The following is a 115,343-nucleotide window of genomic DNA, read 5'->3' as shown; positions in this document are numbered from 1 at the left end:
CAAGCCGGTGGACTCGCAGGCAGGCATGGACTCATTGATGAGCAAGGCAACGGGTTCGTAGAGGTGTGTGATGAGCGCGTCCGTTCGGCCATCGTTGTTCGCATCCAGAGTGACCAATGCGCGTCCAAGATGCGATTGCTCAAAGTAGGACCCGAGGGAGTCATTGGGAATCTCTTCCCAACGGCCTGACCCCAAACGTGTGAACAGTTGAGGTGGCATTTGATACCCGATGTCGGTGCGTCCGGTGTCGCTGACATGCCCATTGGTGATCAGCAGTTCGGTTGCACCATCCAGGTTGAAGTCGGTCCACGTGGCGCCGAAACCGAGTTGATCCAGCGAGGGTTCGTAGAGTCCCACCGCATGAGTCCGGTCTTCCCAAAGACCAGGGGCGACTTGTTCGTAGTAAGTGTTGTGTTCTTCTGCGAAGTGGGTGAGAAAAAAATCCAGGTCTCCATCACCGTCGGGGTCACCAACTGCCATTCCCATCGACGCCTGGGAATTGGATTGCCCGCTCATCGCCAATCCCCTCACGGTACCAATGTCGGTCAGCCGTGTTGTCTGCTCAGGCGAGGTTCTCTCGTTCGTGTGGGCGGAATGAGAGGAGGACCAGAGATGATTGACGGACATGTCGTTGGCGATGAAAAGATCGAGTCCTGGGAGTTCGTCGAGCTGTCCAGCAATGATTCCCAACCCACGACCAATGCTGGTCGGTTGCATCCACTGCCGGCTGGCGTTTTGAAAGCCGCCCTTGCCGTCGCCACTCCAGATGTGATCGGGACTGGCTTCGAATTTCAAAGGAGGGCAACTCGAAAGCTTGCCGTTTGCTTCGCTTCGGCATGGGGTTTCGTAGGGGGCCATCCCACCGCAGTAGTTGACTTCGAACAGGTCTGCATTCCCGTCTCCGTTGACATCGGCGATGACAGCGGAGGTGGTCCACTCGCTGCCCACCAATCCCACGTCATCCGTTGCATCGGAGAAGGTTCCATCTCCGTTGTTGCGATACAGGCGGTTGCGACCGACATTCGCGTCAAACAGATCCGGAAATCCATCGTCGTTGAAATCGCCTGATGTGATGCCTTGAGCGAATCCGGTGTCCAGGTATTTGCTTGGGGCAGTTGTGTTCTGAAAGTGCCCCTCCAAATTTCGGAACAGTTGATTGGGCGACGAATTTTTGAGCAGCGGTTTGCCATCGAGATTGGCGAGCGCGACGTCGGGCCAACCATTCAGATCGAAGTCGAGCACGGCGGCGCCGCCTCCCGTGCTTTGATAGATCCAGTGGCCTTCGGATTCTGCTTCGGGGGCCAATGAGACCGTGTGCTTCAACCCCAGCTCAGCGGCTTGTTCGAGAAATTGAAGGGGTGCGACATCGATTTGATTGGCGATTTCGCGAACGCGATTGCTGGATGCGTTCCACGACACGGTTGGCAGATCGCTGACCTGGATGGAATCCGCTACCAAGCTGGATTGGGACTGCCAGGGCGTGTCGGCGCGCAGACGAGATCGGATTGCCAGATGCGCTTGTTCGATGCTCGGAACGGGATCCTGTGTGAGGGATTTGGCAAGCCGGGTCCAGGCCTCGGCTTCCCAAATCCGACCTAAATCGATCATGCGATAGGCAACTTTGAGTGCTGCAAGCTGGGACTGGGAGTTTCGTTCCAGGAACGTTTTGACGGCATCGTTCAAGCCAGCGATGTGATCGAATCGTCGTGCGACTTGCTCGGCTTCTGCTTCCCGGCCGTATTGTCGCAAGCTGGCTTGCAGATCTGCCAGGGAGGGCCCGTGATTGGATTGATGCAGGCGTGCTGCTTCGGTGAATGAGCGGACTGCTGAAGCGTTTTCGCCCGTGAACTTCGCCCACATGCCCGCGGCATTCCAGTATTCCGGAAGAGTTTCCAATCCGGGCGGTTTTGTCTGACTCCATTGAAGCAAATTCGAACGGCTTTCGGCAACATCAGGATTCGCCACCGCAAGTGAAACCAACGCTTGACCCTGCAAGGCCCACGCAGGAAGGAAGTCCGGATGCTGCTGGAGGACGGGGGTGAGTTGTTGCGTGACTGCCAGCCAGTCTTGTTTGGCGGCATCCAATTTTGCGAGTGCGAAATGCGGTCGGAGGTCCTCGGGGGCGCGGCTCAACAGTTTGTGACAGAACTCTGGGTCGGGTTGGACGCGATCGGGATTGGAAAGCACGACCAGGCTCTCTTCGTCGCTCAGGTTGTGCTGGATCAGCCACTGCAGCGGACCAATCGCCTCGCGATTGAGTCCAAGCACGGTGACCAGTCCGGCCAGGTCATACCGTGGACGTTCCAATTCGGGGTACGTGGAGATCATTTGCTTCAAAACCTCCACTGAGTCATAGGCCAGTCCATTGGCCATCAGATGCTTCGCCAATTTGTTCAGCAAAGCATCGCTGGGAACGGCTGTTTGCTCCACTGCATCACGGTACCACTGAATTGACTGAGCAATGTCGCCGGTCCGAGCAGAGACATCACCCGCCAATTCCATCGCCAGCTCATCGGTGGGATTGGCCAGCAAGTGGTCACGAAGAGCTCGCTCAGCGGATCGAAAATCGCCACGACGCACCGACTGAATCGCTTCCTGGTAGTGAGTGTTGGAGGCCTGGGGCGAGTCAACCGAAGCGGCATGGTTCTCGGCTGGCGGGCTGGGTGCGGCCTTGGGCGATGCATCATCTGAGCCGTTGCATCCCGAGAGCAGGCAGCACAAGAGGCAACTGCCCACGGCGTCGATGACGATCCGGGTTCGGGGCACGGGGGGCTCAGGAATGTCCGAGTGGATAGGGTGTGTCAAAGCAATTGCAGAGTTGTTTCGTAACGGCGTCGAGACCGTTTGGGGATGTCATTGAATCGAAAGAAACAGGCATCGAATGAAAACGTCTCTCTGCATTCAGTCCTGCGTCCGAGCCGCGATACCATCTAGGATAACGGATTGCCCGTTAACGACGCGTCGAGTCGCCCTCTCATTCGCAAAGCCAAAATTGATGACGTCTTCTTTGCTTCGATTCGATTGCTACTCGCTCTGCCGAGAATGGTTCGTTCTTGTTTTGTTCGGCGTGAGCTGTGTGAGCGGGTGTGGTCGATCGGGATCCGAACCAGCGGCTTCGACGGACCAGCCGTCCGGATCCACTCCCAGGGAAGTGGCGAAACGAGCTGCGACAACGGATCGCAACGCCGCTCCGATCGTAAAGGATACGGCGAAAGCGTTCGATGAGTTGCTCCGTTCGTCAAAGTTTTCTGAGGCGGAAACGCTGCTCAAGAGTGCGGTGGAGCGGGATTCGGACGATGTCACGTCCCGCCGCCTGCTAGCACAATTGCTGAGTGCCCAAGGGCGTCGGTATGAGGCAAGCCAGCACGTGCGTCAGCTGATCCGAATGCGGGTGATTGAACATCACGAATTGCTCAGTCTCATTGACCTGAGTGGGCCGTTTTCTTTGGTGCACTATGGTGGGATGCCCGGAATGGGGCCCGAAACGATGTTCGGGTTGGGAGATGCCCGCATTGCCTATTTCTCGCCGCGGGCTGAAGCGGACGTCGTCCTGCCCATGCTAATGAAGGTTCGTCGCAGTCATCCCGACCATTCAACGGTCGTGGCGTTGACCGGTCGCGTGCTGGCTGAAAACGCACGATGGGACGAACTCCAAGAATGGATTTCTGAACTGCCGGACGATGTCAAAGAAGTCAAAACGTCGAGGTCAGTCGCTGACGGTGTGGCAGGGATGGATCGACCGATGACATTGCCGGATGAACCTGAATTCTGGTTGGCGATCGGAATTTGGTTGGCACACGGAAATCAGCACGTGAAGGCCGTGGACGCATGGGCGGAAACGCTTCGTCGCGACCCAACCAACCGCGCTGCGCTCCGATTGATCGTCTCGACGACGGAGAAGCAGTTGCCGGAATCTTCGAAATGGCACAAGCAACTTCCACGACTGCGACAGTGGATGGGCGATCTCGACAAGGTTTTTCGGCTCGCTCGGGACGCCGATGCAGAGCAAGCGGAGTGGATCGCAGAGCGAATGCAAAGCTGGTTTCGTCCTTGGGAGTCAGCGGCATGGACGAGACGGGCCGGGCAAATGACGGGCAAGCTTCCCGGTCTGCTTCCGGAGCTTGAGCAACGTAGGCAAGCCTTGTTGGTTTGGGAGGCAAAAGCATCAGAGTCGCAGATCCAGCAGGCGCGACTTCTACGGACCGTGGGATTTGCCCCGGAACCGTTTCGAATGCCAACGTTGAACGACTCCATTGAGATCGCTGGCGCGACCGAGAGATCCTTGCAAACACCGCTGGTCTTCCACGACGTGGCCGCAGAATTGGGGATCAACACGGCTTTCACAAACGGGTATCCAGCCGATGGGAAGGAGTTCTATTTGCATGAAGCCAACGGCGTTGGACTGGCTGCTTTGGACTACGACTTGGACGGTCGCTGTGACACCTACTTCGCTCGAGCTGGGGGCGATCCGAACAAGATGAATTCACGACCGAATCAACTCTATCGCCAGTTGCCCAACGGGCATTTTCAAGAAGTGACCGACGTCTGCCAGGCCGGCGACCGCGGGTATGGACAAGGGATCTGCGTGGGTGACGTGAACCAGGATGGTTTCCCCGACATTCTTGTGGCGAACATCGGACGAAACAGCGTCTATGTCAATCAAGGTGACGGTACCTTTCGGCTCGATCCCAATCGGATCGTCGGCAACGAAAATCGGTGGACATCCAGTTTGGGGCTCGCTGACTTGAATGGCGATGCGTTGCCCGAATTGGTCGAGATCAACTACATCGACGATCCGTCCGCCTTCCAAGTGAAGTGCTCACCTCCATTCGACAACTGCCAACCACAAAGCTATCGCGTTGCCCAAGACTATGCCTATGAAATGCAACCCGATGGGACCTTGATCCCATGGGAAGCAGTGTGCGATGCGATGGCTGCACGTCCAAAGCTTGGGTTTGGACTGATCATTGGAAACTTTGACAGCCGCTGTGGAAACGATTTCTTTGTTTCCAATGACGGTGACCTCAATCACTTTTGGGTCTCGGAGTGTTCCAGTCCCCCCGCCGATGGAGAAGGCTCGGGGGGGAGAGACGGAAAGAGTGTTCAATCAATTGCCGGGATGATTGAGAATGCCGGGTTGGCAGGTTGTGCGGTGGGCCGCAGTGGTATTGGAGAAGCCTGCATGGGGATCGCCGCTGGAGACTTCAACCGAGACGGTCGGTTGGACCTTCATGTGACCAACTTCCATAAGGAGTCTGTGAATCTGTTTGTGCAGACAGCCGGAGGATTCTTCGCCGATGAATCGCTGGCGTATGGGTTGGACACGCCCTCGCGGTCCACCACAGGCTTTGGAACCCAAGCAGCTGACTTCGACAACGATGGCTGGCTGGACCTGGCTGTTTTGAACGGTCACCTGTTTAACAAAAATTCTCAGGGTGTCCCGTTCAAGATGCTGCCGCAGTTATTTCGCGGCGGGGAGCGTGGGTTTGTATCAGAGCACACCCAGATGAGCGGTTCATATTTCGCAGGTGAACAAATTGGACGCACACTCGCGCTATTGGACTACAACGGCGACGGGCGGATGGACCTCTTGGCAAACCATCTTGATCGACCGGTCGCATTGCTGAGGAATGACACCCCTTCGGAAGACTCCGTTCAGCTCGAATTCATTGGAAAACACGGCGAAAAAGCGGCTGTGGGTGCCATCGTTGGGCTGTCCTACAACACCGAAACCGGCGGTCAGAACATGACTGGTTTTGTCCTTTCCGGAGGGGGTTATATGAGCACCGGTCAGGGTTTGATGCACGTTGGCTTGGGCGAATCAACGGGAACTGTCACTCTGAAGATTGCGTGGCCTTCCGGTTTGAAAGAGACAGTCGTAACGCTGCCGGTCAACCAACGGTATCAAATCTTAGAAGGCTCTGGCGTGATCAACGCCACTCGCTATGATAGATAGTGTCGGTGAGGTTGCCTTACCATTCGATTAGCGATCGCTTCCACTCCCGTTCCTCCTTCTTGGCGGGCGGTTTGTCTTGTCTTTTCGGCGATCGATTTCTCCCCCACTTTTAGGTCTGACGATATGTACCGAAGCGTTGTGTTCTCATTGTTCTTGTCTCTTGGATGCATTGCGTTGGGAGGGTGCGGGCCAAGTGGGGATGCCGAGTACGACCCATCCGAGGTGCCTGCCATGACGGAAGACGAGAAGCAGGCCCAAGAGGACTACGACGCTCAGATGGAGAAGGACTTCAAGGAACAGTACGGCAACTGAAATCTTGATTGAGGGTTGCCTTTCGTGGAGACTTCCTCGGGAGCGTGAATTGGATTCGATCAAATCGAACGATTCTTAAGAGACGTGGATGGACGATAGGTGTTGATAGAAGGGGCATTGTTCCCCTTGGGGCACATTCAAGGTGGCATCAGCGGATCTTCATTGATGGTCACCAACAAAGACTTTCTTTTCTTTTCTATTTTTGGATTTTGAATTTTATGAGAAGCAATCAAACCCGACAGGGTTTCACTCTTGTCGAACTCCTGGTCGTCATTGCGATCATTGGGGTTCTCGTGGGGCTCTTGCTGCCGGCTGTACAAGCTGCACGAGAAGCCGCGCGTCGAATGAGTTGCAGTAACAACTTCAAGCAAATGGGGCTGGGACTGCACAACTACCATGCTGCTTACAACAAGCTGCCAAAGCACAAAAGCGGCACGCACATCGATGGGGGAAACAACTACACCCACAACCGTGGTTATCTTTCCTTCTTGGTTGGCATCTTGCCTTTCGTTGAACAACAGGGCATGTGGGAAACCATTTCCAATCCGTTCAACTTTGATCGGAACGGGAACGCTTTGACCGCTCCCAACACCTACGCCGCGATGGGCGGAACACCCTGGAATGAGGACTACCAACCTTGGTTGACTCAGGTGCCGATGTATCGCTGCCCGAGCGATCCTGTCGTTCCCGCGCCGACACAGGTTGCGTTCACGAACTACGCTGCCTGCACGGGTGACGCATTCTTTGAACAACATCACAATGGTTATCAGGACGGGAACGGTCAGCCCAGCGGTGACGGGACCTGGGGATCCACTGCAGGGAATCGTTGGGCTCGTGGAACATTCCACGGACGAAACTTCACCGGATTCCGTGATGTCCTGGATGGTCTGTCCAACACGATCATGTGTGGAGAGATTGTCGTGGGCAATGGCAACCGTGAAATCTTCAACTCGATTCACCGGGACGGGAACGTCGCCAATCTCCCGCCGAGCCATTGGACGACTGCGGGCGTGATTGATCCGGCACGTCCTCAGTTCTGGTCCGACAGCGCCAATTGGGACAGCAATCCCAACCACCAACGTGGTCGTCGTTGGGCGGACGGGCGTCCAACCTACACCTCGTTCATGACTATCGCGCCACCGAATAGTTTCAACGTCTGTCGTGGCGAAGGCAACTTCGGTATCTACTCCGCTGCCAGTCGCCACCAGGGTGGTGTGCACATCTTGATGGGAGACGGTGCCGTGAAGTTTGTCACCTCGTCGATCGATGCTGGGAACCAGGATCATGTGGCTTACGGCCGTGACAATGGCGACGGTCGTGGTGCCAATGGCGGTGCGGGACGCGAAAGTCCCTATGGCCTCTGGGGTGCTTTGGGCACCAAGGGCATGAAAGAAGTCATCGACACTGAATTCTGAGGCTCGTTCCTCTGATTTGAGATCACGACCGCGTGGTGCTTCAAGCACCACGCGGTTTTTTTATGCGCGTGCAGGTGAAGTCGATCCGATCGCAGACAGAAACGGATAGGTGCAAATGTACAGTGTAATGGGTGTCTGGATTGCTTTTCGGGCTTCAGTTTGTTGCTGATCTACCAAAGGCGGTCCCGTTGGACACGTGTGATTTTGCTGATTGCCCAAACCCGGTGCTTCGCCGAAACACCAAGGGTTGAGAGGGTGGGAGCGGACTACTTCCATAACAGAGGTGCAGATTGGCACTCTGGAGCTTGACACGGGGGCCGCGAGGCGCGAAATTTAAGTAGCGGGGACTCGTAATGAAGTGTCTAAATGGCTTTCTGAGCATTTGGATCGTGCTGCGTGTGTTCCTGTCTGCCTTGTCTTATTCTTTCTCAGATTTGAAGGATTGATCAATGATCAAAACGGAACAGAGGAGTGGTCGCGATGCGTTTACGCTGGTTGAGCTGCTCGTGGTGATTGCCATCATTGGAGTGTTGGTCGGGTTACTTTTGCCGGCCGTTCAAGCAGCTCGTGAAGCTGCGCGGAGAATGAGTTGCGGAAACAACATGAAGCAACTTGGACTTTCAATTCACAACTACCACAGTGCGTTCAACGGCCTGCCACCCAATGGGGGAGGCACCGACAACACTGCCGGAAGTCAGACGACTCAAAATGGCAACGCGGGAAATGGTCGACGAATCAGTTGGTTGATCCCAATCTTGCCCTACGTTGAGCAACAAGCGTTGTGGGAACAGATCAGCAATCCAATGGATTCCGATGGTGACGGCACAGTGAACTATCCCGCGATGGGACCGCGGGCTTGGGATCGCAACTACACGCCTTGGATGACGGACATCGGCACATTCCGTTGCCCCAGTGACCCAGGGGTTGGTTCGCCCGCCATGGGACGAAGCAATTACGCTTGCAGCTACGGCGATGGATTGCACTACGGGGATGTTGGTCCGCTCAATGCATCGGGTGGTTTCTACTACGAAGACAGTGGCCGTGCGAACCAAGTCAACCAGTCGTTGCGTGGATTTTTCATCTTCCGCAACACGGTCAACGGTATCAAAGGATTGGGCCAAGCCCGCACACGTCCTTTGATGCGTTTCCGTGACGTCACGGACGGGCTCAGCAACACGATCATGTTGGGCGAAATGGCAACCCACGTGAACCCGCGTGCGATCAACACTGATGCGGCAGTTGGTCCAGGTTTTACTCAACTTGGTTCGGACCCAGGCTGGGCTGACACGACGGCTGCCAAAGATCCTGCTCGACCACAATTCTGGTTGGACACCACGGACTCGATCGTTCGTAACCTCAACTCAGGTTATGGCCGCGGTTTTCGTTGGGCAGATGGTGCCACGATCTATTCTGCATTCAACACGATTCTTCCTCCGAACCGTGAGATGGTGATGCCAAACCGTTCGGATTCCGCCTGGGCGATCGCTCCGCCAAGCAGTCAGCACCAGGGCGGCGTTCATGTCGTGCTCGGCGATGGCGCGGTGAAGTTCATCACCGACAGCATTGACGCAGGCAACATCCACGCCGAAGTGATCTGGGCCAACAACAGCCCTGGGGCGGAATCGCCCTATGGCGTTTGGGGTGCACTTGGCACTCGGAACGGCAAGGAGACGATCGAAGGGGCGTTCTGATCCCTTCCTCGTCTGATGGGATGGTGCCTTGTCCGCTTGAAAGCTGCCCGCTGGGTAGCTGAACGCCGTCGCGGCACCATCCTTTGATTTCTATTTCAAACCCTTTTTAGAATCGAGCGAACTCAATGAATGATACCTCTTGGATGAAACGGCTGTGCTTGGTTGCCCTCGTTGCTGGCATGCCGCTCACCTTCACCGGATGTGGACCAGGTGGGAACACCGTTGTCGAATCCGAAGATGGTCCGATGACCGAACAAGAACTTCAAGACTACGAAGAGCAGGCTCAGCAACAAACTGAGAACTACGAAGACAACTATCGCTGAGCCAGGGCACTTGAACTCATCGTGAGATGAGTTCAGGTGAGCCTGCTTCAAGACGCATGAAAGGTCGCCCTCCTCAACGGGGGCGGCCTTTCTTTCTCGGCTTGTCGCGGTAGGTGGCGCCGTTGTCGTTGGGGAGCGAACGGTGCCAGGCAACCACCGCGACGGACATTTCTTGGACCACGTTGGGGTGCGCTGCAGCGACGTCAGTGGTTTCTCCTCGATCTTCGTTGAGGTTGTACAACTCGGCGGAAGAACCGTCGTATTCACACAGCAGTTTCCATTTTCCCTTTCGCATCGCCAGGTCGGGTAGGTCGCTCACGCCGTAGTAGGCATCGCGATCAGGAGGCCTGCGAAAGAACAACGGGGAGGTTCGTGATCCACCGTCACCGGTGATCGCAGACAATACCGACTCACCGTCGAATTGGGCTCCGGCAGGGTGATCGCTGCTCGTCAGGTCCAACAGGGTCGGAACCAAATCGATTGCCGAGAAGACCGACGTGCGGTCCACCTCGCCAGAGCGTTTGACGAGGCCAGGGCCCCAGGCAATCAGTGACGAACGAAGACCACCTTCGTAGAGATGGGTTTTGTAGCCGCGGAAGGGACCTGCCGAACCGGCGTCCTTTTCGGGCCCGTTGTCCGAGCAAATCAATACCAGCGTGTTGTTGCGAAGTTCTTCGTCGTTCCGAATCACGTCGAATAGTTTGCCGAGTTGGCGATCCATTTCTTCCAACACGGAAAGGTACAAACCGCGTTTGCCGTCCGCCCATTGATCCACCGGTGGCCAGAAGGGCGAGTGGACATCGTCGGGCCACAGGTTGATGTAGAACGGCTGCTGCTTGGCTTTCGCACGCTGAATGAAGGGAATCGCAGCGTCGACGAATCCGCCAGTGATTTCCGAACGCTGCATCCAACGGTAACCATCGCCGAGTCGTTCAGCATCGGCCCAGATTCGTCCGGGTTCTTCATCGCCCGGTTTCAGCGTCAGAGGCAGCAGCTTTGGGCCCATGCCTTCAAAGTTCGTGAGCGACTCATCGAAGCCGTACTCGGTGATGTATGGTGCGTCATCGACATTCCGCTGCCCGCCCATGTGCCACTTGCCAAAGTGACCGGTAGCGTACCCGGATTGTTTCAGCGAACGGGCCAGCATCGGAGCCTTGGGATCGAGCCACTGAGCGATTCCGCGTTGTTCGTTGTGGTCGCGATTGCTGAGGTAGGAGCCAATTCGCCAACGTTGTGGGTAGTGGCCGGTTGAGATGGCCGTTCTTGATGGCGAGCAAATCGGCGAGTTCACATAGAATTGTTCGAAACGAACGCCCTCACTCGCCATCTCGTCGATGTGCGGTGTTTGGGCGTCGTGGTTTCCAAAGCATGAGAAGTCTTCCCAGCCCATGTCGTCAATGAACACAAGTAGCACATTGGGACGCTTGTCATCGACGGTTGCTGCCGCGGTGTCCGTTGCGAAGGGATTCAGAAAAAGCAGCAGGCAGGTGGCCAGCGAACGAATCGGAGTTCGTTGTCGCAGAAATTTCAGGTGGGGGCGAATCATCAGGGTGATTTCCTCATTGTGGTGGGAAGGAATTGGGGGGAGTCTGGGATCGAATGATGGCTTGGTTTGAGACGGAAGGGGCGTGATAAGCAGGTCGGCTGGAATGATCGGGCACAACCATGTGAGCCGTTTGGGCGTTCGCCCCGGTTGCGCGTGAAAACCGTGGCTAACGCCAACGGCTCACATACCCGATGACACCTGCGTACCTGCTTAGCGAGAGCCACGGATTGTCGCGTTGCCGATGGAGCGATGCAACAAGTTGATCCTGCAAAAGAAAACGCTCGGACCGAAAACGATCCGAGCGAAAAGATACTTTTGATTCACTTCAGTTGTTAGAAGTTCATTCGTTGGAGTTGGCTGAAGCGGTTGGTTCGAGAAGCGGTGCATGAAGTTCGACCAACTCCTCGGCTGGGATTTTGATCACCTCGCGGTCATAGGTCATCAGCCCGTTGATTTCTCCTTCAACATCCGTCGTCTGTGTGTAGACGCCAGCGGCGATGCCTTGTCGTTTGAGCTCTTGGAGCTTCTCAATCGACGTTCTGTAGCGGTCTTTGTATTCCGCTTCGTTTTTGGGGAGCGTGCCGTATCCCCAGTTGCGACGATTGGCGTCCCAAAGGTGTCCTTGGACGGGATAGCCGTGGCCACCGAATTCGCCGATGACCTTGATGAAATCATCGAAGCGTCCATTCTGATTCAATTGGAACGGGAATCCCGGGTGCGGGTATCGGTGTTCATCGACGATGTCGCCCACCGGCCAGAAGTTGCCTCCACTGGCGATGTTGACGAGACGCGAAGGATCTCGTTCGACGGTCCACTCGCCCACGTCCATCGTCAAATGCTGGCCCCAAGCTTCGTTGAAGGGGACCCAGCACACGATCGATGGATGGTTCTCGAGCGAATCAATCATCCACTCCAGTTCACGCATGAACTGGGCGTGTGGTTCGGCAGGCCAAGCGGCGTCAGCCGGATTGGCCGCCAGTCGTGTCCACTTGGGCCATGCTTGCTCGCGAACACCACCGCTGACCTGGTCCTGCCAAACCATCATCCCCAGGCGGTCGCAGTGATAGTAGTACCGGCGTGGTTCCACCTTGATGTGCTTGCGAATCATGTTGAAGCCAGCGGACTTCAGCCACTCGATGTCAAAAAGCATCGCCTCGTCGGACGGTGGCGTGAGCAATCCGTCCGGCCACCAACCCTGGTCGAGTGGCCCCCAGTGAAAGATGGTTTCGCCATTGAGGGTGAAACGCCAGTTTCCGTCGGCATCTTGGACTTTCCCGACATCCCGAATTCCTGCGTAGGACTGGATCTGATCCTGGCCGTTGCCACTGCTGTCCAGCAAGTTCGCATGGATTGTGTAAAGGTGCGGAGAATTCGGTGACCACAACTTTGCGCTGGGAATGGTCAGGGTCAGGGGCTCGGATTGGGCGGTCCCGCTGGCAACGACTTGGTCACCGTCTTGGATTTGAATTTCAACGGGGCCGCTGCCGGTCCGCTCGACTGCGATGGAGATCGACCCAGTTTGGGCGTCTGTTTGGATCTTAAGATCTTGGATGTGCTCCGAAGCGACTTCTTCCAACCAAACGGTTTGCCAGATCCCCGAGACTTGGGTGTACCAAATCCCGTGAGCGTTCAAGGTTTGCTTGCCACGCAATTGCCACTCTTCGGTTGCATCTTCCACGCGGACAATCAGCTCATTTGGTCCAGCTTGGACAGCGTCGGTGATATCAAACGCGAACGGCGTGTTGCCTCCCGTGTGAGCGCCGACTGGTTGTCCGTTGACGAACGCTTCACATCGATAGTCGACCGCTTCGAAGTTCAGCAGCGTACGCTTGCCTGCTGCTTGGTTGCATTCAAAGTCCCGTCGATACCAAAGTGCTTCTTCTGAATCGAGCAGACGCTGGACGCCACTCAGTTTGGATTCCAGTGGAAACGGGACCAGAATCTCGCCAGCCCATTGAGTGGGCGTTTGCGATTGCTTCGGCGTGATTGCGTAGTCCCAGTTGCCGTTCAGGTTGGTCCAATTGGATCGTTGCAGTTGAGGTCGCGGGTATTCGGTCCACGCGTTGTCTGCCGTCAGTGCAGCTCCCCACTTGGTGATGAGTTCCGAGTGGAACGGTTTCGTGCTCAGTTCTGGTTTTGGAAGTTGGGGGATGTTCTGCGAATCGACCACGTGAACATCGATGAACTGGCCCCCCGCTTTTTGCACGCAATGCACCGCCATCAGGTTCGTTCCGATGCGAAGTGCCGCCGCTTGGGCTGGTTCGAGAGGAAGCGTGTGGTACTGGGTGCTGTAGCCGCTCAACTTGGCAACCAATTCCCCATTCAAATAAACCTCGGTGTCTTCATCGTGATGGACCAACAGGGCTGGATTCGCGGGAACCGATTCAAGCTCAAACGACTTTCGCAGCCAAATCGAGTCGGTGTCCCAAACGTGTCCAATTCGTGCAGCGGGGGTTTCATGCGTCCCAAAACCTCCGGCCGCGTCCGACCAGTCTGAATCGTCAAAACCGGGTTGTTGCCAGCCTTCAGCGGGTGCTTTCAGCTGGAACTTCCACGCATCGTTGATCTCTTGCGCGGTGACAGCATGGCAGAAGAGCAAAAGGAACCATCCGCTCAACAGCAGTGAATGCTTCGAAATGGACTTGAAGCCAGCATTTGTCATGGGGGAACTCATCAAATGGGGATGGGGAGATGAACGGTCAATAGTGTGACGGAGAAACTGAGTGGTTTCGAGCGTTCGAAGGGTGCGGGAGCGCAGGTGTGAGACGTTGATTGCCTACTTGTTAACTTGAACGAGCATCAACGGCGACGTTTCCTGGGGGGTGGGGCAGTTCGCCTCTTGCGGTGATGGCTAGGCTAGCATGACAACGGGTCGTAGTAAAGCGTTCGGTGGCGATTGAGGAGCACGGTCGACCCCAGGAACCCGCGACCCCAGACGTGGGTCCATTTCAAATGCTCGATGGACAGACTTTCCAAATCGCAAGAATTGACGGCTGATTTGTCCCTGCCCAATGGTCATGTCCGTCACCGCGAGGGAAGCTAAGCAGGTCGGCAGGAATGATCGGGCATCACCATGTGAGCCGTTTGGGCGTCGGCCCCGGTTTTAGGTGGGAGCAACAACGTCTACCCAAACGGTTCAAATACCGAGAGATTCCTGCCGACCTGCTTAGCGATGCCACGTCGCTTTCAACGTATATGGCTGATGCAAGGTAAATCAAATGTCAGAGAGAAGTGCAGCCGCCAACGACGAGAAAGAGGTGCTTGCGGAGATCAACGCGTTTGAGTCCGCCTTTGGATACAACGCGGACGACATGAAGGATTTGTTCGCACGGTCGCCCGAATCGTTCCGACGATTCGCCGCCGCACGTCCCATGACAATGCACTACGACGATAGGTTGAATCAATACGCCAAAGACTTGCTTTGGGTGGTGAACAGCCCATCCCTCCTTTCGCCAGCAGCGGATGGCTCGTCGCTTGCGCTTAGCCAAATTGATGAGCAGCACCTCTGGGCTTTCATGGAGGAGCAGGTGTCGAACAAGGTCGGGCCGTACTTTGAACGATTGATCTTGTATTGGCTCCAACACATTCGCGGCTTGGAAATTATCGCACACGCATTGCCGATTCGCGACCAAGGCAAGACGCTCGGCGAGATTGATTTTCTTTTCGTTGACGAGCGAGGCAGGCTCACTCACTGGGAAGTCGCGGTGAAATTTTACCTGTACCTGACCGGGCAACCCTGTCGCGGAAGTCACTTTGTGGGACCGAACTCAAGCGACACGTTCGAGCGGAAGACGCAACGGATGCATGAACATCAGTTGTTGTTGAGCGAACGCATTCGAAAGGACATTGAAGTTCGCGAAGCGATCGTGAAAGGTTGCTTGTTCTACCCGCCCGGGGTCGACAGCGTGCCAGAGCAGCCAAGATGGATGTCAGCCAATCACGACCGAGGATTGTGGGTGCATCATCGCGAACTGCAGAAGGTTACGGACCCGGGGTGTGAATTTCGAATACTGAAAAAGCCTCACTGGTTGTCGGTGAATTCAAGCGGTGATGCGTCAGCACCATGGATGGATATCGAGAAGTTTCTCACCGCCGTCGACCAGCAATCCGCGCAGTTTGACCGCCCCATTTTCGCGGCTCGTCGTTGCCTGTCCCGTGTCGCCTCGACGGACCTCATCGAGCGTTTCTTCATTGTTCCCAATCAGTGGCCCGACAACTGAGTCAGGGCAACGTCTTCACTCAGACGGTTGAAGGTGCTTCTTCAAAAACGTCGTGATCAGGTCGCGAATTTCGGGATCTGCAAATTCGCGGCCACCATGCTTTGCGCCTCGAATCAGTTTGAGAGTTGTTTCGACCCCGGCTGATTCGAGAGCTTCATGGATCAGTTGGCTCTGGTTCGCCGGAACGACGGGATCACTCGTTCCGTGAATGATCAGAAAGGGCGGATCCTTGTCATCGATGTAGGTGATTGGATTGACGCGACGGATTCCTTTGTCGTTTCCGAGGACATCACCTCCGCCGAGCAATTTCGATTCCGGCGAACCATCCCGGTTGTGGGACTCAAAACCTTTCGTGGTGACAAACTTCGAAAAGTCAGTTGGTCCATAAAGGTCGACCACTGCCTGCACGCGACTGGATTGCTCCGGCCAACCGCCGGAGCCTTCGAGTTCATCGACGTCGCCGCTGGTTCCGAGCAATGCAACCAAGTGGCCGCCCGCTGAACTGCCACCGACAGCGATGCGATCTGGATCGATACCGTATTGGTCGGCGTGTTCACGAAGAAAGCGAATGGCACATTTGCAGTCTTCGATTTGTGCCGGAAATGGGGCTTCACCGGTCAGGCGATATTCGATCGTCGCGCCAACAAAGCCCTCCGCCACGATTCTCGCGACTTGGTTGACGCCGCCTTCCTTGGAACCCGCTTGCCATCCACCACCGTGGATCCAAACATAAGCCGGCAATGGTTTGCTCGGTTTTGACTCGGGCAAAACGATGTGCATTTTGAGGTCGCGGTCGCCGCCTTTACCGAAGACGACATCGCGTTTGACTTCGACACCTCGCGGTGCACGAGGAGATGGGTTTCGGCCGTTTTCGGGACGTCTTACGGACATGTTTCCGACAACTTCCTCAATGTCGATTTGACCGTCGCCGTCACGGTCAAGACGCTCGAATAGTTTCGGGGGACCACTGAATTCATCCTTGGTGACTTTCCCGTCGTCGTTCGAATCATCGTTTTCCAATCGATTCTTGATGGTCGGACGTTCACGCTGCGCAAACGCGTCCGAAGTCCAGCAACATGCGGCGGTCAGCGTCAGCGTTAACAGGACTGATAGGCGGAAAGAATGATTCATCTTCAACTCGGCTTCGTTCGGCAGGTGGAGGCAGTCGTAGCGAGCGATTCATGATAGCCCCAGTGCGCGACCGAATCATGTATGCCGGCATTTGATACAGTTCACCGTGATCGAATGGGCATTGCGTCGGGCTACTTCATCCATTTTGCGTGAGCTTTGGCGACCTTTGATCCCCAGTTTCCATACCACGTGTAGCCACTTCTTCTTTCTTCACCAACCAGGTCCAAATCGTAAACGATTGTCCCATCGCGATCGCTAAACATCGGACGGTTGGTTTTGATGTCGTAAAAACGAGCCCAGATTGACGGAGCGTTGTTGTCTGCAATCAGCGATGGAAGCTCCTTTCGCTTTTGATAGTGGTACCCGTTCACTTGAACCGAGTCGAACCACTTCACGCCGGATTCCACTGCCTGAATCACTCGTGGTGATGGTTCATTCAATTCCATCAGGTAGAGGAGTATTCCTGCACTCTCAGCACCACTGAGCGATGGATGCTCGTAGCTTCTAGCCAGGACCGGGGCGAGCGTTTCGGCATGATGCTGAGCACACCAAACGGTCCGTTCACCGTCAACGATTACCTGGCAATCCAAAATGCACTCGATCCCGCGAGTCAATGCGGTTCGCGTCCGAACCAAGCGTTGCTCGTCCAAGAACTCGTAGGTTGGGATTTCAGCCACCTCTTCAAGGAACTGCATGATGTTGATCATCGTGCCGTCATTGAAGGTGATGTGGCGGTGGTACTTTTTGCTGAGCGGAAAGTACTGTGGCCAACCACCATTGGGATACTGGGCGGCCAAGAGATGATCAAAACCTTTCAAAAAGGCTGACTTGTATTCGTCTTGGCTCGTCGCTTTGAACGCTCTCGCCAAGGCTTGCAGTTCACCAATGGTGGCACCATTGTCGAAGGTGCCGTTGGGTTTGTCTCGGTCCGCAGGGAACGGTTTTGTTGTGGTATCGATGTTCTTTGGCCAATCGCCGTGATCGGTTTGCCAAGACAGAATGCAACGCATCGCTCGTTGCCCTTCAGCACCTCGGAACCATTCGCCAGGTTGCCGTGCAACTTTCTCGGCCGGCGTCGCGGCGAAGAGCAGTGAAGCGTTGACGGCGAAAACCGCCAGGATCGCGATGGATATCCGCTGCATGGTAAGTCTCTGTGAGCATTCGTTTGTCTAAGCCAGCATACATGATGCACTATCCCGAATTCAAAAGGCTCGCGAGTTTTTCAATCGTTGAGTGGTTGCGAGCGGTCGTGGCAACACCCAGCTTTCGTTCAACGCTGTTGGCCAATTTGGACGTTCCAAACCCGTCGGGAGCGTGGAGATAGAACACGTTTTCAATCAAATCGAAGCGTTCGGTAGCGGTCGCGAGTTCGGCGAGTGTCGCAAGATCTCGATGAACCGGTGGGGTCGAGAGAAAAAAGTAGTGGAGCGTCTTGGGAGCGGCAACAGCATCGGCGAACGGATTGTTCGCGACGGTGGATTGAAATTCATCTTTCGTCAGAAGCATCACTTGAGGCCTGAACCCGAAGTTCTCGTCCACCGCGTCGGCAATTCGTTCGGCAATTGCTTCTTTCGAGCTAGGCTCGCACGAGAACACGACGTTCCCACTTTGAATGTAAGTGAGAACCGACTGACATCCGATGGATTCCAAAATTGATCGCAGGGCAGCCATCGGCAACTTGTTCTTGCCACCAACGTTGATGCCGCGAAAAAGAGCGATCCAGGTTGTCATGATTTTCCGCAATGGAATGGAACATCGGTGCAGCTGTGACAAAGCACGGTGCAAATGAAACCAACCAAATTCATTGACTGTTTTTGCTATCGAGGGCCTCACTGATGCTGTCGCGAATCAAGTGGACTGAGGTGATCGTCAGTCCGGGTTGGGGTTCGATTTGGATTTGGTTGTTGTTCTGCAGCCAGGTTTTGGGAATTGAAATCTCCAACGGAGCCATTAGTTGGTCAAACTGGTGGGCCCACTCTGGGTGAGACTCAAAAGACTGTCCATTGAAGGTTCCGGCAACGGCTTGTTCCAGTCCGCTGTTGCGATGAACACCGATGATCAGCTTCGCCGAATGGATTTTTGATGCGTCATCAATTTCGATTTGGAACGCACGCGTTTGATCGGCAGTCACGGCGGTGCCGGGAGCGTAAGTAAATTCACGGTGAAGCGTTTTGGTCGGTTGGATCTGTTTGTCAAACCAGAACGTCACAACGGTTGTCTCCTCCGCGTCGACCGGAACCGCCTTCGAATCGGACAACGAGTTTGCGTCTTCGTAGAGGACTTGGCCGTCGTTGTATCGCAGACGTCGTTGCTGAATGGACGATGCGTTCAGTGTGTCGCCTGCGAAATTGGACAGGTCAACGCTGAGTTGACGACTGGTCATGTTGGTCAGTGCGATTTGCAGACGATTGCCTTGATAGACAGCCGTCGCATTCAGACCCACAGTAGCCAGGCCGCTGATTTGGACGGGAAGTCGGCGGCCATCGAAATCACGCCACAGTTCGAAGTAATTCGCGACTGGAGTGGGCTGGAAATCGGACAAGGGACCGCGAGCGGAGGCTCCTTCGGTTGGGATGAAAGCAACGTTTCCGCTGTTGGGATTCCAGTGCATGTTGGTGAACACAAACGGGACTGCCAAATCGATCTGATGAGGGCGGTTCATCAGCTTGTGGACGAATGCACTGTACGATCGCAGACGCAACCAGTAGTCCGCTGCTCCACGCCCAGCTTGCAGCGAGCCACACTCCGTGATCAGGATCGGTTTGACATTGTCGGTCTCTTCCATGTGGGCCTGCAACATGTCGAGTGTTGCTTCGAGACGACCCAGTAGGTAACCCGAGTAGCCTTTGTCACGACGTTCCCAGGCTCCGAGCGAACCCATGTTTTCATAGAAGTGGTGGGAGTAGAAATCCAAGTGGTCTCGAGTCAGATCCATGAACCGGGCTTGGTCACGGTAGAGTCCAAATTGATTGACATGCAATTGCATCCAAGCTGACGTGGGGCCACCCACATTGACCGTCGGAGTTTTCGTGTGGACGGCTTGAGCAACATCGTTGTGAAATTGGGCGAGCAGTTCCCAGGAATCATGTTCTTTTTGATAGTGGTAGTCCCACTCGGCTTTGATCGTGGATTCATTTTTGACTTCCCACCATTTCGCGGTGCGTCCACCGTCCGCTTTTTGGTCAGCAATGTGTGCGGCCGCAAGATCGGCCGCGTCTCCAAAGTGTTCGATCAAGGGTGTGCCGCGTCCGACGTGTTCGACGGACATGAACTCTGGGTAGTCGTTCAAACACATCGCATAATCAACGTCCTCAAACGCGGGGATCGTTTTGGGGGCGGATGAATCATGACGTTCAAAGAAGCTCAAATCAGCGGCACCTGGTTCAGTTGGGTTTTCTTTGAGCTTCTCACCGCGTCCGTAGCCAACCACCAATCCAGGTTGGAGTTTGAAAATCTGGCGTCCCGGTTTGAAGTTGCGTTCGCTCGCCCAGCGTTCGAAACTGGGATCGCACGTCCCTGGGGCCGCGTAGTAGCGAAAGAACTTTTCGCGTTCCAGGTCGGAGTGACCAGCGATCGAAAGTTCGTGTTGCAGGTCGATTTTGACTTGGACCGGAACCCGCGGTTGGTCGGCTCCCAATGTTCGGTAGGGCAGGTCGTCGAACTGCACTGGCAAATTGCCTTGGGAGTGGAAGGCGATCTGTGTGATGGTGGCGGTTTTGCCTTCGGCGCACTGTGTTCGAATTCGAATCGGGGGCATGCCTTCGCTGGGAACGGGCATTGCGGGCAACTTGAATCGGTACAGGTTGGGTTGTTGCGTGCTGCGTTCGACGGTGCCGCCGCCGGAATAGGGAGCGACATCGATCCCACCGAGATGATTCAAGTTTTCACCGCGGAGAATGATGTACTTGAATAGCGATGCGACACGTTGGCTTCCCTCTGGCAATTCAATCGAGACATCACCGCTGAGGTGAATGGTTTCGTTGGAGAGGACCGTCTCGAACAGGTTTCGTTGGTCGCCTTCACCGCGATAGGTCGTTTCTTTTCCTTTCGAAAACTCTTCGAACAGAAACGTGTGAGCGGCGCGTCGAGCGACACCCTCATCACTAAGCGGACTATGGTCGGGCGACTGAGCGAACACGCAGGCGGGAAGCAGCGTGCCAAGAATCACAGACAGATAGATCGTTTTCATCAGCGTGTGGGGATCGATGAGATAGCATGAGGCGTGGGGAACCTCCAATGATTGTCGTGAGGACAGCCCTTGTCCAATGTATGGACTTGGTGCCGTTTGGTTGGGCACGGATGATTCGCTGTTTGCGCACAAAAAAGGCCGAGTCGGTGAGACTCGGCCTTGGGGCATTTTTCGTTTTGAACGTTGCGAACTCAGAGAGCCAACAACAAGCGACTTGGGGCTTGCAGGTACCCGATCACATCGTTGAGGAAGCGGGCTGCGGTTCCTCCGTCGACCAAGCGGTGGTCGTACGAAAGACTCAACGGCATCATCAAACGAGGTTGGATCGAATCGTCGGGCATCACAACGGGCAACTTCCGTGAACGGCCAACCAACAGGATGGCAACTTCGGGAACGTTGACGATGGGTGTGCTGTACTGGCCACCAATTGCACCCAGGTTGCTGATCGTGAACGATCCACCACGCAGGTCGTTGACGCCGAACTTGCCGCCGCGAACTTTGCCGGCCATTTCGGCGATGTTGCGAGCAGTGTCAGGAATGCCCATTTGGTCAGCGTTGTGCATCACGGGAACGACCAAGCCGTTGTCGGTATCCACCGCGATGCCGATGTTGACGTAATCCTTGTAGATCACTTGCTGATTCTCGGAATCGATCACCGCGTTGAGCGATGGGTGATGACGAAGAGCGGTTGCCACGGCTTTGACCAAGAATGGCATCGTGGTCAGTTTCAGACCTTGAGCCGCGTAGTCTTCTTTGCTGCTTTGCCGGAGACGTTCGAGATCGGTGATGTCGGCGTCGTCGAAGTTGGTCACCCGTGGAACGGTGGACCATGACAAGTGCATTTGAGCCGCGATCGTTTTCCGGATCTTGCTCATTCGCTCGACGCGAATGGGGCCGTAGTCATCATTGTCAGGGGTGCCGGGCAAATCGCCCGATGTGACGTTGGCTCGCGGAGCCGACTTGCCTGCGGCAGGAGCCGGCTTGGCGGCGGGTGCGGCAGCCCTTTGGCTGGCCGAGCGAACCACAGCCAAGACGTCGTCCCGGGTGATGCGTCCGCCAGCACCCGTGCCGGTGACGGTGGCCAAGTTGACACCTGTCTCGCGAGCGAAGCGACGAATCGCTGGACCGGCTGGGATCGATCCACCGCCCTCGACTGGTGCATCGGGTTCATCGGCGACCGCGGGAGCCTGAGCGGCTGGGGTTGCGACGGGTTGAGCAACGGGCGGTGCCGCCGGCTTTGGAGCAGGAGGAGCGGCGGGCTCGGGAGCAGGCGCTGCCGCCTGAGGTTCTGGTTTGGGGTCGGGCTTCTTTTCTGGTTGCGCTGGAGCGGCCGGTTCGGGAGCCGATTCTGCTCCGGCAGCGGCTTCGACTTCTAGCAGCACGCCACCGATGGGAACCGTGTCCCCTTCGCTGACCGAAATCTTGGTGACCTTGCCACCCACATCGCTGGGCACGGGAACGGTCGCTTTGTCCGTTTCCATTTCCACGATGTCCTGGCCAGCGGTGATCGTGTCGCCGACGGAAACGAAAATTTCGAGGACATCGCCAGATTCGATGCCGTCGCCGAGTTCAGGGAGTTTGACTTCAGTCATGGGAAAGGTATGTCAGGGGTGTGATTGGAGAATGTTGAGACGCCCGGTCCTGGCGGTCGTGGCCGTTCCTGGTTGGGAATCGAGGCCAGCTGACCGCATCTCGAAACGGACGTTTGCATGTGTCCGGCCAGAGTTACGCGAAGTAAGGATCGATTTTGTCGGGATCGTAATCCAGATCTTTGATCGCTTGCGCAACATCGGTGGCTTGGAACGTTCCAGCTTTGGCCAGGCGACCCAAAGCCGCGATGGTGATGGACTCTGCATCGACTTCGAAGTGGCGACGCAGGGCTTCGCGAGTTTCGCTGCGGCCCATGCCGTCGGTTCCCAGAACGTAGTAGTCGCCTGGGATCCAAGGCGTGAGTTGTTCGCCGAGAGCACGCACGTAATCGCTGGCCGAGATGAACGGGCCTTCGACGCCTTCAAGCGTTTCCTCGAGGTAGCTCTTGCGAGGCGTTTCAGTCGGATGCAAACGATTCCAGCGTTCCGCGGCATGTGCTTCGCGACGCAGCAACGTGTAGCTGGTCACCGACCAAACATCACTGGCGATGTTGTACTTCTCGGCCAAAATCTCTTGGGCCTTCAAAGCACTGTTCAGGATTGCACCGCTGCCGAACAGTTGAACGCGTGCCTTGGCCCCGTCCACTTCACGGCTCTTGAATTTGTACATTCCCTTGATGATGCCTTCTTCGCATCCCTCAGGAATTTCCGGTTGAACGTACGGGTCGTTTTCGGCGGTGATGTAGTACAAGCACTCCTCGCCCTCTTCGTACATTCGCTTCAAGCCTTCGTGAACGATCACGGTGACTTCGTAGGCGAACGCGGGGTCATACGCACGCACGGTCGGGAACGCAATCGCGTTGAGCAGGCTGTGCCCGTCTTGGTGTTGCAGTCCTTCACCGTTGAGCGTTGTTCGACCGGCGGTACCACCCACGAGGAAGCCCTTGGCTCGCATGTCAGCGGCGGCCCAGATCGAGTCACCGATTCGTTGGAAACCGAACATGCTGTAGTAGATGTAGAACGGAATCATGTTCACACCGTGGCAGCTGTAAGCGGTGCCGGCGGCATTGAAGCTGGACATCGAGCCACATTCGGTGATGCCTTCTTCCAAGATTTGACCGTCTTGAGCTTCCTTGTAGAAAGCGACTTGGTCCGAGTCCATTGGCTCGTAGAGTTGGCCCGCGTGAGCGTAGATGCCGAACTGTTTGAACATGCCTTCCATGCCAAACGTTCGCGATTCATCCGGCACGATGGGGACCACGAATTTGCCAATCGATTTGTCGCGGCACATCGCGACCAACATTTGCACGGCGGCGAATGTGGTGCTGACTTCTTTGTTGTCCGTCCGTTTGGCAACAAACTTTTGGAACACATCCAGGGCTGGGATTTCCAACTTTGGATGCTCGGTCGGACGGCTTGGCACTGGGCCACCGAGAGCTTCCCGGCGTTCCTTCAGATACTTCATCTCTTGGCTGTTGGCCGGCGGTTTGTAGAACGGGGCCTCGCCGACTTTTTCGTCGCTGATTGGAATGCCGAAGCGAGTTCGGAATTCAAGCAGTTCCGCTTCGTTCATCTTCTTTTGGTTGTGAGCCACGTTGCGGCCTTCGCCGGCTTCGCCCAAGCCGTAACCCTTGACGGTCTTTGCCAGGATCACGGTTGGTTTGCCGTTGTTCAACTCGTGAGCTTGCTTGTACGCCGCGTAGACCTTTTCGGGGTCGTGACCGCCGCGACGAATCTTTTCGAGCTTCTCGTCGGACAGGTGTTTGACCAGCTCAAGCAGTTCAGGGTACTTCCCGAAGAAGTGCTCGCGAATGTAGCTGCCCGGCATCGAGGTGTACTTCTGGTATTGACCGTCGACGACTTCGTTCATGCGTTTGGCCAGCAGGCCAGTCGTGTCACGAGCCAGCAGTTCGTCCCATTCGCCACCCCAGACGACTTTGATGACGTTCCATCCGGCACCGTGGAAGATCGATTCCAGTTCTTGAATGATCTTACTGTTGCCGCGAACCGGGCCATCGAGACGCTGCAAGTTGCAGTTGATGACGAAGATCAAGTTGTCAAGCTTCTCACGCGAAGCCAGCCCAATCGCACCGAGGGTTTCTGGTTCGTCGCATTCGCCGTCACCAAGGAACGCCCAAACCTTTTGGCCCTTGGTGTTCTTGATACCGCGGTCGTTGAGGTATTCGTTGAAACGGGCTTGGTAGATCGCCATGATTGGGCCGAGACCCATCGAGACGGTCGGGTATTCCCAGAAGCCGGGCATCAACCACGGGTGAGGGTAGCTGGAAAGTCCGCCACCGGGTGCCAGTTCACGACGGAAGTTGTCGAGGTTCTCGTCGGTCAACCGACCTTCGAGGTAGGCACGTGAGTACATGCCGGGCGAGGCGTGACCTTGGAAGTAGATCGAGTCACCGGAGTAACCGTCTTCGCCACGGCCTTGGAAGAAGTGATTGAAGGCGACTTCGTAAAGCGTCGCGGAGCTGGCGAAGGTGCTGATGTGCCCGCCGACGCCACCGGGCCGTTTGTTGGCTCGGACGACCATGGCCATCGCGTTCCAGCGGATGATCGATTTGATGCGGCGTTCAAGTTCACGATTGCCGGGGTAAGCGGGCTGTTCGTGAGGTGGAATTGTGTTGACGTAGGGTGTCGAGGTGTCCGAGGAAAGCGGCACGCCTTCTTCGGCGGCTCGGTCACGCAATTGGTCGATCAGGAATTTGACCCGTTCGGGACCTTTGCTCTGAAGGACATATTCGAGGGATGATATCCACTCTTGGGTCTCGGCGGCGTCGACGTCGACATCCGGCGAGTGTTGCAATTCGCCGAGGTTCTGGGAAATTTCGGCTTGAGCGACGGATTTGGATTCGGACATAGAGAGTAGAGAACTCCGGGCTCGCGGACGTTTGGATCAGATAGGTCGAGTTTTTGAGTCAGACCACGTAGTTTAGCCGTTCTTGCCTGTTTCCAGCAAGGTTAGGGAGGGGCCCAGAAATGTCCGTTTCAGCTTTCCCGGACGGTTGGTGGGATTGGTGGCGTTGAATCCATTGCACTCACCCCTTGGCGGCCTGTTGTTTTCATCCTAACCCGAAGCGTGAGCGAGGGATCGTGTGCCGTTGCAGCGAGCCTATGGGGCCCTCGCTCACGCGTCGGGTTGTGAAATCGAACGAATCAACAAGCCGTTGGGGGTGGTCGTGCCGACCCCATCGAACTTCACCGCCGCTCTTCGAACCTGGGAATTCGCGGCATTTTGCAGCGAAAACCGCCTGCCTGGATGATCCGCCAGCGAAATGCGTTGGTCGCTTCGTTGGAACGCCAGTGTCCAAAGCCGTTGGGGAAGACGCTTTCAGGCCGTCGGATCGCACCGACAACTCGCTCCTTGTGGCCGTTTCCGGCGATTTCCACGCCCGATGATTCAGGCAAAGGTTCAGGCAAAAGCACTCAGGCAGCGACATTTGGTCGCGGGAAACAGCCCGATGTTTCGGCGAAATTCACGGAAGGCTCTGAATCGCTTCATCAAACCCCAACTCAAGCTGCGTGTCACGATCGTCAAATCCAAGTTCGCGGTGCATCAGCGAGGGCTGAATGTCGTGGCTGTTTTGGTATTTCTCGCTGGCTTCTTCGGGGCTGTCGCCGCTGATTTCCCAGTACGTGATTTGGCAAATCTGAATGTTTGGGTAGATCCGGACCGGCTGAACACAGTGCAATTCGAGGGTCCAAGTGCCGCGATAACCCGCGTGCCCGAGGCTGCCGCCAGGATTCAGGAACAACCCCAGGCGTCCAAGGGAGGATCTGCCCTGGACGATGGGCACCAACCCGTGCGTTTCGGTGTGCTCGACCGTTCGGCCCAAATACAACGTTCCGGGTTGCAACGTCAGGCCCTCTTTGGGAATGGGCAGGCGGCGATACCGATTGGGAGAAGCGGCATCCAGCACGACTTCTTCGTAAACCAGCAACTCATCGTGAAGCGTTAGGTTGTAGCTGTTAGGCGACAAGCGGGACGGATCAAACGGATCGATCACGATGTCGTTGCCCAATCGCTGTTGGATGTCTTGACCGGAAAGGATCATCGACTGTGTTTCCTAAGCGGAACGTGGCGAGGTGCGGGACGGGAGGCGCCACTCAAAAAGATCGGCACTCGATGAATCACCGAGAATGTCCCTTGCCCGACAAGCGGGATGGCATTCAGGGGATTTGAAAGGATTGGGGCCGGATGAGCGGTTCGTTGTCTGGGCTGCTCCTGGCAATTTAACCACTTCCGGGTTGAGATTGATCCCCGAGATGTCGCATTGGGGTATATTTCTGGAAAGCCGACGGTTCGAAGCGAGCAACAACCGATTTGCTCCGTAGAACCGGTTCGACCCGCACAACTTGTGAGATCGACGTGAAAGCTGCTCAGCCCCCGTCCTCTCCATCAGAAACGATCGTGAATTTCGAGAGTGGAGTGTTCATCCTGGGTGGCAAGGCTGCAAGCAGCACCTTGGCGTTTGGGAATCCAGTCCGTTTTTGAGTTTCCGATACCGATGGCCTTCCGCGATCGGATTTTTGTCTCCCTCCCTTGATTCAGCCTTTCAACTGAAACGAACGACCTATGAGCAACATGAATCCTTACTCTTCCGGCGTGGATGGTGCCGCCTACGGCAACGCAGCGATCTACGCAGATGAGACCGATCGAATTGCGTTCATTCGCCGCACCTACGCTCACCTTTCAGGAGCGGTCTTCGCTTTCTTGGCGTTGGAAGTCGTGCTGTTCACGATGGTTCCTGCCGCGACCATGGACATGATGGTCCAGCGGATGACGGGCGGATACGGTTGGCTGTTGGTGCTGGGCGCCTTCATGGCCGTCAGTTGGATGGCTCGTTCTTGGGCCAGCAGCGGACAATCTCGCGGTCTGCAGTACGCCGGGTTGGGACTGTACGTCGTCGCCCAAGCCGTGATCATGCTTCCGCTCATGTACATCGCCATTCGCGTCATGGGGCAACCTCAGATCCCGATTTTGGCAGGGATCATCACCACGCTCACTTTCGCCGGGCTGACCGGGTTCGTGATGCTCACGCGAGTCGACTTGGCATCGTGGGGCACTTATTTGTTCGTGGCCGGATTGGTCGCGATGGGCGTCGTCGTCTGTGGCGTTTTCTTTGGTTTCTCATTGGGGCTGTTCTTCAGCGCCGCGATGGTGGCCTTGGCATGCGGCTACATTCTGTATGACACCTCCAATGTTTTGCACCACTACGACACGCGTCAGTACGTCGCCGCGTCCTTGGCGTTGTTTGCTTCGGTCGCGTTGTTGTTCTACTACGTGCTGCGAATCCTGATTGCCTTCTCCAGCAACGACTGATTCATGAGTTTTGATTCGATCACGGGTGTGACCAGTCTGCCGGATGATTTCGACGGGCTGGTCCGGTTGTTTCCGTTTCCGGGAATGGTTTTGTTCCCTCACGCGATGCAGCCTCTGCACGTGTTCGAACCTCGATACGTCGACATGCTGCAAGAAGCCTTGTCGACGGATCACCTGATCACGATGGCGACGCTGACCAATTCTCAGGGCAGCGTGGTGTTGGATGACACGGCGAACCTGAAGTTGCCGTTGAATATGTTGCCTCCGATTTCGCCGACCGTGTGTGTCGGCAAGATCATTTCGCACGCGGAACTCGAAGGCGATCGACACAACATTTTGGTGGTGGGGATCCGCCGCGCCACGGTGCGTCATGAACTGGACACCGGGCGTTCGTTCCGGACGGCCCGTGTCGATCTGATTGACGACTTCTATCTGCCCGCCGGAACACAAAAACGGGCCGATCTGAAGAAGCGGTTGCTCGAGGCCTTCGGAAAGATCATTCCCGTCAGCGAAGGTTCCCAAAAGTCCCTGCATGATTTGATGGCTGGGCAAATGGGGGTCGGGCCGATCACCGACATCATCGCTTACACGTTGCCGTTTGATCCCGATGAAAAGATCAAGCTGCTGGCAATGTCCGATGTGGATCAACGAGCCGAAACACTGATTCGAATGATCCAGCGGGGCGGTTTGAACCTGCAGTCCGTCAGCGTGGAAGAAGGCAACGTCGACTTGGCAGAGTCGTCTGGATCCCGAAAAGAGTTTCCGCCCCCATTCAGTGTGAACTGAAGCATTCGCTGCAACGATGCTTCGTGACATGTTCCTGCCAATTTGAACAAGCCTCGTGGTCTGTCACGACTTGTTTTTAAGGTAGTGGACGAGGCCACGAGTCCTGAACTGGCGTCAAATCCAAGGACTCGTGGCCTCGTCCACTACGACCAACCCTAACTTTTAGCTTTAACAGACCACTAGGATTGAAACATGCGTGGGTCTGAACTGGTCAGCGCACGAAAAACCCGTCTGCTGAGACCAAGGTAACCATCTCAGCAAACGGGCTAGGCTCGCGTTCTAGAAAGTGATCGCGAGTGGGGTGGCTGACCCTGGCGTCAGCCCGCCGACTTTCGTCAAGGGTTTCCACCCCGTTGGCTAATACAGCAATAATCCACTTGATCACCTCCTTTGAAAATTTGGTTCGACGCCACTTGCCCAGGTGCCAACCAGAACAGACAAGCGAACGTGCGGAAGTTTTGTCGCGACGCGGAATCGCGACCCAGTGACGACATGATCGTCGGTAGTCAAGACGCATGCAACCAAATTCAGGTTCGCGGCCGCCAAACGAAAATCGAGTGGAATTCTGAGCCCATGACTTCTGAGTCGCCCAAATCGCCGGAATGGACCGAACGAGAACCGGAGTCCGATCCCATGCGAACCGCCTTTGTCGCCGCCATCGAGGCACTGCGACCGGGGGAGGTGGTCAGCTACGGCGATGTCGCCGCGCGAGCAGGCTATCCGCGCCGCCACCGAGCGGTGGGGCAATTGCTCGGAGCATCCTCTGATGCGTTGCCTTGGTGGCGAGTGGTCTACAACGACGGCAGGTTGCCGCCGGTCAACCCTTCCTTGCAAGAACAACGCTTGTTGGAAGAGGGCGTGATCATGAAACGCTTGCGAGTCCTGAAGTCGCCGCTGGGGAGGTTTGCACCTGCTCTCCAAAGCGAGTTGGTGGATCCGGCCCAAGACCTCTGAGCACATGAACTGAAGTGCGGGGGATTCTGGTGGGCGGTGATTGGGGTGTTCTGGGAAGGGTTGGGGCGGCGTGTCAAACTTTCTTTGGAGCTCTTCTTCGCCACGTCAGCAAACGATACGACCAATCAACTGGCTTGAGCATCAGCAACAGGACGATGAAGAGAGGTGGCATCAACACCTTTGCCTGGCTCAAACGTGATCGAGTGGAGCGATCATCAAGCTCATAGTGCATCGTGGTTGAGGTGGCCAACTGGACCCGGAACCAGGCCCCGAGTGAACCACACCGTTTGAGGCTGGGGTAGTCGCCCATGAGTCTTGAAAGCCGGTCACAATAAGGAATCATCTCGACGGGATAGATTGCTGCCAGATTGAGTTTGCCAAAACGCATCCGCTGATTGCTTGTGTCTCGATCATGCTGACGTGCAAAATCAATTGGCAGGGAACAATCTCCTGAGAGCAGTTTGACAGCGAACTTCGCTTGCATCTCGCTGATCGTGGGGACGTTGCCGATGATGGGGCGGGCAAACCCAACCAAAAAGAGGTTCCGGAATCTGCGATGGCAACAGCCAAGGTAGAAGTCGCTCAGTTGGATCTCTGAATCCGAGAGGGCTTCCAAGCAGGATTCGTATCCGATCGCGGGGACGACGACATCCGGACAAAGTTTCCGTGTCCTTTCGCGTTCGAAATCGAAGTAGGTGTCCAGTGAATCTGCTGCGGGGCCAACGATGCAAATGCGATCATCGGCGACCGAGTCGAGAAAGCGGTCGCTCTTGTTATGAAACATATTGAACAAGTCATCCTTGGCGGCCCGCGTCAGTCGCATCGCCCAATCGTTTTTCTTCCGCTCGCGATCGCTTTGTGGCTCATCTTGTTGGGATGGCGAGGCCTTGTGGGTCGGGAACCATCGACGAAATGCATCTGCGTATCGAATGCGTGCCTTCACGAATCGTTCCCCGATCCAATTGCGTAGGTCGGGATGGATTGAAAGCATCAGGCGATTGCGCAAAAAGTCCGAAGGGACGCCGTGGATGGGGTGGTAGCGGGGGCTCACCCGAATGCCCGACTTCAGCGAGAGGAAGACTCGATTGTTCCGCTCGGGGCGAGACAATCGATCGGCGAAATCAACCGCTGATTCTCCACCGCCAATCACGACGACGGTTTGATTCTCGATCTCATCGATCTGTTGGGCATTGTTTAGCAATCGCGGTGTTTCGGAACGGAGGCTGGCTTGGTTGGCCGACTGGGCACGGGACGGCGGAATGGTCCGTGCTCGGGCTGCCAATCCCGTGCAGATGATCACCGCCTGAAAGATCTCGATTCGTTGGGGGCTGTCGTCGGGTTCGAGGCCGCGGGTTTTCAGTTGCCACTCATTCGACGCTTCGACGTAGCGGATTTGGTCGACCCGCGTTTTGCACCGAATGGACGAATGAAGTGAGAACGCGGTCGCGAAGGATTCCAGGTAGTCGCCGTACTCCCCGTCGCAAAAGAAGTCACGGAAATCGGACACGCCGTCACCTGAGACACTGTCATCGAACAAGGGAAAACACGCAAACTGCGTCGTGTACTTGGTCGAGGTCGAAACAAATCCCGGAGAAGGATTGCCCCAACAACCCGTGATTCGATCTGATTTTTCGAAGCACACGATCTCCCAATCAGGCAATTGATCGCGTGCATTCTTCAGCGTCACCAATCCGCTGCTCCCGCAACCGACGATTGCCAAACGCGGTTTCGGTTTCGGAACGGCAACCTGCGAACCGACCGGTACAGGCGACGCGTGTTCGCTCATGGCATCACCACAGTCAAGCTCACCAGGACGAAATTGAATTGCCCCGATTCGGGAATGAACAACAGCAAACGCTCACCGGCCTGGGGTGTTTCTGAACGCAAGTGGTGATCGAGCATCACGTAGATGCTGGCGGCACCGGTGTTGCCAACGTCCGCGAGGTTGGTCCAGTAGGGCACCGGTGCAGATTGGTCGCTGCAGTGACTGGCAATCACGCGTTCCATTTTGCGTCGGAAGAAGAACGAGGACATGTGCGGCAGAATCATCGCGTATTCATCGAGAGATTCCCCGTGCTGTTGGAGCGATTGCGAAAACGCGCGACCACCGAGTTCAAACATGTGACGCGACAGGATTTTCACATCTTGGGTGAGCAATCCCGTTTCGTTTTCCAACTTCATGCACAGTGGGGCCTCATGCGCGAAGGAAACGCTATGCGTCCAGTTCACCCGCAACGATGGACGCGTGTCTGAAGGTTCGTTCTCAATCAAGAACGCCCCCGCGCCGTCGGACAACATGAACCTCAAAAACACTGCCATGAACCACTGGCTGTTCCGGAGATCGACGTGAGCGTTCCGGTCATCGATCGGCTGGATTTTGGTCGACTTAAGAATTTCAGATGCGTGTTCTGTTCCCAGACAGAGGGCCGCATGATGGTCGCCGGACTTCACGGCTCGCACCGCCCCCACGAAGGCGGCCGAAGACGACGTGCAAATGCCTGAATGGGAACTGATTTCGACAGACCGATTGAGATAGCCTCGATCTGCCAATTGACGATGGACGATGGAACTCAGGCCAGGACCTGACAGCGGGCAGTGGGTTGTGCCGGCGGCAAGGTAGCTGGGTGAGACTTGGAGGGGGCTGGAATCCAAGCAATGCATGGCTGCGAGCGTTCCCAGTTCATAAACATCGTGCGTGGGTATTTGGTTCGTGTCCTGAGCGTAGTGTCGGCCGACAATCCCGTTCATACGCAGCACCTGCCGCATCACTTCCTCTTCGCCGGGGAGATTCCCAAGAAATTCGGTCAGGCGTTCATTTGTCACCCGTGGGCCGGGCAAGAACGATCCGGTCCGCGTGATGAAACAGGAGGCGACAGGATGATGGCTGCTTCGCGAGGGGGGCGACGAATTCACTGCTGTGTACTCGGCGGTCGGTTGCACAGCATGTCATACACGACTTCGTCAAAGACGATGTGGTAGTACAGGTACTGGCTCGGGTTGGAAAAAAATGCACTGCTGTGGTAGTGCCCGCGGTTGCTGACTTCTTGCATGAAAAAATCCAAATCAACTTGAATTTCTTGGTCACTCGCATAGATCCGCTTCAGACACCACAGCAGAATGGAGTCGGAACTGAACGAATTCAGGGCACTCATCGTGGTCTTCAAGTCACCGAAGACAGTGATCGTCGTCACGATCAACAGGACGATGTTGGTTGCGCCGAGAACCTGCCAAGAGTGTTCTCGGTTTTCGTTCAACGCCTCTTTGCTGAATTGTTCATGGTCGAGTGGTCGCTGGCTGCGGATGTAATCGAGATTGTCCAGGAAAGCTTGTTTGTCGAAGCGATCCACCAATTCATACGACAACAAATCGTGACCGATGGTCATGTTGTTCTGGACGGCTGTGGGCAGATTCTCAACTGAAAAGTCGCCATCGATTCCGTTCAGCTTCTTGATTTCTGTAGGTGGATCGGCGTTCTGGCGTTGAAGCACATGCCGATAGAGAATCGGCTCGATTTGCACGTGACGCAGGAACAGCTCTGCCGCATCCGTCTTCGCCAAGTGCTTCATTCCCCACGTCATCGTTTTGTCGATCGCGTAGGCCTCAAATCCATATGGCACCCGATGGAAAACGAACTTGAACGGGAACAGGAGCGTGCGGATGAAAAAATAGGCGACCAGCAACAGAGGACGAAGAAAGACAAAGTCCCAGTGCGATGTTTCCTTCGCAAACACATCGTTGACGTAACGGTTGATGTACGGGAAACGGTGCATCGTGGGCATGAGCGGTCTCAAGTGGAAGCTAGGTCAGGGCACTTCGTTGGCGTCTGCGAAACGTCGTGAATGACGTTGTCCCGAACCGCGTTGAATCAGCGCAAGATGCGTGCCATCTCCTGTCGGAGCATTGGGATGCGACTGCAGCGTGAGTCTACAATAATTCAGTGTCAGCCTGGTGTTGCTTCGCAAGACAAGATCCGCATCGTCCGCATCTTTGTCTGTCGGCGTGTTACGCCAACAAAACGCATGGCTTGGCCTCCTTTCGTTCTTTGCTGGTGGAGACACGGGGAAGTTGTGACAAGCAGTTCGGCAGGAGTCTTTCAGCATTTGGAATGTTTTGGGTAGCGTCGTTGCTCCCACATACAACCGGGGCGAACGCCCGAACGGCTCACATCGTTGCACCCGATCATTCCTGCCGACCTGGTTGAAGCAAATACGTTGGACGAGTTCTGCTACAATTGGCGGTCCCGCCTAACGACTCCTCGGCCACCAGTTCGCAGCTGTTCCAACTCTGATTCTGTTCATTTGACGAATGATTTGAGTTTGGGAAACACCCTGCCGGTAGTCGTCCCTGCAAAGAGTGTCCTGTAGGAATCCCATGCCTAACCTTTTCGGACTGTTCGTTTTGCCTCTCTTCGTTCTTTTGATCGGAAGTTTGGTTCCCGTTCTCTTGCGGGCTGACGAGGTCGACTTTGTTCATGACGTCCGACCGATTTTGCAACAGCATTGCTATTCCTGCCACGGCGAGGAAAAGCAGCGGAGTGGATTGCGACTGGACATCAAATCAGAGGCCTTCAAGGGAGGCGATGGTTGGGGGCCGTTCGTGATCGAAGGCGAACCTGAAGACAGTCCGTTGATCGAGTGGGTGACCAGCGAAGACGAGAGTTCTCGCATGCCACCGGAAGGCGATCCTTTGTCATCGTCAGAAATCGCGACCCTGACCAATTGGGTCGAACAAGGCGCCGACTGGCCCGACGGAGTCGACCTGGCGGTGTTGGAAGATCGCATGGATCATTGGTCGTTCGAACCGGTCGTGATGCCGGACATGCCTCAGGTATCCAAGGCTGATTGGCCACGCGGCCCCCTCGATCGAATGGTGCTGGCCCGATTGGAACAGGAAGGACTGTCGCCTTCGCCGCCAGCAGACCCGGTGGTTTGGTTGCGGCGGGTGACGTTTGACTTGACAGGTTTGCCCCCCACGCCCAACGAGGTGAACGATTTTCTAGGACGCCTCGAGCACGGGGAAGCGGCTTTCAGCGAGGTGGTGGAACGATTGCTGGAATCTCCTCGCTATGGTGAACGCTGGGCTCAACACTGGCTGGATGTGGTTCGTTACGCGGACACGCATGGCTTTGAGGTCAATACCGAACGGCCGAATGCTTGGCCGTACCGTGACTACGTGATTGAATCGATGAACCGGGACACGCCCTACGATCAGTTCATCAAAGAGCAGATCGTGGGGGACGCCTTGGGGCGGGATCGGGCCACCGGATTCTTGGTCACGGCTTCCGTCCTGCTGCCTGGGCAGATCGGTGCCGACGAGCCTTCGAAACGATTGGCTCGGCAGGACTCGCTCGATGAAATCGTCAACAACGTTTCGCAAACGTTTCTTGGCTTGAGCGTCGGTTGTGCGAGGTGTCACGACCACAAGTTCGATCCGATTTCGGCCAAAGACTACTACAGCATGCAGGCATTCGTGGCGGGGGTCGAATACAAGGATCGTGAGTTGAAGACGCCCGAATCCGAAGCTCTCAAGAAGCAGGCAGAGATCTGGGCGAAAAGGGTGACGGAAATTGAAGAGCAGCTCTCTCGGTTCGTTCCCATTGCTCGGCCCAGGCCTGATGATGGCGAGCCGATTCGCACCACCAACGCTCGCAAGAACACCGAGACCTTTGAGCCGTTGGAGGCAAAGTTCATTCGGTTCACGATCCACGATTCCAACTTGCATCCCAGTCTTGGCCTGATCGCGCCCTGCATTGATGAGTTCGAGATCTACACCGACGAGGCTGAACCTCGAAACGTTGCCTTGGCTTCCCTGGGCGCTCAAGCAACCGCATCGGGAAGCGTGGAGTCCAGCAATCACAAGTTGATCCATCTCAACGATGGCGTGTACGGCAATCCAAGCAGTTGGATGTCCGACACCAATGGCACGGGGTGGGTGATGTTTGAATTGCCGGAACCGATACGGATTGGGAAAGTGGTCTGGGGTCGCGACCGTCTGGGAAAGCTGACGGATCGACTTGCGACGTCCTACACGTTGGAAGCGGGAGTGTCGGAGGAAAAGCTGACAACGCTGGCTCATCTCGAACCGCGTCGCAGATCGGTTCAAGCGACGATGAACACCGATCGCATCACCCCGGTGCGTGCCAATCGCCTGCGTTTCACTGTTTTGGCAACCAACCGACTGGAACCCTGCTTGGACGAGTTGGAAGTCTTCAACACAGAGGGCGAAAACATTGCCTTGGCCAGCATGGGGACTTCGGTCAAAACATCCGGTGACAACCTGGTTGCAAACCGTCATGACCCACGTTTTATCAACGACGGCCGACACGGCAACGCGAGTTCGTGGATGTCCAGTGAAGACGGGAAGGGCTGGGTGGAACTGCAGTTCGCTCGCGAGCAGGAGATCGAGCGGGTCGTGTGGGGACGGGATCGTGAGGGGAAATTCGATGACCGCTTGGCGACCGAGTACCTCATCGAGACGGCCCTCGATCAAGATTGGCGGCGGATCGCTGATTCCAGGGATCGTGTTGTCTGGGACGCAGGTACCAAGCCATCCGCTGAGTTCCTGCTGGTCGGATTGACGCCCGATGAGACCCGCGTTGCCAGCGGCCTGCAGAAAGAGAAAGCCCACCTCGAAAAGAAGATTCGCGAAAACCGAAAGGGGCCGTCCGTGTTCGCCGGAACGTTTCGCAAACCCGATGACATTCACTTGCTGAATCGCGGTGATCCGGAGCAACCCAAGGAAGCGGTGGTTCCCGCGGTGCTGAGTTCGCTGGGCGACGTGCAACTTTCTGCTAAGACTCCCGAACAGGAACGCCGGAAAGCGTTGGCTGATTGGATTGCGCGTCCCGACAATCCGCTGACGGCCCGCGTGATGGCGAATCGAATTTGGCAGTGGCACTTTGGCGTCGGCTTCGTCGACACGCCAAACGATTTCGGTCGGAATGGATCGCAGCCCACTCACCCGGAACTGTTGGACTGGCTCGCTTTGGAATTGATTCGAGGTGAATGGTCGATCAAGCACATGCATCGCGTGATCGTGTTGTCGGCAACCTATCGCCAATCGACTCAGCACAACGAGCTGGCGGCCGCGAAAGACGCCGATGTGCGGTGGTTGTGGCGGTACCCGTCGCGACGCCTGGATGGGGAAGCGATCCGGGATTCAATCTTGGCGATCAATGGTCAGCTCGACCTGAAAATGGGCGGACGCGGTTTCAGCCTGTTCAACAAACGTGGTGGCTTGTCGGGGTTTGTTCCCGTGGAATCGTTCCAAGGGGATGGGCTGCGGCGGATGATCTATGCCCACAAAGTGCGACGTGAGCGAGATGCCGTGTTTGGTGCATTTGATTGTCCGGACGGCGGGCAAAGTGCCGCACGAAGGATCGAGTCGACGACCCCCATTCAAGCTCTCAATCTGTTCAACAGTCCCTTCACGATGGAACAGGCCAAAGCATTCGCGGATGTGCTGCAAGAGCAAGCGAAAGACGATGTCAGCCAACAGGTTCAGCGAGCCTACTGGGTAGGGCTCAACCGAAAGCCGTCGGCCGAAGAGTTATCAGACGCGGTTTCCGTTGTTCGCGAATTTGGGTTGGAGACGTTTTGTCGAGCCTTGTTCAACTGCAATGAATTCTTGTTTCTTCCTTGAGTCTCAACACGTCCTTCGCGATTCGTTCATTCTGTCTCCTTGAAAGTTGCCCGTTCCACCATGTCCACTCCCCACCTCTCCAACGGCGGTCGCCAATTTCTGAATCGCCGCGGGTTCCTTGGCAATGCTGCGACCGGATTGGGATCCATCGCTCTCTTGGACTTGTTGGCCAAGGATCGATTGTTGGCCAACCAACCGCAGATCGACCCAGCCCGTCCGTTTGCGCTGCGGCCCGGTCATTTTCCGGCCAAAGCCAAGAACGTGCTGGTGATCTTTTGTGCTGGCGGGGTCAGCCAACTCGAAACGTGGGACTACAAACCGGAGCTCATCAAGCTCGATGGACGTCCCTTGGAAGGTGGGCCGGCGGTCACCTTTCAAGGGCCGGCGGGTGACTTAGCGCGTCCGCAATACAAGTTTCGACAACGCGGCCAGACTGGGAAGTGGGTCAGCGACATGCTTCCGCACCTGGCGGAATTGACCGATGACATCGCCTTCATTCACTCGCTGACCAGCATCACCAACACCCACGGGCCAGCGGAAAACTTCTTGTCCACCGGCAGCCAGTTGGATGGGTTCCCGAGCCTGGGATCATGGACCAGCTATGCACTGGGGACGGAGAACCAAAACTTGCCCGCCTATGTGGCGATTCCTGACCCACGAGGCGTGCCGCAGAATGGTTCCAACAACTGGGGACCGGGATTCTTGCCGGCTGCATTCCAAGGCACGACGGTCAGTTCGAAATCACCGATTCGGCACCTCCGTGCGCCTGGCATGTCAGACGTCGCGGACGAAGCGAGTCGCTCGTTGCTAAAGCGAATGAACGAACGCCATCTGGAACAACACCCCGGGGACAGCAAATTGGCGGCCCGGATTGCCAGCTATGAACTGGCCGCCCGAATGCAGTTGAGCGTTCCAGAGATCACCGACCTGTCATCGGAACCGGCTCACGTGTTGAAAAGCTACGGAGCGGACGATGATTCCAATCCGACCCGTGCGGCCTATGCCAAAAACTGCATCCTGGCTCGTCGATTGATCGAAAGCGGCGTGCGATTTGTACAGTTGTTCAATGGAGCCTATGCCAGTGGCGGTGCCCTCAACTGGGACGGGCACGGCAAACTGAAGGAGCAATACGACACGCACGCTGAGATTTTGGACCAACCCACCGCGGCGATGATTCAAGACATGAAGGCCCGTGGGCTGCTCGAAGACACATTGATCGTCTGGTGCACCGAGTTCGGACGCATGCCGTTCTTCCAAAAGGGAGCCAAAGGACGCGATCACAACCCCGACGGATTCACTTGTTGGATGACCGGTGCCGGGGTGAAGCCAGGTGTCAGTCATGGCGTGACAGACGAGCTCGGTCAGAAGGCGGTCGAGGACATCCATCCGCTCTACGATTTGAACGCTACGATCCTGCACCTGTTGGGGCTCGATCATGAACGTCTGACGTTCGAGCACAACGGCATTGAACGACGCTTGACCAACGTCGAAGGTCACCTGATTCGTGAGGTTTTGGCGTAGCTAAAACGCGGGCGTTGCGGTGGGCTGCCGTCTTTGGGGTGTTGTTGCCCCGATAAGCAAGTCGGCAGGAATGATCGGGCATCACCATATGAGCCGTTTGGGCGTTCGCCTGGACTGCTGAACGTTTGGGCTCGGAGAGTATTGTCGCTTGCGCAAGTTTTCATCCCGGTAGGGATGCAAGATGGTAGCCGTCGGTAAGTCTTATTCCGGGAAAATCGAGATTGAAGGAGACGGAATCGTCAACCTCTACAAATGGGTTGAGTTGCAGTAGTGGCGACTTGAATTTCAACGGGATGCTTGCATGACAGATAGAGACAAGGCCCATTTTGAAAAGGAAGGGCGATTCCTTTCGCAAATGCATGAATGAAGGCAGGGACTTGGTGCAAGCATTGGTGCAACCGAAGAATCGCGGAACATCGAAAGTGTCTCGATGCTGCGGTTGTGTCGAGCGGGCATCAATCACCCAACCAACGCCAGTCCAGCTGACAACGCAAGCTTGGGCAACCTGAGTTTGTGTCGCCCGCTGGGCTGGGTGTTGAGAGTTCTTCCCTTTTCACTCCCTTTCGATTGGAAGGTGTATGCTAACCTCAAAAACTCGATTCGAGGTGGTTTGAAAATGCGTGTCTTGGCCCGTGCGGTTTGTTTGTTCCTGTTGTCGGTGACGTTCCATTCCCAGGCATCGTTGCGTGCTGACGATGAAGGGATTGAGATCGGCAACCGTCGCGAATTGTTCGTCGATCACCTGCTGATTGATCAGCTTGAAAACGTTCGTCTGGTGCTCAATCGGCCGCGGGATGAAGGGGTGGCGTTGCGGTTCGACAAACCGTGGGAAGGACCGTTCTGCGGATACTGCACCGTGATTCAAGATGGTGATCTGTACCGACTGTATTATCGCGGCAGCCCGAAAGCCGGTGCCGATGGCAACCCCGGCGAAACCTACTGCTATGCCGAATCCCAAGATGGGATTCGATGGGTCAAACCCGAGCTGAATCTGTATGAGTTCCAGGGCAGCACCAAGAACAACATCGTCCTGGCCGATGCGGCGCCGGTGACCCACAATTTCAGCCCGATGCTTGACACTCGACCCGACGTGCCTGCCCAGGAACGGTTCAAGGCGATCGGCGGGACGATGACCAGCGGTTTGATCGCCATGGTTTCAGCGGATGGCATTCATTGGGAAAAGATGCAGGACGAACCAGTGATCTCCTCTGAGATGGTTCCGTACGACTACATGTTCGATTCGCAGAACGTTGTCTTTTGGTCTGCATCGGAACAACGGTACCTGTGTTACTTTCGTGTCTTCGAAAGCGGGATTCGTCGCATCTGTCGATCGACCAGCGATGACTTTGTGAACTGGTCCGCACCCACCTTGATGGAGTATCGACACCACGGGGGCAAGGCACCGATGGAACATCTCTATACCAACCAAACGCATCCCTATTTCCGTGCCCCACATTTGTACGTCGCCGTGGCGGCTCGTTTCATGCCGGGGCGCCAGGTGCTGTCTGAATCGCAGGCTGAGGCAATCAACGTTGCGCCCCGGTACTTCAAGGACACTTCCGATGCGATCTTGATGACCTCTCGCGGTGGGTCGGTCTATGACCGGACCTTCCTCGGGGGATTCATTCGTCCCGGCATCGGTGCGGAAAACTGGGTTTCGAGGACGAACTACCCGGCGCTCAACATCGTGCCAACAGGATCGGAGGAGATGTCGGTTTACCTCAATCAAGATTATGCCCAACCGACTTCTCACTTGCACCGGTACTCGATGCGGCTCGATGGATTCACTTCGGCTCAGGCACCGTTTCGCGGCGGCGAGTTATTGACGAAACCGCTGACGTTTTCCGGCAACGAACTGTCGATCAACTTTGGGACTTCAGCCGCCGGCGGTGTTCGAGTGGAGATTCAGGATGCTGTCGGACAGCCCGTCCCAGGCTTCACCTTCTCCGAATCGGTGGAACAGATCGGAAATGAAATCGACCGCGTGGTCCGATGGGATCACGGGAGCGACGTGGCGTCGCTTTCCGGAAAACCCATTCGGCTACGGTTTGTGATCAAGGACGCAGACCTGTATTCGTTCCGTTTCAACGCTCGCTGACCGACAAAACACGTCACTGATTGACTGGACTAGCTGCGACGCAATGGTTGGACCAGCCAAGCAACGGATCGCCGGATGGTGCCACCTGTCATCCGTTGCACCATGAAGCGAATGCGAGTGATGGAGTCATCTCTGGGACCGTTTGCTAACTAGCGATCGGTGTCGCATCGTTTTCTGGCGGCAGCGTAAGCAGCAAGCGGTGTCGTTCTTCCCCGCTACTTCGATCGCTTGCGTAGCAATCGTCGGCCCACTGCAACGCTCACCAGAATGAGTCCGCCGAAAACAAGCAACCAAGGCAGGATCGCGATGGCAGCGATGACGATGTGTTCACCGGTCTGCTTCATCGCGTTGATGGAGTGTGACCAAGATTTCTGGATTCGTGAACTGAATGTCGGCGCTGCCGGAGGGACGTACTCCTTTTCTTCGCGGCACTGAATCGTGATGGTCGCCAAAGCGGAACGATCCGATAGCACTCGCAGGCGACCTTCCATGCGTTCGATCTCTTCGCGAACACGCGAAAGTTCGCGTTCGATTTCTAAGACATCGGATAGCTTTCCGGTTCGTTCTTCGAGCATCGTGATGATGCGTTCTTCGAGCTTCTTGTTGTTTCGGATTCTCGCCTCGACGTCGACGAATTCTTCGGTGACGTCTTGAGCGTCTTCGGTGCGAGATTCCGCAAATCCCAATCCGGTGACGCCTCGAAGGAAGGCGACGTAGTTCGCAACTGGAATGCGAGCGACCCACTCGCCAGATTGTCGATTGTTGTAGCGGCGATTCGTTTCGCTGTTGGAAATGAATCCTCCATGCTGGTCGACCAGGGCTGGCAGTTTTGATTCAAAGGTCGCGTACTCTTTCACGACCAAAGACAGGTGGGTGTTGTAAACGATTCGTCGATTGGTTTTTGCGTTCTCGCTTGATTGGTCTGCGTCCAATGATTCAGTGTCGGCCTCATCGAAATCCGGGCGGCGATTCGGAGCTTGTGCGAGCGAGAAGGATGCAGGTTGTTCTGGAACGGCTTGCTCGCTCATGACGTCGAGCTTGGTCGAGAATTGATTGGACTGCGGCCCGCATCCCGAGATCAACAGCAGGACGACAAGAAAACTGTTGCGAAAGTTTCGTTGGTTCATCAACTTTGGTCCTGCGTCGGTGGAATGTATGTCGCTAGATGATCAATTCGGCTGAATCGGTTGTGGACGATGCGACGAAACGCGAGCCGAAGGATTCGTTGCCTCATCCATTTCGGGAATTGCTGAGGACTCGTTGCCTCGTCCACTACGGGAATGGTGGCGGTGAAGGAGTGTGATGTGTCGTGCCTCACCAGGACTACGATGGGGACTGGCTGAATATTAGGTGCGAGAGCATCGGATACGGAATTGCGGTGGTGGACGAGGCGAAACGTCCCGAGCCGAAGGATTCGTTGCCTCATCCACTACCGCGGTTTGTGTTCACCCGATGTTTACGGTGTTGGGATGTCGTTGAGGATGAAATCGACCGCGTCTTGTGCGACGGAGGTGGGCGACTCGTAGATCAGCTTTGACCCTGGGGGAGGTGATCCTGCGGCACCAAAGTCAAACAGGTAGCCAATCCCAACGCCGGAATCCGTTTGTCGAAAGACTTGGTAACCCAAGTGATCCAATCGTGTTTCGTCTTCGAGCAAAACGTAGGCTTCGTTTTCGAAGATCCATTGTCGATGACTCTCCAGCGATCGACCGGCGGATTGCAGTTCGACGCCGACGCGAATTTCGCGAAGTGGGTCGGCGTCTCGAACGGATTCGATCGCGACTGTCATTTGGTCTTCCGTTTGAGAGGCGGCGGGATCGTTGAGGTCCAAGGTGAATGTTTCGCGTCGGCCGGGGATCATTGCGGTCAGCGTTCCTGACAACCGTTCGATCTTCTCCGCGGGCAAACTGGGAAGCTGCATGGGTAAAAAGAACTCGCTCTGCGCCATTTCACTGTTGGTGGCGATGTCAATCGTTTCACCACTGGTTTGCGGCACCAAGGCTTCCCCCGAGCTCAGCTTTCCATTGACGGCGCTGATCGGCAGCGACAATCCGATGGGCGTTCGGTTGGGTTGCCATTCAATGCTGAGATTGAGGTTCAGCCCGCTCAGTTCTGGTGAACGCAAAACACGTCGGGCTGTCACCACCGTGGGCTCGAGCCGATAGATGCCGACGTAGGCGGCCGATTCCACCCGGGACGGACGGTTGGCCTGGCGTGGGATCAGCATCAAGGTGGTTCGGTCGCCGCCGTAGAAATTGATGTCCAAATCGGCTTGATCGAGGACATGGTCGACGGCGTGCCAGAAATTCAGTGGCGAACGCGGGGCCTGAATCGATTGGCCTGGATCGATGCCTGGCCCAGCGGCTTCGAGATCAAATTCGACTTCGCTGGCGGCCGAGATTGCCTCGAGAGCCTCACCCAGCGTCTTGGCGTTTTGCAGGCGGATCAGTTGTGTTTCAACATGCGTTTCCGCTTTGCGAGTCGCCCATTCCGCACGCACCCGATTGAGGCGTTCGCGTGCCTCGATCGACAAGTCATCGAGAATCGCGGGGAGATAGTCGGCGGCTTCCTGTCCGGCATCGATCAACTTTTGCTCCGCTGCACGACGTGTTTGTGCTTCATCGGCGTCGAGCTCGGCGATCCAGATCGGAACCTCCAGTTCCAGGTCCGTGGTCTCGGTTGCGTCTTGTCCAAACAGCGGCGTCCCGGCAATGGCGGTCACGCAGAGGGCCATCAAGGTCACCGCAATCGTGACAAGCCGAGGATGCGTGACGTGAAAACGGTGCATGTCAAGCTTTCGAGAGAAGTTTTGAACTGAAAAATAGATGGTGAGCGTTAAAACCGTGAGGGTACGAGGAACCTTCCGTCCAAAACCGGTGTCCGCCCGTCCGACGCTTCAATCTTAACCTAGGCTTGAATAGATCGCGTGGGTGTTGGGGGGCATCAACGGTTCGGTTGTGTTCCTGTGTTGCTCCTCGCCGTTGAATTCCATCATGTCGATGACTTTCACCACCATCGCGAAAACATTGAACGTCGTGCCTGCTTGCGCGCGGCGTCGACCTGCGTCGTTTGGCAGGACTCGATCTCGACGGAAACGTGGTGTCGGGTTGGCCGCTGCCATCCTGTGCACTGGATTGTTGCACAACGAAGCCGGTGGTGAGCCAGTCACGCCCGCGTCTCCAGAACGCTCTCAGCACCTCGTGTCCTCGAAAACGCTGGCTCCCTCGATCCGACCGGGGTTGGTCGAGTTTCGAATTGGGAACAAGTGGCAAAGCGGTCTGCACTTGATTGAGTCGCAAGACGAATCGCTGGTCATTGGCAGAGACGGTTGGCTGCACACGATCAGTCGAACAGAAAAATCAGAGTCGATGCGTTCGGTGACGGGGAAGTTCCTGCCGACCACGTCGGTGGAACTTCGCAACCAATTGCGTGCTGAGTTCGGCAGGGAGTTTGAAGTGATTGCCACCCAAAACTTTTTGGTGGTCCAACCCAGAGGTCGCGGAAGTCGTTGGCCGAAGATGTTCGAGCAATGTCATCGTTCGTTTGTGAACTACATGGAACGACGCGGCGTGAAGGTTCGCGAAGGTCGTTTTCCGATGGTGGCAGTGGTTTTGCCCGATGCTCGCGCCATGTACGACGAGATCGCGAGATTGGGAATCGATGTCTCGCGTGTCGCGGGGCTGTACGCCAACAAGTGCAACCGTGTGATGACGCATGACGGTGGTGCATTGAGTTCCATCGCCGCAACCGTTCGCCATGAAGCGGCTCATCAATCAGCCTTCAATTGCGGTGTGCACAGCCGAGTCAACGACACCCCGAGTTGGGTGACGGAAGGCATCGGTCAAATGTTCGAACCGACCGCGATGAGTTCGGGACGAAGCGGGACCCGGTTGGTCGAGCGTGTGAACAAGGATTCTGTCCGGCAACTCCGTGAAACCATCGACATGGATGATCCCGCCGAAGTGGCGCGATGGGTGGACCGGATGATTCGCAGTGATGACCTGTTTCGCAATCCAACCACGATCCACACAGCCTACGCACTGGCTTGGTCGATGATGTTTTATCTGGCCGAACGCGACACCGATGCCTTCGCGGACATTCTGAACTTCACGGCCACACGGCCTCCGTTTGAAACCTATCGGTCCGGACAACGGATGATCGATTTTGAACGCGTGGTCGGCAGCGACGTGCGTGATTTCAGCAATCGATTGACCCGATTCGTCGCGGATTTGCCTGCGAAATGACAGGCTGACGCCGTTGGGCGTTCATGGATGGGTGGCCGTTCATGAACGCATGGCGTTTCAGATCCGGCGATGTTCGCTTTTGATGCGATTGGGCTCCCCCGGCGTTTGAGCTAAGCAGGTACGCAGGTGTCATCGGGTATGTGAGCCGCTGGCGTTCGCCACGGTTTTCACGCACAACCGGGGCGAACGCCCAAACGGCTCACATGGTTGTGCTTGATCACTCCTGCCGACCTGCTTAGAGAACTTTGGTCTGCCCGGGAATCGCGACAGCGTAGTTTCCGTCGGGAAGTGGCTGAACCGGGGCGATGTCCTGAAGGGAATTCAACGCGTCAACATCGGCCAAGCATTGGTCGCTTTGCAGGGTCTCGTTCCAACGGACGATTTTGCCTGAGTAACTGGCCATTCGACCCATGATTGCGGTCATGGTGCTGGTCGCCCCGTACTCACCTTCGTTGGGAATGTCTCCATTTCGAAGTGCGGCGAAGAGGTCGTCCTGGGCTTGCTGGCAGCCTTTGTCCTTGGAGTTTTTCTGGGCGCTCTGCCAGACCACTTTGCCGCTCGTGTCGCGAATGATCGCGGCGCTGATGTCACAGGATCCTTGCGTGCCGTGGATGTGTTCGCTGACCGTGTTCCAACATCCACGAACATGGCGGCATTGACTGAGCAGTCGCACGTCCTTCGCGTAGGTGAACTCGACCATGTGATGATCAAATGTTTCACCCAGCGTTTGATCGGATCGTGAATCGCGGCCGCCTTGGCCTTGAGCGGAGACTGGGTGCTGCCCCAGCACCCAATTGATCACATCCAGGTTGTGAACGTGTTGTTCCGCGATGTGGTCGCCGCCAGTCCAATTGAAGTGTTGCCACTGGCGAAGTTGATATTCCAGTTCCGAAGCGTTGTTCGGACGAGGGCGCAACCTGGACCCGGCACCATTCCAGTAGGCGCGGGCAAAGATTGGATCACCGATCGCGCCTTCTTGAAGTCGTTGGACACATTCGCGGTAGCGTGATTCATGGTGGCGTTGCAAGCCAACCGCAACAGCCAAACCCTTTTGCTTCGCGACTTCGTTGGCCGCCAGGACACGGCGGACTCCCGGCGCGTCGGTCGCAACCGGTTTCTCCATGAAGACATGTTTGCCGGCTTCAATCGCCTTCTCGAAATGCAGCGGTCGGAATCCGGGAGGCGTGGTGAGGAAGACGATGTCCGCATCGCTTTGGAGCACCTGTTTCCAGCCGTCCAGGCCGACAAACCGAGCCCCGTCCACATCGACTCGTTTCCCGCCTGGGCCGCTGTTGCCGTGTTTGCTCTTGATGGCACGGTAGGCAGATTGCAAATTGTTCTCGAACGCGTCCGCCATGGCGACCAAGCGGGTTGCGCCGTCGGTGTTCAGGGCTTGGATCACCGCGTTGGTGCCGCGACTGCCACAGCCGATCAAGCCAATCTTCAGCGTGTCGTCGCCGTAGACATGAGCCCCCTGAGCGACGCTGAGGTTGGTCCCCAGCACACTGCCGCCGGCCAGCATGATGCCGCCGCTTTGGATGAATTTGCGACGATTGGCGCGTTGGTCCAACACGGCCGATCGCTTGGAACCGGAAAGCGGATCGCCAGCTGGATCGTTCGGCGATTCGTTTTCGGGCGGCACGGAGGAGCGTGAAGGCATGAAATGTTCGCGAAGGGGATTTCGACAAGGCGGGGACAGAGACGCGAGGCCGCCACTGCTGCAGCGTGCAGTTTAACCCAGTCGAAACCAAGGGGCCAACAATGCCGCCGCGGTGAACGGCAATTCGATCAAATGTTGGCCTATTCCTTCGGCTTTTTCAGTTTGATCAGGCCGGCTGCTTCCGCTTTTTCCAATTCTGCCTGCATATCGACGTAGTTGGGTTCAGGCAGATCTGGCCCCTTGCGAACGACTTCAGCAGAGATGATCGCATCGGGCGGCAACTGGATTTTCTTCTCGTCACTCTTCGATGGATCGCGGCGGCGCATCGCGCTGACGCGGTCCATGCCTTCGATGACCCTTCCGAAGACGGTCTGGTGACTGGAGGCCACGGCGACGGGCAAGAAGAAAATGGCGATTTGTGAGCTGGCGGAGTTTTCGATGAAGCGGCCTTCGCCCATGGGGATCTTGGCCATCACCACCGAACCCCGGAGAACATGATGCGAGTTCTCGTTGGTGTGCTCATCGATCAAGAATTGGCCGCTGTTGCCGCGTCCGTCTCCGGCCGGGTCACCTGACATCGCCAGCATGTTGGCAACGACTTGGGTGAAGTCCAGGCCATCGTAGAACCCGTCTTCCACCAGCTTCATGAAGTGGGCCACCGTCGAGGGAGCTTCTTCGGGATACAGCTCGATCAGGACATCACCGCGAGTGGTGGTCAGGCGAACTTGTGGAAGCGAATCCCGATCGATCTTCTCCATCCGTTCTTGTTCTTCTTTGTACTGCTTTTCCAATGCATCGAGGAAGTGCTTGTTGGCCAGGTCAACCTGTTCCAGTTCGTCCTGTTCAAGTGATTCGTAGACCTTGCGAGCGGTCTCGAAGTTGCCGTTGGCGATTCCCGCCCGCGCAGCGGTCAGAAACAAGTAGCGATAGTTCTGGCCGATATCAATCAATCTCGCCGCGGCTTCGAAGGTGGCGAGATCGTAGATGTCGTTGTCGAAATGGTGCTGGACCATTGTGACCATGTAGCTGGCCGCTTCAGGACTGGGCAGCAATCGAAAAACCTTGACCGAGTTTTCCATCTGCTCCTGCATCAGGTCCCATGTCTTGTGTTGCTGAACCCGAAATGCTTTCGAGGCTTCCCGGCTGCGATCGATGTCGTTGTTGTATCGAATGTGAATCTTGCGAAGTTCCAGCATTGATGCCAGCAACTCATGGTGAGTGGAACGAAATTTCGCATAGATCTCCTCGGCCTCTTTGCGAACATCGTCGGGCATCTCCGCCAAGGTCTTGGCGATCATCTCGGGATCGTCTTTGACTCGGCCACCGTCAACGCCCTGCTGCGTCTGGGCGGCGTCGTCGTGAGAGTGGTCGTGGGCATCCTCGTCCGAGCTGGCTCCGGATTCCTGCGCCGTGGCTGGATCAACCCAGCCCGTCAGAGCGGGAACGCCCAGTCCAGCCGTCAAGAACATGGCGATCAAAATCGGGGCCGTTGCTAGCCTGCGTGACCGTCGAGAAGATTGGTTCGAGAAAGCGAGCATGCGAAAGACCGAGGAAGGGAAAACGTACGATGGGACGCGAAAGCACACCAAATCGAGCGTGATCGCGAAAGGGTGGGACCGTCCATTGAAAGGGCCCGTCGATTCGCAGGGGCTGGCCCCGGCAAGAAACATTCGTTCAGGAGGTTCCTTGTTCGCGACGTACGCACGAACTCGGGCGATGGTTTGTTCGCCAACTAGGATTCGGGTGACGGCCCCTGGGGATTCCATCCCGTGGAGGACCGAGTCGTCTCAACTGCATTGAAAGGCCCCCGAGATTCCTAGGGGGCGTGTGTGGACGAAATTCGGCTTCATCCGCAGGTCGATTGGACTGCGGCAAATGATTCCGGTCGGTTCGCTGCACGCGGGTGACAGAGTGAATGCTCAGGATTGAGCAGGCAGGTTTCCTCCTTCGTTGCAAGTCAAAATACGAACCCGGCGCGCCACAGGCTGTTGATTCAATCAGCCGGAACGCGATCGCGTCCGGTTCGTTTTCGGTAACCGTGGGCTACCGCTGGGCTGCGAAATGCTTGGTGTTGTGGAGCGTATCGGTTTGCGCAAGTTCTGTTCCACGACTCCGCCCCAAGGGGGCAGACCTATGACAGCCCAGGGCAACGCCCTGGCTTATGGCGGGACCAAAATTGCAAAGCCCCAACGGGGCGGCCCTAGCGTTTTTGGGGGATTCTCTGTTAGGGCCGCCCCGTTGGGGCTCGCGATGGAGCCTCCGTCACGAAACCCCAGGCGATGCCTGGGGCTATTATAGCGCTGCCCCGTTGGGGCGTGGGACAGAACCAAAATTATCGCCGTATTGTTCGTGATAACCCTCAAGTTTTGACAGCCCAGGCTAGCGCCAATCGGCGACTTGCCAACCACGTCGATATTCCACCCAACCTCGATCATCTCCCGGTAACCAAGTGCCGTACGTGTTTGGCCGCTTTCCCGGTGCCTCAGAAGGATTTGTTTTGCGTTGGCGGCTTGTCGAATCAGGTGATACCGTTGAATTTATGGTCCGCTGCTGGACGCCAGCCCACTTTGGCTGAGCCCGGCGCTCGGTTGCTTGGACCCTTGTTGCCCGTTCGTTTCCGGTACTCCGACGGATTGTTTCATGACCAGTTCTCCATCCCTCGCCTTTCGAATTGGACTGGGGTACGACTCACATCGGCTGGGGGAAAGCGGTCCACTGCGTGTCGGTGGTGTTGAAATTCCCGGGGATTTTCATGCCATCGGTCACAGCGACGCCGATGTCTTGCTGCACGCCGTCACCGATGCGTTGATGGGAGCCATCGCCGGACCTGATATCGGCCGGTTGTTCCCGGATGATGCCGAAGTCAACCGGGACCGAGACAGCCGCGACTTTGTCGTCGAAGCGCTCCGGCGAGTGCAGGCGGCGGGGTACCAAATCAACAACCTCGACGCGGTCATCCTAGCGCAGAAGCCCAAGATGGCACCGCACATTGACTCGATGCGGGAAACGCTAGCGGAGATGTTGCAAACCAGCGTCGAGCAGGTTGGTTTGAAGGCCAAGACCGGAGAAGGAGTCGACGCAGTCGGACGCAGCGAAGCGATTGCGGCAAGAGTCGTGGTGATGCTCCACCGCCGTTGAACGGCAGGCTGCCGGGCATTCCGTTGGCGATCACTCGGAGCTGATCACTCGGAGCCAACCGGGCCGATGTACTCGATGCTGCTGATGGAAGAGGTGTTGGCCTGGATCTTGGCGATGGCTTCTTCCATCGCGTAGTACTGGCTCAGCAATCGTTCTCGTTGAGCGTCCAACAGAGTGTTCATGGAATCCACCCGGTCATCGTTGCGTTCGATGTGATCCGACAAAGTCTGTGTTTTGCGAATCAACATGCCGTTGTCCACGCCGGCGTAGGTGTCGGCGAGGTTCTTCAACTGGCCCACCATGCCGATGTTCTCATCCTCGTCGTTGGTTTTGTTGAAGAACTCTTCCACGGCATCCGTGTCGGTTTCCAAGGCGGCCTTCAATTTGGTTTCGTCGACTTGCAGTTGGCCGTTCTCATCGATCCGCACGCCGATTTGACTGAACGAGCGAATGGAGTCGCCGCTGCTCGACGGCAACGTTCCGGTCAGCAATCGCGAATACCCATTTTGGATCCGCAAGGTTTCGGAGGATCCGAATAGCAGTCCCACTTCGTTGGCTTCCGCATCGAAGAACGTCACTTCTTCGATGTTGTCGATCAGTTTGTTGTATTGATCTGCAAATCGTGTGATGGCGGACACGATTGTGTCGTGATCGTCGTCCACGTTGACGCTGATGGGATCGTCTGACAATTCCTTGACGGTCAGATTCAGCCCACTGATTTCGTCTTCAAACACACCGTCGGTCGATGTCAAGAAACGTTCGGTTCCGCCGTCGGTCGAGATCGACAGCAGAGCGTCTTGGCCTTTCGAGGCGGTCCGTAGATTCAGGTCGATCCCTTCCAGGTTGACGGAGATCCGTCCTGCGTCGCCGCCCTGCTTGCTTCGGATTTGCAACCCGTACGAACCGTCGGAGTTCGACACGATCGATGCGTCCGCGTAGCGATCCGACAAATTGATCTTCTCAACGATTGATTCGAGCGTGTCGTCTTCGGTGATCTCGATCGAAATGGACTCGCTGCCGGCGATGCTTTCGCCCGGGGCAGCGGTGCCCGCCAATCCCAAACCGGCGGCGACGGTTCCGGTGCCGGTGTCTTCAATCTTGAGTGTGGATGCACCGCCAGCGGTGTCCGTGATCACGACGCCGTCACCGCTTTCGTTGATCGCGGCTTCGACACCAATCTCCAAGGAATTGATTCGATCGATCAGGTCGCCGATCGTTTCAATCTCGTCAACGGCCAAGTTGATCCCGCCAGTGGATCCGTTGCTGTCTCGGATGGTGAAGCTGCCGGAGCCGACGCCTGCCCCAGCGTTCAATTCGGACAGTTTGGTGTCGACCGTCACCGATTGAAAGTTGAGGTCTTCGCCAACCACGATGTCATCGGTGGTTGAGGCGGCGATGCCGAGATTGGTAGCGGTATCATCCGCCGCACTGATCTCGAACGTGCCGGCTCCGCCAGAGACGTCACGCAGGCGGAGTCCGTTGCCGGCGTCGTTGATTCGAGCGATGACGTCCAGTCCACTGCCATTGATTGCATCAATGACTTCGTTGAGCGAGGTTGCCCCGGACAGATCGACGCTGGCCGTGCTGCCGTCGCCGGTTTGAATGTCCAGAGTCGTCAGGGTGCCCAGCCCGTTGCCACCGCCCAATTGCGACAGGCTGGCTCCGTTGAGTGATTCCACCCCGTCGGGCATCGGAATGTCGTGGCCGTCGACGGTGCTGGCGGCCACATCAATTCCGTGCAGGCCGAGGTCAGCGGCGGTTTCCGCGGTTCCGAGTTGTTCGACTTTCAGATTGCTGAGCGTTTGGCCCGTCTGATCGATCAGTTGAATCTTTCCGCCAGATGTCGTGGCTTGGATATCAACGTCAGCGTCGTTGATCGCTTGCAGCACATCGTCGACGGTGCGAGCTTGGGAAAGGTCGACCTCCGCGGACGTTCCACTGCGGTCGGTCAGGCGGATTGAACCGCCCTCGACGCCCAAGCCATTGTTGAGCTGGGACAGGCTGACCTTGGTGTCAACAAACCCGCTAGGTTTGATCGTGAGCGAACCCGACAGGCTCAACCCCTCATCGAACGAGCTGAAACTCTGCGCGGAAGCGACACTGTGGGTGGCGGCCGTCCGGAGCGTGCGAATCAGGTGGTTGCCGTTGGTGACTTCGTCGCGAGTCGACACGGACAACGCATCGTCATTGGACGAAGTCGCGTTCTTGCTGCTGAACAACGCCGACGAGCCGAGCGCATCGCCAGACAGTTGGACACCAATCACAGACGCTGTCAGCGAGGCGATTTGTTGTTGTTGACCAAGCAGCTCTTCTGTTTTCGCGAGCAGGCGGTCGCGAGGTTGTCCACTGATGGCCATCAATTGATCGACCGTCCCGACGATGTCGGTTCCGGTGACCAATCCGATCGATGATTGCAAGCGAGCCATGACGAACCAAAGAAGATTTGAATGAGTGAGACGAAAAACGCATGCGTCTCAATCCAGCAACCTTCTCATCGGCAAAGTCGGCCTGTTTGGTCCACTTTTCGATGCCTGGTCTGTGTATCAATTGGGAACATGGTGGCAAAAGTGGGGGTGGGTGCATGATCCCTGTCCCCGCCTTTGGCGGCCAACACCGTTCAGGACGCAATCGCTGGATTGTGACTCTGAAGCCTAGGACGCTCTCACGATCGATGCGGCGAGCTCAGTGAACAACCGTCCGGTTGGGATGGGATTCCAGGCGGCGTGCGTGAACTATGGCGGTTGTTCTGATTGAGACGGCGCCTGCATGCTGTGGAAGCGTCCCGGGCGGGAACTTCTTACCGCGCGCAAAAAACGAGACGGTGCCTCCGCCAAATCAGCCCCGGACGAGCTGATTCAGCGGGAACACCGTCCCGTCATGTGTTGCATTGATTCAGCGGAAGTATTCGTCCGCTGCTTCAAAATGGCTTGTTCGATCTGCGTTCAACTCACCAAGGGGCGCGAACGTAGTTCAAACCGAATTGATCGGTGTGGCTGGGCCAGTTCGGTGTCGCCTGAAAACGACCCGGTGCCGCTGCACCTGGCGTGCTAGCATTGCGACCGTACTGGTGATAAATCGGGTGGTTCGTATTTTGGCTGACGCCCCACGAATACGTTTGCCGCAGGTGAGCGGTTGGGGGGACGACCATCGCGGTCGGTTGCCCGTTCGGGGCGTAGTAGTAATTGCTGTGCCAAGCACGCGTTTGTGCAAAGTTGTGGTTCCAAACCTGGGTCACCGCGTACGGGTCAGCCGCTTGGGCTTGTTCGGATGAACCGGCCAAGCCGCTGAAAGCAGCCAAGGCGGCGAGACAAAGGACGATGCGTTTCATAGCTCGGGGGTCCTCGAGGACGGTGGTTTTGGCAACAACATTCCGCTGCAAAGAACGGACGGGGGGAGTCAGTTTCGCGAAAGGTTCGCGTTGCCAGAGGCTGGATCAGCGAGGCAGACGCAACGTGTTCCAGTAGAAATTGCTGGCGGCTTGGCGAACCGGCGGGCTGTAGTAAATCGCTCGCGTGCGGTTCATACCACGACCATTGTCATAATAGTTGTGGTAGCGGTCTTTGTGCCAATAAAGCATTTCGTTGGGGTACAAAGGCTGGTACGTCAGGTAGGTGCTCCCAACATTGGGAGGAACCGGCACAGGCGACACGAACATCTGAGCGTTCGCGGCGTTGGCAGGGCCCTGGGTGTAGTAGTTGTAGAACAGGTCGGGCTGTCCGTACTCGCGTCCTTGAACGCCGGTTTCACCTCCGGACGCTCCGCCACAATCGCCGTTGGCGCATCCGCCTGTGGCGGGGCCGGAGTCACTGGTTCCGACCACCGTGTCGCTGACGACGCGTGAGCTGACGATGTGCTCGCCCTGCGCCATCGCGGCGGGAGCAAACAGCGTGACGCTGGCTGTTCCGATGGCGATTGCAGCCAGGGTGCGTGAGCGGCGGGTGATTTGCGTGGCAATGGTTTGGACCGTCGCCACGGTTGCTTTCCAATTTCGCTTCATCTTGCGTTCCTCCTCGAACGACGACGGACCAGTTGTCTGGGATTTGGTTTCGACGCGAATTGGAAACAAAAACAGCCGATACTGATGCGGCATGATGATCGTGAAAGGCGGGGGATTTCGCCCAGCAGGCACGGTTCGCCCAACTCGGACCAGCTTTTTCAATCCCAATCGACGACCGACGCGATTCAAACGCGGCAATCCGCGGTTTCGCTAACAACCCCGTGGTCGCTATAACCCCCAAACTCGCATCCTCATCCGCGATCCTGCATTTCATCCCCTCACACCAAACGTCCCCAACGATTTAGGTTGATTCCGCGTGGCGAAACGTCGCAAACCCTCCGATTCTGCATCCAGTCGCTCCAGTTCGGCCAAGAACAGTCGCTCCAAACGAGGCAAAGTGGACCCGTTTGACGAGTCGCTGCTGGCTGCCATCGAAAACATCCCACTTCGATTCGCGGCTCAAGATCGCTACCTGAACTACTCGCTGTCGGTCATCACCAGCCGTGCGCTACCGGATGTCCGCGATGGCCTCAAACCGGTCCAGCGGCGGATTCTGTACACGATGTCGCAGCAGCGACTCGATTCGTCGGCCAAGCACCGAAAGTGTGCCAAGGTCGTCGGCGACGTGATGGGGAACTACCACCCCCACGGTGACAGTTCGATTTACGAGGCGCTCGTTCGGATGAGCCAATCGTTCTCGTTGCGGATGCCCATGATCGACGGCAGCGGCAACTTTGGCAGCATCGATGGCGACAACGCGGCGGCCATGCGGTACACCGAATGCCGCATGACACCGATCGCCTCGGAGGTTCTGGCGGATCTTTCCAGCCGCACCGTGGCGTTCAAGCCGAACTACGACGGCACGCGAGAAGAACCGGTTGTGTTGCCGTCTCGCGTCCCCAGCTTGCTGGTCAACGGGGCGACCGGAATTGCGGTCGGGATGGCGACCAACATTCCGCCGCACAACTTGAAAGAGGTTTGCAACGCGCTGCTCAAGTTGCTGGCCAATCCGGACATCAAGGATTACCAACTGGTCGCCGGTGATGCGATTCAAGGACCGGATTTTCCCACCGGCGGGCACATCACCAACACCAAAGAGGAACTGCGTGAGATCTACGCCACCGGCACGGGCACGATCAAGTTGCGTGGGGTTGCCGAAGTCGCCGAGAAGTCCCGAACCGGCGACACCCTTCGGATCACCGAGATTCCGTTTGGTGTCAACAAAGCCGCGATGGTCGAACGCATCGCGGAACTGGTCTACAGCAGCAAACTGCCACTGGTTCAGGAAGTCCGCGACCTCTCAACAGAAGACATCCGAGTCGATCTGCTGCTGAAGAAGAACGCCGATGCAGACAAAGTGCTGGCGTATCTTTACAAGCACACACCCCTGCAAACCAACTTCAACGTCAACCTGACGTGTCTGACGCCCACCGAGAACCCCGAAGTCGGTGCTCCCAAACGACTCGGTTTGAAAGAGATTCTGTGGTACTTCTTGCATTTCCGTTTGGACGTGCTGACCGCGCGACTCACCAACGAATTGCGAGCCCTCGAGAAAAGGATTCACATCCTCGAAGGTTTCGCATTGATCTTCGATGCGTTGGACGAAATCATCAAGATCATCCGCAGCAGCGAAGGCAAAGCCGACGCCGCCGAAAAGATCATGAAGCGATTCCCGGTCAAGGAAATTGCAGCGGGCAAGTCACGTCGAAATGTGCAAGCCTCCAATGGCTTGGACGCGGAACAAACCGATGCGATTCTGGAATTGAAGCTGTATCGTTTGGCACGCTTGGAAATCAACGTGGTGCTGGACGAACTGAAGAAGAAACGCAAACGCGTCGATGAAATCAACAAGCTGTTGGCCGACGACCGAGACGATTACACCTCCTCGGGACGTTGGGCGATCATCAAGGGCGAGTTGCAATCGCTGATCACTGAATATGGCAACACGCCCGACGGACGACGCCGTAGCGCTCTCATCGTGCCGACCGAAGAAGTGGAGTACACCGAAGAGGATTTCATCGTCGCCGAAGATTGCCACGTCATGGTCACCGTCGACGGATGGGTCAAACGGCAAAAGCAAATCGCGGATCCCTCGAAGAGTCGCCTCCGACAAGGAGACGCGGTGCTGGCTTGTGTCTCGGGCAACACCCGCACGACGATCGCCTGCTTCAGCAGTTTGGGCGTTTGCTACACCGCTCGCATGATCGACATCCCCGCCTCCACCGGCTTCGGCGAACCGATTCAAAAGTTGTTCAAGTTCAAAGACGGCGAGCACATCATTGCAGCATTGTCGATGGACCCCAGAATTCTTGGCGACATCAGCGAAGATCCCAAGGGGAATTACTACCCCGCGATTCATGGGTTGGCCGCGACCACGGACGGGTATGCCCTGCGGTTTGGTTTGCAGCCCTTCGCGGAACCTTCGACCCGCGCCGGACGCAAGTTCGCACGAGTGAAACCAGGGGCCAGCGTCGTGGATGTGGTGCCGATCACCGGGACGGAAACGGTGTTGGCTGTTTCAGCGGACGCCAGAGCCATGGTTTGCCCAGCCGATGAGATCAATTACTTGTCCGGCGCCGGCAAAGGTGTGCTGCTATTGAAACTCGCCGCCAGCGACAAATTGCTTGGATTCAAACCCTCCACCGGGGACAGGGATCTGCTCAACGTGGTGACCAACCGTGGCGCTAAAAAGACGATTTCGACGGTCAAGTACCGCACAACGTCGCGGGGTGGTCGCGGAATCGAACTGCAGAAGAACGGCAAAATTGCCGAAATCGTTCGCGATCCGATCGAACCACCACCCGTCTTCGAAGACTGACGCTGCGGCACACTGCCATTCCGATCGCCTTGGCAACCCGCCGAGGCTGATACCTTCACCCACCCCTTCGACTTTCAACGCCTCATCTGCATGTCCGTTGCACCGAAAGAATACAACGCCAAAAACATCACCGCGCTGGAAGGCCTCGAGCCTGTGCGCAAGCGTCCCGGCATGTACATCGGTGGAGTGGGATCCACTGGTTTGCATCACCTGATCTGGGAGATCGTCGACAACTCGGTGGACGAGGCCATGAACGGCCACGCATCCGAAATCACTGTCACACTTCACAAAGACGGGCAAACCGTTTCGGTCAGCGACAATGGTCGCGGCATCCCGGTCGACAAGCACCCCAAGACGAAGAAGTCGGCCCTGGAAATGGTGCTCACCGTGCTGCACGCGGGCGGGAAATTCGAAGGCGACAACTACAAAACATCCGGTGGTCTGCACGGGGTCGGGGCTTCGGTCGTCAACGCGCTCAGCAAAGAACTGATTGCGGTTGTCAAACGCAACGGGGCTCAGTACCGGATGACGTTCTGCCGCGGTCAGGCCACCTCGAAGTTGCAGAAACTTCGCGGCACCATTCGTGGAACGGGAACGACGATCACGTTCACCCCAGATCCGACGATCTTCCCACGAACGACATTCAACGGGGACACGATCAAGCAGCGATTGGAAACGGCCAGTTTTTTGCATCGTGGTGTGAAGGTCACGTACATCGACGAAGTTGCGAAGACTCGCCAGACGTTTCTGCACGAAAACGGCATCGTGGATTACCTCGGGAAGGTCATCAAGGAACGCGAGGCTCGGACGATTCACGAAACCCCGTTCACCTACCGTGTCGATGCCGACGACCGGGTGGAAGTCACCTTGCAGTGGACCGAGTCGACCGACGAACACGTTCGCAGTTACGTCAACGGGATCCCAACGGGCAGCGGCGGCACCCACGAAAATGGCTTTCGAGGCGGGGTGGTCAAAGCCGTTCGCAATCATGTCGACACGCACAGCCTGACGCCTCGCGGGGTCAAGATCACACACGAGGACATTCGCGAAGGTTTGATTGCGATCGTCTCGATCTTTGTGGCGGAACCTCAGTTCCAAGGCCAAACGAAAGACCGGTTGAACAACCCGGAAGCCCACGGGATCGTCGAATCCGGTGTGCGGAGTGCGATGGAGCAATGGCTCAACAACAACCCGTCGGTTGCCGATGCCGTCATCGCTCGGATCGTCGCCGCGGCCCGAGCCCGCGCCGCGTCACGGGCCGCCAGTGAAGCGGTTTCGCGAAAAGGTGGCTCCAAGCGAACGATGCTGCCCGGCAAATTGTCGGATTGTGTCTCGGGTGGCAAAGGAAAATCGGAACTGTTCATCGTCGAAGGTGACTCCGCAGGCGGCAGTGCCAAGCAAGGCCGTGACCGAAATTGCCAAGCCATCCTGCCGCTGCGTGGGAAGGTGCTGAACACCGAGTCGGCCACCCTGAAAAAGATCCTCGACAACAAAGAAATCCAAGACATGATCGCGTCGCTGGGGTGCGGCATCGGGCCCTCACTGAACCTCGCAAATTTGCGTTACGATCGAATCATTTTGTTGGCTGATGCGGACAGCGATGGTCACCACATCACGACGCTGTTGCTGACCTTCTTTTACCGGCACATGCCCGCGTTGATCGCTGACGGTCGCCTGTTCATTGCGGTTCCCCCGCTGTACCGAATCGACATCGGCAAAGAAACGTTTTGGGCGGCTGACGAAGACGATCGCGAACGCATTTTGGCCAAACACCAGGGACGGGCGAATCCGGAGATCACGCGTTTCAAAGGTTTGGGCGAGATGATGCCGAAGGTGCTTTGGAACACGACCCTGGATCCAACCAAGCGAACGTTGTTGAAAGTCGAGATCGACGACCATCTGGAAACCGACCGCACGATCAGCGACTTGATGGGCCGCGACGCATCGGCACGCTTTCGGTTCATCATGGACCGCGCCGAAGACGCCAGCGAAATCGACGTGTAAGGACGTTCGCCACGGCCAGTTGCCTGGCATGGATTCGACGGTCTTGAAGGACCGTCGGACGGGGTGCGTTGTCGGATGGGCTTCCGAGCCTTTTTGTACCCCACATCTTCTGGGAGCCGTTTGCGTTGTAAATACAGGCGTTTTGAAGCCAAACATCCCTTGCCCAAGAACCATTGAGCAGGTACGCAGGTGTCATCGGGTATGTGAGCCGTTGGCGTTAGCCACGGTTTTCACGCACAACCGGGGCTAACGCCCAAACGGCTCGTTGGCCAAAATGGAAGTGTGTTTTCCTGGTCCACGGGCGTTGCCCGCTGGCTAATGGTCTGTCAGGACTTGTTTTTAGGGTAGTGGACGAGGCCACGAGTCCTGAACTGGCGTCAAATCCAAGGACTCGTGGCCTCGTCCACTACGATCAACCCTCACTTTTAGCTGTGACAGACCACGAGGTTGAAAAAGGCCGTTGGCCATCCGTCGAAAAAACGCAATTTCAAAACGCGTCAGCAAGGCCCACGCGGCATGCCCAACGCCGGCCCCATCCGGGGCGAGGATCGCCGCCACGATGCTCCTCCGGTCCGTGCCCCGTCGTGGCCGCCACCGCCCAGATTTTGAAATTTACAATTTACAATTTCACTTTTTCAATCGATCTCCCATCTTATCGCTCGACACCTGTCGCCGCTCCGCGGCTTGTCGAGCGAGAGGGCGAGCCCGAGACCTCGGGTTGAAAGCCCGAAGCTAACAACTGTCACCGCTCCGCGGTTGTTCGATCATCCCGACATCCACCCCCAAGTCACGGAGCCAACATGACGCTCGGAACTCACGGGCCACCTTGACCAAACCGACGGTGTCTTCTCGGCCGGTCAGTAAAACAACGGCGAGTTGCGCTCATAACTTCGATCGTGTGCCGGCAGGCAGGGTCAGTTACAATTTGCTCTGCTGGGCCCTGTCACGCACCTCCGGGTGCGTCCCACCTTCGGGGCCGTTTCATGATGAAAGAATAGGTTTTCAATGATGCTTTCGTTGATGTCTTCTCAACGAGTGCTTTCTGTCTGGATGCACCAAACCGCCCGGTACCTCACGTGTTTGCTTGCCGTGGCGTTGTTTTGCGCTGGTGCGTACGCCGATGGTTTGAATCCCCGTGAGTCGTTCTTTGAAGAAAAGGTTCGACCGCTGCTGATTGAACACTGCTACGAGTGTCACGGGGATGCGCTGCAGGAATCGGATCTGCGATTGGATTCGCTGGGAACAATCTTGCAGGGCGGCATCAGTGGTCCAGCAGCGGTTGCCAAGAACGTCAACGAGAGCCTGATCATTGATGCGGTGCTTGGTCGACGCGGGATGGAGATGATGCCGCCGGACGGGCCGCTGGAAGAAGATCAAATCGTGACCCTGCGGCGTTGGATCAACATGGGATTGCCGTGGCCCGCAAGTGCTCAGGACATGGCAGAGTCCGATGCCACGGACATGACTCCGGCACTCGGTGACCAAAAGGCGATCGGTCGCGTCGCCGAGTCACACTGGGCATTCCAACCGCTGCAAAAGCCCCAGGTTCCCACCACATCGAAACCGGCGGACCAGACCGCGGCGAATCAAAAAAAATCGGCCCATCCAATCGACTCATTCATTGCCGCCTCGCTTGACCGCAATGGATTGACGCCAGGAAAAACCGCGTCTCGTGAGGTGATCGTCCGCAGGCTGCACTTCGACCTGCTGGGGCTGCCCCCGACGTACTCTCAGGTGCAAGCCTTTGTGAATGACGAACGCGACACGGATGTGGTGGTCTCGGAATGGATCGAAACGTTGTTGGCCGACCAGCATCACGGCGAACGATGGGCACGCTACTGGTTGGACCTGGCACGCTACGGTGACACTCGCGATTGGCAGGCCCAAGCCGAACTTCGTTACCCGTACGCCTACACCTATCGCGACTACGTGATCCAGTCGCTGAACAATGACAAACCCTACGATCAATTTGTTCGCGAACAGATCGCAGCGGATTTCTACACCGAAGACGCCGATTCACCCTCGCTGGCGGCACTGGGCTTCTTGACCGTTGGCCCCCGTTTTCGCAACAACCGCCTGGAACAGATCGCGGACAAAATTGACGTGGTCGGTCGTGGGTTGATGGGAATCACGGTCAGTTGTGCACGCTGCCACGATCACAAATACGATCCGATCCCGACGGAGGACTACTACTCGTTGTATGGCGTTTTCGCGAGTTGTGCTCTTCCGGAGACACTGCCGCGGATCGACACGGACGTTTCATTCTCCGATGAATTGAAAGCGGATTTCCAGGCTCAACTAACCGCCAAGCAGAATGAGCTCGCCGAGTACAAAGCAGACTTGCGAAAGCAAGCGATCGCGGATTTGAAAAAGCAATTGCCGACGTACCTGGACGGTTTCTATTTGCTGTCGATCACTCGCGGAAAAGAGATCCGTGGTGTGATTGGCCAATTGAAGATCAAAGAGACCGCGATGACGCCGCTGAACGCACGCTTGGCGGCGGACTTGAAGAATCGTTCCGATGTTTCGCATCCCAGCCTGGGCCCATGGAACCAAGCATTGGGCGCGAATACGAAACAATTCAACAAGCAATTGCCTCGCTGGATGAAATCCTGGCGGGCGAACAAGCACCTGAATCCGCTCATCCGCGATGGCTTGGTGGAATCGAATCCCAAGACGCAGCGTGAATTGATTGCCGTTTATGCGGACGTGATGGACGACGTGCTGAAGGCTTGGGACGCGATATCGAAATCGGCGGACGTCAAGAACGACAATCAAGCGATCAAGCTGGCTGATGCAAACCAAGAAGCGATCCGTCAGATCCTGATGGCTGACGGAGGTTGGTTTGACCTCGACGTGGAAGCGGTCGCGCGAGCATCACGTTTGCTGGGCAAAGGACGCAAGGCTCTGGGGGATCGCGAAAAGGCCATCGCCGCGGTCGAATCCACTCATCCGGCCGCGCCGCCACGAGCGATGGCATTGGTCGATCTGAAGAAGCCTGTCAATCCGTTCGTGCTGCTGCGCGGCGAAGCGAACCGTCGTGGCGATCGGGTGCCGCGTCAGTTTTTGTCGTTGTTGTCCGACGTCAGCGACGGCCCGTTCACCGATGGCAGCGGTCGCCGCGAACTTGCCGAAGCGATCACGTCAGCGGAAAACCCATTGACCGCTCGTGTGTTGGTCAACCGCGTTTGGGCTCGTTACTTTGGCCGCGGCTTGGTGGATTCGTTGGATGACTTCGGATTGCGAAGCTCACCGCCATCGCACCCGGAATTGCTCGACTGGTTGGCCAGCGAATTCATTGAGCAAGGTTGGTCGATGAAATGGATGCATCGCACGATCACGACCAGCCACACCTACCAGCAATCTTCTGAACTGCGAGAGGATGCTTTCGCGGTCGATCCGGAGAACCGTTGGTTGTGGCGGCAGAATCGTCGACGTCTCGATTTCGAAGCGATGCGGGATTCGATCGTCTCAGTCGCAGGTACGATCGATCTCACCGTCGGTGGACGCTCGGTCAAGTTGAGTGAAACGCCGTACACGACTCGGCGCAGTTTGTACGCTTACGTTGACCGTCTGGAACTCGATCCGATCTTGCGGACGTTCGATTTTGCATCGCCCACCGCATCCGCAGCCTCTCGGGCGGAGACCACGATTCCGCAGCAGGCTTTGTTCTTCATGAATCACCCGTTTGTTGCCGAGCAAGCGCGTGAACTGGCCGACCGTGTTGCCGACGAAGCCGATGGCAACGACGCCGACGCGGCGACGATCACGGCGATCTACCGGCGAGTGTTTTCGCGTGATCCGTCAGCGGATGAAATCACGATGGCAAAACGGTTCCTGGTCGCCGCTGCGGACACCGACGGGCAGGCTCTCGGTGGAGTTTGGCAGTACGGTTGGGGAAACATCGCCAGTACGCCCAAGCATGCCGGTGACCCAGCCGACGACTTCACACCCCTTCCGTATTGGTCCGGCAAAGCCTACCAGGCATCGGAACCATTCCCTGACCCGAAGTTGAAATTCCTGCGGTTGTCGGCCACCGCGGCACATTGCGGCGTCAATCCAGCGCACAGCATCATTCGCCGCTGGGTGGCTCCGGCCGATGGTGCGGTCCGAATCGCCTGCAAGGTGACGCATGCCAGGCCCAATGGGGATGGCATCACAGTGTCGATTCGAAGCGGTGACTTCCGCACGACAGACAAAGTGGCTCGTGGAACGATCAAACCGTCGGTGCCCCGGTTACCAGTGAAGGCGGGCGAGGTGATAGATTTTGTCGCCAGCCCAGGAGCCAATTCGAATTCGGACTCTCACACCTGGACGATCACGATTGCGGGCATTGGCGGTGAGCTCAACGGCGATCGCTGGCAGTCCCAAAAAGACTTCGCGCCTCCCGCACCGCAACCGCTTGGTCGTGTCGACCAATTGGCCCAGGCCCTGATGTTGACCAATGAATTCCTTTACCTCGATTGAGTGTCACCCGTGATGTTTGAGAACAATTTCATCGACCGCCGATCGATGCTTCGTCGCAGCGGGATGGGCATGGGGATGCTGGCACTGGCCGGCGTGCTGCGAGATGGCGGCATGCTGGGTGATGGCATCGGCGCTTCCGGCCGGCTGTTCGCTGCCGAGGCGGCGTCTCCCGAAGGAAACGCCAACAGCTTGGCAGTCCGGCCGACGCACTTTCCTGGCAAAGCCAAACGAGTGATTCACTTGTTTGCCAATGGTGGCCCCAGCCAGATCGACACGTTCGATCCCAAGCCGATGCTTGCCAAGATGCATGGCAAAACGCTGGACGACAAACTGAAAAACAACCGGCGATTGGGCGGGGTTGCGCACAAGTCCAAGTTCAAGTTTCAAAAGCACGGCCAATCGGGAATTGAAATCAGCGAACTGTTTCCCGAGCTGTCCCAGCACGCGGACAAGCTGTGCGTGATTCGTTCGATGGTCACCGATGTCCCCAATCACGAGCCCGGTTTGATGATGATGAACTGTGGCGACATCGTCCGGCCGCGGCCCAGCGTCGGCGCGTGGACGTTGTATGGCATGGGCACTGAAAATCAAAGCTTGCCCGGCTACGTCGTCATGTGCCCGTCCGGTTTGCCAACCGCTGCGACGGCGAACTGGCGGAACGCGTTCTTGCCGGGCATCTTTCAAGGCACGCACGTTGACACACAATACACCAACCCAGAGGAATTGGTTGCCAACATCGACAACGAGTACTTGGTGCCGTCCCAGCAAAAACGGCAGATGGATTTGATCCAAAACCTGAACCGGATGCACCTGGCCGAGCGCAGTGACGATGCCCAGTTGTCCGGCCGCATCGAGTCACTCGAGCTTGCCTTCCGGATGCAGGGGGAAGCACGCGATGCGTTTGACATCTCCACCGAAACCAAAGAGACGCAGGAGATGTACGGCGACTCGCTGCAAGGCCGTCAGATGCTGATCGCACGGCGGCTGAGCGAACGCGGTGTGCGCTATGTCCAGGTCTATCATGGTGCTGGCCAGCCCTGGGATTCACACGCATCGATCGAACGCAATCACCCTCGACTGGCACGTGAATGCGATGGTCCCATCGCAGCACTCCTGCAAGACCTGGAGCAGCGAGGGTTGTTGGACGAAACGCTGGTGATTTGGGGTGGCGAGATGGGCCGCACACCCACAGTCCAATTGCCAGTCTCAGCGAACCCGGGACGCGACCACCATGACAACGGGTTCACCGTCTGGATGGCTGGTGGCGGTGTGAAAGCGGGCACAACGTACGGAACCACCGACGAAGTCGGTCTGAGCGTTGCCGAGAACCCCGTGCACGTCCACGATTTGCATGCCACGATCTTGCACTTGCTCGGCTTTGACCACACGCGGCTCACGTATCGATACGCAGGCCGCGACTTCCGTCTGACCGACGTCCACGGTCACGTCGTCGACGACATCATCAGCTAGCAGGCGGTTGCCATCGGCGGATCGCGAAGTCTGCGAAATGCATTCAATCAACAGCCAGCCAATGGTCTCTTCCACCAAAGGCCGTCGCGAAAGTCGTCAAGACTTTCGGTTTCCCCGCCACCAACGAACCTCTTGACGAGTTCCGCTACCCTCAAACTGAGTTGAAACAGACCACAAGCGAGGCATCGCCATCCCTCAACGCCCCGGCAGGGGCCGTCGTGGGAACGGGCATCCAACTCGACAACGCCCCGTTCCCTTGATTTGGCCGCAACTGCGTTTTGCGGAAGCGAATGAGCGAAGTCAGAGTAGAACAGTTGTCCCCAACTGTTCCGTCGAGCAACCCTCCACCGCGAAGCCTTGTTGCAACGAAGTCCCTGTCAAAGCATTCGCATCATGTTGCTCGACAACAGCGGCCAGCCACGCAAACATTGGGGGACGAATGTTCGACTCTCATTTCATGCTCGACCTCCGCACGCAACTTCGTTTTACGGAAGCGAATGGGCGAAGTCAGAGTCGAACAGTTGTCCCCAACTGTTCCGTCGGGCAACCCTCCACCGCGAAGCCTCGTTGCAAACAAGTCCCTGTCAAACCCGTTCGCGTCACGCTGCTCGACGACAGCGGCCAGACACGCAAACATTGGGGGACAAATGTTCTACTCTCATTCCATGCTCGACCTCCGCACGCAACTTCGTTTTACGGAAGCGAATGGACGAAGTCAGAGTAGAACAGTTGTCCCCAACTGTTCCGTCGAGCAACCCTCCACCGCGAAGCCTCGTTGCGACCGAGCCCATTTCAAACCGTTCGCATCATGTTGCTCGACAACAGCGGCCAGCCACGCAAACATTGGGGGACAAATGTTCGACTCTCATTTCATGCTCGACCTCCGCACGCAACTTCGTTTTACGGAAGCGAATGGGCGAAGTCAGAGTCGAACCGTTGTCCCCAACTGTTCCGTCGGGCAACCCTCCACCGCGAAGCCTCGTTGCAACCGAGTCCCTGTCAACACATTCGCGCCATGCTGCTCGACGATAGAGGCCAGCCACGCAAACATTGGGGGACAAATGTTCGACTCTCATTCCATGCTCGACCTCCGCACGCAACTTCGTTTTACGGAAGCGAATGAGCGAAGTCAGAGTAGAACAGTTGTCCCCAACTGTTCCGTCGAGCAACCCTCCACCGCGAAGCCTTGTTGCAACGAAGTCCCTGTCAAAACATTCGCATCATGCTGCTTGACGATAGCGCCAGCCACGCAAACATTTGGGGACAAATGTTCTACTCTCATTTCATGCTCAACCTCCGCACGCAAGTTCGTTCTACGGAAGCGAATGATCGAAGTCAGAGTAGAACAGTTGTCCCCAACTGTTCCGTCGGGCAACCCTCCACCGCGAAGCCTCGTTGCAACCGAGTCCCTGTCAACACATTCGCGTCATGCTGCTTGACGATAGCGCCAGCCACGCAAACATTGGGGGACAAATGTTCGACTCTCATTTCATGCTCGACCTTCGCACGCAACTTCGTTTTACGGAAGCGAATGGACGAAGTCAGAGTAGAACCGTTATCCCCAACTGTTCCGTCGAGCAACCCTCCACTGCGAAGCCTCGTTGCAACCGAGTCCCTGTCAAAACATTCGCATCATGCTGCTTGACGATAGCGCCAGCCACGCAAACATTGGGGGACAAATGTTCTACTCTCATTTCATGCTCAACCTCCGCACGCAAGTTCGTTCTACGGAAGCGAATGATCGAAGTCAGAGTAGAACAGTTGTCCCCAACTGTTCCGTCGAGCAACCCTCCACCGCGAAGCCTTGTTGCAACGAAGTCCCTGTCAAAGGATTCGCATCATGCTGCTCGACGACAGAGGCCAGCCACGCAAACATTGGGGGACAAATGTTCTACTCTCATTTCATGCTCAACCTCCGCACGCAATGCCGCAAGGTGCCATCCAGCTACGCAAGTTGGCAGGATGGATTGGGCAGAACCATGCGAACCGTTTGGGCGTTCGCCCTGGCCTGCTGAACGTCTGACCTTCCAAGCAACGTAGGATTGCGTAAGCTTTATCCCGACGGGATTGCAGACATTCGCCGTTGGTTGGAACGCGGTGAACACCACCGACTTCCAGTTTTCAGTTTCAGGGCCGACACAAAGCCAACGACAAAAAACGCGTCCTGTCCAATTTCTCAAACAACCTGGCTTTCGCAACGCAATGACCGCAGTGAATGCTATTCATTTGATTTACGCTGCCATTCTGCTGGCTTTTGCAGTTCCGGTTCTTCGCGCGCAGTGCACCATGCCGCAGAAGCAAGCGATCGCACGGATCGGAAAACTAATGTCGATACTCTCGGTCATTTCGATTGCTTACACGCTGCTCGCCGCATGGATCCTGACCACGATCGACAACTGATATCGTCGAGAGAATCACAGGGCAAATTTGCGGACGAACAGTTCAAAACGCGAACCATGGACTCATCGATGCCACGCTTCACTTTCGATTTGGCTAACATGAACTCAACTTCGCGTTGCTCGGTCAAGCTGCCGTTCCCCGACTGAACCTTGTGGTGCCATAGACGAATGCAATACCTCGTGATGCTCGAAGACGATCTTGACCGCATTTGGCGGTTCAAAACGATCGTCGCGGCGCACTATCCTGACGCTCGACTTGACGTCTATCGAACCGCTCCCGCCTTCATCGCGGCGTACACGAAACTTGCCTCGCCCCCGTGTTTGATCTGCCTGGATCACGATCTATTTGTTGATTCGCCAAATGATCCAGATCCCGGAGATGGTCGTGATGTGTCAAGGTTCCTCACCACCCAAGAAGCGATTTGTCCTGCGCTGATTCATTCGACGAATGCGCCCGCCGCCGACAGCATGATGTTCTCGATGCGGGATGCAGGATGGACGGTGGATCGAATTGCACCCCTCGGCGACGACTGGATCGAAACGTACTGGTACCCCACCGCGAAACAAATGTTGGTTGAAAACACTTCCACGGACAGGGAAGACGGTTGCTAGCCGTCGCATGCATTGAAACGGCGATTCGGAGATTGCACGAACGATGGACACGCTTCCGCCGCCCCCTATCGCCTAAGCAAGTTGTTGATGGAATACGTCTGTCAGATCGAGCGATCAGGCGATGGGCGATAGCCCACGGTTACCGGAGACGATCCAGATCGCGATCGCATTCCGGCTGACTCAATCAAGAGGTCGCCGAGCAACGAGCGAAGAGGAAAGACGCTACGTTGGCTCGACTACCGCTCACTTCGCAAAGACGGTCGCTGCAAACCGTGACCTCAAGACGAAGGGCACGCCAGCGAGGAGCGCCGGGCGGCCGACTACGACTTAACAAATGAAACGCCTCTGCCGCGTCCCAGTCATTCCGGACAAGATCCGAGAACAAAATGGCGCCCAGAATTCAGTGCTATTGAGCCTAGTCGGAAACGGTATCCTTCACCCTGGTTCAAGACAAAGTCTCTGCAAATGACGTTTTCAGCCCGCCCATCTCAGGTGTCTTTGACTCCCCTTGTCGTGTTCCTCATGGCGGTCCCATTGCTCGGTTGCGATCGAGAGACAGACGATCGTCTACCCACTGCTTCGCAGATACTCGACCGGATGGCGACCACCTATTCTGAATGCCAAACCTACACCGATTCAGGCACACTGACGACAACTTACCTGTCCGATGAAGGCGAATCCTCGGAGGTCAAACCGTTTGCAACCGCCATGATTCGTCCGCATCAATTCCGTTTCGAGTTCAGTGTCGAGGGTGATTCGCAGTCCCGATACATCGTTTGTCGAGACCAGGGTCAGGTACGGACGTGGTGGGACGTTGGGCGACGATCAGAACGGCCCTACTCATTGGGCCTTGGGTTGGCAGGCGCGACCGGCGTCTCGGGAGGGTCTGCCCACACCATTCCAGCCTTGCTACTGCCAAGAGAAGTCGGCGGGCGCAAGTTGACAGACGTTACCAAAACGAAACGAGGTGATGACCAGCAACAGGGCGATCATGCGTGCTTCACAATCGAAGCCCAGTTTTCTGGTGACCCGATCACGATCTGGATCGATCAAGAATCCTACCTTGTCCGTCGGATCGACAGCCAATCTGAATTTGATGACTTCACGTCGCAAGACGTGACAATCTATGACCCCGTAATCAATTCCACCATCGATCCATCTTTGCTGAAATTTCGTGCACCCTACTAAGCAAGTCGGCAGAAGTCCCTCGGCATTTCAACCGCTTTGGCAAGCGTGCTCGTGCCCATGCACGACCGGGGCGAACGCCCAAACGCCTCACATGGTTCTGCCCAGTCATGCCTGCCGACCCGCTCATCGCCTGCCTTCAACTTCGCCAACGACACAAGCTGGTTCGTTTCAGCATTCCCTTTCGTGTGCTTCGTTTCTTTCGTGGTGAAAACGCCCTTGAAAAGTTCTGTATGATCTCTTCTCCGGTTCCCACGCACATCGAACGGAATGTTTCCTCCATGGCGGAGGAAACGAACGCATCGCGTCGAGATGACGACGCTCAGGAGAACCGGCACGTTCAACCTGCCGCGTTTCGGCCACCGCAGCAGCGATTGCTGTGCAAGCACCGGCGAGGAAGGGCATACTGGTAGGGCGATGCACCTCGAAAGCGGGAATATGAAACTAAAACAAGCAAGCCAGTCCTTCCAGGCCCAATGTCTGCTCGCTGTTTCGCTGATAGTTTTTTCAGCGTGCGAAGCAGAAGCGGTTGATTTTGCAACCGAGATCGAACCGATCCTCCAGGCTCATTGCCTGGATTGTCATGGGCCGGAGGAGCAGGAAAGTCAATTCCGATTGGATCGCTTGGCGCCCCTGCTCTCTGGCGGGAATTCGGGAGAGCCTGCCGTGGTGCCAGGAAAACCGGATGAGAGCTTTCTGTTGAAGCTGATTCGGCACGCGGAACCAGGCATGGAGATGCCGCCGGGTGAATCGTTGCCGAAGGGCGAGATCGAACTGATCGAACGCTGGATCGGCGAGGGTGCCATGACGCCGGAGAGCTATGGCCCCGCGAAAACGGAAGTCGATCTCACGCACTGGGCATTCCAGCCCGTGAAGCGTCCGCAAGCGAAAGGGATCGACGAGTTCGTTCGACGAAAATTGACAGGCAATGGCTTGACGCAGTCGCCTGCTGCCGAGCGACGCGTTTTGGTTCGTCGGTTGTATCTGGTCATGCTCGGGATCCCGCCCACGCCCGAGCAAGTGGAAGCGTTCGTGACGGATGAAAGCGAGGATGCTTGGCAGACGCTCGTGGAAACGGTTCTCGCCAGTTCTCATTACGGAGAACGTGGGGCGACGTTCTGGTTGGATTTGGTGCGGTTCGGCGAAACGCATGGTTATGAAATGAATCGTGAGCGACCGACTGCATGGCCATACCGCGATTGGATCATCCACTCTCTCAATGACGACAAGCCGTACGACGAATTCGTTCGACAGCAAATCGCTGGCGATGCTCTGGGGGCGGATGTCGCCACGGGCTTTCTCGTGGCTGGGCCAGTCGATCAAGTGCAAGGGTCCGATCCGCAACTGCGGCAGGCTCAGCGGATGAACGAACTGGACGACATGATCAACACCACCGGCACGGCGTTCTTGGGACTGACGACCGGCTGTGCGAGATGCCACAATCACAAGTTCGATCCCATCAGCCAACGCGATTATTACGCGATGCAAGCCGTGTTCGCTGGCGTCCAGCACGGCGATCGTGAGTTGCCGCCTTCACCCGAAATCAAACAGCAACTCGCGGCAAACGAGGCGGAGATCGCCGAACTAACGGACCGGTTGAAAAAGTTTATCCTCCAAGAGGATTTGAACCAGCGCCCGCCGGTCAATGCCAAGCGGAACGAAGAGGTCTTTGAGAAACGAAAAGCACGTTTCATTCGTTTCACCATCGAAAGAACCACCGGCGGCGAAGGTTGCATCGACGAGTTGGAGATCCACGCGGAAGGGACCAATGTGGCTCTGGCGAGCCGCGGTGCCAAAGCGACATCGTCCGGCGACTTCGTGCATCCCAAGCATCAACTGACGCATATCAACGATGGGCGTCACGGCAATGATCGCAGCTGGATTGTCGACTCGGCCCAAGGCGGCTGGGTCCAAATTGAACTCGACGCTCCCGCCGTCATCGACCGCGTTGTTTGGGGCCGTGATCGCGAAGGCCAGTACGCCGATCGCTTGCCGATCGAGTATCGCATTGAATCCGCGATGGAAGCGAACCAGTGGGAGTTGTTGTCGTCGTCTGCGGATCGAGAAGTTTTCGCAGGTGGCAAACCCTCCGGACCCGAGTATCAGTTTTCGAAGTTTTCGGATGCGGAGGCGACCCAGGGTAGAGCGTGGCTGAAGCGGTTGCAGTCGGCTCGCGAAGAGAGGAAAGAACTCGAGAAATCAACACGGGTTTATGCAGGGAGGTTCTCGCAGCCTGGTCCGACGCATCGTCTGTACCGCGGCGAACCGGAGGCCAAGCGTGAGCAAGTTGCCCCGGATGCGATCGAAGTCTTCACCTCGTTGAATCTGGCGTTCGACGCGTCCGAGCGTGAACGTCGATTGGCGTTGGCAACTTGGATTGCCAGCAAAGACAATCCCTTGACGGCGCGCGTGATCGTCAACCGGTTGTGGCAATTCCACTTCGGCACCGGCATTGTCGACACCCCCAGCGACTTCGGGCTCAACGGCTCGCCGCCAAGTCACCCGGAGTTGCTCGACTGGTTGGCCAGCGAACTGATGGATCAGGATTGGTCACTGAAACACATTCATCGACTGATCTTGAATTCTGACACCTGGCGTCAAAGCAACCGGCCGAACGTGGATGCCATGCGAGCCGATGCGACATCGCGTCTGCTGTGGCGATACCCGCCGCGAAGATTGGAAGCGGAAGCAATTCGCGATTCCATTTTGGCTGTCACGGGAGTGCTGGATCTGGAAAAGGTGGGCGGTCCTGGGTTCAGTCCGTTCGAAGTCGAGATGGAAAATGTACGCCACTATCATGCGAAGAAAACGTTTGGCCCCGAGGATTGGCGACGGATGATTTACATGACGAAGGTGAGACAAGAACGTGAGCAGGTGTTCGGTGCCTTCGATTGCCCCGATGCGAGCATGGTGGTGCCCAAACGCAGTCGTTCGACCACACCGCTGCAAGCATTGAATCTGCTCAACAGCCCTTTTGTCATGCAGCAAGCCGAGTTGTTCGCGCGACGTCTGGAACGGGAATCGGAAACGCGGTCGCAGCAGATCACTCTCGCGTGGCAGTTGTGTTTTCAGCGGGATCCGACCGAGGAAGAATTGGCCGATAGCCAAACGTTCATCCAACAAGAAGGCATCCAGCAGTTCACCCGCGCGATGCTGAATGCCAATGAGTTTGTCTTTGTTCCGTGATCGCCAGCACAGATGAAAAGTGAATATGACTCCTTTCCTGAATCGACGACACTTTTTGACTCAGGCGACGACGGGATTGAGCAGCATCGCGTTGGCGAGTTTGCTTGATCAACAATCGCTGCTTGCAGATCCGGGGCCGATTCGACCGAAGATTGATCCGACGCAACCCTTCGCGGCTCGCGAAACGCATCATCCCGCGGCGGCCAAAAACGTGCTGGTCATTTTTTGTGCCGGTGCGTGCAGCCAGATCGATACCTTCGATTACAAACCCGAGTTGATCAAACGGCATGGTCAGCCCATGCCCGGAGCCGAGTCGCTGGTGACGTTTCAAGGCGAACAAGGGATGCTGACCAAGAGCCCATGGGAATTCAAACCGCGTGGCGAGTCCGGCAAGATGATTTCAGATCTGGTGCCGCAACTAGCAGGACTCGCCGACGACATGTGCTTCCTTCATTCGTTGACCGGCAAAACGAACACGCACGGTCCAGGCGAAAATTTCATGTCGACGGGGTACACACTCGATGGTTTCCCTAGCATGGGCGCGTGGGCGACCTGGTCGCTCGGAACCGAGAACGAAAATCTGCCTGCCTACGTCGCCATTGCTGATCCGCGTGGCACGCCGCAGTCGAGTGTCAACAATTGGGGAGCAGGGTTTCTGCCCGCAGCCTTTCAGGGAACCGAGCTCAGTGCGCTCCGGCCGCTGGGCAACCTCGACATTCCGCCCGGGGTCAGCTCCAAGACCGATCGAGCAACGCTCGCTTTTTTGGAGCGAATGAACAAGCGGCATCTCGAACACTTCCCGGGCGACAGCGAACTGTCAGCGAGAATTTCCAGCTACCAGCTCGCGGCGCGGATGCAGTTGAGTGTTCCCGAAGTCGCGGATTTGTCGAGCGAACCGCAGAGCATCCTCCGCGAATACGGAGCGGATGATTCGCAGAACACTTTGAAAGCACAATTCGCGAAGAACTGCATCCTCGCGCGGCGACTGATCGAAAACGGAGTCCGCTTTGTGCAACTGTTCAATGGCGCGTATCAAACCGGTGGCGAAGGCGTCAGCAATTGGGACGGACACAAGTCGCTTCAGCAACAGTACAACCAGCATGGTCCGGTGCTGGATCAGCCTTGCGCGGCCCTGCTTCGAGACATGAAGCGGCGCGGGTTGTTGAAAGAGACCCTGGTCGTTTGGATGACAGAGTTTGGTCGCATGCCGACGTTTCAAAAGGGAGCCAGCGGACGCGATCACAACCCAGACGGATTCACAGCTTGGATGATGGGAGCCGGCGTGAAAGCACCGTTCACCTACGGCGCGACCGACGAGTTCAGTTACAAGGCCGCCGAGAATGTCACCACCGTGTACGACCTTCACGCCACGATTTTGCATTTGCTCGGTTTGAACCACAAACGGCTCACCTACTATCACAACGGCTTCGAACGCCGCCTGACGGACGTGCACGGGCAGGTGATCCAAGAGATCCTCAGCACCTGAAACAACCGAGAAATTTGTCCCCGACAATCCTCGCAAACCAAGTCACCAAGCAGGCCGCTCCGGCCTGTCTTCCTGCAACCCGCCGAAACGTTGTCAATCAATCGCGAAGCGACGACAGGTGTGTTCCAACGCCGCCCGCCCCATCTGACCTGCCCCACTCCACCTTCACCCTCCGGGCAGGAGGGTCGAGCGAAGCGAGGGGAGGTCGAACGGTGACTGGCCGATTACGTCTCGATCACTTCACGAACGCAGCCGGTTGTTGACCACGAAATATGCGAACCACACGAAAACGCATCCCCGTTTGTCGTCTTTTGTATGCTCCGTGCCCAGGCCAACCACGTGGCGGGCATTCGATTCTCGAAAACGACCCCCGTCCCTTTTCGTGGCCGTCCCTTTTCGTGGCCTCAATCAATCGCGAAGCGATGACAGGTAGTCGCCACGGACGTCAGTCCGTGGAAACGTTGCCCAGTCAAACGCAAAGTCGCGAAGCGACGACAGGTGGGTTCCAACGCCCACGTCCCATCTGACCTGCCCCACTCCACCTTCACCCTCCAGGCAGGAGAGTCGAGCGAAGCGAGGGGAGGTCGAACGGTGACTGGCCGATTGGGTCTCGATCACTTCACGAACGCAGTCGGTTGCTAACCACGAAATACGCGAACGACACGAAAACGCATCCCCGTTTGCCGTCTTTTGCGTGCTCCGTGCTCAGGCCAACCACGTGGCGGGCATGGGATTCTCGAAAACGACCCCCGTCCCCTTTTGCGTGGCCAAACGCAAAGTTGCAAAGCGACGACAGGAGTGTTCCAATCCTGGCCTGCCGCTCAAAACGCTTGTTGGGTCGCACGGTGCCGTCCACCCATCACCCACGATTTCGTGAGGTGATGTTGTCAGATGTCAAAGAATCGCGAAGCGATGACAGGCAGTAGCCACGGACGTCAGTCCGTGGAAACGTTGCCCAATCAAACGCAAAGTCGCGAAGCGACGACAGGTGTGATCCAACGCCGCCCGCCCCATCTGACCTGCCCCACTCCACCTTCACCCTCCAGGCAGGAGGGTCGAGCGAAGCGAGGGGAGGTCGAACGGTGAATGGCCGATTAGGTCTCGATCACTTCACGAACGCCGACGGTTGCTAGCCACGAAATACGCGAACCACACGAAAACGCATCCCCGTTTGTCGTCTATTGCGTGCTTCGTGCCCTGAGCCAACCACTTGGCGGGCATTCGATTCTCGAAAACGACCCCCGTCCCCTTTTCGTGGCCCGCGCTCACCTCATCTTGCGAATACAGCCATGACAGTGCTTTTCTTCCCTCAATCGATCCAATCCACCGCGCGTCTCGGTTCGCTTACAATCAGCGCGTCTTCCCAGCCTTGATCTGTTTCTGGCCATGTGCCATCGTAATCCACTTCGATTGTTACTTCGGGTGAGTTGCCGTTGTCTCCAACCGCTTGTATGCCAATCCTCATTTTTCCGCGACCACTTAATCTTGCCTCTTGAAGGCTGCTTGTGTCTTCTTGTGGAATGAGGTGCAATTCGCCTCCTTCAGAAATTCTAACGAGGTTGCAAAACTGGTACGGTCCTATCCGTCGTCCGCCCTTTTTCTCGTACTGCCACATCAGGGGAAGACGACCTTCGTTGAACACCGTACGCCATGCACCATCTCCATTCTTGATCGCAACCCACTCCAAAAAGACCACAACGTTTTCGGCTGGAATGTTTGATTTAGTCGACACAACAATGTGTCTTATGTGCGTTGGCGTTCGCCCACGGTAATAAGTTAACCCTCGCGAGTTTTTCAAGGTAATTCCCAGCTTTACGCGGAAGAAGTGAGCGTGAATCCAAGGCATAAAGATCGCCGTAAGGATTGCGATGATTGACAATATCAGGTTGTAATTTAGATGCATGTTGATATTGGCTTGAGTGTTTGGGAATCAGGACGCATGTCGCAGATGGAATGAATGAGTTCGCCGAACATGCATCATCAATTGCTCGGAACGAGGTGGAGAGTCTTCGGCGAGACAACTGCCTGCACCTTCCGCGGCTATCGCCCAGGGATAGTCAATGTCGTTTCCGCCGAACCAAAACTTTCGATTGCTCTCAAATACTTTCGCATTTTGTGGTCAAGGAAATAGTCGAATAGCCCGGCACGCATAGCGTTTTCACCCGCATCGTTCTTACCATGCATTTGCGACGAGATTTGTTCTTGCCGCAGCAGCGCTTCGTACTCCTGTTGATCTAAAGGCGGGAGTTCGGCGGTGGATTGGTAAATGGGCGCGGGAGGATGTGTGGGAGCGGGCCGTCCGCATTGATCACAAAATGCCGTTGTTGTTGCGGGTGCAGTCATACTTGAATCGGAAATTGTCAGTTCTTGCATTCCGAATGCATACAAATCTCCAGCATGGCCGTAGGTGCGAATATACGGGTAAGTCGGGGGTAAGCTGGGTACGATATCGCTTCCGTTGACGAAGCGAGCGTAACGTTTTAGTAGCAACTTATTTAGCCACTCTGCGCCAGCAGAATCAGTAACGCGTGGCTGCCCGAACGTGCAGAGATTTGGTTGCATTTGCCCTGCGTGTGCGAGATCGACAGCGCAAATCGTCGCTAAAGCACCGCCGAGACTGTGCCCAGTGATCCAAATATGTTTTGGTTTGTGTTGGATGATGGATTCGCGAATTTTGCCGCTCATCGCAAGATACTTCTCGACGAATCCCTCATGGAAATAGTGCCCATGGTGCAGGACTTGTTTGTATCGCCAATTGACATGCCAATCTGAAAGGCTGGTCAAGTTGGTCCCGCGAAAGGCGATTACCATCACGTCATCTGTAGCGGCGACATAGGCGTACATCGATTCATGGCGGATCTCCGTTACTAGATCGAACCCCATGCTACTTAGGAAGTAGCGCGTGATAATCGGTTCTTCTTCGTACACTTGATAGGCGATTGCCGATAAGGGCTTTGCGATGTCCCAACGCACCTCGGCACGAGTGTTCCATTTCTCTCGCAATAGGGCGGGGATGTTCTTAAACGACGCCGATCCAATTCCATCAAGTTGATAGGTGCGAGTCCCCATGGCGCTAGAGACGTCTTGGGCGTAAGTGAACCCCGGGGAAACGAAAAGAATGGACGTGAACACAGCAACTTTCAGAATGCGACCCATTTATTCAATTTTCTTCATTTGTTGGAGGGGATACGGAAGCTGACGACTTTTTGGGGTTCGTTCATGGTTTTGCACTCCCAGCCTGATCGCTTGGGGACGCTTGGTCGCTGGCGTAGCGGGTGAGAGCTTGCTGCAGCTCTTGGGCGACTTCGGTGCGGAGTGATTGGGGTTCGATGACTTCGGCGGAGGCGCCGAAGCTGAGGAGGTAGCTCTTGATTTCAATCGTGCTGGTCAGCCTCACGCTGATATCGAGACTGCCGCCGGGACCGGGCATCTCCGTTTGTGTGGCGTTGATCTTGTGCTCGGCTGCGTCGCGGGCCGCGCTGCCTCGAAAGCGGATGCGGACGGTCACGGGATCGTTGCCCGCGATCACGGCGAAGGCACCTTCGAAGTGCTTTGACAGACGGAAGTCAGCGGGGCGGACGAAGGGGAGCTCGGTGACCTCGGCGGACTCCATCCGGTCGATCGTCCAGGTTCGGATCTCGCCGTGATGACAGGAATGACCGACCACGTGCAACGCGCCGTTGTGCTCGGCCAAGCCATACGAATGGGTGTCGTCGCTGACAGGCTTGGTCGAGCGAGCCGAGCGATAGACGATGGAGGTCGGTTCGCCCCGACCCAGCGTGATCAAACGCAGTAATTCTGGATGACGCTTCCGCTGCGTTCCCATGCTCATCAATTCAAAACCTCGCCTTCCGCCGTCATGCCGCGTTCGTCTGTTCCCGAGTTGCGCTTCAAATTTCGCAACTGCATGAGTGTAGCAAGTCCTTGGCTGGCGGGGGGGGGGCCTGGGCAGCATGTGTCCAACCCGCCGGCAAATTGTTGGGATCGAGTGAAGATCGCGTTGAGTTTTGTTTTCCGCCGCGGCCCGGATAGGGTGTGGGGGACGATGCCGGAATGGGCTGGGGCCTGGAAGTGGCGTTTGCACGTTCGATGATTTGAGATTGGGCTGGGAGGCGGCCGGGCGGCCGGGTGGCTGTGTCGGCCCTTCAGGCCTTTGGGGTTGGGTGGGGGCATGGCGACCGGTGGCTGACGCCACCGGCAGAGGTTCTGTCGCCCCTTCGGGACTGGTTTGGGTTGGCGGACGTGCGGGACAGTTGAATCAATCTGTTTTGCAGATTGAGTTATCAGGCGAAGGGCGATCGCCCACAGTTACCGGAGACGAACCGGACGCTGGCGGGTTCCGGCTGATTGAGGCAACAAGGCCCGGATGGGCCGACAAAGTCATTGCCGGGGCGTCAGGCCCCGGAGAGGGCGTCCAGTGGACGCGATCGGCCAATGGAATTGTCGACGACGCGTGAGGCATGGGCTCTCGCCTGTCTATGAAGCTGTCTCGCCGGAGGGGACTATCACGGCAAGCATGGCTTATTGCGAATTCGTTCGGGTTTCTTGGCGATGACACAGTTTCTTGGCCACTACGCAGGCGATCGTTGCTGACGCCGAAGCAGACAATCCAAACCGCGTCTCAATGCTGCGTGCAAGCAAATAGGCAGTGGAATACACTAAGGCTTCACCATCTCAATCGATTCAATCAATGAAACTGCGGTATTGAATGCGAGAATCTCGGCAAGCCCGATCGCCTGACTTGCAATGGTTTTGTCGTCTCTCGCTGATTGGCTTCATGCTCATCTTGGTTGCGCGGCCGAGCCTGGGGCAGACCGAGGAAGCTTCCGGTCGCCTGCATGACGATCGCCGGATTGATCGTTTGCACAACAACGCTTGGGGACCAGGTGATGGACTACCTTCGGACCAAGTGTTCGACATCCTGCAAACTCAAGACGGTTACTTGTGGGTTGGAACCGGCGCAGGTCTGTGCCGATTCGACGGCGTCAAGTTCACCACCTTTGATCAGGGCAACACGCCGGAGCTCGCTTCGGAGCGCATGACGCAGTTGCTTGAGAGCCGCGATGGCACTCTTTGGGTCGGCTCTGACGAGGGCGGTTTGGTTGCGTTTCAAACTGGGCGACTGCGCGAGGCCAAGGCGGCGCAGGAACTTTCCGGCAAAAGGATTCGTTCGATTCATCAGGATCATGGCGGTGCGCTGTGGGTGGGTACCGATTCAGGCACGTGGCGATCGCAGGCGAGTGGTGAATTTCAACCGCTCGAGCGCGCACCCAAGCAAGTCTTTTCGATGGCGGAAGACCGTGAAGGCAGTCTCTGGATGGGCGGGCCGGACGGTTTGTTTCGCTGGGACGACGCGAACTCCGCCGCCGTGAACGTTGAGTTGACTTTGCCCGCAGGAGCGAGCCTCGCGGTGAATGCACTGGAAGCGGATCGCGATGGCAGCCTTTGGGTGGGCACCGACACGGCGGGGCTGATCCATTTCAAAGGTGTTGTGCTCAATCGCATTTTGCCGAACTCAAGCATTCGACTGGTCTATCAGGATCGTCTGGGCGTGATCTGGTATGCGGGGAAGGTCGGAAAGCTGAAACGATTGCATCAGGGTCAACCGGAGACGAACAGTCCGCCTTGGTTCGGTATCGGTGTCAGTTGTATCGCGGATGATCGTGAGGGAAGTTTGTGGCTGGGTGCCAACGGTTCGCCTCGCTGCCTGCGTCAATTGACGCCCGCTTCGGCTGTTTCTTTCGACCACGTTGCGGCTTGTGTCCTTTCCGCATCCGATGGCGGCGTCTGGCTGGGCTCCAACGCGGGACTCTCGCATGTTGCAGCGAGAAGTGGTCCGGAAACGCTCACCGTGGATCGGTTCTCCAAACTCATTCGCTCTCTGACGCTGGCACCAGGTAGCGATGGGTCGCTTTGGATCGGGCAAAAAGAGAAGTGGGTTACTCACTGGGCCGGCGAAACTTTGTCGACGTATTTGCTTCGCGATGGACTTCGCAAAGAACCTGTCGGAGCAATCGCCGAGGATCGTGATGGCAGCGTGTGGGTGGGTTACCTGGACGGGGGTGCCGCGCGACGGGATGAAGATCGCTTTGTCGAAATCGAAGCCTTCCAGAATCGAACCGTCCATTGGTTTGCCCAAGACGTCACGGGCGAACTTTATGCCGGAACAAACGACGGCTTGTATCGCGGGACAGAGCGTGTCAGCAATCCGTTGCTTGACGACTTGCCGAGCGCCGATTTCCGATCTCATTACATCGATGAAGTCGGCGACCTTTGGTTGGGGACCCTGGGCGGCGGTTTGTGCCGGATGAGGGACGGGAAGTTTACAAATTGGCGCGTTCGCGATGGCCTGCTGGCAAACCGTGTCTTTGCCATCACGGATGATCCCGACGACAACCTATGGATCGGCGGGCCCGACAAAGTCTTTTTCGTTTCCAAACAAAGCCTGGAGGACTTGACCGCAGGGAAGATTGATCAACTTGATTGCCAAGGGATGCCACTGTCGGTGGAAGGTCAACGATTGGGCATCGGTTATCCAAAGATGGCCAGATCGGCTGACGGATCGGTGTGGGTCACACGGAAACGCGACACCGTAAAAATTCCTCCCGGCGCGATCAATGTCATCCGGAAAGCTCCGCCGGTGCACATTGAACAGGTGCTCGTTGATGGCGCCGCGGTAGCCGGCCACGACACGGTGGAATTTCAGTCGGGGACGCGCCGATTGGCAATCCATTACACTGCCGCGACACATGCCAAGCCCGATGCCGCTGAGTTTCGGTACCGACTGACAGGGCATGCCGACGACTGGGTCGAGGCTGACAATCAGCGAGTTGCCCATTTTACGGCGTTGCCTCCTGGAAGTTATCGGTTTGATGTGTTGGGGAGCAGTGGATACGGCATCTGGAATGAGGAAGGGGCGACAATCGCGATCGTTGTCCATCCACGTTGGTTCGAAACCGCTTGGTTCAAAACGCTGATCGCAATGGGGCTATGCGCAGCGGTGATCGTGGGAGTGCGGGGCTACACATCATCCGTTCGAGACCACAACGCCCAATTGCAGAAGGAGGTCACGGAACGAAAAGAGGCAGAAGCGATTCTTCAAAAGCACCAGACGAGACTCAAAGCACTCGCGTCAGAGTTGACCGTTGCCGAAGAACGTGAACGCCGGCGGATCGCTGTGGATCTGCACGATGATGTTGGACAGACGCTTGCGCTCGCCCGAATTCAACTGGCAGGGGCACGAAAGTCAATGAATTCGCCCGAACTGGGTGCCAAGCTCGATGAACTTTCGTCAACCATTTTGAAAGCGTCTCAAGACACCCGGCACCTTGTTTACGATCTCAGTTCACCGTCACTCAATGAGCTCGGGCTCGACGAGGCGATCGAAGAATGGTTGGAGGAAGAAATTTCGAATCGTTTCGGCCTCAAGACTCAAATCGTCCGTCAGGCCGAGCCAGCGGCGCCGGAAAATGCTGTTGGCGACGATGTCAATGCACTGCTCTTTCGCAGCGTCCGCGAACTGCTTATCAACGTGGTGAAGCATGCGAAAGCTCGCCATGTCGTTGTCACGTCGGAGCATACCCGCAATCACATCAAAATCTCTGTCGCGGACGACGGGGTTGGATTTGACGCCGGTTCGGAAGCTTTTCGGGCCAGTTCAGAAGGAGGGTTCGGTTTGTTCAGTATCCAAGAACGGATGATGAACCTCGGTGGCTCGTTGCAGATCGACTCAGAACCGGGCAAGGGTTGTCAGGCGAAACTGATCGTTCCTTGCGGCCATTCGGACAGATCCGCGACCACGCCAGAGAGCCACTCATGACGATTTCGGTATTGGTCGTTGACGATCATGCGATGTTCCGCAAGGGGCTGCGGATGATGTTGGATGACGAAGACGACATCCAAGTCGTTGGTGAGGCAGGTGACGGCGAGGAAGCAATTCGATTGGCCGGTGAACTTTTGCCAGATGTCATCGTCATGGACATCACGATGCCGGGCACCGATGGCATCGAGGCAACACGGCAAATCGTTTCAACGCTTCCGCGTGTGAAAGTGATTCCACTATCGATTCACTCGGGCAAACGTTTTGTTCAAAAAATGCTTCGCGCCGGGGCCGCCGGCTACGTCTTGAAGGAAAGCGCCCCCGAAGAGTTGGTGCACGCTGTTCGCGCGGTGCATGGCGATGACATCTATCTGAGTCCCGCGATTTCTGGCGTCGTTGTTTCGGAATACGTGCGACTGCTGAATCGATCGGACTCGCACGACCGCGACGGCGGACTGAGTGAAAGTGATGAGTCGATCGTACGGATGATTGCCGAAGGCCATTCGGTCAAGGAGATTGCCGCCGCTCGAGAGACAAGTGCGAGCAAGGTCCAGACGGCGCGGCGACGCATCATTAAAGCATTGGACTTGGCAAACGTCGCGGAGTTGACTGAGTATGCTCGCGCCCAGCGTTGGGGCGAAGGCGAAACACGCGTTGAGATGGCATCCTCGGACAGCCAATCGCTGCGTGTATCGATTCTCGGTACAAAATTTCACCGCCCCACGGTTCCGTCTGATTTCGTCTCCAGAGATCGCTTGCTACAGATCTTGGATGAAGCGTGCGATGTGCCGTTGATCCTGGTATGCGCGCCAGCCGGATACGGCAAGAGCATGTTGGTGGCAGATTGGCTTGCAAAGCACAACGAGCGCCGCGCCGCATGGCTTTCGCTGAGCGAAGGCGAGAGTGATTTGAGGTCGTTCTTGACCTATGTTGTGGCCGCGGTGGAGGGGCAGTTTTCCGGTGCTTGTCCCGACACGACGTCTGTTCTGCAGGCACCTGGACTACCGACGGTGAACGTTCTGGCCGATGCATTGGGCAATGATCTCGATGCAATTGACGAGCCCTTCGTACTGGTGCTGGATGATTACCACTTGATTGCCGGCGGCGATGTCCATGGCCTGCTCGAGAATCTGTTGCAGCATCCTCCTCGCCCCATGCGACTGGTCGTGATCACCCGGCACGATCCACCGTTTTCGTTGGCGGCTCTGCGTGGCAACCGGTGGTTGGCGGAACTTCGGCAGCAGGATCTCCGTTTCACTCGAGACGAAGTCAGCGAGGTGCTGAGTCAGATCACTGGCGTGACCGTAGGCGATGCGGCCCTCAGCCGACTCGAGCAACTCATGGAAGGTTGGATCGTCGGCTTGCAGTTGGTCGGTATGTTGATTCGAAATTGCGATGACAAGGAAGCGTTCGTGTCGCAATTGCAAGGCGGAGTTCATCAAGTCTACGACTACCTATTGCATGAGGTGCTCGGCAGGCAACCCTTGCCGTTTCAGAATTGTCTCCAGAAGATGTCCATCTTGGATCGCTTTTGTGCTCCTCTGGTCGAGGCGGTCTGCCAACCGTCAGGTGATTCGCCGGATTCTGCAATGACGGGTGCACACATTATTCAACGCTTGCGGCAAGAGAATCTGTTCATCGTTCCGCTCGACGCTCAGGAATGTTGGTTTCGCTATCACCAGGTGTTTCAGAATCTGCTCACGCAACAACTGGATAACACGCACCCTGCGAGCGAGGTTCGCGGCCTGCACGGTCGTGCCAGCGATTGGTTTTCTCAGCAAGGGCTGATCGACGAAGCGATCCGGCATGCATTGGCAGCAGGGCGAAGCGAACAGGCGGCCGAGATCGTCGCCAACGCGCGGCTCAAGACGCTTACAGGAGATGCGTCGTACGAGCTTGAGCGATGGCTTGACTTGTTGCCCGAGTCCATCATCGGTGAGCGACCAGAACTTTTGCTCGCCCGTGTCTGGGTGCTCTACTTTCACCTCCAATTCGAGGAATTCTCGGCGGTCCTTGATCAGTTGGAGCCGCTCATTGCTGAGCGACAATTGTTGGATCGGGCGTCGGCCAGTGCGATGCGTGGCGAGGTGGACTTGTTTCGCGGCTATCTCGAGTTTTTCGCTGGGAATTGCGCTGACTCTCTAGGACACCTGCATCATGCGATCGAGCGGATTCCGGCTGACCATCACGCAGCGCTTAGCGAGACGGACCTGGTCCTGGGGCTGGCGAGTCAGATGGATGGTCAGCGGGAACAGGCACTCGAGCGGCTCCAGTCGATCCTTGCTAACACGCATGCGATGCATCCCACTCGGCAAATCCGAGCGATTGCGACTACTGTGATGATTCACATGATCTCGGCTCATCTTCATGATGCGATATTTGCCGCGTCGCGAATGAAGGGAATCGCAGCGGACAATGGATCGATCTACGCGGAAAGTTGGCGTGACTACATGCAGGGATTGATTCACTTGTGGCAGAACCAACACGCCGCTGCGGTTGGTTGCCTGAACAAGGCGGTCGACCGTCGTTACCTTCTGGATTCGAGAGCCGCCATGGACGCGATGGCTGCGTTGGCGTTGAGCTACGAGATGAACGGAGAGCGGTTCGAAGCGGAAGCCACGATGCGGATGTTACGAGAATTCGTTGATTCGCTTCGGCTCTCGGCGGATGTCTTTCACTCCTGCGAAGCGAGACTAGCAATCGTTCGAGGCAACCGGCCGCCTGTTTCTCGCTGGTTGAAATCGGCCGCGCCGGCGGATGAGGCGGCATTGATCTTCTGGCACGAAGTCCCCTGTGTTACCCGCTGCCGCGCGTTGTTGGCGGAGGACTCTGAGGCCAGTTTGCGGGAAGCCGAGCTACGACTCGAAGCCTACGTGCAGACCAGTGAGGAAACTCACAACACACTGAATTTGATTCAAGCATTGCTGCTGCAATCGTTGGTCTTGCACCGGAGTGACAGAAACGCAGAGTCGGCAGAAGCATTGCACAGAGCAGTCGCACTTGCACAACCCGGTGACTGCATCCTTTTCTTTGTGGAACTGGGCGAACCGATGGCGGAGCTGTTACACGGCTTCACCGCTGACGATGCGGTCGCGGAATTTGTTGATCGCTTGCTGGCGGAAATTCCGAAGCCGGATCAACAAAAGGACAGCGAACTGGCCGAGCCAACGACCGAGGAAGATGGCTCACTGATCGAAACGCTGACCAATCGCGAACGTGACACGCTGGAGTTGCTGGCACAGCGACTTTACGACAAAGAGATCGCCAAGTCGATGAGCGTTTCGGTTTGGACGGTGAAAACGCACGTCAAGCACATTTTCGAGAAGCTGCACGTCAAGAATCGCCGCGAAGCGGTACAGAAGGCAAAAGAGCTCGGTCTCGTCAAAGAGTGAAGTGGCAGTGGCTTCCAGCCGCAGCTTTCTCCTCAGCAGGGGCTGGAGGCTTCAGTCACGAACCAGGCAAATTCGCCGCTCCGCGGCTGCATCCAGGAATAGCCGCGGAGCGGCGTTGTTTTCAAGCCTGGGGCGTCAGCCCCAGGACTCCTGTTGCGAAATTTGCGCTCCCTCATTTCTCACTCGTTGTGAGCGATGTGCACTCGCCCTCGCCGCCAGATACTTGCAGTGCAAGACCCCAGGAACAAGCAATCCGTGGAGGCAAACGAAAATCAATGGTGGATGAAAGAAGATGGCCGCAAATACAACCGGGAACTTCCGCCTGCTACCGGATTGTCGTCGAGGGAGAGCTGAGCGAAGAGTGGTCTGGACGTTTAGGTGGCATGCGAATTCAGACAAGCTCCACCGACAACCAACCGGCCGTGGCGACGTTGAGTGGACAGGTCCAAGATCAAGCCGCGCTGATGGGCGTGCTCAATAGCCTTTACCAACTCCGATACAAGATCCTCTCCGTCAACTGTGAGCCCTGCAATGGTGCAAACGAGAATTCAACAACGAAGAATCAAACACTTTGAGAGGCGAGTGATTCCAGCTGACCTCAAGTTCTTTCAATGCGATTCAATCCATCTCAATGAAGTGAAACTCTTGCCGAAGAGTTCTCGAGATCAGAAACAGGAGGAATGCAACCATGGGATTTCTTGATGTCTTTGCGATCACCATCCTCGCGGTTCTGGGCCTCACGCTGGTTGGCGTTTGGGTCTTGCTGGGGATGACGCCCGGTCGGATTGCCCGCGGGCGCAACCACCCGCAAGCCGACGCCGTCAGCGTCTGTGGGTGGTGGGGCGTCATCACCATGGGGCTGCTGCTACCGGTAGCGTTCATCTGGGCTTACTACAAACCGGTGGACGCTCGAAACGCCGAGTCTCGCAATGCCGCCACTTCGACGAAAGGAGACGTGTCGTGATCCTATTTCTGACCCTGATCTATGTGGCGTTCTTAGCCATTCTGGTCAAATTGAAAGTCATCCAGTTCAACCTGTTCTGGAAGCTCTCGCCGCTCCTTTGGATGGTGCTGCTGCTGGTGGTTCTGTTCATTCCGATGCAATGGGGCGCCCCTTCGGGCGTGGTCAATGTCTACCGCACTGTTGTTGAAATCGTTCCCAACGTCAGCGGCGAAGTGATCGAAGTCAACGCGCCCGGCAGCAAGCCGATTCGCAAAGGCGACGTCTTGTTTCGTCTTGATCCCCAACCCTATCAAATCGAAGTGGATCGGCTATTGGCTGGCTTGAAGGAAGCCGAACAAACTTCCAAGATGCTGCCCGCCGGCCTCGCGGAAGCGGATGCGAACGTCGCTCAGGCCGAAGCCGCGATCGTAGCGGCGACGAAACAAGCCGCCTCGCTGGAGTCTGCTCTCATCGCAGCGAAGGCCAACGTTACCAAGTCTCAGGCACAACGAGAGTTGGCTCGATCGGATAATGAGCGTGCTCAAAAACTGCTTGCGGGCAACGCGACGTCTCCGGAAGAAGCGGCCACCAAAGCGCGGAACCTGGAACTGGCCATGGCATCGGTTGAGTCCGCCCAGGCCTCGCAACAACAGGCCCAACTTGCGTTGGAGTCTTCGATAGATGGCGTCAACACCGGCGTCATCGAGGCGCAAGAACGATTGAAGGCGGCTCAAGCGGCAAAGCAGAAAGCGGAGTTTGCGGTTGCTTCGACGATCAACGGCGAAAACACGCAGGTCGCACAATTGCGAGCTCAATTGGCGACCGCTCAGTACAACCTTGCTCAAACCACCGTCTTGGCCCCAGCGGACGGTTTCGTGGTCGGGATGACATTGCGACCAGGCCAACGAGTGGCAGCGTTTCCCGTTCGCACCTGGATGGCTTTCGTCGATTCATCCAGTGCACAAATCGCGGTTGGAGTCGATCAGAACCGGTTGCGTCATGTGAAGCCAGGTCAGAAAGCAGACGTTGTGTTGGAGCTCTACCCAGGCCGAACGCTTACTGCGACGGTGGATCGGATTGCCTACATCACACCGCAGGGACAACTCCAGCCGACGGGCGTGGTGGCTGCTGCACCGTCAAGCAGCCAGAAGGCGCTGCCGTTCGGTGTCGTGCTCACGCTGGATGACGCGGGGCCGGAGTTTGACATTCACGAGTTGCCCGGTGGCGCGACCGGAACCGCCGCCATCTACACCGATTCGGTGAAGGCAACCCACCTCATACGTCGCGTCATGATTCGCATGGAAACATTCATGAATTACATCATGCCGTCCTAACTCAGGGTTCAACCCACAACCATCGTTATGAACAGTCACTCAAAAAGTAGGAGAAACACGATGAGCACGCGACGAAACCACCACCTGTTCACTCTGGCAGCGTTGACTCTCTGCTCTCTCTCAACCAGCGTTCAAGCACAGCCACCGGCAATGAAATACTCCACCCAGATTCCGGCAAATGTCGTCACCCCCGATCGAACGGAAACACGCCTCGGGGCTTTGGAGTTCGTTGACGGATTCCCGACCGAAGCGACTGCGAAGAAGGTGTGGGATCACATGGATTTCTCCCGCGCCGTCGAGGCCATGATCATGACCACGCCCGCGGCTTCGCTGCAGGGATTTCGCAAGGGCATCCAAAACTGGGGCCCGGACAACGAGACCATGATTTACTGGGGCGGACGTCTGGATTCCAAAGGCTTGCTTCTGACGGGCAATACCACGGTGGTCTACACGTTTATGTGGATCGACTTGAAGGACGGTCCCATGGTCATGGAGACCCCGCCCAACGTGTTGGGGATCATCGACGATGCGTGGTTCCATTACGTCTGTGATTTCGGCAACGCCGGCGATGACAAAGGCAAGGGCGGGAAGTTCCTGTTGGTGCCGCCGGACTACGAAGGCGAATTGCCCACCGATGGCTACATCGTCAAGAAGTCGAAAACCTACGGCCACTGGCTGGCGATGCGTGGCTTCATGACGGACTTCGACCCGGTTCCCGTGGTCAAGAACATGAAGGAGCATTTCCGCCTTTACCCGTTGGGGAGCGAGGCCAAGGAAGTCAACTGGGTCAACACAGCGATGAAGGACTTCAACACCCTGCACGCCCAAGATGAGACCTTCTTCGACGAGGTCAACATCACGGTCCAGGAAGAGCCAAATTCGGCCGAGAGTTCCGAGATCCTCGGGTTGCTGGCCTCCATCGGCATCCAGAAGGGCAAGCCTTTCGAACCGGATGCCCGCATGAAGAAGATCCTCGCTGAAGCCGCTGCAGTCGGCACCGCCGCCCAACGCACTATCCTGTTTCGCAACCGCGACACGGAAGACACCGCGATCTGGCCGGGCAGCAAAAGCTGGGAGCTAGGATTCGCTGGTGGCAGCTACGAGTTTCTCAACGACGGCGTCAGTCTGATCAATTCGCGGGTCCGCTTCCACTTCTACGCGACCGGCATCACGCCCGCGATGGTCAAACCACCTGTCGGAGCGGGATCCCAGTATGTGATGGGACTGCGCGACGCCGAAGGCAATGCCCTCGATGGCAGCAAGACCTACAAGATCCACCTTCCCGCCAACGTTCCCGCCGAGCGTTTCTGGGACATCACTGTCTACGACAACCAGACCCGCTCGCTGTTGCAAACCGACAATCCCTACCCGGGTGTCACCAGTATCGACAAGGCGACCGTGCAAAACGCGGACGGTTCTTATGACGTCTACATCGGCCCGAAGAAGCCTGATGGCCCCTTGGCAACTCAGGGACACGTGAATTGGATCCAGACCGATCCTTCCAAGGGCTGGAACATGTTGTGGCGGATCTATGGTCCGACGCAAGTCTGGTACGACAGAAGTTGGCGTCCAAGTGAAATCGAATTGGTTGACTGATGTGACTGGGGCTTCCAGCCCCAGTTGTTAGACAAAAAACTACTGCGGCTAGAAGCCCCAGCCACGGGGAAACAATCCAATGACATTGACCACTGAAAAAAGCCTGACTTTTAACCTCGGTAAGGGAGTACAGAGATGCTTGTGTTAACACGAAAACCAGAGGAATCCATTTTTATTAACGAGAACGTCGAGGTCGTCGTCCTTGGAATCCACGGAAACAAAGTTCGCTTGGGTATTGAGGCACCCAAAGATGTTTCCATTCTTCGACGAGAGATCATTCCTGGAATCAATCAACACCATTCAGCGAATTCCGATTTGCTGAAAACCTCAAAACCGGTTGGGGATAAACCTGCCGGAGATACGGTGAAGTGCAACTCTTTGAAATCGTGAACCAACATGGACCCATGCTGTTAAGCCACAACGTTCCACCACGTCTCTACGGTGAGTCCGGTGCCGGCGGCCTGGGTTTTCTCGTGGTCCTAGGCTTTGGCTTTCGTCTGCTTTGGCGAATCCGAAAAGACATCCGATGACAATCCGAATCCCGATACCGAAATCACACCCTTCTTGAGGAACCAACCGATGCTGTCGAGATTTTCAACGTCACAAATCGCCGTTGCCACCTGCGCGCTGGCGATAGCCATGGCCACGCAAGCCCGTGCGCAATCGCCGCAACCGAAAATGACCACGCCGATTCCGGAGTCGATCAAGGCTCGGGAAAGCGTCGAAACATCGATCGGCACGCTCGAGTACTTTGACGGAGTGCCGAAGCCGAACACGGTGGAGACCGTCTACGACTACCTCGACACCTCGCGGGCCGTGAACGTCTATCTCAATTCGATCCCCGCCCTCTCTGTCAACGCCCTCCGCGAAGGGCAGGCGGCGATGGGCGCGGACGCCTGCCATAAGATCTGTATCTGGGACAATCTGATGGACTCCAAGTCCATCCTGCTGACCGGGAATACGTCGACCATGTACGCGGTTGGCTTTCTTGACCTGGTCAAAGACGGCCCGACCGTTGTCGACTTGCCGCAGGGAATGCTCGGCATCCTCGACGACATGGCTTTCCAGTATATGGTCGACCTCGGCGTGGCGGGTCCTGACAAGGGCAAGGGCGGCAAGTACCTCGTGCTTCCTCCCGGCTACAAAGGGGACGTCCCCGAGGGCTACTTCGTTGTCCCGTCAAAAACCAGTGGAGTCTGGGTGTTCATGCGCGGCTATCTCGACAAGAGCATGCCCATCCAAGAGGCCGTCCCGGCCGCGTCGAAGAACATCCGCAGCACGCTGAAAGTCTATCCGTTGTCGACCGCGGATGCCCCCCCGGCCACCGAGTTTATCAACGTATCCGGCAAGGACATGCACGTGATCCTTCCGAATGATTACAGCGCGTTTGAAAAACTGCATGGACTGATGCAGACCGAACCCGAGTCGTATCTCGGCCCGGAAGCCAGGGGAATGATGGCGGCGATCGGTATCGAAAAGGGCAAGCCTTTCGCTCCGGATGCACGCATGAAGAAGATCCTCACTGACGCCGCCGCGATTGGTAACGGCGCCGCCCGCGCCATCAGCTACTTCCCGCGTGATCCTGGCAACCTGACCTACAAGGACGGTGATGCCTGGGTAACTGCCTTTGCGGACAAGGACACCAGCTTCACTCGCAACGGCGCCTATCGCCTCGAACCACGCGTGCTGTTCCACTTCGGCTACATCTGTGTCTCGCCTGCGATGGCGATGACCGTTGCTGGCAAAGGATCGGACTACTCGATGGGAATGCTCGATTCCGAGGGCAAGGTTCTGGATGGCTCCAAGACATACCGGCTCCGGATTCCGCCGAACCCGCCAGCCAAGGATTTCTGGGCGATCACCATGTATGACACCCAAACCCGCTCGCAGCTTCAAACGGACCAGCAGTTCCCGACCAAGGGAAGTCAGGACGAGGGAATCAAGACCAACGCGGACGGATCGATGGACATCTACTTCTCGCCGAAAGCGCCCGCAGGCCAGGAAGGCAACTGGCTCCAGACCATCCCCGGCAAGAGCTGGTTCATCGCCCTGCGCATCTACGGCCCCGAACAACCCTGGATCGACCAAACCTGGCGACCGGGCAAGATCGAACTGGTGAAGTAATCGTGACTGGTGCTTCCCGTCCAGTTGAGAAAGAACGCTGTGGGTGCCAGCGCCCTCGGCTACAGATGTAAGAGCGAGATTTGAGCAATGAACAAGCACCCGTGGCTAGCTTCGTTTTCGAACACTGAAACCCACAGAGAAGGCGGCGGTGATGGCCACAACGACAGGCAAGAAACCCACAAGAAAGACCACAACCAGTGAGCCTCAGATGACAGAAACCCCGATGACAGACACGCAACTTCGTGAGGCCGTGGTCCAGCTGCTGGAGCGCGAGCAGCAAGCGAGGGAGCAGCGCGAACTTGATAAGAAACGCGAGGAGGAAGCCGCGGTCGCCCGCAAGGAGCAGGAGACAGAAGCCGCCATGAACCGCATGGCGAGATCGGTAGAGATCATCAAATACTGCGTCCTCAGCATCTCATCCGTGATGGCAATATCGCTCGTCATCGGCATCCTGGTGCTGATGGAAGTCGAACGAGAAGCCGAGCGGATCAAGGGCGAGGTGGTAGAGATCGAACGGGAGGCGGAGCGGATCTACGAGAAATTGTCCAACCCGCTCGCGGCCGTCGGCGCCAGCTTCGACCGCGAGTTGAAACAGAGGCTAGGACTGTTCCCGAGTGACGACGCACCCTCCTCACAGAGGCCAGAAGAATAACAGGAAGAGTAAACAGTGTGCTGACAGGCAAGGCGGCAGCAAAATCGTTAACCACAGATCGTCTTAAGGAGACACCATGAAGAATTTACAAATCATCGGACTTGCCGTGGGTATTGCCATGATGACCAGCGCGGTTAGCGCACAGGAGTCGGTGCCAAAGAAGCCGCAGGCTGCCGCGCTGGACAAACTGATGGCCGCGGTGGGCAAGCAACTCGACACCGCCGGCCAGGAAGTGAAGGGATTCTTACAGAAGACGCGGGGCGACATGGTCGAGGGCACCATCAATATCGGCATCAACCAGATGGCGATCCGGCTGAAGGCGACCCCCGAGCAAACGGCCAAGATCCAGCCCGTCCTTCGTCAGGATGTCGAGACGACTGGAGAGATCCTGGACGAGGCCCTGAGCGTGGGCTTGGCGGCTGCCCGTGAGAGCATGAAACGCGGCATGGATCGACAGTGGAGGAACGTTCGCGCCGACTTGAGCGAAACGCTTACCACAGAGCAACTGGTGAAGGCGGACGAGCTGCAGGCAGAGCTAGCGGCCCGAATGGTGGCCCTGTTCGAGCAGCCGCCCGAGCAGAAGTAGGAGCAGTAGCCAAACGAAGAGAACGAATCCGACTTTCGGCAGGCCAGAAGGCGTACCGTCTCAATCCATTAGAAAGGAAGTCACATCATGTATTCGAACATCATTCACTTGACCGAGCGCTGCGGCTAGAAGCGACAGCCACATATGGCACGAAACAACAAACAATGAAAGCGAGATAAAGATGATTCAACAAGCAATGATGGGTATCGGCCTGACTCTGATGCTCGCAGTATCGACAATGGCCCAGGAGCAGCCGCTGGCCAGCAGCGTCATTAGTACACAGCAAGCGGATCCGCTGGGATCATGGAATGACGGACCGACCAAAGCGGCGATTCTTCAGTTCGTGCAGGATGTCACCAAAGAGGGTGGCCCGAAGTTTGTCCCGCCTGAACAGCGGATCGCGACCTTCGATAACGACGGAACCTTATGGTGCGAACAACCGGTAGTGCAGTTTGAATTCGCGATACATCGCATCAAGGCGATGGCAGGCGATCATCCCGAATGGAAGGAACTGGAACCGTATCAATCTGTGCTTGCCGGCGATGTGCAAAATCTCGTTGACGATCTGGCAAGCGGCGGACATGAATTTCTGAAAGTGATCGAAACGTCCCATGCCGGTATGTCGGTGGAAGAGTTTGACCGTCACGTCAAAGAGTTTTTTGCGACCGCCAAACACTCGAAATTCGACGTGGCTTACACACAGCTCGCCTACGCACCGATGGTCGAGTTGCTGGCTTACCTGCGTGCCAATGGGTTCAAGACTTATATCTGTTCCGGCGGCGGAATCGATTTCATGCGAGTCATCTCGGAAGAAACCTATGGGATTGTTCCGGAAAACGTGATCGGGACTAACGGCCGAAATGAGTTCAAACAGGTCGATGGCCAATGGCAACTGTTCAAGACGGCAGACCACCTGTTCTTCAATGACAAGGCGACCAAGCCCACGGGAATTGATTTGCACATTGGTCGCAAACCGATCCTTGCAGGCGGAAACGTTCGCAGCGGTGGCGACATCGGCATGTTGACGTATTGCCACAGCAACACTCTGCCTTCATTCCAATTGCTCGTCAATCACGATGATGACAACCGCGAATTCGCCTACGCGGAAAAAGACAACGCTTCGCTCAAGGCAGCGAAGGCACAAGGATGGAACGTCGTCAACATGAAGACGGATTGGAAGACCATGTTTTCAAACGATTAACCAACCGGGTGAGATCGAACTGTGAAGGAGTCGTGGCTGGGGCTTCCAGCCCCAGTTCAGAAAAAAACACTGCGGCTGGAAGCCACAGCCACATCTGATGGAGTAGGAATTGACAAACATTCTTTACGCAAGGCGCAACAATGCAGAATGACACTTTATCACAGGGTACTAACACGATGAAAATGAAAACTCTTATTCCATTCCTTGCCGTCGCGGCGCTGCTGGTTTGCAACAACCAGTCTGCCATGGCGCAAGACGGAGCCCAGTACAAAATGGACAGAACGGTTCTGCCTATACAGCCACCGACATACGCACCGATTGAGGTGCTGGACGCCCGAGACGCCACCAAGCCTCCAGTGTTCCAGATCAAACCACCCGAAGGCGCTCCCAACGTCGTTATCGTCATGATTGATGACATTGGCTTTGGCGCAACTAGTACGTTTGGTGGAGCCATCGAAACACCGACCTTTGATCGCCTGGCAAAAAACGGATTGCGTTTCAACCATTTCCACACGACCGCTCTATGTTCGCCCACACGAGCCTCGTTGCTTTCCGGTCGGAATCATCACGAGGTCAACGTCGGTTGTGTGATGGAAATTGCCACCGGATTTCCTGGCAACCAGGGCGAACGATCGAACGACGCGAAATACTTTGCAGAGACTCTGCGTCACAACGGCTATAGCACATCCGCATTCGGCAAGTGGCACGAAACACCGACGTGGGAAGTTTCGGTTTCCGGACCCTATTTCCGCTGGCCAACGCACTCTGGTTTTGACAAGTTCTATGGCTTCATTGGCGGCGAAACCAACCAGTGGGACCCCGTGATTTTTGACGGCGTCACGAAAGTCGCAAAGAAGGACGATCCCGATTATCACTTTACGACGGACATGACTAATGAAGCCATCAATTGGATGAAGTTTCAACAGGCCATGACTCCCGAAAAACCGTTCTTCATTTACTACGCACCGGGAGCCACACACGCTCCGCACCACGCACCCAAAGAGTGGATCGAAAAGTACGACGGGAAATTCGATTCTGGCTGGCTCAAGTACCGCGAAGAGACGTTTGCTCGTCAAAAAGCCATGGGCATCATTCCAGAAAACACCAAGCTCGCTCCCATGCCAACGGACATCAAGGATTGGGAAAAGCTAAGCGACAAGGAACGTGAACTATTTGCTCTGCAAATGGAGGCGTTCGCCGGCTTCGCCGAGCACACCGACAACGAAGTCGGGCGGCTGGCCGATGCGATTGACGATATTGGAGCATTGGACAACACGCTGTTCATCTACATCATGGGTGACAACGGCTCCAGTGGCGAAGGCGGCCTGGAAGGAACCTACAACGAACTGGTTCACCTGAACGGCATTTTTGATGCGGAAACCACCGAAAGCATGTTGGCTCGCGCCGACGACTGGGGTGGCCCGAATTCGTTCCCGCACTTTTCAGCGGCGTGGGCCGTAGCTACGGACGCACCGTTTACCTGGACCAAGCAAATGGCCGCCGACTATGGTGGCACTCGCAACGGGATGGTCATGCACTGGCCGAAAGGGATCAAAGCAAAAGGTGAAATTCGTTCGCAGTGGCACCATGTCAACGATGTGGCAGCGACTGTCCTGGAAGCGGCGAAACTGCCACAGCCAACGATGGTCAATGGCGTCAAGCAGAAGCCACTCTCTGGAGTGAGCATGTTGTATGCAACGGATGATGCAAACGCCAAAGATCGACACACGACCCAGTACTTCGAGATTTTTGCCAACCGCGCGATCTATCACGAAGGCTGGCTGGCGCGTGTCGTACACCGTGTGCCATGGGAAAATGATCCCATTCACACTTTGCAAAACGACGTGTGGGAACTCTTCAATGCGGAAGAAGACTTTAGCCTGACGAACAATCTGGCTGACATGCATCCTGACAAACTGAAAGAGATGCAGGAACTGTTCAAGAAGGAGGCCATTGCCAACAGTGTCTACCCGCTGGATGACCGGTCTTACGAACGCTTCAACGCTGCCATCGCTGGCCGTCCAGACCTGATGGGTGACAGAACCAGCCTGACCCTCGGCCAGGGTATGACGGGGATCCTGGAGAACACCTTTCTCAACGAGAAGAACACGTCGAAAACGATCGTTGCCAATGTGGATCTAAAAGGGAGTGACCGAGGTGTGATTCTTTGCCAGGGCGGCAAGTTCGGAGGCTGGGCTTTGTACATGGATCAAGGCAAGCCTGCGTACACCTACAACTGGTTTGGATTGAAGAGTTACACCGTCGCATCGACCAAAGCGATTGATAAAGACAAGGCCGAGATCAAATTGGTCTTTGACTATGAGGGCGGCGGAACCGGCAAAGGAGGCCAGGCCACTCTCTTTGTGGATGGCGAGAAAGTCGCCGAAGGCCGGGTCGACAAGACGCAGCCCGCGCTTTACTCCGCCGATGAAACAGCCGATGTCGGCATCGATGAATCGACGCCAGTGGCTGACAAGGTCTTTAAGGATGTTGAGGACTCGGAGTTCACCGGACGGGTGAACGACGTCACGATTAGCATCCCGGCGAAGAAGAAGTAGAAAGTTTGAACGATGCATGAGGGGCATGGAGCATGCCCCTTGTGCACCTGTTCCAACCGAGTTGGCTGGGACCGGACTTCGGTTGATGACCTGGCGACCGAGCGAGGACGAACTGGTGGAATAATCGTGGCTGGGGCTTCCAGCCCCAGTTTGGAATGAATTTGAGATACTGCGGCTGGAAGCCACAGCCACGATGGGTAGGAAACCAACCACCGCCCCCTCACAAGCAAGTACAAACACCGAACGAACTACTAAGAAAGAAGAACCATGAAAAACCCAACACGATTCATCGTTGCTCTTGTTGCAGTTATCGCCTGCACCACCGTGCCGCCGAGTGCTTTGGCTCAAGCGGTTCAAGAAAGCTATCTGGGCAAACTTGAATTCCAAGGCCAGACCATTACCAAAGAGACGGCGGAGCTTTTGCATCGCCGGCTTCTTCAGCAGCGGGCCACTCAACTGGTGACGTGGGCGATGCCGATGATGAATTTCGAAACGCTTTATCCGGCCCTGCACAGCAATTTTGAGACCTCCAACGGGTTGGATCTGTCTGATACCGACATTGTCTTTGGCCTCTATGACGGTTATGACGGCGTCTATCCCTACATGACCGCGAACGTGACCACCCCTTACACGATCGCAATGTCGGACCTGTCGAAGACCGGGCCTGTGGTCGTTGACCTGCCGCCCGGGGCGATCTACGGCGTGGTCGATAACGCGTGGATGCAGCCCATCCACGAGATTAATGGCAAGCCGGGAAAACTGTTGCTGGTTGGGCCGGGACAGAACTACCCCAAGAACTTCGATGGAAAAATCATCCAATCCGACACCTTCCGAGTGGTCTACTTCTACCGTGCGCTCGGCACTGGGGATGAGGCCAAGAAACTTCGGACAGCCGTGAAGGCCTATGAATTGTCGGACGCCGACAATCCGCCGGAAACGAAGTTCGTCAAGTATGAACCCAAATCGGGCGACAAGGTCGCGCTGAATACCCAGCCGCGCGACATGCGGTTCTGGGAACTGGTGAACACCTATGTTCAGCGTGAACCGATGGCGGATCGCGACCGCTTCTTCTATGCGTGGCTGAAGGACCTCGGAATCGAAAAAGGAAAACCGTTCAAGCCGACTGCTCAGCAGAAAGAGATTCTGCAGCAAGGTCTGGACGTTGGCATGGCCATGTCGCAAGCGATCTCCTTCAACAAAAACAGGGAGATGTTCCCGACAGCACTCTATGGCAAGGATTCCGGTTTTGAAGACGCGATGGCCGGGATGAATCCGAAAATTGATCTGCCGACGTACTCCCAATTCAACGAGCGGGCATCCTACGGTTTCGAGGCGACCACCACGTCGGCCGGTATGGTCTCGCGAGTGGCAGGCGAAGGCTCAGCCTATCTGGGCAGTTACTACGATGCCGACGGCAATGCATTGATGGGAGGCAACCACTACAAGCTCCACGTCGGCCCCAATCCTCCGGCAGCCAACTTCTGGTCGGTGACCGTCTATGACATCGAGAATCGATTGATCATCCGCAACGAAATCAAACGGTCGGACCGTTCTTCCCGCACGGAAGGTCTGATCAAGAACGACGACGGATCGGTGGATCTGCACTTCGGTCCAACGGCGCCCGAGGGCAAAGAAGTGAATTGGGTCCAGACCAACATAGGCCAGTCCTTCTTCGTCTACCTGAGGCTCTATGGCCCCGAGCAAGCCTACTTCGACCAAACGTTCCCGATGAGCATGATTGAGCAAGTGCGATAGGCAGTTCGAAGTACTAACGTGGCTGTGGCTTCTAACCGCAGCGAGTTCCGAACCTACTGCGGATGGAAGCCGCGGTCACGAAAAGACACCGAGATCGAAACAGGAAATACGCGAGCAACGAATTTCGGGACTTGCATTCGCAAGAAGGTGCCGACTGCTGATACCGACGCGGAAGCTAGCGTGTTTGGCGAATTTGTCTTGCAGGTATCCACGCGAAAGTAACCAGGGGAATCATGAATGCAGAACGATAGCGAGGGAGCGTTCGATGAACGGATCATTGTCGAACTGAAGCGATTGCCCTGGTGCCAGCGTTTAAGTGATTCAGCCATCGCTGACATTGCGGCGGTGGGCGAGTATGTCCATTTGAAAGAAGGTGACATCGTTCATCTCGCCGATCAGACATTGACCTCCGTTTTCTTTGTCGTCGATGGACGCCTGCTTGCCTCCGTCATGGATCGGTTCGGAAACTGCGTCCTCGAACGCGAATTGACCCGAGGTACTGCGTTCGGCTTGCTTTCGATCGCACAGCCCGACCAAGCAAGCACCAATGTGGTCGCGACCGAGCCAACCACAGGAATCCGGCTAGGCATTGCAGCACTTGCGAAACTCGCGAGCACACACACTGACCTGCAGATGAACCTCTATCGGCTGGCTGGCAACATCGCTCGTCAGATCGTGATGGTGGACCGAACCAAACCGCAACCCAAGCGGGTGAGCATCGTTCATCAATCTCCCGCCTGTCGTCAGCTAACGCCCGCGTTACTAAAGCGACTCAAACAGTTGGATGAAACGCTGTGTGTCTTGGGCGATGACCCGGAATGGCATCCCGTCGAAGACGTTCCGTTTCGCTTGCTGTTTGTTGATGGGAAATTGATTGGCGAACACGAGCGTCAAACGCAGCTGGATGAGTGGTCGGATATCGGTCGCATCTTTATCGACCTGGATGCCCAACATGAGCAATTACAACTGGTTCGCTTGATGAGCGTCGCGGACCGCGTGTTGTGGTGTGTCCAACCCAGTGACGCTCACGCCGCGCTGAAAATTATCAAGTCATTGCAATCGCTGGTCGCCGGTTGGCGTGAAAAAATCTGCTTGGTTTGGTTGCTCGACGACGACACGACGATTCCGCCCTATTTCCCCGAAGTCGCCGATCTCGTTGAACGCGATTTCAAAATCTCATTTGCGAAAGCAGCACCGAATCAGGGAGGACTACTTCCATCGGGAGTGGAACGGATCGTTCACCATCTTCGCGGGATTCAAATCGGAATCGCTCTTGGCGGTGGAGCCGCCCGTGGCATGGCTCATCTGGGCGTATTGAAAGTGCTTGAAGACAACGGCATCTATGTCGACATGATGGCGGGCACAAGCGCCGGTGCAATGACAGGTGTCCTCTACTCGTCTGGCATGAGCGTCGACTACACCATCGAAAGTTTCAAGAAAGACCTGCGTCTGCCGTGGTACTTTCGATGTTTGCCAGGCGGTAGTTATTGGTACTTGTTAGTCAAATACAGAAGAGGCCAATTCGCTCCCATGCTGCGCAAGTATCTCGGCGACACGCGGCTGGAACAATTGCCGCTTCCGATTTGTACCGTGACCGTCGATTTGGTTCGCGGTAGGCCGGTCGTCCGAGAAGTGGGCGATGCGGTACGATGTATCCTCGAAAGCATCAACATTCCGGGTTTTTCGGTGCCAATCGTGGGCGATGGCGAGGCCTTGATCGATGGCGGTATCGTCAACAACATTCCGGCAGACGTCTTGGTCGATAAAGGATGCAATTTTGTGATCGCCTCAAGCGTAACGGCGAAGTTAGAAGCTGAGTTCGCTGGGATTTGTGCTGATCAACCGGGCAAGACACGGACTTCGCTTTCGGTCTTGAACGTGCTGATGCGAGCCAGCATGGTGCAAAACTTCAACATGAACTCCGTCGGAGTTCAGCCTGCCGATTTTATCATTGAACCTGATGTCACAGCGTTTGATCTATCCGAATTCGAGCGCACCGATGAATTGGCTGCGGTAGGTGAAAGCTCAACAAGTGAGGTGCTGGAGATTTTAAAACAACAACTGTCCAAGTTGGATAACAAGTTGTTTCCGTGGGGATCGTAGCCGAACGGATCGACCGCGATCGCGGTTTGTCTATCCGATCCTGCTAACACTGGTTCTGATTTATTCCTTTTTGTTTTGACAACCGTGATTCCCTTATGAGCCAAGATTCCTCTGCAAACCAGTCCCGTATTTCGAGGTTGCGATCGCTGACCGGGGCGGCGCTGACCACCAATCTGCTCACGCCGAAGCGGATGTGGCTTGGGCCAGTGCTGACCGCCATTGTGATTGCGATCGTAGGATGGATGTCGCATCGATCGGTTGAGAGTTCGATCAAAACAAACCTTGCCGAACAACTTCAAGCGACCATGAAAAGGGGACGGGGGCAAAAGCGACGCATCAAGTTAATTGACCCCCGTCCCCTTTTTAATGTCCGGCCGGGTGGTTGCGTCTCCCCTTCGGGACTGGTTCGGGTTGGTGGAGGGAAGGTCGTCGTTCCTTTTGCTTTTGCGCGCCCCGATGGGACAATGGATCAACCTATCATTCTGCCAGCCCGTATCCTCGTCCTCTTTGCAGTCGACCGATGTCTCAAACGCCAGTCTCCGATCCTTTCCAACCCCAACCTGCGTACACCGAACCCAAGAGGTCCAACACAGGCTGTATCCTGCTTGGCTTGGGTGGAGGTTGCCTGGTCGCCTTGTTGGTTTGCGGCGGCTTGATTGGAACCGGGGTCTTCGGTGTCTTCGCGATGATCAAATCGAGTGAACCGTACACCGAATCTCTCACCAAAGCCCAATCCAAGGTGGAATTGCAGTCCGTGATCGGAGAACCGATCGAGCCTTCGGCACTGGTCCAAGGAAACATCCAACTCAAGAATGATGACGGCGACGCGAATTTGAACTATTCGGTGAGCGGACCAAACGGATCAGCGACGGTTCATGTGATCGGAACCAAAGCCGATGGAAGCTGGGACTACAGCAGAATGGATGCCACCACCGCTGACGGGACGACGATTGACTTGTTGGCCGACTAGAGGTCTGTCACAGCCAAAAGTGAGGGTTGATCGTAGTGGACGAGGCCACGAGTCCTTGGATTTGACGCCAGTTCAGGACTCGTGGCCTCGTCCACTACCCTAAAAACAAATCCTGACAGACCGCTAGGAACTAAGCTGAAGCCGGTCGGCAGGAGTCGTTCGGCATGGAAAAGGTTGTGGCGAGCGTTGTTTCTCCCACATACAACCGGGGCCAACGCCCAAACGGCTCACCTGGTTGTGCTCGATCATTCCTGCCAACCTGCTTCGCAACTGGTTTTCTTGGGAAGCATTTTGCCTCGGATGACGACGGAGTTGAACACGTTTGTTTCGATTTGATTGCATGTTTGGATTGAGAACTCGGATTGGTTGTCGCGATCGAAACGCGTTAGCGCTGACCGCGTTGGCGTTGGCGTTCTACCAATTCGTTCCGGCTATCGCGAGCGAAGCGGACGATGCGAAGACGCGGAACGTCATCGTCGTCTACTCTTACGGCGACGTTCTGCCTGCGAACGAGATCGTTGATCGGGTGCTGCGAGACAGGCTTCAGGTCAGCGGTCAGTATCGCGTGGACGTCTACAACGAGTATCTGGATATCGCACGTTTCCCGGGCAAGGAAAACCTGGAACGGACACGCTCGCTGCTCAAGGAGAAGTACGCGGACCGAAAGGTTGATCTCGTCGTCGCGGGCGGCTCAGAAGCGTTGGACTTTTTGGTCGAGAGTCGCGATTCGTTGTTTGCCGACGTGCCTCTGATTTCCACGTGCGTGGGGCAGGAGCGGATTGCGAGCGATCCTCGTTTGAATGAGATCCCCGGCATTCCGATCCGTTTGGAATTGATGCCCACGTTGGATCTGGCGATCGGGTTGCAGCCAAAGGCAAAGCAATTGTTTGTCATCACCGGTGCTTCTCAATTGGACCTGAATTGGCAGGTCTCCACGGCCGAGCAATTGCGAGAATCGGGATACGATCAACGATTCGAGGTGACGTATCTGAGTGGTTTGCCGATGGACGAGTTGATCCGCCGTGTCCAGGTGTTGCCTCGTGATGCCATCGTTCTGTTTCTGCTTTGCATGCAAGACGGCGAGGGAGAGCATTTCTTTTCGCCTGACGTTGTCGAACAATTGTCGGCGGTTTCTCCTTCGCCTCTGTACGGCATTTACAACACGTATCACGGACGAGGGATTGTTGGTGGCCACTTTGCGACGTTCGAGGGTTTGGCGAACAGCACTGCGAAGCTAGCGTTGCAGATTTTGGATGGGAACCAAGAGGCAGTGCCAGACGTTTCGCAGACGCCCGCTCTGAACCATCTCGATTGGCGTCAACTGCGACACTGGGGGCTGAACCAATCGCGTGTTCCCGAGGGCAGCGTCGTTGCGTTTCGTGAGTTGACCGCGTGGGAGCGTTACCCCGGACGGATCCTCGCGGCGATCACGTTGATCTTGCTGCAGGCAGCACTGATCGCAGTGTTGTTGATTCAAATCCGTCGTCGGCGCAAAGCGGAACAGTTGCAGTTGGCCAGCCAAGAGACCAGCCGCCGACAGCGAGATGAATTGGCGAGGGTGAATCGCGTTGCGACCGTCGGCGAACTGTCCACGTCCATCGCTCATGAGGTGAACCAACCCTTGTCCGCGATCGTCAGCAACGCGCAAGCCGCAATCCGACTGCTGCAACAGACACCGCCTGATACCGACGAAGTCGCCGCGGCTCTGAAGGACATCGCAGGGGACGGGAATCGTGCCGCCGGCATTCTGAACCATGTCCGTTCGCTCGCCAAAAAAGAACACCCCACTCGTGAACTCGTCGATCTGAATGAGATCGTTCAGGACGTGCTCGAGCTGGTCGCCCCGGACTCAATCAGCCGCGGCATCACAATCAAACAGGACCTCGACAACGGACTGCCACGCGTCGAAGGAGACAAGGTCGGGCTGCAGCAATTGATCCTCAATCTATTGATCAACGCAGCCCAAGCGATGACGGGAACGCCACCGGACGCCAAGCAGGTGACCGTGCGGACGAGCGTCGAGGGCGGATCGGTTACCCTCCGCGTGTGCGACCAAGGGATTGGGCTTGATGACGAATCGTTGCAGCAGGTTTTTCATCCATTCTTCACAACGCGGACCGGAGGGATCGGCATGGGGTTGTCGATCAGCCAGTCCATCGTGGAATCGCATCAGGGTCGGATTTGGGTCACGCAGAACCCGACGCGGGGGGTCACCTTTCACGTCCAACTGCCGGGCGTTTGCAACACAACAGACTGATGCACCGATGTGCACTCGCATCGGCAGCCAATGGATTTTCAACCGATGCGACTCGTCAAACGGTCGCATCCCGAGGGTGTTCGCGAGCCGACGCGTGACGATTAAGATGGCGGCATGTCCGACCCCCACGCCACCGTTTACATCGTTGACGACGATGAGTCCGTCCGAACTGCCAAGGCACGTTTGCTGAAGTCAGTCGGGCTGCGCGTGGAACTGTTCGGCTCGGCTCGTGATTTTCTCGATCACCAGCGTGCTGACGTCGCCGGTTGCTTGTTGCTCGACGTCCGCATGCCGGGACTGAGCGGGTTGGACATGCAAGAACGTTTGAAGGAGACCCAAGAGGACCTGCCGATCGTTTTCATGAGCGCCCACGGTGACATTCCGATGTCTGTCCGGGCGATGAAGGCGGGTGCCACTGATTTTTTGCCCAAACCCGTCGACGATCAAAAATTGCTCGACGCGGTGGGACAGGCGATCGACCAAAACATCTTGGCACGACGTGGCAACGGCGAACTGGGGCGAATCCGAACACGCCTGGAATCATTGACACCACGTGAACGCGAAGTCTTGACATTGGTCGTTGAAGGATTGCCCAATAAACAGATCGCCAGCCGCCTCGTTATCTCTCAGCCGACGGTCAAAAGCCATCGTCGAAACGTCATGGAAAAGATGGCAGCCTCTTCGATCGCCGAGTTGGCTCGGATGGTCGAGAAGTCAACGCAGGCCTCATCGAAAGGATGATGCGAATCATCCCAAAGGATGATATTGCCGGCAGGTAAGTGTCGCTACCGTATTCACCGTCGTAGTTCTATCCGGTTCGGAACGCTTCCTTGACGGACGCGGTCTTGTGATCGGCCGAATGATCCGGGGCGGACTTACCAATCGATGCAACATCGCGCGACCATTGCCGTGATTGACAACGATGAGTCAATCCGCACTGCCTTGCGCCGTTTGTTGCAAACGAGTGGTTACAGCGTGGAAACGTTTGCGTCGGCGGATGAATTCTTGGACGCGGCGAGTTCAGAAAAACCAGATTGCTTGCTATTGGACATGCGACTCGGCGGGACAACGGGGTTGCAGTTGCAACAGATGCTGCTCGATGGCGAGCGGTTCATTCCAACGGTTTTCCTGACTTCCCAAGAAGATCACTTGTCGCGACATGCGGCGATGCAGGCGGGGGCGTTTGACGTGCTCCGCAAACCGATCGATGCCGAAGTGCTTCTCGATTCCATTCACAACGCGATTGAGCGTGCGTGACCACCATACATTGCCGGACGGAACCGGTTGATCTCACTGAAGGAACGAAACTTTTCTTAATTGACTGTTCGGGAGAACTGGAGTGTCTAAAGGTAAAAACACGATGGCGTTGACTCAGGCGGCGCTACTCGCTCTTTTCGGATTGGTGGCAACCGTGACAACGGTTCGAGCCGCTGACCAACCCAACATTGTCGTGCTGATTTCAGACGACACCGGGTACGGCGACCTCGGTTGCTATGGCGGAGGTGCCGGCCGCGGGATGCCAACGCCCAACTTGGACCGGTTGGCCGATGAAGGCATGCAGTTCTGGTCGTTCTACGGCCAAGCGAGTTGCACGGCTGGCCGAGCCGCGATGATCACGGGTCGCTACCCGAACCGCAGCGGCATGACGACGGTCGCCTTCCAAGGCCAAGGCGGTGGTTTGCCGGCCGCGGAATGGACCTACGCATCGATCCTGAAGAAGGCCGGCTACAACACCTTCTTCGCCGGCAAGTGGCACTTGGGTGAAGACGACTACGCGATGCCAACCGCTCACGGTTTTGACGTGATGCGGAACGCATTCCTGTATCACCTGAACGCCTACACGTACCCGCTGGAATCGTTCAACCCATCGATGGAACCGGAGCTTCGCGAAGCGTTCGCAAAGATCACCACTGGGATCCTCGACGGCGAAGCCGGCAAACCAGCTCGCGAAGTGGCCAAGGTCACCGACGACAACATTGCCGAAATCGATGTGATGACCACGAAGGCATCGATCGAGTATCTCGAGAAGTTTGCCAAGGAAGACAAGCCGTTCCTGATGAGCATCAACTTCGCCAAGAACCACCAACCGAACCTTCCCGCCGAAGGCTACGAACTGAAGTCGCCTGCCAAGAGCAAGTACGGTGACTGCGTCGTTGAGCTGGACGACAACATCGGCAAGATCATGGACAAGATCCGTGAACTCGGCATCGATGACAACACGTTGGTGTTCTACACCGTCGACAATGGTGCGTGGCAAGACGTGCACCCCGACGCTGGATACACACCATTTCGCGGCAGCAAAGGAACCGCTCGCGAAGGCGGACACCGTGTCCCGGCGATCGCTTGGTGGCCTGGCAAGATCAAACCTGACACGGACTCGCACGAAATCGTCGGTGGCCTCGATATGCTCGCCACGTTCGCTTCGGTCGCTGGAATTGAACTGCCCAAACAAGACCGCGAAGGCGAACCGATCGTCTTCGATAGCCAGGACATGACACCGCTTCTGACCGGCAAGGCAGACGAGTGGACTCGCAACAAGTGGTACTACTTCACCGAATCGGACCTCTCACCCGATGCGATTCGTTTCGGCAAATGGAAGGCCGTCTTCAACCAACGTGGTGACAACGGTGCCCAGGCCGGCAGCGACGCCCCCGGGGCCGAATTGGGATGGCGTGGACCGCAGAAGTATGCAGCCACCGTCCCCGCGGTCTATGATCTATGGCAAGACCCCCAGGAGCGTTATGACTTGTTCATGAACAGCTTCACCGAAAAAACCTGGACGATGGTTCTGTTCAACAAAGCGACCAGCGAGTTGATGCAAACCTATGAGAAAAATCCACCGCGTAAGCTTCAAAGTGAAACGTACACCGGCCCCATGACGATCGAGCGGTTCCGCAAGGTCGACGAAATCAAATCGCTGCTGAAGAAGAAAGGCATCGATTTGAAAGAGCTGCAAGACTGATCACTTTTGCGAGGCGTGGCGGGGATGAATTCTCGCCACGCCTTTTTTCATGCGCACTCCTCTTTCGTAACGTTTCGCTCATCTCGACTCTTCTCTTACTGAAAACGAAATCATGAGACTCAACTTCTGTGCCTTCCTCGTCGCGTCTGGCGCGGCAATGCTGACCGGTTCGCTGACCGCGGCGGCGGACGATCCACTTCCCTCGTGGAACGAGACAGCAACCAAGCAGTCGATTGTGGCTTTCGTCGAGAAGGTCACCCAACCAGGTTCGCCAGACTTCGTCCCCGCGGATGAACGGGTCGCGACGTTTGACAACGACGGCACGCTGTGGAGCGAACAGCCGTACTACTTCCAACTTGCGTTCGCACTCGACCGGGTCAAAGCAATGGCACCGGATCACCCCGAGTGGAATACCAAACAACCGTTTCAGGGTGTGTTGGAAGGTGACCTGAAAGCGGTCATGGCTGGTGGCAAAAAGTCATTGATCGAGATCGTTGCCGCCACGCACGCGGGCATGACGGCGGACGAGTTTGAGCAGATTGTCACCGAGTGGATCTCCACCGCGAAGCATCCCCAGACCGGGCGTCTGTACAAGGAAATGGTTTATCAGCCGATGTTGGAATTGCTCGCGTACTTGCGAGCCAACGATTTCAAAACCTTCATCGTTTCGGGCGGCGGCATCGAGTTCATGCGGCCATGGACGGAAGCGACCTACGGCATCCCGCCGGAACAGGTTGTCGGCAGCAGCATCCAGTCGCGATATGAGGTTCGCGATGGCAAACCGGTGATCGTTCGCTTGCCCGAAATTGACTTCATCGACGACAAAGAAGGCAAGCCAATTGGCATCCATACGCACATCGGCCGTCGGCCCATTTTCGCGGCCGGCAACTCCGACGGCGACTGGGCGATGCTTCAGTACACAACGATCGGTCGTTCACCGAGTTTCGGTTTGATCGTGCATCACACCGACGCGGACCGAGAATGGGCATACGATCGCGAATCGCACATCGGCCAACTCGACAAAGCCCTCGATGATGCCGAGCAGAAAGGCTGGACGGTGGTGGACATGAAGCAGGACTGGAAGGTCATCTATCCAGCGAAGTAATGGATCAAAGCGGACAAGTTCGATCGCGATCGGAAATCCCGTCGCTGGACTCGCCAAGAGTTCAGACCCGACCCCGTTCGCTGGTTGGCCGCTATCCCAAGAGGGACACTCAGTGAGTCGACGCAAACCGGGGACTCACGGACCCGGCAAGAGTTCTGCCGACCCTCCTGGCCTTTGACGATCCCCTGAGCTGTTACCCACCGAAGGCTTCGGTTTGCGAGCTTTGCTTGGACTCTTTCGTTTCAACTCCTTCTGATCCGAGACCTCAACACGAGGAATGACGTTTCAGGGTTCATTGGAAACGAAGCAGTTACGCAGGTGTCATCGGGCAAGTGAGCCGTTTGGCGTTCGCCACGGTTCCCACGCAAAACCGGGGCTGACGCTGGGCTGCGAAATATTTGGTGTGACGGAACGCATTCGTTTGCGCAAGTTTTCATCCCGGTAGGGATGTCAGATGGTAGCCGTCGGTAAGCGATCGCGCCACCGACGGACCTGTAGCCCACGCCGCCACTCTCCATCCCGCCGTGGCCGATGGCCACGGCGGGATGGAGAGTGTTTTTGGGGACGCTCGGTTTCCGGGGGTACGCTGCTACGCAGCAACCCCCGGCTACCATCTGACATCCCTACCGGGATGAAGAAAGACAGCGAGCCGGAAGAAAAATTGCATTCGCTATCCGAACGCCAACATCAAACATTTCGCAGCCCAGCCTAACGCCCAAACGGCTCACAAGATTATGCCCGATCATTCCTGCCGACCTGCTTACACGGTGTCAAAGGGCTTTGTCTCCATCCTTCCCCACGACATCTATCCGTCGGAGATTCAGGTGATTCCGTCGAGCTAGGAGGATGACCAGAATCGAATGCTCGTGAAAGGCCACATGTGTGAGGCCAGTCACGATCCATGTATCTTGCATGCAAAGCACGAGCGACGTAGCCCCGAAGCTGGACGGGAGGCTGGACACGAGTTGCTCCGGGATCTGTACGGCAGCAACAAGAGCCAGCTGGTGGCGCTGATCAGGGCACTCACGGGACGCCGGATAGCCGGGGGCCGGCCCGAAAACCGATATGCTAATCTGGACTCTTATCCGGCAACATCAACGGTTGCATTGCGTTTACTCAAAATACGAGACAAACAGGATGTCCAGATGGAATGTCCCTGCGGACGCTACAGATGCGTTGCAGTTGCAGTTCGGTGCCTTGATGCGTGAAGGAGAGGAGCGAGGGGAGATCCGGTTTCCAGACTTGAGTGGTGAACAGCAGCTCGTTTTGGCGGGAGATTACTCGGGTGAGCACTCTGACGCAAAGTATCAAGTAGTCAGCTTGCTTCTCTGTGGAATGTCTGACTGCATGGGCAACTGGGATGCGGATCGCACTGCCATACGGGACCAACACCTCGCTGATGGAAGACGGCATGCGTTTAAGAAGCTACATGACGCATCGAGACAACGCGCGCTCGTGCCCTTCTTGTCTGCGACTTCGGATATCAATGGCATCCTCCTTTCTGTGGCGATCGACAAGGATATTGAGAAGACTGATCTGGGATATCAGTTTCCGTTTGAAACACCTTCAACAGAACTTGTTCATGCAAAGCTGATTCGTATAGCTACGTTCGGTGCCTTGCTGGTTAGCGGTCTTGGCGCCGTTGGGCAGGACGTGATGTGGCTAACCGATGATGATGCGATCGTTGCCAATGATGAGCAAACGACTCACGCAGTCAACGTCATTGACTCGATGCTAACTCGAATGTGCCCGTTCGGTCTTGGGGAAGTCTGTGTAGGAATAGCTGGCAAGTTCGATGACAACCGACTAGCTGAAGACCTTTGTGCAATCCCCGATCTTGCTGGTGGGGCAATCTCCGAGACCCTTGGATTATTGGATGCAGCAACAATCCCGAGGGAGTCTGGTCGCTCCAGCGTGGTCCAGAGGGAATCAGCCTTCAAGGCGAAAATAATTTACACTTGGATCGCTACTCTTCAGGGGAAATTATCCACTGCGGTGTGCCTCGTTCGCCCGCATGAATCGGGTGGGATTCAGATGTCTTTCGCGAACCCAACGGTGGACCTGGGGGACAGTGATGAAGGATCAGAGCCCGAGCCAGTCAGTGACAAATGGCGAGCATCTTCGACTTCCTGGTAGAGGTAGAAGTGTACGAGCTAGACAGGACGCCATTTCTTCGTGCAAACTCGCTCGCTGCTGCTCGGTCACCACAAGCTGTAGACCAGAACTGCATGCGACGGCGACAACCTACCCAATGTCGGTGATTGATGGTTCTCTGTTTTTTGTTCCGAGATCGCTCTATTTCGAATTTTGCTTAGCCGATATCGGGATTTGCTCAGACAACTCTATTCTAGGTTCCTCAAGTAGATTTCAGATGGATGATGCAAGCCGCACAGCTTGGTGGGTCGCGTTTTTTGGAGCAGCCATCACGATCGCTGCAGGCCTGCTCACGGTGCTGCTAGGGATTCCGGTTAGCCTCTTAACGAACTACCTAGTGACGCAAGCCGATGAACAGCAGCGACCAGTATTCCAAGCCGTGGCAAACGAAACTGAAGGGGCCTGGGATGTGGAAGTCACCAATCCCTCAGCGATGGCGCGTCGTGTCACCAAATGGGTTCTTCGGGGAATTTAGTGGCTGATCGCGTGGAGCGTGTTGATTCTGTACTTTGTTGGGATGAACGATCTGAACCAGCACTACCGACTACTTCTTGGGCTCAGTGACGATTGGAAAGTCGTCGGCGTCGAGCTCGAACTCTCGGCCAACCAAGTCATCATCGACCTGGAACATTCGGGTGGCAAGCTTTGCTGCCCTGAATGCTCTGCATCTTGCTCACGAAGCGATACAGCTCCGAAGCGAAGATGGCGTCATCTGGATACGATGCAATTCGCGACCGAGATTCGAGCAGCGGTTCCGCGAAGCAAGTGCCCCACCTGCGGAGTCAAGACCATCTCGGTTCCTTGGGCCGGCAAGCACTCTCGGTTCACGCTGATGTTTGAGTCTTTCGCCATCCGTGTTCTGCAAGCGGCGGCCAATGTCTCCCGCGCCGCTGAGCTTCTCAGGTTGAGTTGGGATAGCGTTCATTGCCTGATCGAACGTGCGGTGCAAAGGGGACTGGATCGGCGTTCTCTGGACTCGGTTCACCATGTCGGGATGGATGAAAAGAGTCTTGGAAAAGGGCACGATTATGTCTCCGTGATGACGGACATTGATCATCGCCGTGTTCTCGATGTCTCGAAAGACCGTACCATCGCCGCGGCGGACGAACTCTGGCAAACACTCAACGAAAGCCAGCGAAATGAAGTCGAATCAGCCTCGATGGACATGTGGCCGGCGTTCATGACTAGCGGAAAAAAGAACGCCCCCAACGCAGAGATCGTCCATGATAAATTTCACGTCAGCAAGTATCTCGGCGAAGCGGTCGACAAGGTGCGTCTTCAAGAACAGCGAGAACTCAAAGGCGAGGGCGACGAACGTCTGACAGGGCTTCGCCAGATGCTTCTCTACAATGAAGAGAACCTGAGTGAGGATCAGCGAATCAATCTTCAGATCCTGCAAAAGAGCGACCTTCGCACGGGACGAGCCTGGGCCCTGAAGGAGAACTTTCGACACTTCTGGGACTGCAACGGCCAGGCTGCTGGGCAGCGATTCTTTGATGGCTGGTACCGTTGGGCGATGCGTAATCGCTTGGAACCGATCAAGAAGGTCGCGAGAATGCTCAGGGGACACCTTCCAGGCCTGATGAGCTACTTCAATCACTACGTCACGAACGCTCTTTCAGAAGGATTCAATAGCAAGATCCAGTCGATCAAATCCGCCGCACGAGGCTTTCGTTCGTTCAAGAACTACCGTTTGAGAATCCTCTTCTATTGCGGCAAGCTCGGTCTCAACCCCGTCGTCTCTGGCCACTAAATTCCTCGAAGAACCAGTTTTTTAAGAGTTCTTGATATCGCGGTTGCTGGGGCAACGGCTGTTTCGGTTTGAAGCGACCGTCCCCGTATCACTGCCAACTGGGATTGCCGTGCAGCATCACGAAAAAATCGGGGCGACACAATTCGAACGTCGTAGACCGCCCGTTTTTGGCATGGTTCCAAAGCGATTTATGCCGCGTTTTCCTGCGTTTTCTCGTTTTTGGCTTGGCCTCTTTTGAACTTTGCCCTTCTGTCTGGCGAGGAATTCCCGGCAGGGTTCCCGGTTCGATTGGATGGCGGCATCTGCCAACCCGCTGTTCCGCAAAATATGCGAACTCGATACGGTTAGCAGGTGCCGTCTTTGCTGTGCTTCAACGGAATGGAATCGTCATGTTGCCCAAACTGCTCTTGATCAGCCTTGTCTGTAGTCTGCCCGCCCACCCAAGCTTGCACCCGATGCAGCTTGGACCAACCCAATGGATTGATTCAGCAGCACTTGAGACTCTCGAGCCTCAGTCCGAGATCGTGCTGCCAAGGCTGGTTGTTCCAGAGTGGCGAAGAACACTCAAGATAAAGCCAAGGAATTGGGAGCAGTCGCGACTGGAGTCTGAGGAGCGAGTAAAGCGGCTAAAAGAAAGGATTGAGCGAGCAAAAAAACAGCAAGAACGCATCGACAGGCAGCGGGGAATTCAGGATCGGCCGGTGTTAAAGGGCATCTGATCAATCGGGTGACTGCATGGATACCGTCTGCTGTTCCTCAACAACCGGCGTCGGCAGTTTGATCGCTGGCTCTTTGTATTCCCAATCAGCTGGTAGCCATTCTGCTGGATCTTCATCGGACACAAAACTTTTCCACACGTAGAGTTCTGTATTCTTCTCTTCGTCGGTTAGAAGAGCATTGGTTTTCAGGTTGCGTGCCGGCCCATCATTCAACTTGAGCCAACCTCCTCCGATGTCAGTCACAGAGATGGCGGTAGGAACCGTCAGGTATCCAACGACATCGGCTTTGTCGTCGGGAGCACTGTGGACGTTGCACGGTTGGCGTACCCAGGCAGTCAGGTCGCTCCGAGCCGTTGTCTGCGGTGTCGGTGGCGGGACCGCCGTGCGACGATTGTGCCCCTGACCTGGACATCCATCCGCGATGATTGCCAGCAGGAAGACTCCGATCACGACAACGAAGACCAGGCCCCCGCATCCAGGAAGGCAACCGGAACGTTTTTCGGGAGCGATGTACTTTAGGCCGCAATGTTGACACGTGACGGCCAAGCCCGCAGCATTGCTGCGGTGACGATTTTGGCCCCCACATTTCGGACATGTAGCATCTATCAGAGCCATGCGACTGTTCTACAACCGGTTGACGCATCCAACGCACATGCGTCAATGGCTTGGCTGGACCTGCGTTCCCTGGTTCACTCGTGGTGAACGCTACACAGGGCCGCAACGAAGATTTTGATCCGCTTTGTCTCTTCGACTCCACCCCAGAAACACCGGGCGTGGCAAATTGCAAGAAAACCCGCAATTCAGCGATTCAGAGTACACCCGGAGGGATTCGAACCCCCAACCCTCGGTTCCGAAGACCGATGCTCTATCCAATTGAGCTACGGATGCGTTGGAAAGATGTCGGGTGGCCAATCAGTGCTGGCTGCCTCGACGTGCGACAGTATGCCGAGATTTGTCGGCGGTGGCAAGCCGGACAGATCGACTTTCATTTGCTATCTTCTCGGGCTCGGTGTGCCGGGCTCGCCCACGTTCTCTGGGTGTCGCATTTTGTTGTCCGCGGTGTTTGCCGTCGCAGTTTCTGCGACCGCGGGGGTGGGTTCGCCCAAGTTGTGTTGTTCCGTGCGTGGGGCTTTTTCACGCGATTTTGTTTGGGGTTGAATGTGAGTCGATTGAATCGCGGTTGCCTGCGTGTTGGGGCTTGGGCGTTCGTTGCGTTGGCGACGGTCGCATCGCTTGCGCCATCGGTCGAGGCGGCGGGGACGAGCAAGTACGCGCACAGCGACAGTGACAAGCGGTTCTTGCACCACATCGATCTCTACGACCGGAACAATCGCAAGATCTCGTCGGATTCCACTGAGCCGTATTCGGTCGAAAAAACCTGCGGTCGCTGCCACGACTTCGAGACGATCGCTCACGGTTGGCACTTCAACGCCTTCGCCAGTGAAGTGGAACGCCAACGCCAGAAACAAAATGTCGCTGGCGATGCTGGAGAAGACGACACGACCGCTGAGCCGGAGGGGGCGGCACCGGCGGATGCGGACGGGCAGGGGGACTCGGTTGAGTCAACGACCGATCAGGTGACTTCGGACGGGCGTCCGGGTGAGCCGTGGATCTGGACGGACGCGCGGACTGGAACGCAGTTGCCGCTTTCCTATCGCGATTGGGCAGGGCGATTCAGTCCGACTGAGATTGGGATCACAACGCATGAAATGACACAGCAGTTTGGGGCTCGGATTCCTGGCGGAGGCCTGGCAGCGGACTGGGACCCGAAAGCAAAAGCACTCGACGCGGAAGGCGCCGAGCCGACTCGGTGGCCGCTGACCGGATCGCTGGAGATTGACTGCATGGCTTGTCACGCCAAGTCCGGCGCGTATGACTTCGAACGAAGGCGTGAAACGATCGAAGCGGAAAACTTTGCTTGGGCGCCCACCGCTGCCTTGCGGATCGGTGAGGTGACGGGATCGGTGTCGCGCATGAAGGCCGGCGTCGATCTGGAAGACGAGAAGGTGCAAGCCAAGCTTCCCAAGGTTGCGTACGATGATCGACGGTTTGGCGTCGATGGGACGGTGTTCTTCGACTTGGTCCGCATGCCCGAGAACAACTCCTGCTATCAGTGCCACAGCCAGCGAACGGTTTCCGACGCCGGCATCGACGCTCGCTGGAACCATGATCAAGACGTTCACCTGCGGGCGGGGATGAACTGTGTCGATTGCCATCGCAACGGCATCGATCACCAAACCGTTCGTGGTTTTGAAGGGGAACAGCATCCCGCCGGGATTTCCGCGACGACGTTGAGTTGCCGTGGTTGCCACTTGGGCGTGTCGGATGAACACAGCGAAGACGGCGATCCACTGTCGCTGACGGAAGTTGCCTTCCGGGCTGGCCGGCTTGGTTCGCCGTTTCCCAAGCACGAAGGATTGCCGCCAGTCCACTTTGAAAAACTGAGCTGCACGGCGTGCCACAGCGGTCCGATCCCAGGCGAAGCCGCCGCGGGCTTGATGACTTCGCTGGCTCACGGGTTGGGCGAGAAGGGGCATCGCAGCGGATCGGAACTGCCCTCGATTCAAGGGCCCGTGTTCGCCAAGGCCGCCGGCACAGGTTTGGTCACGCCGCACCGTGCGATGTGGCCTGCGTACTGGGGGAAGTTGGTCGATGGAAAGGTGACGCCGCTTCCGCCGGAGGAGGTTTACACCAACACGCGTCGGGCTCTTCGAGTGCGCAAGGACTTCATCGCCGAGTTGTCGGAGGAAGGCCGCGAAGTCTTTGACGAGAAAGTTGCTGAAGCACTGGCGGCGATCGAGAAAACGATGGACGTCGGGCAAGCGGTGTATGTGTCGACCGGATTGGTTTTCGTTCGCGGCGAAGAGGGCGGTTCGCTGGCCGAGGTGGAGGTGGAGAACCAAGACGCGGTGGGGATGGTTCAGTGGCCGATGGCTCACAACGTTCGGCCTGCGGGTTGGGCCTTGGGTGCGACCGGTTGTTTGGAATGTCACTCAGACGATGGGGTGGTGTTCACATCCACGGTGACACCCAAGGGGCCCGCTCCGGTGACCGCGGAGCCGATCAGCATGGCCAGCATCCAAGGACTGGATGAAGCGACGCGATTGGAATGGAATCAATTGTTTGGCGGTCGTGCGATGTTCAAGGTTTTGACGGCGACGTCGCTGATCGTGTTGTTGCTGGCGATTTTGGGGAGCTGGATTCCAGCGATTCGTTCCCGTACGGAATAGGTGCTGGGAGCGTGTGGTGGTTGTTGTTCTGATTTGAAATTTGCTTGATTGAAATCCGGAGTCGTTTGCTTTGTTGTCTCTGATTCGAAACGTGTCGCTGCTGGTTCTGGTGATTGCCACGGCGGCGTTGGTAGCGACCGCGCTGCCAACTTTGTGGGGCGGCCACCTCGGTGGTGCAACGTTGCGGTTCCACATGATGGCCAGTGGAGCCGTGGTCGTGTTGCTGCCTGTTTATGCGATCACGCGTTTGTGGATGCGGCGACAACCCGCCTCCGAATCGGCGTTTGAGATGGGAGCGTTTCGGACGCTGTTGATCTTTGGCGTGGCAACCATCGCCACGATGTTCGTCTGCATGTTGCCCATCGCGTCGACCGATGTGATGCACGACTTGGTTGAACTGCATGGCTGGGCAGGGTTCGCGATGGCAGCGGCGATCGCGTTGGTCGTTTACGCGACGTTTTGGCGCGAGAACACGGCGTCGTAGACCAGGGGCAGAGCTGGCTTTCGGGAGAGCGTTCATGGTGACCCGACGCGTCAGCGAGGCGGGGGGCAGTTCCGCTGGATCCTCGCTGACCGGCTTGTCGATGTTGCTGTCGGTTGGCCACTCTTGGCCGACATCCACAACTCTGACGGGCAAGAGTGCCTTTTTGTACCCCACATCTTCTGGGAGCCGTTTGCGTTGTAAATACAGGCGTTTTGAAGCCAAACATCCCTTGCCCAAGAACCATTAAGCAGGTACGCAGGTGTCATCGGGTATGTG

73 protein-coding genes and 1 tRNA gene (1 of these 74 running past the window's edge) are annotated in these 115,343 nt (G+C 56.4%); 49 read left to right on the top strand and 25 right to left on the bottom strand.

The window, feature by feature from the left end:
- On the bottom strand, window positions 1-2,766 hold the 5' portion of the coding sequence (locus RISK_RS24635; RefSeq protein ID WP_047816983.1) for an FG-GAP-like repeat-containing protein. Its footprint begins 285 nt before the window's first position; only the first 2,766 of its 3,051 coding nucleotides appear in the window; its start codon is at window positions 2,764-2,766; its stop codon lies beyond the left edge, outside the window.
- A 460-nt stretch (window positions 2,767-3,226) separates the two neighbouring features.
- Here RISK_RS24635 and RISK_RS24630 point away from each other — a divergent pair, with 460 nt between their 5' ends.
- From RISK_RS24630 to RISK_RS24610, 5 genes are all read left to right on the top strand, one after another.
- Window positions 3,227-5,956 carry an FG-GAP-like repeat-containing protein gene (locus tag RISK_RS24630; RefSeq protein ID WP_236696665.1) on the top strand — a complete coding sequence of 910 codons (2,730 nt, stop codon included), beginning with the start codon at window positions 3,227-3,229 and terminating at the stop codon, window positions 5,954-5,956.
- Window positions 5,957-6,094: 138 nt separating this feature from the next.
- A complete protein-coding gene (locus tag RISK_RS24625) occupies window positions 6,095-6,268 on the top strand; it encodes a hypothetical protein (RefSeq protein WP_236696664.1) in 174 nt (57 codons plus the stop codon).
- Window positions 6,269-6,486: 218 nt separating this feature from the next.
- Window positions 6,487-7,683 carry a DUF1559 domain-containing protein gene (locus tag RISK_RS24620; RefSeq protein ID WP_047816980.1) on the top strand — a complete coding sequence of 399 codons (1,197 nt, stop codon included), beginning with the start codon at window positions 6,487-6,489 and terminating at the stop codon, window positions 7,681-7,683.
- 449 nt (window positions 7,684-8,132) lie between these two features.
- Window positions 8,133-9,374, top strand: coding sequence for a DUF1559 domain-containing protein (locus RISK_RS24615; protein WP_047816979.1), 1,242 nt, complete (start codon window positions 8,133-8,135; stop codon window positions 9,372-9,374).
- Between the two features lie 125 nt (window positions 9,375-9,499).
- Window positions 9,500-9,697 (top strand): hypothetical protein, encoded by a 198-nt coding sequence (locus RISK_RS24610; protein ID WP_047816978.1) that lies wholly within the window; start codon window positions 9,500-9,502, stop codon window positions 9,695-9,697.
- A gap of 73 nt (window positions 9,698-9,770) precedes the next feature.
- Here RISK_RS24610 and RISK_RS24605 read toward each other — a convergent pair whose 3' ends face one another.
- Together RISK_RS24605 and RISK_RS24600 are read right to left on the bottom strand one after the other, a co-directional pair.
- Window positions 9,771-11,243 carry a sulfatase-like hydrolase/transferase gene (locus tag RISK_RS24605; RefSeq protein ID WP_047816977.1) on the bottom strand — a complete coding sequence of 491 codons (1,473 nt, stop codon included), beginning with the start codon at window positions 11,241-11,243 and terminating at the stop codon, window positions 9,771-9,773.
- Between the two features lie 340 nt (window positions 11,244-11,583).
- Window positions 11,584-13,905 carry a glycoside hydrolase family 2 protein gene (locus tag RISK_RS24600; RefSeq protein WP_047816976.1) on the bottom strand — a complete coding sequence of 774 codons (2,322 nt, stop codon included), beginning with the start codon at window positions 13,903-13,905 and terminating at the stop codon, window positions 11,584-11,586.
- 556 nt (window positions 13,906-14,461) lie between these two features.
- Between RISK_RS24600 and RISK_RS24595 the strand changes: the two genes are divergently transcribed.
- Window positions 14,462-15,463: a DUF1853 family protein gene (locus RISK_RS24595; RefSeq protein ID WP_236696663.1), complete on the top strand. Its 1,002-nt coding sequence runs from the start codon at window positions 14,462-14,464 to the stop codon at window positions 15,461-15,463.
- Window positions 15,464-15,478: 15 nt separating this feature from the next.
- Here the strand turns inward: RISK_RS24595 and RISK_RS24590 are convergent, their stop codons facing one another.
- The 7 genes from RISK_RS24590 to RISK_RS24555 all read right to left on the bottom strand — a co-directional run bounded on the left by RISK_RS24590 (window position 15,479) and on the right by RISK_RS24555 (window position 26,436).
- Window positions 15,479-16,594, bottom strand: coding sequence for an alpha/beta hydrolase fold domain-containing protein (locus RISK_RS24590; protein WP_047816975.1), 1,116 nt, complete (start codon window positions 16,592-16,594; stop codon window positions 15,479-15,481).
- Window positions 16,595-16,725: 131 nt separating this feature from the next.
- The gene (gene pelA / locus RISK_RS24585) at window positions 16,726-17,736 is read right to left on the bottom strand and encodes a pectate lyase (RefSeq protein WP_047816974.1); all 1,011 of its coding nucleotides are present in this window, start codon (window positions 17,734-17,736) and stop codon (window positions 16,726-16,728) included.
- Window positions 17,737-17,785: 49 nt separating this feature from the next.
- Complete coding sequence (locus RISK_RS24580) at window positions 17,786-18,325, bottom strand: DUF1697 domain-containing protein (protein WP_047816973.1); 540 nt, start codon at window positions 18,323-18,325, stop codon at window positions 17,786-17,788.
- A 70-nt stretch (window positions 18,326-18,395) separates the two neighbouring features.
- Window positions 18,396-20,783, bottom strand: a complete 2,388-nt coding sequence (locus RISK_RS24575) for a beta-agarase (RefSeq protein WP_047817045.1) — start codon at window positions 20,781-20,783, stop codon at window positions 18,396-18,398.
- A 191-nt stretch (window positions 20,784-20,974) separates the two neighbouring features.
- On the bottom strand, window positions 20,975-22,375 hold the full coding sequence (locus RISK_RS24570) for a 2-oxo acid dehydrogenase subunit E2 (protein ID WP_047816972.1): 1,401 nt from the start codon (window positions 22,373-22,375) through the stop codon (window positions 20,975-20,977).
- A gap of 133 nt (window positions 22,376-22,508) precedes the next feature.
- Window positions 22,509-25,241 (bottom strand): pyruvate dehydrogenase (acetyl-transferring), homodimeric type, encoded by a 2,733-nt coding sequence (gene aceE / locus RISK_RS24565; RefSeq protein ID WP_047816971.1) that lies wholly within the window; start codon window positions 25,239-25,241, stop codon window positions 22,509-22,511.
- 616 nt (window positions 25,242-25,857) lie between these two features.
- Entirely contained in the window at window positions 25,858-26,436 is a 579-nt protein-coding gene (locus tag RISK_RS24555; RefSeq protein ID WP_047816969.1) for a dCTP deaminase, read from the bottom strand.
- 530 nt (window positions 26,437-26,966) lie between these two features.
- Between RISK_RS24555 and RISK_RS24550 the strand changes: the two genes are divergently transcribed.
- The 3 genes from RISK_RS24550 (at window position 26,967) to RISK_RS24540 (ending at window position 29,444) form a co-directional block, all read left to right on the top strand.
- On the top strand, window positions 26,967-27,704 hold the full coding sequence (locus RISK_RS24550) for a Bax inhibitor-1/YccA family protein (protein WP_236696662.1): 738 nt from the start codon (window positions 26,967-26,969) through the stop codon (window positions 27,702-27,704).
- Between the two features lie 3 nt (window positions 27,705-27,707).
- Complete coding sequence (locus RISK_RS24545) at window positions 27,708-28,490, top strand: LON peptidase substrate-binding domain-containing protein (protein ID WP_047816967.1); 783 nt, start codon at window positions 27,708-27,710, stop codon at window positions 28,488-28,490.
- 573 nt (window positions 28,491-29,063) lie between these two features.
- Window positions 29,064-29,444 (top strand): MGMT family protein, encoded by a 381-nt coding sequence (locus RISK_RS24540; RefSeq protein WP_236696661.1) that lies wholly within the window; start codon window positions 29,064-29,066, stop codon window positions 29,442-29,444.
- Between the two features lie 73 nt (window positions 29,445-29,517).
- Here RISK_RS24540 and RISK_RS24535 read toward each other — a convergent pair whose 3' ends face one another.
- Genes RISK_RS24535 through RISK_RS24525 form a run of 3 tightly spaced genes read right to left on the bottom strand, consistent with a single transcriptional unit; the run spans window position 29,518 to window position 33,223 of the window.
- Window positions 29,518-31,230 carry a SidA/IucD/PvdA family monooxygenase gene (locus RISK_RS24535; protein ID WP_047816966.1) on the bottom strand — a complete coding sequence of 571 codons (1,713 nt, stop codon included), beginning with the start codon at window positions 31,228-31,230 and terminating at the stop codon, window positions 29,518-29,520.
- Window positions 31,227-32,357, bottom strand: a complete 1,131-nt coding sequence (locus tag RISK_RS24530; protein WP_150122702.1) for a hypothetical protein — start codon at window positions 32,355-32,357, stop codon at window positions 31,227-31,229. The genes RISK_RS24535 and RISK_RS24530 overlap by 4 nt, the downstream gene beginning before the upstream one ends.
- A complete protein-coding gene (locus RISK_RS24525; RefSeq protein ID WP_047816964.1) occupies window positions 32,354-33,223 on the bottom strand; it encodes a DUF6999 family protein in 870 nt (289 codons plus the stop codon). The genes RISK_RS24530 and RISK_RS24525 overlap by 4 nt, the downstream gene beginning before the upstream one ends.
- 592 nt (window positions 33,224-33,815) lie before the next feature.
- On the opposite strand from RISK_RS24525, the gene RISK_RS24520 reads away from it, so the two are divergent.
- From RISK_RS24520 to RISK_RS24510, 3 genes are all read left to right on the top strand, one after another.
- Window positions 33,816-37,085, top strand: coding sequence for a PSD1 and planctomycete cytochrome C domain-containing protein (locus tag RISK_RS24520; RefSeq protein ID WP_053061294.1), 3,270 nt, complete (start codon window positions 33,816-33,818; stop codon window positions 37,083-37,085).
- A gap of 60 nt (window positions 37,086-37,145) precedes the next feature.
- Window positions 37,146-38,606 carry a DUF1501 domain-containing protein gene (locus RISK_RS24515; RefSeq protein ID WP_047816962.1) on the top strand — a complete coding sequence of 487 codons (1,461 nt, stop codon included), beginning with the start codon at window positions 37,146-37,148 and terminating at the stop codon, window positions 38,604-38,606.
- 574 nt (window positions 38,607-39,180) lie between these two features.
- Entirely contained in the window at window positions 39,181-40,704 is a 1,524-nt protein-coding gene (locus RISK_RS24510; RefSeq protein WP_236696660.1) for a hypothetical protein, read from the top strand.
- Window positions 40,705-40,919: 215 nt separating this feature from the next.
- On the opposite strand, the gene RISK_RS24505 is transcribed toward RISK_RS24510, so the two are convergent.
- Entirely contained in the window at window positions 40,920-41,831 is a 912-nt protein-coding gene (locus RISK_RS24505) for a DUF4349 domain-containing protein (protein ID WP_047816961.1), read from the bottom strand.
- A 329-nt stretch (window positions 41,832-42,160) separates the two neighbouring features.
- Window positions 42,161-43,492: a hypothetical protein gene (locus tag RISK_RS24500; RefSeq protein ID WP_047816960.1), complete on the bottom strand. Its 1,332-nt coding sequence runs from the start codon at window positions 43,490-43,492 to the stop codon at window positions 42,161-42,163.
- Window positions 43,493-43,634: 142 nt separating this feature from the next.
- Between RISK_RS24500 and RISK_RS24495 the strand changes: the two genes are divergently transcribed.
- On the top strand, window positions 43,635-44,948 hold the full coding sequence (locus RISK_RS24495) for a DUF1570 domain-containing protein (protein WP_047816959.1): 1,314 nt from the start codon (window positions 43,635-43,637) through the stop codon (window positions 44,946-44,948).
- Between the two features lie 235 nt (window positions 44,949-45,183).
- Here the strand turns inward: RISK_RS24495 and RISK_RS24490 are convergent, their stop codons facing one another.
- Entirely contained in the window at window positions 45,184-46,608 is a 1,425-nt protein-coding gene (locus tag RISK_RS24490) for a Gfo/Idh/MocA family protein (protein WP_047816958.1), read from the bottom strand.
- 140 nt (window positions 46,609-46,748) lie between these two features.
- Window positions 46,749-48,077 (bottom strand): peptidylprolyl isomerase, encoded by a 1,329-nt coding sequence (locus RISK_RS24485; RefSeq protein ID WP_236696658.1) that lies wholly within the window; start codon window positions 48,075-48,077, stop codon window positions 46,749-46,751.
- 1,171 nt (window positions 48,078-49,248) lie between these two features.
- On the opposite strand from RISK_RS24485, the gene ispF reads away from it, so the two are divergent.
- Complete coding sequence (ispF, locus tag RISK_RS24480) at window positions 49,249-49,746, top strand: 2-C-methyl-D-erythritol 2,4-cyclodiphosphate synthase (RefSeq protein WP_047816957.1); 498 nt, start codon at window positions 49,249-49,251, stop codon at window positions 49,744-49,746.
- A 44-nt stretch (window positions 49,747-49,790) separates the two neighbouring features.
- On the opposite strand, the gene fliD is transcribed toward ispF, so the two are convergent.
- From fliD to RISK_RS24465, 3 genes are all read right to left on the bottom strand, one after another.
- Window positions 49,791-52,172 carry a flagellar filament capping protein FliD gene (fliD, locus tag RISK_RS24475; RefSeq protein WP_047816956.1) on the bottom strand — a complete coding sequence of 794 codons (2,382 nt, stop codon included), beginning with the start codon at window positions 52,170-52,172 and terminating at the stop codon, window positions 49,791-49,793.
- Between the two features lie 521 nt (window positions 52,173-52,693).
- On the bottom strand, window positions 52,694-53,074 hold the full coding sequence (locus RISK_RS24470) for a hypothetical protein (RefSeq protein WP_047817041.1): 381 nt from the start codon (window positions 53,072-53,074) through the stop codon (window positions 52,694-52,696).
- A 105-nt stretch (window positions 53,075-53,179) separates the two neighbouring features.
- The gene (locus tag RISK_RS24465; RefSeq protein WP_236696657.1) at window positions 53,180-53,743 is read right to left on the bottom strand and encodes a hypothetical protein; all 564 of its coding nucleotides are present in this window, start codon (window positions 53,741-53,743) and stop codon (window positions 53,180-53,182) included.
- Window positions 53,744-54,059: 316 nt separating this feature from the next.
- Here RISK_RS24465 and RISK_RS24460 point away from each other — a divergent pair, with 316 nt between their 5' ends.
- The 9 genes from RISK_RS24460 to RISK_RS24405 all read left to right on the top strand — a co-directional run bounded on the left by RISK_RS24460 (window position 54,060) and on the right by RISK_RS24405 (window position 73,370).
- Window positions 54,060-56,561: a DNA gyrase/topoisomerase IV subunit A gene (locus RISK_RS24460; protein WP_047816955.1), complete on the top strand. Its 2,502-nt coding sequence runs from the start codon at window positions 54,060-54,062 to the stop codon at window positions 56,559-56,561.
- Window positions 56,562-56,651: 90 nt separating this feature from the next.
- Window positions 56,652-58,565 carry a DNA gyrase/topoisomerase IV subunit B gene (locus RISK_RS24455; RefSeq protein WP_047816954.1) on the top strand — a complete coding sequence of 638 codons (1,914 nt, stop codon included), beginning with the start codon at window positions 56,652-56,654 and terminating at the stop codon, window positions 58,563-58,565.
- A gap of 1,005 nt (window positions 58,566-59,570) precedes the next feature.
- Window positions 59,571-63,032, top strand: a complete 3,462-nt coding sequence (locus RISK_RS24450; RefSeq protein ID WP_047816953.1) for a PSD1 and planctomycete cytochrome C domain-containing protein — start codon at window positions 59,571-59,573, stop codon at window positions 63,030-63,032.
- A gap of 12 nt (window positions 63,033-63,044) precedes the next feature.
- Complete coding sequence (locus tag RISK_RS24445) at window positions 63,045-64,502, top strand: DUF1501 domain-containing protein (protein ID WP_047816952.1); 1,458 nt, start codon at window positions 63,045-63,047, stop codon at window positions 64,500-64,502.
- 2,097 nt (window positions 64,503-66,599) lie between these two features.
- On the top strand, window positions 66,600-66,902 hold the full coding sequence (locus tag RISK_RS24430; protein ID WP_150122699.1) for a hypothetical protein: 303 nt from the start codon (window positions 66,600-66,602) through the stop codon (window positions 66,900-66,902).
- A 167-nt stretch (window positions 66,903-67,069) separates the two neighbouring features.
- Complete coding sequence (locus RISK_RS24425; protein WP_047816948.1) at window positions 67,070-67,513, top strand: cyclic-phosphate processing receiver domain-containing protein; 444 nt, start codon at window positions 67,070-67,072, stop codon at window positions 67,511-67,513.
- Window positions 67,514-68,035: 522 nt separating this feature from the next.
- Entirely contained in the window at window positions 68,036-68,701 is a 666-nt protein-coding gene (locus RISK_RS24420; protein WP_047816947.1) for a LolA family protein, read from the top strand.
- 435 nt (window positions 68,702-69,136) lie between these two features.
- Entirely contained in the window at window positions 69,137-71,884 is a 2,748-nt protein-coding gene (locus RISK_RS24410; protein ID WP_047816945.1) for a PSD1 and planctomycete cytochrome C domain-containing protein, read from the top strand.
- 25 nt (window positions 71,885-71,909) lie between these two features.
- Window positions 71,910-73,370: a DUF1501 domain-containing protein gene (locus RISK_RS24405; protein ID WP_047816944.1), complete on the top strand. Its 1,461-nt coding sequence runs from the start codon at window positions 71,910-71,912 to the stop codon at window positions 73,368-73,370.
- Between the two features lie 1,309 nt (window positions 73,371-74,679).
- Here RISK_RS24405 and RISK_RS24390 read toward each other — a convergent pair.
- From RISK_RS24390 to RISK_RS24380, 3 genes are all read right to left on the bottom strand, one after another.
- The gene (locus tag RISK_RS24390) at window positions 74,680-75,273 is read right to left on the bottom strand and encodes a hypothetical protein (RefSeq protein WP_047816941.1); all 594 of its coding nucleotides are present in this window, start codon (window positions 75,271-75,273) and stop codon (window positions 74,680-74,682) included.
- Window positions 75,274-75,410: 137 nt separating this feature from the next.
- Window positions 75,411-76,526 (bottom strand): lipase family protein, encoded by a 1,116-nt coding sequence (locus RISK_RS28470; protein WP_053061293.1) that lies wholly within the window; start codon window positions 76,524-76,526, stop codon window positions 75,411-75,413.
- 61 nt (window positions 76,527-76,587) lie between these two features.
- Window positions 76,588-77,196, bottom strand: a complete 609-nt coding sequence (locus RISK_RS24380) for a WYL domain-containing protein (protein ID WP_047816940.1) — start codon at window positions 77,194-77,196, stop codon at window positions 76,588-76,590.
- A 951-nt stretch (window positions 77,197-78,147) separates the two neighbouring features.
- Here RISK_RS24380 and RISK_RS24370 point away from each other — a divergent pair.
- The 24 genes from RISK_RS24370 (at window position 78,148) to RISK_RS24260 (ending at window position 111,353) form a co-directional block, all read left to right on the top strand.
- Window positions 78,148-81,189, top strand: a complete 3,042-nt coding sequence (locus RISK_RS24370) for a sensor histidine kinase (protein ID WP_160311501.1) — start codon at window positions 78,148-78,150, stop codon at window positions 81,187-81,189.
- Window positions 81,186-84,581: a response regulator gene (locus RISK_RS24365; RefSeq protein ID WP_047816937.1), complete on the top strand. Its 3,396-nt coding sequence runs from the start codon at window positions 81,186-81,188 to the stop codon at window positions 84,579-84,581. The genes RISK_RS24370 and RISK_RS24365 overlap by 4 nt, the downstream gene beginning before the upstream one ends.
- Before the next feature lie 383 nt (window positions 84,582-84,964).
- Window positions 84,965-85,156: a hypothetical protein gene (locus RISK_RS24360; protein ID WP_047816936.1), complete on the top strand. Its 192-nt coding sequence runs from the start codon at window positions 84,965-84,967 to the stop codon at window positions 85,154-85,156.
- Between the two features lie 113 nt (window positions 85,157-85,269).
- A complete protein-coding gene (locus RISK_RS24355) occupies window positions 85,270-85,545 on the top strand; it encodes a DUF3302 domain-containing protein (RefSeq protein WP_047816935.1) in 276 nt (91 codons plus the stop codon).
- On the top strand, window positions 85,542-86,858 hold the full coding sequence (locus RISK_RS24350; RefSeq protein WP_150122698.1) for an HlyD family secretion protein: 1,317 nt from the start codon (window positions 85,542-85,544) through the stop codon (window positions 86,856-86,858). The genes RISK_RS24355 and RISK_RS24350 overlap by 4 nt, the downstream gene beginning before the upstream one ends.
- A gap of 60 nt (window positions 86,859-86,918) precedes the next feature.
- On the top strand, window positions 86,919-88,454 hold the full coding sequence (locus RISK_RS24345) for a DUF1254 domain-containing protein (RefSeq protein ID WP_047816933.1): 1,536 nt from the start codon (window positions 86,919-86,921) through the stop codon (window positions 88,452-88,454).
- Between the two features lie 135 nt (window positions 88,455-88,589).
- The gene (gene csrA, locus RISK_RS30335) at window positions 88,590-88,844 is read left to right on the top strand and encodes a carbon storage regulator CsrA (RefSeq protein WP_083435153.1); all 255 of its coding nucleotides are present in this window, start codon (window positions 88,590-88,592) and stop codon (window positions 88,842-88,844) included.
- 189 nt (window positions 88,845-89,033) lie between these two features.
- A complete protein-coding gene (locus tag RISK_RS24340; RefSeq protein WP_083435162.1) occupies window positions 89,034-90,578 on the top strand; it encodes a DUF1254 domain-containing protein in 1,545 nt (514 codons plus the stop codon).
- Window positions 90,579-90,801: 223 nt separating this feature from the next.
- Entirely contained in the window at window positions 90,802-91,230 is a 429-nt protein-coding gene (locus RISK_RS24335) for a hypothetical protein (RefSeq protein WP_150122697.1), read from the top strand.
- 76 nt (window positions 91,231-91,306) lie between these two features.
- Window positions 91,307-91,816, top strand: coding sequence for a hypothetical protein (locus RISK_RS24330; protein ID WP_047816930.1), 510 nt, complete (start codon window positions 91,307-91,309; stop codon window positions 91,814-91,816).
- A 181-nt stretch (window positions 91,817-91,997) separates the two neighbouring features.
- Window positions 91,998-93,017 (top strand): HAD family hydrolase, encoded by a 1,020-nt coding sequence (locus RISK_RS24325; RefSeq protein ID WP_236696655.1) that lies wholly within the window; start codon window positions 91,998-92,000, stop codon window positions 93,015-93,017.
- Window positions 93,018-93,199: 182 nt separating this feature from the next.
- The gene (locus RISK_RS24320; RefSeq protein WP_047817037.1) at window positions 93,200-95,575 is read left to right on the top strand and encodes an arylsulfatase; all 2,376 of its coding nucleotides are present in this window, start codon (window positions 93,200-93,202) and stop codon (window positions 95,573-95,575) included.
- A gap of 267 nt (window positions 95,576-95,842) precedes the next feature.
- Window positions 95,843-97,330, top strand: coding sequence for a DUF1214 domain-containing protein (locus tag RISK_RS24315; RefSeq protein WP_053061290.1), 1,488 nt, complete (start codon window positions 95,843-95,845; stop codon window positions 97,328-97,330).
- A gap of 237 nt (window positions 97,331-97,567) precedes the next feature.
- The gene (locus tag RISK_RS24310) at window positions 97,568-99,433 is read left to right on the top strand and encodes a cyclic nucleotide-binding and patatin-like phospholipase domain-containing protein (protein ID WP_047816929.1); all 1,866 of its coding nucleotides are present in this window, start codon (window positions 97,568-97,570) and stop codon (window positions 99,431-99,433) included.
- A 520-nt stretch (window positions 99,434-99,953) separates the two neighbouring features.
- The gene (locus RISK_RS24305) at window positions 99,954-100,403 is read left to right on the top strand and encodes a cytochrome c oxidase assembly factor Coa1 family protein (protein WP_236696654.1); all 450 of its coding nucleotides are present in this window, start codon (window positions 99,954-99,956) and stop codon (window positions 100,401-100,403) included.
- Window positions 100,404-100,743: 340 nt separating this feature from the next.
- Window positions 100,744-102,660, top strand: a complete 1,917-nt coding sequence (locus tag RISK_RS24300) for a sensor histidine kinase (protein WP_047816928.1) — start codon at window positions 100,744-100,746, stop codon at window positions 102,658-102,660.
- 114 nt (window positions 102,661-102,774) lie between these two features.
- Entirely contained in the window at window positions 102,775-103,401 is a 627-nt protein-coding gene (locus RISK_RS24295) for a response regulator transcription factor (protein WP_047816927.1), read from the top strand.
- Window positions 103,402-103,545: 144 nt separating this feature from the next.
- Window positions 103,546-103,917, top strand: coding sequence for a response regulator transcription factor (locus RISK_RS24290; protein WP_008681283.1), 372 nt, complete (start codon window positions 103,546-103,548; stop codon window positions 103,915-103,917).
- 82 nt (window positions 103,918-103,999) lie between these two features.
- Complete coding sequence (locus RISK_RS24285) at window positions 104,000-105,622, top strand: arylsulfatase (protein ID WP_236696653.1); 1,623 nt, start codon at window positions 104,000-104,002, stop codon at window positions 105,620-105,622.
- Window positions 105,623-105,734: 112 nt separating this feature from the next.
- Window positions 105,735-106,727 (top strand): HAD family hydrolase, encoded by a 993-nt coding sequence (locus RISK_RS24280; protein WP_047816925.1) that lies wholly within the window; start codon window positions 105,735-105,737, stop codon window positions 106,725-106,727.
- Window positions 106,728-107,864: 1,137 nt separating this feature from the next.
- On the top strand, window positions 107,865-108,863 hold the full coding sequence (locus RISK_RS24275; protein WP_047816924.1) for a hypothetical protein: 999 nt from the start codon (window positions 107,865-107,867) through the stop codon (window positions 108,861-108,863).
- Window positions 108,864-108,978: 115 nt separating this feature from the next.
- Window positions 108,979-109,356 carry a hypothetical protein gene (locus RISK_RS24270; RefSeq protein WP_150122696.1) on the top strand — a complete coding sequence of 126 codons (378 nt, stop codon included), beginning with the start codon at window positions 108,979-108,981 and terminating at the stop codon, window positions 109,354-109,356.
- A gap of 18 nt (window positions 109,357-109,374) precedes the next feature.
- Window positions 109,375-110,634 (top strand): ISL3 family transposase, encoded by a 1,260-nt coding sequence (locus RISK_RS24265; RefSeq protein WP_201778962.1) that lies wholly within the window; start codon window positions 109,375-109,377, stop codon window positions 110,632-110,634.
- Between the two features lie 389 nt (window positions 110,635-111,023).
- Window positions 111,024-111,353 (top strand): hypothetical protein, encoded by a 330-nt coding sequence (locus RISK_RS24260; RefSeq protein ID WP_047816921.1) that lies wholly within the window; start codon window positions 111,024-111,026, stop codon window positions 111,351-111,353.
- Here the strand turns inward: RISK_RS24260 and RISK_RS24255 are convergent, their stop codons facing one another.
- Window positions 111,354-111,899, bottom strand: coding sequence for a hypothetical protein (locus RISK_RS24255; RefSeq protein WP_150122695.1), 546 nt, complete (start codon window positions 111,897-111,899; stop codon window positions 111,354-111,356).
- 268 nt (window positions 111,900-112,167) lie between these two features.
- Window positions 112,168-112,241 (bottom strand) — tRNA-Arg (locus RISK_RS24250).
- 281 nt (window positions 112,242-112,522) lie between these two features.
- Between RISK_RS24250 and RISK_RS24245 the strand changes: the two genes are divergently transcribed.
- Both RISK_RS24245 and RISK_RS24240 read left to right on the top strand, forming a co-directional pair.
- Entirely contained in the window at window positions 112,523-114,583 is a 2,061-nt protein-coding gene (locus tag RISK_RS24245) for a hypothetical protein (protein WP_150122694.1), read from the top strand.
- Window positions 114,584-114,653: 70 nt separating this feature from the next.
- A complete protein-coding gene (locus RISK_RS24240; RefSeq protein WP_047816919.1) occupies window positions 114,654-115,067 on the top strand; it encodes a hypothetical protein in 414 nt (137 codons plus the stop codon).
- Window positions 115,068-115,343 lie beyond the last annotated feature (276 nt).

The organism is Rhodopirellula islandica (genome assembly GCF_001027925.1).
Taxonomy (GTDB): domain Bacteria; phylum Planctomycetota; class Planctomycetia; order Pirellulales; family Pirellulaceae; genus Rhodopirellula; species Rhodopirellula islandica.
The sequence above is the reverse complement of the archived record's forward strand: the minus strand, read 5'-3'. Positions and strand labels throughout refer to the sequence as shown.

Excerpts from the sequence above, each read along its gene's own strand:
- ispF (WP_047816957.1), top strand. The coding sequence starts at position 49,249 with ATGACCAGTTCTCCATCCCTCGCCTTTCGAATTGGACTGGGGTACGAC.
- RISK_RS24570 (WP_047816972.1), bottom strand. The coding sequence starts at position 22,375 with ATGACTGAAGTCAAACTCCCTGAACTCGGCGACGGCATCGAATCTGGC.
- RISK_RS24590 (WP_047816975.1), bottom strand. The coding sequence starts at position 16,594 with ATGAATCATTCTTTCCGCCTATCAGTCCTGTTAACGCTGACGCTGACC.
- RISK_RS24555 (WP_047816969.1), bottom strand. The coding sequence starts at position 26,436 with ATGATCCTTTCCGGTCAAGACATCCAACAGCGATTGGGCAACGACATC.
- RISK_RS24490 (WP_047816958.1), bottom strand. The coding sequence starts at position 46,608 with ATGCCTTCACGCTCCTCCGTGCCGCCCGAAAACGAATCGCCGAACGAT.
- RISK_RS24470 (WP_047817041.1), bottom strand. The coding sequence starts at position 53,074 with ATGAAACGCATCGTCCTTTGTCTCGCCGCCTTGGCTGCTTTCAGCGGC.
- RISK_RS24410 (WP_047816945.1), top strand. The coding sequence starts at position 69,137 with ATGAAACTAAAACAAGCAAGCCAGTCCTTCCAGGCCCAATGTCTGCTC.
- RISK_RS24550 (WP_236696662.1), top strand. The coding sequence starts at position 26,967 with ATGAATCCTTACTCTTCCGGCGTGGATGGTGCCGCCTACGGCAACGCA.
- RISK_RS24305 (WP_236696654.1), top strand. The coding sequence starts at position 99,954 with ATGTCTCAAACGCCAGTCTCCGATCCTTTCCAACCCCAACCTGCGTAC.
- RISK_RS24315 (WP_053061290.1), top strand. The coding sequence starts at position 95,843 with ATGAAAAACCCAACACGATTCATCGTTGCTCTTGTTGCAGTTATCGCC.
- RISK_RS24525 (WP_047816964.1), bottom strand. The coding sequence starts at position 33,223 with ATGCCCACGATGCACCGTTTCCCGTACATCAACCGTTACGTCAACGAT.
- RISK_RS24360 (WP_047816936.1), top strand. The coding sequence starts at position 84,965 with ATGCGAATTCAGACAAGCTCCACCGACAACCAACCGGCCGTGGCGACG.
- RISK_RS24615 (WP_047816979.1), top strand. The coding sequence starts at position 8,133 with ATGATCAAAACGGAACAGAGGAGTGGTCGCGATGCGTTTACGCTGGTT.
- csrA (WP_083435153.1), top strand. The coding sequence starts at position 88,590 with ATGCTTGTGTTAACACGAAAACCAGAGGAATCCATTTTTATTAACGAG.
- RISK_RS24370 (WP_160311501.1), top strand. The coding sequence starts at position 78,148 with ATGCTCATCTTGGTTGCGCGGCCGAGCCTGGGGCAGACCGAGGAAGCT.
- RISK_RS24335 (WP_150122697.1), top strand. The coding sequence starts at position 90,802 with ATGACAGACACGCAACTTCGTGAGGCCGTGGTCCAGCTGCTGGAGCGC.
- RISK_RS24310 (WP_047816929.1), top strand. The coding sequence starts at position 97,568 with ATGCAGAACGATAGCGAGGGAGCGTTCGATGAACGGATCATTGTCGAA.
- RISK_RS24320 (WP_047817037.1), top strand. The coding sequence starts at position 93,200 with ATGAAAACTCTTATTCCATTCCTTGCCGTCGCGGCGCTGCTGGTTTGC.
- aceE (WP_047816971.1), bottom strand. The coding sequence starts at position 25,241 with ATGTCCGAATCCAAATCCGTCGCTCAAGCCGAAATTTCCCAGAACCTC.
- RISK_RS24390 (WP_047816941.1), bottom strand. The coding sequence starts at position 75,273 with ATGCATCTAAATTACAACCTGATATTGTCAATCATCGCAATCCTTACG.
- RISK_RS24340 (WP_083435162.1), top strand. The coding sequence starts at position 89,034 with ATGCTGTCGAGATTTTCAACGTCACAAATCGCCGTTGCCACCTGCGCG.
- RISK_RS24355 (WP_047816935.1), top strand. The coding sequence starts at position 85,270 with ATGGGATTTCTTGATGTCTTTGCGATCACCATCCTCGCGGTTCTGGGC.
- RISK_RS24505 (WP_047816961.1), bottom strand. The coding sequence starts at position 41,831 with ATGAACCAACGAAACTTTCGCAACAGTTTTCTTGTCGTCCTGCTGTTG.
- RISK_RS24330 (WP_047816930.1), top strand. The coding sequence starts at position 91,307 with ATGAAGAATTTACAAATCATCGGACTTGCCGTGGGTATTGCCATGATG.
- RISK_RS24500 (WP_047816960.1), bottom strand. The coding sequence starts at position 43,492 with ATGCACCGTTTTCACGTCACGCATCCTCGGCTTGTCACGATTGCGGTG.
- RISK_RS24445 (WP_047816952.1), top strand. The coding sequence starts at position 63,045 with ATGTTTGAGAACAATTTCATCGACCGCCGATCGATGCTTCGTCGCAGC.
- RISK_RS24260 (WP_047816921.1), top strand. The coding sequence starts at position 111,024 with ATGTTGCCCAAACTGCTCTTGATCAGCCTTGTCTGTAGTCTGCCCGCC.
- pelA (WP_047816974.1), bottom strand. The coding sequence starts at position 17,736 with ATGCAGCGGATATCCATCGCGATCCTGGCGGTTTTCGCCGTCAACGCT.
- RISK_RS24575 (WP_047817045.1), bottom strand. The coding sequence starts at position 20,783 with ATGAAAACGATCTATCTGTCTGTGATTCTTGGCACGCTGCTTCCCGCC.
- RISK_RS24450 (WP_047816953.1), top strand. The coding sequence starts at position 59,571 with ATGATGCTTTCGTTGATGTCTTCTCAACGAGTGCTTTCTGTCTGGATG.
- RISK_RS24380 (WP_047816940.1), bottom strand. The coding sequence starts at position 77,196 with ATGGGAACGCAGCGGAAGCGTCATCCAGAATTACTGCGTTTGATCACG.
- RISK_RS24515 (WP_047816962.1), top strand. The coding sequence starts at position 37,146 with ATGTCCACTCCCCACCTCTCCAACGGCGGTCGCCAATTTCTGAATCGC.
- RISK_RS24620 (WP_047816980.1), top strand. The coding sequence starts at position 6,487 with ATGAGAAGCAATCAAACCCGACAGGGTTTCACTCTTGTCGAACTCCTG.
- RISK_RS24405 (WP_047816944.1), top strand. The coding sequence starts at position 71,910 with ATGACTCCTTTCCTGAATCGACGACACTTTTTGACTCAGGCGACGACG.
- RISK_RS24455 (WP_047816954.1), top strand. The coding sequence starts at position 56,652 with ATGTCCGTTGCACCGAAAGAATACAACGCCAAAAACATCACCGCGCTG.
- RISK_RS24280 (WP_047816925.1), top strand. The coding sequence starts at position 105,735 with ATGAGACTCAACTTCTGTGCCTTCCTCGTCGCGTCTGGCGCGGCAATG.
- fliD (WP_047816956.1), bottom strand. The coding sequence starts at position 52,172 with ATGGCTCGCTTGCAATCATCGATCGGATTGGTCACCGGAACCGACATC.
- RISK_RS24605 (WP_047816977.1), bottom strand. The coding sequence starts at position 11,243 with ATGATTCGCCCCCACCTGAAATTTCTGCGACAACGAACTCCGATTCGT.
- RISK_RS24300 (WP_047816928.1), top strand. The coding sequence starts at position 100,744 with ATGTTTGGATTGAGAACTCGGATTGGTTGTCGCGATCGAAACGCGTTA.
- RISK_RS24325 (WP_236696655.1), top strand. The coding sequence starts at position 91,998 with ATGATTCAACAAGCAATGATGGGTATCGGCCTGACTCTGATGCTCGCA.
- RISK_RS24295 (WP_047816927.1), top strand. The coding sequence starts at position 102,775 with ATGTCCGACCCCCACGCCACCGTTTACATCGTTGACGACGATGAGTCC.
- RISK_RS24600 (WP_047816976.1), bottom strand. The coding sequence starts at position 13,905 with ATGACAAATGCTGGCTTCAAGTCCATTTCGAAGCATTCACTGCTGTTG.
- RISK_RS24540 (WP_236696661.1), top strand. The coding sequence starts at position 29,064 with ATGACTTCTGAGTCGCCCAAATCGCCGGAATGGACCGAACGAGAACCG.
- RISK_RS24345 (WP_047816933.1), top strand. The coding sequence starts at position 86,919 with ATGAGCACGCGACGAAACCACCACCTGTTCACTCTGGCAGCGTTGACT.
- RISK_RS24580 (WP_047816973.1), bottom strand. The coding sequence starts at position 18,325 with ATGACAACCTGGATCGCTCTTTTTCGCGGCATCAACGTTGGTGGCAAG.
- RISK_RS24290 (WP_008681283.1), top strand. The coding sequence starts at position 103,546 with ATGCAACATCGCGCGACCATTGCCGTGATTGACAACGATGAGTCAATC.
- RISK_RS24595 (WP_236696663.1), top strand. The coding sequence starts at position 14,462 with ATGTCAGAGAGAAGTGCAGCCGCCAACGACGAGAAAGAGGTGCTTGCG.
- RISK_RS24420 (WP_047816947.1), top strand. The coding sequence starts at position 68,036 with ATGGCGGTCCCATTGCTCGGTTGCGATCGAGAGACAGACGATCGTCTA.
- RISK_RS24365 (WP_047816937.1), top strand. The coding sequence starts at position 81,186 with ATGACGATTTCGGTATTGGTCGTTGACGATCATGCGATGTTCCGCAAG.
- RISK_RS24485 (WP_236696658.1), bottom strand. The coding sequence starts at position 48,077 with ATGTTCTTGACGGCTGGACTGGGCGTTCCCGCTCTGACGGGCTGGGTT.
- RISK_RS24545 (WP_047816967.1), top strand. The coding sequence starts at position 27,708 with ATGAGTTTTGATTCGATCACGGGTGTGACCAGTCTGCCGGATGATTTC.
- RISK_RS24610 (WP_047816978.1), top strand. The coding sequence starts at position 9,500 with ATGAATGATACCTCTTGGATGAAACGGCTGTGCTTGGTTGCCCTCGTT.
- RISK_RS24275 (WP_047816924.1), top strand. The coding sequence starts at position 107,865 with ATGTCCAGATGGAATGTCCCTGCGGACGCTACAGATGCGTTGCAGTTG.
- RISK_RS24520 (WP_053061294.1), top strand. The coding sequence starts at position 33,816 with ATGCCTAACCTTTTCGGACTGTTCGTTTTGCCTCTCTTCGTTCTTTTG.
- RISK_RS24425 (WP_047816948.1), top strand. The coding sequence starts at position 67,070 with ATGCAATACCTCGTGATGCTCGAAGACGATCTTGACCGCATTTGGCGG.
- RISK_RS24535 (WP_047816966.1), bottom strand. The coding sequence starts at position 31,230 with ATGAGCGAACACGCGTCGCCTGTACCGGTCGGTTCGCAGGTTGCCGTT.
- RISK_RS24465 (WP_236696657.1), bottom strand. The coding sequence starts at position 53,743 with ATGAAGCGAAATTGGAAAGCAACCGTGGCGACGGTCCAAACCATTGCC.
- RISK_RS24270 (WP_150122696.1), top strand. The coding sequence starts at position 108,979 with ATGTCGGTGATTGATGGTTCTCTGTTTTTTGTTCCGAGATCGCTCTAT.
- RISK_RS28470 (WP_053061293.1), bottom strand. The coding sequence starts at position 76,526 with ATGGGTCGCATTCTGAAAGTTGCTGTGTTCACGTCCATTCTTTTCGTT.